Annotated in this window: 105 protein-coding genes, 1 tRNA gene and 1 pseudogene (1 of these 107 only partly in view); 23 read left to right on the top strand and 84 right to left on the bottom strand. The window is 38.6% G+C overall.

The window, feature by feature from the left end:
* Positions 1 to 120: 120 nt before the first annotated feature.
* The 31 genes from HU830_RS06745 to HU830_RS06595 all read right to left on the bottom strand — a co-directional run bounded on the left by HU830_RS06745 (position 121) and on the right by HU830_RS06595 (position 34,485).
* Positions 121 to 570: a Fur family transcriptional regulator gene (locus HU830_RS06745; RefSeq protein WP_176943007.1), complete on the bottom strand. Its 450-nt coding sequence runs from the start codon at positions 568 to 570 to the stop codon at positions 121 to 123.
* 11 nt (positions 571 to 581) lie between these two features.
* Positions 582 to 2,648: an LTA synthase family protein gene (locus tag HU830_RS06740; RefSeq protein WP_176943006.1), complete on the bottom strand. Its 2,067-nt coding sequence runs from the start codon at positions 2,646 to 2,648 to the stop codon at positions 582 to 584.
* The gene (locus tag HU830_RS06735) at positions 2,629 to 3,693 is read right to left on the bottom strand and encodes a lysylphosphatidylglycerol synthase transmembrane domain-containing protein (protein WP_176943005.1); all 1,065 of its coding nucleotides are present in this window, start codon (positions 3,691 to 3,693) and stop codon (positions 2,629 to 2,631) included. The genes HU830_RS06740 and HU830_RS06735 overlap by 20 nt, the downstream gene beginning before the upstream one ends.
* Before the next feature lie 12 nt (positions 3,694 to 3,705).
* Positions 3,706 to 4,722 (bottom strand): glycosyltransferase family 4 protein, encoded by a 1,017-nt coding sequence (locus tag HU830_RS06730; protein ID WP_176943004.1) that lies wholly within the window; start codon positions 4,720 to 4,722, stop codon positions 3,706 to 3,708.
* Positions 4,715 to 5,917: a glycosyltransferase family 4 protein gene (locus HU830_RS06725; protein WP_176943003.1), complete on the bottom strand. Its 1,203-nt coding sequence runs from the start codon at positions 5,915 to 5,917 to the stop codon at positions 4,715 to 4,717. The genes HU830_RS06730 and HU830_RS06725 overlap by 8 nt, the downstream gene beginning before the upstream one ends.
* A 161-nt stretch (positions 5,918 to 6,078) precedes the next feature.
* Positions 6,079 to 6,570: a QueT transporter family protein gene (locus tag HU830_RS06720; protein ID WP_176943002.1), complete on the bottom strand. Its 492-nt coding sequence runs from the start codon at positions 6,568 to 6,570 to the stop codon at positions 6,079 to 6,081.
* A gap of 177 nt (positions 6,571 to 6,747) precedes the next feature.
* Positions 6,748 to 7,410: a deoxynucleoside kinase gene (locus tag HU830_RS06715; protein WP_176943021.1), complete on the bottom strand. Its 663-nt coding sequence runs from the start codon at positions 7,408 to 7,410 to the stop codon at positions 6,748 to 6,750.
* A 205-nt stretch (positions 7,411 to 7,615) separates the two neighbouring features.
* Positions 7,616 to 10,441, bottom strand: a complete 2,826-nt coding sequence (gene uvrA / locus HU830_RS06710; RefSeq protein WP_176943001.1) for an excinuclease ABC subunit UvrA — start codon at positions 10,439 to 10,441, stop codon at positions 7,616 to 7,618.
* Positions 10,441 to 12,450, bottom strand: a complete 2,010-nt coding sequence (gene uvrB / locus HU830_RS06705; RefSeq protein ID WP_176943000.1) for an excinuclease ABC subunit UvrB — start codon at positions 12,448 to 12,450, stop codon at positions 10,441 to 10,443. The genes uvrA and uvrB overlap by 1 nt, the downstream gene beginning before the upstream one ends.
* Before the next feature lie 114 nt (positions 12,451 to 12,564).
* Entirely contained in the window at positions 12,565 to 13,200 is a 636-nt protein-coding gene (locus HU830_RS06700) for a YfbR-like 5'-deoxynucleotidase (RefSeq protein WP_176942999.1), read from the bottom strand.
* Positions 13,201 to 13,233: 33 nt separating this feature from the next.
* The gene (locus tag HU830_RS06695) at positions 13,234 to 14,952 is read right to left on the bottom strand and encodes a phospho-sugar mutase (protein WP_176942998.1); all 1,719 of its coding nucleotides are present in this window, start codon (positions 14,950 to 14,952) and stop codon (positions 13,234 to 13,236) included.
* Positions 14,953 to 15,028: 76 nt separating this feature from the next.
* Positions 15,029 to 15,964, bottom strand: coding sequence for a thioredoxin-disulfide reductase (gene trxB, locus HU830_RS06690; protein WP_176942997.1), 936 nt, complete (start codon positions 15,962 to 15,964; stop codon positions 15,029 to 15,031).
* Positions 15,965 to 15,982: 18 nt separating this feature from the next.
* The gene (gene lgt, locus HU830_RS06685) at positions 15,983 to 16,783 is read right to left on the bottom strand and encodes a prolipoprotein diacylglyceryl transferase (RefSeq protein WP_324196340.1); all 801 of its coding nucleotides are present in this window, start codon (positions 16,781 to 16,783) and stop codon (positions 15,983 to 15,985) included.
* A 2-nt stretch (positions 16,784 to 16,785) separates the two neighbouring features.
* Positions 16,786 to 17,727 carry an HPr(Ser) kinase/phosphatase gene (hprK, locus tag HU830_RS06680; protein WP_176942995.1) on the bottom strand — a complete coding sequence of 314 codons (942 nt, stop codon included), beginning with the start codon at positions 17,725 to 17,727 and terminating at the stop codon, positions 16,786 to 16,788.
* 19 nt (positions 17,728 to 17,746) lie between these two features.
* Entirely contained in the window at positions 17,747 to 18,094 is a 348-nt protein-coding gene (locus HU830_RS06675) for a phage holin family protein (protein ID WP_176942994.1), read from the bottom strand.
* 68 nt (positions 18,095 to 18,162) lie between these two features.
* Positions 18,163 to 18,831, bottom strand: a complete 669-nt coding sequence (gene phoU, locus HU830_RS06670; protein WP_176942993.1) for a phosphate signaling complex protein PhoU — start codon at positions 18,829 to 18,831, stop codon at positions 18,163 to 18,165.
* A 10-nt stretch (positions 18,832 to 18,841) separates the two neighbouring features.
* Entirely contained in the window at positions 18,842 to 19,600 is a 759-nt protein-coding gene (gene pstB, locus HU830_RS06665) for a phosphate ABC transporter ATP-binding protein PstB (RefSeq protein ID WP_176942992.1), read from the bottom strand.
* A gap of 10 nt (positions 19,601 to 19,610) precedes the next feature.
* The gene (pstB, locus tag HU830_RS06660; protein WP_176942991.1) at positions 19,611 to 20,414 is read right to left on the bottom strand and encodes a phosphate ABC transporter ATP-binding protein PstB; all 804 of its coding nucleotides are present in this window, start codon (positions 20,412 to 20,414) and stop codon (positions 19,611 to 19,613) included.
* A complete protein-coding gene (gene pstA, locus HU830_RS06655; protein ID WP_176942990.1) occupies positions 20,414 to 21,298 on the bottom strand; it encodes a phosphate ABC transporter permease PstA in 885 nt (294 codons plus the stop codon). Before pstA ends, pstB (HU830_RS06660) begins: the two co-directional genes overlap by 1 nt.
* Positions 21,295 to 22,215: a phosphate ABC transporter permease subunit PstC gene (gene pstC, locus HU830_RS06650; RefSeq protein ID WP_176942989.1), complete on the bottom strand. Its 921-nt coding sequence runs from the start codon at positions 22,213 to 22,215 to the stop codon at positions 21,295 to 21,297. Before pstC ends, pstA begins: the two co-directional genes overlap by 4 nt.
* Before the next feature lie 9 nt (positions 22,216 to 22,224).
* Positions 22,225 to 23,070 carry a phosphate ABC transporter substrate-binding protein PstS family protein gene (locus HU830_RS06645; RefSeq protein ID WP_176942988.1) on the bottom strand — a complete coding sequence of 282 codons (846 nt, stop codon included), beginning with the start codon at positions 23,068 to 23,070 and terminating at the stop codon, positions 22,225 to 22,227.
* A gap of 126 nt (positions 23,071 to 23,196) precedes the next feature.
* Positions 23,197 to 24,138 carry a metal ABC transporter solute-binding protein, Zn/Mn family gene (locus HU830_RS06640; protein WP_176942987.1) on the bottom strand — a complete coding sequence of 314 codons (942 nt, stop codon included), beginning with the start codon at positions 24,136 to 24,138 and terminating at the stop codon, positions 23,197 to 23,199.
* A gap of 1 nt (position 24,139) precedes the next feature.
* Entirely contained in the window at positions 24,140 to 25,000 is an 861-nt protein-coding gene (locus HU830_RS06635) for a metal ABC transporter permease (RefSeq protein ID WP_176942986.1), read from the bottom strand.
* Complete coding sequence (locus HU830_RS06630) at positions 24,997 to 25,737, bottom strand: metal ABC transporter ATP-binding protein (protein ID WP_176942985.1); 741 nt, start codon at positions 25,735 to 25,737, stop codon at positions 24,997 to 24,999. The genes HU830_RS06635 and HU830_RS06630 overlap by 4 nt, the downstream gene beginning before the upstream one ends.
* A gap of 258 nt (positions 25,738 to 25,995) precedes the next feature.
* Entirely contained in the window at positions 25,996 to 27,672 is a 1,677-nt protein-coding gene (locus HU830_RS06625) for a sensor histidine kinase (protein ID WP_176942984.1), read from the bottom strand.
* A 4-nt stretch (positions 27,673 to 27,676) separates the two neighbouring features.
* Positions 27,677 to 28,372, bottom strand: coding sequence for a response regulator transcription factor (locus tag HU830_RS06620; RefSeq protein WP_176942983.1), 696 nt, complete (start codon positions 28,370 to 28,372; stop codon positions 27,677 to 27,679).
* Between the two features lie 12 nt (positions 28,373 to 28,384).
* Positions 28,385 to 29,504 (bottom strand): peptide chain release factor 2 gene (gene prfB, locus HU830_RS06615; protein ID WP_176942982.1). Its coding sequence is split into 2 segments (ribosomal slippage): positions 28,385 to 29,431 and positions 29,433 to 29,504, totalling 1,119 coding nucleotides; the frame shifts between segments, so codons are not numbered across the junction.
* A gap of 49 nt (positions 29,505 to 29,553) precedes the next feature.
* Positions 29,554 to 31,914: a preprotein translocase subunit SecA gene (gene secA / locus HU830_RS06610; RefSeq protein WP_176942981.1), complete on the bottom strand. Its 2,361-nt coding sequence runs from the start codon at positions 31,912 to 31,914 to the stop codon at positions 29,554 to 29,556.
* Between the two features lie 152 nt (positions 31,915 to 32,066).
* Complete coding sequence (gene hpf / locus HU830_RS06605; protein WP_176942980.1) at positions 32,067 to 32,615, bottom strand: ribosome hibernation-promoting factor, HPF/YfiA family; 549 nt, start codon at positions 32,613 to 32,615, stop codon at positions 32,067 to 32,069.
* 105 nt (positions 32,616 to 32,720) lie between these two features.
* Complete coding sequence (locus HU830_RS06600; protein ID WP_176942979.1) at positions 32,721 to 33,206, bottom strand: ComF family protein; 486 nt, start codon at positions 33,204 to 33,206, stop codon at positions 32,721 to 32,723.
* A 187-nt stretch (positions 33,207 to 33,393) separates the two neighbouring features.
* Positions 33,394 to 34,485, bottom strand: coding sequence for a DEAD/DEAH box helicase (locus HU830_RS06595; RefSeq protein WP_176942978.1), 1,092 nt, complete (start codon positions 34,483 to 34,485; stop codon positions 33,394 to 33,396).
* Positions 34,486 to 34,723: 238 nt separating this feature from the next.
* Here HU830_RS06595 and HU830_RS06590 point away from each other — a divergent pair, with 238 nt between their 5' ends.
* Positions 34,724 to 35,368 (top strand): YigZ family protein, encoded by a 645-nt coding sequence (locus HU830_RS06590; RefSeq protein ID WP_176942977.1) that lies wholly within the window; start codon positions 34,724 to 34,726, stop codon positions 35,366 to 35,368.
* Positions 35,369 to 35,408: 40 nt separating this feature from the next.
* Here HU830_RS06590 and HU830_RS06585 read toward each other — a convergent pair whose 3' ends face one another.
* The 11 genes from HU830_RS06585 to trmL form a co-directional block, all read right to left on the bottom strand.
* Positions 35,409 to 36,491 (bottom strand): glycosyltransferase family 4 protein, encoded by a 1,083-nt coding sequence (locus HU830_RS06585; RefSeq protein WP_176942976.1) that lies wholly within the window; start codon positions 36,489 to 36,491, stop codon positions 35,409 to 35,411.
* Between the two features lie 104 nt (positions 36,492 to 36,595).
* Entirely contained in the window at positions 36,596 to 38,161 is a 1,566-nt protein-coding gene (rny, locus tag HU830_RS06580) for a ribonuclease Y (RefSeq protein ID WP_176942975.1), read from the bottom strand.
* 115 nt (positions 38,162 to 38,276) lie between these two features.
* The gene (gene recA, locus HU830_RS06575) at positions 38,277 to 39,299 is read right to left on the bottom strand and encodes a recombinase RecA (RefSeq protein WP_194946742.1); all 1,023 of its coding nucleotides are present in this window, start codon (positions 39,297 to 39,299) and stop codon (positions 38,277 to 38,279) included.
* 77 nt (positions 39,300 to 39,376) lie between these two features.
* Entirely contained in the window at positions 39,377 to 39,904 is a 528-nt protein-coding gene (locus HU830_RS06570) for a nicotinamide-nucleotide amidohydrolase family protein (protein ID WP_228765851.1), read from the bottom strand.
* Between the two features lie 64 nt (positions 39,905 to 39,968).
* Complete coding sequence (gene pgsA / locus HU830_RS06565) at positions 39,969 to 40,547, bottom strand: CDP-diacylglycerol--glycerol-3-phosphate 3-phosphatidyltransferase (protein ID WP_176942972.1); 579 nt, start codon at positions 40,545 to 40,547, stop codon at positions 39,969 to 39,971.
* Between the two features lie 10 nt (positions 40,548 to 40,557).
* Entirely contained in the window at positions 40,558 to 41,382 is an 825-nt protein-coding gene (locus HU830_RS09050) for a helix-turn-helix domain-containing protein (RefSeq protein WP_176942971.1), read from the bottom strand.
* A gap of 95 nt (positions 41,383 to 41,477) precedes the next feature.
* A complete protein-coding gene (gene yfmH / locus HU830_RS06555) occupies positions 41,478 to 42,746 on the bottom strand; it encodes an EF-P 5-aminopentanol modification-associated protein YfmH (RefSeq protein WP_176942970.1) in 1,269 nt (422 codons plus the stop codon).
* Complete coding sequence (locus tag HU830_RS06550; protein WP_176942969.1) at positions 42,746 to 44,014, bottom strand: M16 family metallopeptidase; 1,269 nt, start codon at positions 44,012 to 44,014, stop codon at positions 42,746 to 42,748. Before HU830_RS06550 ends, yfmH begins: the two co-directional genes overlap by 1 nt.
* Positions 44,007 to 46,307, bottom strand: coding sequence for a DNA translocase FtsK (locus HU830_RS06545; RefSeq protein WP_176942968.1), 2,301 nt, complete (start codon positions 46,305 to 46,307; stop codon positions 44,007 to 44,009). The genes HU830_RS06550 and HU830_RS06545 overlap by 8 nt, the downstream gene beginning before the upstream one ends.
* A 154-nt stretch (positions 46,308 to 46,461) precedes the next feature.
* On the bottom strand, positions 46,462 to 46,842 hold the full coding sequence (locus HU830_RS06540) for a DUF1149 family protein (protein WP_176942967.1): 381 nt from the start codon (positions 46,840 to 46,842) through the stop codon (positions 46,462 to 46,464).
* Between the two features lie 16 nt (positions 46,843 to 46,858).
* Positions 46,859 to 47,368, bottom strand: coding sequence for a tRNA (uridine(34)/cytosine(34)/5-carboxymethylaminomethyluridine(34)-2'-O)-methyltransferase TrmL (gene trmL / locus HU830_RS06535; protein ID WP_176942966.1), 510 nt, complete (start codon positions 47,366 to 47,368; stop codon positions 46,859 to 46,861).
* 310 nt (positions 47,369 to 47,678) lie between these two features.
* On the opposite strand from trmL, the gene HU830_RS06530 reads away from it, so the two are divergent.
* Positions 47,679 to 48,674, top strand: coding sequence for a GMP reductase (locus tag HU830_RS06530; protein ID WP_176942965.1), 996 nt, complete (start codon positions 47,679 to 47,681; stop codon positions 48,672 to 48,674).
* A gap of 71 nt (positions 48,675 to 48,745) precedes the next feature.
* Here the strand turns inward: HU830_RS06530 and HU830_RS06525 are convergent, their stop codons facing one another.
* Positions 48,746 to 49,924 carry an AI-2E family transporter gene (locus HU830_RS06525; protein ID WP_176942964.1) on the bottom strand — a complete coding sequence of 393 codons (1,179 nt, stop codon included), beginning with the start codon at positions 49,922 to 49,924 and terminating at the stop codon, positions 48,746 to 48,748.
* Between the two features lie 90 nt (positions 49,925 to 50,014).
* Between HU830_RS06525 and HU830_RS06520 the strand changes: the two genes are divergently transcribed.
* Both HU830_RS06520 and HU830_RS06515 read left to right on the top strand, forming a co-directional pair.
* Positions 50,015 to 51,031, top strand: a complete 1,017-nt coding sequence (locus HU830_RS06520) for a lactonase family protein (protein WP_176942963.1) — start codon at positions 50,015 to 50,017, stop codon at positions 51,029 to 51,031.
* 50 nt (positions 51,032 to 51,081) lie between these two features.
* Entirely contained in the window at positions 51,082 to 51,909 is an 828-nt protein-coding gene (locus tag HU830_RS06515) for an undecaprenyl-diphosphate phosphatase (protein WP_176942962.1), read from the top strand.
* Positions 51,910 to 52,187: 278 nt separating this feature from the next.
* On the opposite strand, the gene mgtE is transcribed toward HU830_RS06515, so the two are convergent.
* Genes mgtE through HU830_RS06495 form a run of 4 tightly spaced genes read right to left on the bottom strand, consistent with a single transcriptional unit; the run spans position 52,188 to position 55,902 of the window.
* A complete protein-coding gene (gene mgtE, locus HU830_RS06510; RefSeq protein WP_176942961.1) occupies positions 52,188 to 53,558 on the bottom strand; it encodes a magnesium transporter in 1,371 nt (456 codons plus the stop codon).
* Positions 53,559 to 53,562: 4 nt separating this feature from the next.
* The gene (locus HU830_RS06505; protein ID WP_176942960.1) at positions 53,563 to 54,459 is read right to left on the bottom strand and encodes an RluA family pseudouridine synthase; all 897 of its coding nucleotides are present in this window, start codon (positions 54,457 to 54,459) and stop codon (positions 53,563 to 53,565) included.
* 2 nt (positions 54,460 to 54,461) lie between these two features.
* Positions 54,462 to 55,253 (bottom strand): NAD kinase, encoded by a 792-nt coding sequence (locus tag HU830_RS06500; RefSeq protein WP_176942959.1) that lies wholly within the window; start codon positions 55,251 to 55,253, stop codon positions 54,462 to 54,464.
* Positions 55,231 to 55,902, bottom strand: coding sequence for a GTP pyrophosphokinase (locus tag HU830_RS06495; RefSeq protein WP_407647495.1), 672 nt, complete (start codon positions 55,900 to 55,902; stop codon positions 55,231 to 55,233). Before HU830_RS06495 ends, HU830_RS06500 begins: the two co-directional genes overlap by 23 nt.
* Positions 55,903 to 56,051: 149 nt before the next feature.
* Between HU830_RS06495 and HU830_RS06490 the strand changes: the two genes are divergently transcribed.
* Positions 56,052 to 56,669 (top strand): DsbA family protein, encoded by a 618-nt coding sequence (locus tag HU830_RS06490; RefSeq protein WP_176942957.1) that lies wholly within the window; start codon positions 56,052 to 56,054, stop codon positions 56,667 to 56,669.
* On the opposite strand, the gene HU830_RS06485 is transcribed toward HU830_RS06490, so the two are convergent.
* The 7 genes from HU830_RS06485 to HU830_RS06455 all read right to left on the bottom strand — a co-directional run bounded on the left by HU830_RS06485 (position 56,620) and on the right by HU830_RS06455 (position 62,063).
* A complete protein-coding gene (locus HU830_RS06485) occupies positions 56,620 to 57,537 on the bottom strand; it encodes a competence protein CoiA (RefSeq protein WP_176942956.1) in 918 nt (305 codons plus the stop codon). The genes HU830_RS06490 and HU830_RS06485 overlap by 50 nt on opposite strands.
* 24 nt (positions 57,538 to 57,561) lie before the next feature.
* On the bottom strand, positions 57,562 to 58,212 hold the full coding sequence (locus tag HU830_RS06480) for an adaptor protein MecA (RefSeq protein WP_407647494.1): 651 nt from the start codon (positions 58,210 to 58,212) through the stop codon (positions 57,562 to 57,564).
* 157 nt (positions 58,213 to 58,369) lie between these two features.
* Positions 58,370 to 58,765, bottom strand: coding sequence for a transcriptional regulator Spx (gene spx, locus HU830_RS06475; RefSeq protein WP_176942955.1), 396 nt, complete (start codon positions 58,763 to 58,765; stop codon positions 58,370 to 58,372).
* A gap of 166 nt (positions 58,766 to 58,931) precedes the next feature.
* Complete coding sequence (locus HU830_RS06470) at positions 58,932 to 59,666, bottom strand: MBL fold metallo-hydrolase (RefSeq protein WP_176943019.1); 735 nt, start codon at positions 59,664 to 59,666, stop codon at positions 58,932 to 58,934.
* Positions 59,667 to 59,740: 74 nt separating this feature from the next.
* The gene (gene ptsP, locus HU830_RS06465; protein WP_176942954.1) at positions 59,741 to 61,474 is read right to left on the bottom strand and encodes a phosphoenolpyruvate--protein phosphotransferase; all 1,734 of its coding nucleotides are present in this window, start codon (positions 61,472 to 61,474) and stop codon (positions 59,741 to 59,743) included.
* Complete coding sequence (locus tag HU830_RS06460) at positions 61,474 to 61,740, bottom strand: phosphocarrier protein HPr (protein WP_176942953.1); 267 nt, start codon at positions 61,738 to 61,740, stop codon at positions 61,474 to 61,476. The genes ptsP and HU830_RS06460 overlap by 1 nt, the downstream gene beginning before the upstream one ends.
* 140 nt (positions 61,741 to 61,880) lie before the next feature.
* Positions 61,881 to 62,063 carry a hypothetical protein gene (locus HU830_RS06455; RefSeq protein WP_176942952.1) on the bottom strand — a complete coding sequence of 61 codons (183 nt, stop codon included), beginning with the start codon at positions 62,061 to 62,063 and terminating at the stop codon, positions 61,881 to 61,883.
* A 273-nt stretch (positions 62,064 to 62,336) separates the two neighbouring features.
* Here HU830_RS06455 and HU830_RS06450 point away from each other — a divergent pair, with 273 nt between their 5' ends.
* Both HU830_RS06450 and HU830_RS06445 read left to right on the top strand, forming a co-directional pair.
* Positions 62,337 to 64,544: an ATP-dependent Clp protease ATP-binding subunit gene (locus HU830_RS06450; protein WP_176942951.1), complete on the top strand. Its 2,208-nt coding sequence runs from the start codon at positions 62,337 to 62,339 to the stop codon at positions 64,542 to 64,544.
* A 156-nt stretch (positions 64,545 to 64,700) separates the two neighbouring features.
* Positions 64,701 to 65,258 (top strand): GNAT family N-acetyltransferase, encoded by a 558-nt coding sequence (locus tag HU830_RS06445; protein WP_176942950.1) that lies wholly within the window; start codon positions 64,701 to 64,703, stop codon positions 65,256 to 65,258.
* Between the two features lie 71 nt (positions 65,259 to 65,329).
* Here HU830_RS06445 and HU830_RS06440 read toward each other — a convergent pair whose 3' ends face one another.
* On the bottom strand, positions 65,330 to 66,907 hold the full coding sequence (locus HU830_RS06440) for a peptide chain release factor 3 (protein ID WP_176942949.1): 1,578 nt from the start codon (positions 66,905 to 66,907) through the stop codon (positions 65,330 to 65,332).
* Between the two features lie 80 nt (positions 66,908 to 66,987).
* On the opposite strand from HU830_RS06440, the gene HU830_RS06435 reads away from it, so the two are divergent.
* Positions 66,988 to 67,449, top strand: a complete 462-nt coding sequence (locus HU830_RS06435; RefSeq protein ID WP_176942948.1) for a hypothetical protein — start codon at positions 66,988 to 66,990, stop codon at positions 67,447 to 67,449.
* Here HU830_RS06435 and HU830_RS06430 read toward each other — a convergent pair whose 3' ends face one another.
* Entirely contained in the window at positions 67,450 to 68,220 is a 771-nt protein-coding gene (locus HU830_RS06430; protein WP_176942947.1) for a DNA/RNA non-specific endonuclease, read from the bottom strand.
* On the opposite strand from HU830_RS06430, the gene HU830_RS06425 reads away from it, so the two are divergent.
* Positions 68,212 to 68,751 carry a methylated-DNA--[protein]-cysteine S-methyltransferase gene (locus HU830_RS06425; protein ID WP_194946737.1) on the top strand — a complete coding sequence of 180 codons (540 nt, stop codon included), beginning with the start codon at positions 68,212 to 68,214 and terminating at the stop codon, positions 68,749 to 68,751. The genes HU830_RS06430 and HU830_RS06425 overlap by 9 nt on opposite strands.
* Before the next feature lie 79 nt (positions 68,752 to 68,830).
* On the opposite strand, the gene HU830_RS06420 is transcribed toward HU830_RS06425, so the two are convergent.
* Positions 68,831 to 69,367, bottom strand: a complete 537-nt coding sequence (locus tag HU830_RS06420; protein ID WP_176942946.1) for a DUF402 domain-containing protein — start codon at positions 69,365 to 69,367, stop codon at positions 68,831 to 68,833.
* A 76-nt stretch (positions 69,368 to 69,443) separates the two neighbouring features.
* The gene (gene recX / locus HU830_RS06415; RefSeq protein WP_176942945.1) at positions 69,444 to 70,226 is read right to left on the bottom strand and encodes a recombination regulator RecX; all 783 of its coding nucleotides are present in this window, start codon (positions 70,224 to 70,226) and stop codon (positions 69,444 to 69,446) included.
* 60 nt (positions 70,227 to 70,286) lie between these two features.
* On the opposite strand from recX, the gene rlmD reads away from it, so the two are divergent.
* Positions 70,287 to 71,672 (top strand): 23S rRNA (uracil(1939)-C(5))-methyltransferase RlmD, encoded by a 1,386-nt coding sequence (rlmD, locus tag HU830_RS06410; protein ID WP_194946736.1) that lies wholly within the window; start codon positions 70,287 to 70,289, stop codon positions 71,670 to 71,672.
* Between the two features lie 86 nt (positions 71,673 to 71,758).
* Positions 71,759 to 71,923, top strand: coding sequence for a helix-turn-helix domain-containing protein (locus HU830_RS06405; RefSeq protein ID WP_176943016.1), 165 nt, complete (start codon positions 71,759 to 71,761; stop codon positions 71,921 to 71,923).
* 65 nt (positions 71,924 to 71,988) lie between these two features.
* On the opposite strand, the gene HU830_RS06400 is transcribed toward HU830_RS06405, so the two are convergent.
* The 7 genes from HU830_RS06400 to HU830_RS06370 form a co-directional block, all read right to left on the bottom strand.
* The gene (locus HU830_RS06400; protein WP_176942944.1) at positions 71,989 to 72,666 is read right to left on the bottom strand and encodes an ATP-binding cassette domain-containing protein; all 678 of its coding nucleotides are present in this window, start codon (positions 72,664 to 72,666) and stop codon (positions 71,989 to 71,991) included.
* A gap of 4 nt (positions 72,667 to 72,670) precedes the next feature.
* Positions 72,671 to 73,423: a hypothetical protein gene (locus HU830_RS06395; RefSeq protein WP_176942943.1), complete on the bottom strand. Its 753-nt coding sequence runs from the start codon at positions 73,421 to 73,423 to the stop codon at positions 72,671 to 72,673.
* Positions 73,424 to 73,452: 29 nt separating this feature from the next.
* The gene (locus tag HU830_RS06390) at positions 73,453 to 74,487 is read right to left on the bottom strand and encodes a YcaO-like family protein (RefSeq protein WP_176942942.1); all 1,035 of its coding nucleotides are present in this window, start codon (positions 74,485 to 74,487) and stop codon (positions 73,453 to 73,455) included.
* A gap of 23 nt (positions 74,488 to 74,510) precedes the next feature.
* Positions 74,511 to 75,551, bottom strand: coding sequence for a hypothetical protein (locus HU830_RS06385; RefSeq protein WP_176942941.1), 1,041 nt, complete (start codon positions 75,549 to 75,551; stop codon positions 74,511 to 74,513).
* Positions 75,521 to 76,294, bottom strand: coding sequence for a SagB/ThcOx family dehydrogenase (locus HU830_RS06380; RefSeq protein WP_176942940.1), 774 nt, complete (start codon positions 76,292 to 76,294; stop codon positions 75,521 to 75,523). The genes HU830_RS06385 and HU830_RS06380 overlap by 31 nt, the downstream gene beginning before the upstream one ends.
* Positions 76,287 to 77,150: an McbB family protein gene (locus HU830_RS06375; protein ID WP_176942939.1), complete on the bottom strand. Its 864-nt coding sequence runs from the start codon at positions 77,148 to 77,150 to the stop codon at positions 76,287 to 76,289. Before HU830_RS06375 ends, HU830_RS06380 begins: the two co-directional genes overlap by 8 nt.
* Positions 77,151 to 77,308: 158 nt before the next feature.
* Positions 77,309 to 77,563, bottom strand: coding sequence for a hypothetical protein (locus HU830_RS06370; RefSeq protein ID WP_176942938.1), 255 nt, complete (start codon positions 77,561 to 77,563; stop codon positions 77,309 to 77,311).
* Between the two features lie 241 nt (positions 77,564 to 77,804).
* Between HU830_RS06370 and HU830_RS06365 the strand changes: the two are divergent.
* The 5 genes and pseudogenes from HU830_RS06365 to HU830_RS06345 all read left to right on the top strand — a co-directional run bounded on the left by HU830_RS06365 (position 77,805) and on the right by HU830_RS06345 (position 81,983).
* A pseudogene (locus HU830_RS06365) lies at positions 77,805 to 78,629 on the top strand (IS30 family transposase).
* A 1,269-nt stretch (positions 78,630 to 79,898) separates the two neighbouring features.
* Positions 79,899 to 80,249 (top strand): N-acetyltransferase, encoded by a 351-nt coding sequence (locus HU830_RS06360; RefSeq protein ID WP_176942937.1) that lies wholly within the window; start codon positions 79,899 to 79,901, stop codon positions 80,247 to 80,249.
* A gap of 627 nt (positions 80,250 to 80,876) precedes the next feature.
* Complete coding sequence (locus HU830_RS06355; RefSeq protein ID WP_176943015.1) at positions 80,877 to 81,224, top strand: IS110 family transposase; 348 nt, start codon at positions 80,877 to 80,879, stop codon at positions 81,222 to 81,224.
* Positions 81,225 to 81,268: 44 nt separating this feature from the next.
* Positions 81,269 to 81,424: a hypothetical protein gene (locus HU830_RS06350; protein WP_176942936.1), complete on the top strand. Its 156-nt coding sequence runs from the start codon at positions 81,269 to 81,271 to the stop codon at positions 81,422 to 81,424.
* Positions 81,425 to 81,635: 211 nt separating this feature from the next.
* Positions 81,636 to 81,983, top strand: coding sequence for a transposase (locus HU830_RS06345; RefSeq protein ID WP_176942935.1), 348 nt, complete (start codon positions 81,636 to 81,638; stop codon positions 81,981 to 81,983).
* Positions 81,984 to 82,490: 507 nt separating this feature from the next.
* On the opposite strand, the gene HU830_RS06340 is transcribed toward HU830_RS06345, so the two are convergent.
* Genes HU830_RS06340 through HU830_RS06325 form a run of 4 tightly spaced genes read right to left on the bottom strand, consistent with a single transcriptional unit; the run spans position 82,491 to position 87,547 of the window.
* The gene (locus HU830_RS06340; protein ID WP_176942934.1) at positions 82,491 to 83,696 is read right to left on the bottom strand and encodes an MFS transporter; all 1,206 of its coding nucleotides are present in this window, start codon (positions 83,694 to 83,696) and stop codon (positions 82,491 to 82,493) included.
* 2 nt (positions 83,697 to 83,698) lie between these two features.
* Positions 83,699 to 84,625 carry a hypothetical protein gene (locus HU830_RS06335; protein ID WP_176942933.1) on the bottom strand — a complete coding sequence of 309 codons (927 nt, stop codon included), beginning with the start codon at positions 84,623 to 84,625 and terminating at the stop codon, positions 83,699 to 83,701.
* 3 nt (positions 84,626 to 84,628) lie between these two features.
* Positions 84,629 to 85,726 (bottom strand): hypothetical protein, encoded by a 1,098-nt coding sequence (locus HU830_RS06330; RefSeq protein WP_176942932.1) that lies wholly within the window; start codon positions 85,724 to 85,726, stop codon positions 84,629 to 84,631.
* Positions 85,727 to 85,738: 12 nt separating this feature from the next.
* Positions 85,739 to 87,547, bottom strand: a complete 1,809-nt coding sequence (locus tag HU830_RS06325) for a hypothetical protein (RefSeq protein ID WP_176942931.1) — start codon at positions 87,545 to 87,547, stop codon at positions 85,739 to 85,741.
* A gap of 133 nt (positions 87,548 to 87,680) precedes the next feature.
* Between HU830_RS06325 and HU830_RS09045 the strand changes: the two genes are divergently transcribed.
* The 4 genes from HU830_RS09045 (at position 87,681) to HU830_RS09215 (ending at position 89,908) form a co-directional block, all read left to right on the top strand.
* A complete protein-coding gene (locus HU830_RS09045; RefSeq protein ID WP_176943014.1) occupies positions 87,681 to 87,821 on the top strand; it encodes a hypothetical protein in 141 nt (46 codons plus the stop codon).
* Between the two features lie 1,006 nt (positions 87,822 to 88,827).
* Positions 88,828 to 89,025 carry a hypothetical protein gene (locus HU830_RS06315; protein ID WP_176942930.1) on the top strand — a complete coding sequence of 66 codons (198 nt, stop codon included), beginning with the start codon at positions 88,828 to 88,830 and terminating at the stop codon, positions 89,023 to 89,025.
* 74 nt (positions 89,026 to 89,099) lie between these two features.
* The gene (locus tag HU830_RS06310; protein WP_176942929.1) at positions 89,100 to 89,456 is read left to right on the top strand and encodes a transposase; all 357 of its coding nucleotides are present in this window, start codon (positions 89,100 to 89,102) and stop codon (positions 89,454 to 89,456) included.
* Positions 89,457 to 89,707: 251 nt separating this feature from the next.
* Positions 89,708 to 89,908, top strand: a complete 201-nt coding sequence (locus HU830_RS09215) for a transposase (RefSeq protein ID WP_176943013.1) — start codon at positions 89,708 to 89,710, stop codon at positions 89,906 to 89,908.
* A 335-nt stretch (positions 89,909 to 90,243) separates the two neighbouring features.
* Here the strand turns inward: HU830_RS09215 and HU830_RS06300 are convergent, their stop codons facing one another.
* A complete protein-coding gene (locus tag HU830_RS06300) occupies positions 90,244 to 91,230 on the bottom strand; it encodes an aldo/keto reductase (protein ID WP_176942928.1) in 987 nt (328 codons plus the stop codon).
* A gap of 229 nt (positions 91,231 to 91,459) precedes the next feature.
* On the opposite strand from HU830_RS06300, the gene HU830_RS06295 reads away from it, so the two are divergent.
* Positions 91,460 to 91,987: a GNAT family N-acetyltransferase gene (locus HU830_RS06295; protein ID WP_176942927.1), complete on the top strand. Its 528-nt coding sequence runs from the start codon at positions 91,460 to 91,462 to the stop codon at positions 91,985 to 91,987.
* Between the two features lie 59 nt (positions 91,988 to 92,046).
* Here the strand turns inward: HU830_RS06295 and HU830_RS06290 are convergent, their stop codons facing one another.
* From HU830_RS06290 to HU830_RS06250, 9 genes are all read right to left on the bottom strand, one after another.
* Positions 92,047 to 92,568, bottom strand: coding sequence for a hypothetical protein (locus HU830_RS06290; protein ID WP_176942926.1), 522 nt, complete (start codon positions 92,566 to 92,568; stop codon positions 92,047 to 92,049).
* Complete coding sequence (locus tag HU830_RS06285; RefSeq protein WP_176942925.1) at positions 92,558 to 93,193, bottom strand: ATP-binding cassette domain-containing protein; 636 nt, start codon at positions 93,191 to 93,193, stop codon at positions 92,558 to 92,560. The genes HU830_RS06290 and HU830_RS06285 overlap by 11 nt, the downstream gene beginning before the upstream one ends.
* Positions 93,194 to 93,205: 12 nt before the next feature.
* Positions 93,206 to 93,925 (bottom strand): hypothetical protein, encoded by a 720-nt coding sequence (locus HU830_RS06280; protein WP_176942924.1) that lies wholly within the window; start codon positions 93,923 to 93,925, stop codon positions 93,206 to 93,208.
* Positions 93,925 to 94,602, bottom strand: a complete 678-nt coding sequence (locus tag HU830_RS06275; protein ID WP_176942923.1) for a hypothetical protein — start codon at positions 94,600 to 94,602, stop codon at positions 93,925 to 93,927. The genes HU830_RS06280 and HU830_RS06275 overlap by 1 nt, the downstream gene beginning before the upstream one ends.
* The gene (locus HU830_RS06270; RefSeq protein WP_176943012.1) at positions 94,592 to 95,368 is read right to left on the bottom strand and encodes a hypothetical protein; all 777 of its coding nucleotides are present in this window, start codon (positions 95,366 to 95,368) and stop codon (positions 94,592 to 94,594) included. Before HU830_RS06270 ends, HU830_RS06275 begins: the two co-directional genes overlap by 11 nt.
* Before the next feature lie 283 nt (positions 95,369 to 95,651).
* A complete protein-coding gene (locus tag HU830_RS06265) occupies positions 95,652 to 96,458 on the bottom strand; it encodes a CPBP family intramembrane glutamic endopeptidase (protein WP_176942922.1) in 807 nt (268 codons plus the stop codon).
* 65 nt (positions 96,459 to 96,523) lie between these two features.
* A complete protein-coding gene (locus HU830_RS06260) occupies positions 96,524 to 97,684 on the bottom strand; it encodes a hydroxymethylglutaryl-CoA synthase (RefSeq protein ID WP_176942921.1) in 1,161 nt (386 codons plus the stop codon).
* A gap of 10 nt (positions 97,685 to 97,694) precedes the next feature.
* On the bottom strand, positions 97,695 to 98,948 hold the full coding sequence (locus HU830_RS06255; protein WP_176942920.1) for a hydroxymethylglutaryl-CoA reductase, degradative: 1,254 nt from the start codon (positions 98,946 to 98,948) through the stop codon (positions 97,695 to 97,697).
* Positions 98,949 to 100,106, bottom strand: a complete 1,158-nt coding sequence (locus HU830_RS06250; protein ID WP_176942919.1) for a thiolase family protein — start codon at positions 100,104 to 100,106, stop codon at positions 98,949 to 98,951.
* A gap of 46 nt (positions 100,107 to 100,152) precedes the next feature.
* On the opposite strand from HU830_RS06250, the gene HU830_RS06245 reads away from it, so the two are divergent.
* On the top strand, positions 100,153 to 100,452 hold the full coding sequence (locus HU830_RS06245) for a hypothetical protein (RefSeq protein WP_176942918.1): 300 nt from the start codon (positions 100,153 to 100,155) through the stop codon (positions 100,450 to 100,452).
* Between the two features lie 4 nt (positions 100,453 to 100,456).
* Here HU830_RS06245 and galU read toward each other — a convergent pair whose 3' ends face one another.
* Genes galU through map form a run of 3 tightly spaced genes read right to left on the bottom strand, consistent with a single transcriptional unit; the run spans position 100,457 to position 103,170 of the window.
* Positions 100,457 to 101,353, bottom strand: coding sequence for a UTP--glucose-1-phosphate uridylyltransferase GalU (gene galU, locus HU830_RS06240; RefSeq protein ID WP_176942917.1), 897 nt, complete (start codon positions 101,351 to 101,353; stop codon positions 100,457 to 100,459).
* A 57-nt stretch (positions 101,354 to 101,410) separates the two neighbouring features.
* Positions 101,411 to 102,376, bottom strand: a complete 966-nt coding sequence (locus HU830_RS06235; RefSeq protein WP_176942916.1) for a YihY/virulence factor BrkB family protein — start codon at positions 102,374 to 102,376, stop codon at positions 101,411 to 101,413.
* Positions 102,377 to 102,381: 5 nt separating this feature from the next.
* Positions 102,382 to 103,170: a type I methionyl aminopeptidase gene (gene map / locus HU830_RS06230; RefSeq protein ID WP_176942915.1), complete on the bottom strand. Its 789-nt coding sequence runs from the start codon at positions 103,168 to 103,170 to the stop codon at positions 102,382 to 102,384.
* Positions 103,171 to 103,299: 129 nt separating this feature from the next.
* Between map and HU830_RS06225 the strand changes: the two genes are divergently transcribed.
* On the top strand, positions 103,300 to 103,755 hold the full coding sequence (locus HU830_RS06225; protein WP_176942914.1) for a flavodoxin: 456 nt from the start codon (positions 103,300 to 103,302) through the stop codon (positions 103,753 to 103,755).
* 65 nt (positions 103,756 to 103,820) lie between these two features.
* On the opposite strand, the gene HU830_RS06220 is transcribed toward HU830_RS06225, so the two are convergent.
* A tRNA-Arg gene (locus HU830_RS06220) sits at positions 103,821 to 103,894 on the bottom strand.
* A gap of 60 nt (positions 103,895 to 103,954) precedes the next feature.
* Positions 103,955 to 105,047, bottom strand: partial view of a DEAD/DEAH box helicase gene (locus HU830_RS06215; RefSeq protein ID WP_176942913.1) — the 3' portion only. The gene runs 86 nt beyond the window's last position; 1,093 of the gene's 1,179 nt are visible here — the last part of the coding sequence; its start codon lies beyond the right edge, outside the window; the stop codon is at positions 103,955 to 103,957.

Genomic DNA, 105,047 nt, shown 5'->3' with positions numbered 1-105,047 from the left:
AGTTTGAACCGCTTTGACAGCAGCTCGTTTATTTTATCATCTGTCTTGTTGCTTGTCAAGAACTTTTTTTCGGCCCTCATCGCTTAGCTCTTCGCCTCGCTGACAACAGAAGATATCTTATCAACTTTTTCTCTCCCTGGCAAGTACTTTTTGACAATTTTTGCAAATTCCTTTGACATTGAGCTCGATCTTACTGATTTCAAAGCCGGAATCACCTTCCAAAACCCCGATCAAATAGGGATAATCATGATAATCGACATCGTAAACCTGCTGACAATTGTTACAAATCGCATGAAAATGATTCTTATGAAAGTAATCGAAATGAATTGACTTATCATCATAGGTCAATTCTCTAATTGGCGTTACAGTTGTCAAAAATCTAAGATTATTATAGACCGTTGCAATACTAATATTAGTCATCGTCGACTTTAAATCATTAAAAACATCCTCTGCTGTTGGATGATTATGGTGAGTAATCATATACTCTAAGATTGCCCTTCTTTGATCCGTAACGCGAATTTTTTGGGCACGTAAGCCAGAAATGATTTGCTCTAACTTATTTTCAGTCAAATAAGCACCTCCTAATGTTCTAATTCGGGCGCATCAGTATGATAAAGATCTAGTAAAGATTTGTTCTTATTCTGGAACATGATACTAGTCTTCTGTTTTTTATTCTGCTTCTTCAGCTTTTTTAGGGCCTTAGTCTTGTTATACGTATAATTTTTCCGGTCAACTTTTTGGAAATTTTTATTCTTATAAAAGCGCAATAGGTCTCCCTTGATTACCCGATCAGAAAGAGATAATTCAGTGGCCACTTGGTTGGACATTGCCGCCACTTGTTGCTTTTGCTCTGAAGTTAAATTACGAGCAACGGCCCCAGTTTTGGTATGATAGTACGTTCCATTGACCTTAGTAAAATTCGGTTCGACAAAATCCCCATTACGAAAGGCCACCAACTGGGAATGTTTCGGCGCCAGAAGATCCGAACCAAATTGAACTGTTTGACTGTTATCAACACCTAGTAAATTCAAGAGTGTTGGTAAGACATCAATTTCGCCACCGTAATTGTGATTAATTCCACCTTTTAAGCCATCCATGTTGATCATAAACGGTACTCGTTGGAATTGAGCATTGTCAAAATCATTAAAATCTTTTTTACCTAAAAGCTTTGCTACAGCCTTTTTATGATTAGCTGAGATTCCGTAATGGTCCCCATAGAAAACAACCATACTATTTTTATCAAGTCCTGTAGCTTTCAACCAATCCATAAATTCACCGATCGATTGATCCAGATACTTAGCCGTCTGGACGTAACCATCAACTGTACTGTCACCAGTATTGGTCTTAGAAATGGACTGATTCTTCTTATCCAATAGATAAGGATAATGATTAGTAACTGTAATTAATTTGGCATAGAAAGGTTGAGGCAAACGCTGGACATAATTTGCAGCATCCCGCAAAAAGATCTTATCCTTCATCCCATAACCAATATTATAGTCTTTCTTTTCCTTGAAGTAATGTGAACTGAAAAAGTAATCATACCCCCACGACTTATAGGTATTATCTCGGTTCCAAAAACTAGGAACATCACCATGCATCGATGCCGTAGTGTAGCCTTTTTGACTTAGAATTGCTGGGGCAGCTTGAAAAGTATTGGTAGTTCCATCGGTGACCATTGCTGCGCCCTCTGGTAAACCAAAAAGTGAGTTTTCAAGCATTAATTCGGCGTCAGCTGTTTTTCCTTGACCAACCTGATTAAAAAAGTTATCAAAACTTAATGTATTTTGAGCATGATAGATCTTATTCAAATTGGGCGTCACTTCCTGGTTATCCCATTTAAAGTCTAAAAGAAATTGTTGAAAACTTTCCAAGTGGATAATAAAGACATTCTTACCTTTAGCTACACCCTGATATTGGACATTAGGCGTTACTCGATTATTATTAATATAATTAGCCACCGAATTCATATCTGAACTATTAGCGTTGGCTTTAACGGCACTAGTTTTAGCGGCTTTAACGGCATCGTATACAGAATAGGAATTTAAACCTAGATACTTAACAATGTAATTATTATCAAAAGTTCGCGTTAACAAACCGGATCGATCCTGTTGAGCCAAAGTCAAATTAATTCCAAATAAAACAGCCGCAATTGCGGTAATCGTCGTTGGAATCCGCCAATTCAATTTAGTCACATCAACTTTAACCAGCTTACTCCCTAGCAAAATTAGCAAGATTATCAGGTCTAAAAAGACTAAAAAATCTGTCGGTTTAGTTATCCCTAAAATACTTTTACCTAAATTATTGGCTACTGAACCCGAGCCTTTGATTAAGGTCAGAGTCAAAAAGTCCGAAAATTCTCGGTAATATAAAATATTGGCGAATAACCAGAGTGAGGTAATTAAATCAATAATTAATAAATAAACATAGGACTTACGTCCCTTCATGTACAGAGCAATACCTAATAGTAAGATAGTAGTAGGAATCGGGTTAAATAGCAACAAAAAGCTTTGCATGCTGCCCTTAACCCCAAGATTAAACTTGGTTAAATAAATAAAATAGGTTTTAATCCAAGCCAAGATAATCGCAACGACAAAAAAGCCTAACTTGGTATTCAAAAAAGTTCTAAATTTAGTCCAAAGATTCTTCATTTAAAGGTTGGCCTCCACGAACTTTTCTTGTTCGATGTTCGTTAATTGGTTTAAATGCAACTGCAATAACTCCTAAAAACATTCCTAAATAATACGTGATAAAACGCCAGATGAACATTCCCAAAATTAATTTACTGGGGACTGTGATATAACTGGCAAGTAAAGTTTTAAAGCTGTACTCCGCGCCACCGGTTCCTCCGGGGATCGGGAAGATTGAGGTAATCATAACGATCATCGCCTGCATGACTAACATATCCACCAAGTTAACTTGGGGAATTTTCAAAGCAAGCAAGGTGAAATAGACCACCAAATAATAAAATACTAACTGCAAAAAGGTAAGCAACGAAGCTAGACAAACCTTCTTCGGCTCACGCTTTAAAACTAAACTTTCTTGATAGAAAGCATCAATTTTGGTTACCAGAGTCTGTGTTCTTTTTTCTACCTTATCAGGATCCATAAAAAATGCTAATAAATGCATAACTCCCAAAACCAGCTTTTTGGTGAAACGATAATAGAACATAATCATCAGTAAGAAGCCGATTGTCACAATATGAATCACAAATCCTCCAATAATTAAAACCGCTAGTCCCGTAAAATGCTGGGCAATATTTTCAAACTTTAAGACCATTGCTAGAATAAAATTCACTAAGACAATGGTTTGAAAAATAATAAATTTCATCAATAAAACTGAACTAGAACGTCCTACTTCGACCCCCGACTGGACTAGAGCCACTAATTGTGCCGGTTGACCGCCGGAAGAAAAGGGAGTAATTGCATTAAAGAGCGCTTGAATCCAAGGAATCCGTAACAAATTCCACCAATTGTGTAATTCATCATCCCGATTATGAAGCAGGGCTTTCATGACCAAAGCTTCAAAAAAATAAGATAATAACATGGATCCAAAAGCTACTACGAGCCAAATTGGGTTCAAAGTTAAAAATTGTTTTAGCAGGGTCTGTGGATTGGTATGACGCATTTCAAAGGCAAATACTCCAATTCCAATCACAAGCATGATAAAAGTTGAAAGTTGATTTTTCCGACTCATAATAACCTTTCTTTATCGAAGTTGTTTCCGATAGAAGTCACGCCAGATTTGGCTCAGATGCTCTTCCGAGTAATATGCAGCTGCCTTTTGTGATTGTTGGGCCCACCACTTTAACTGCTGGGAGTCTTGAGTTAATTGTTGAATCGCCTGATTAAACTGGGAATAGTCTGCCGCCGCAAGATAATAACCATCAATGATAGCTTTATATAAATCTAAATTACGTAATAGGACAGGCGTTTCGGTATTAAAAGCCTCTAAAACTGACATGGGAAATAATTCATCGTAGGATGGTAATAAAAATAAATCAGCTAAATTGAGATATTCATTGAGTTGTTCTCGCGGAACAATTCCCGTAAATAATAAATTTGCTGGCGGATCCGCAATCATCTGCTGATAGCGCTCATAACCATCAGTCATCTTGCCAAAAGAAAAGCCCCCCGCCCAAATAAACTGCAGTTGGGGATTATTTTGTGCTAAGCGATAAAAGTCATCAATTCCCTTCCGTTTTTGTACCTGACCATCACCCAAAATCACAAACTTATCTGGATCAATCTGGTACTTTACTCGTAATTGTTCTTTTTGTTCAGTATTCAAGGGATAGAACTCAGACTTCGAAACAAAATTAGGAATATAGGTGATTTTATCAGGATCTAAGCCATACTCTTCTAATCGTGGAATAAAACTCGGATTAACTACAATAATCTGATCCATGCGTTTATAGAAAGAAATTATATACCAAGAAACCACTTTTTGGAAAATTTTAGGAATTTGTAAGCTTCCAACTAGGGTCTCGGGCAAAAAATGGACATAACCTACCTTTCGTCCCCGATTAGGGAAAAAGGTTGATAAATAAAACTGCGGATCAATGGTGTGATAGTGACTAATATCACTACGACCATATTTATTAACGCGGACAGTAAAATCATCGGCTAAATAAGTTTGTAAAAGACGCATTAGTTCTTTATACGCGCTGCCAACTCCCTGTCCAGCAACCTTCTGGGCTGAAGAAAACATCGTAACTTTAATCATGATAATATTCTTCCCCCTTGAAAGGTTTGTTGGCTAATTTCTTTTTCAAAAAATACTTATAGGAATCTTGGTAAAAGTCCAAAACTCGATCTCCAAAAGCCTCTGCTGAAATACTATATAATTTTTGCTCACGCACCTTAACTCCATGAGCAGTAGTTGGCCTCTGTTCTAAATAAGTCCGAACCGCGGTCAAATATTCAGTCGAATTATCATAGGTAATTCCTAAACTAGGATCAGCAAATAAATTGTCCGTATATTCATTGCTCCGAACTATACAACGCAAATTAGCGGCCATCGCCTCAATAAAAGTTAAGCCTTGGGATTCAGTATCACTAGCCGAAACAAAAATATCGGCCAGATGATAATAAGGTGAAACATGGTCATGATCTACTTCTCCCGCAAAAATTACATTTTGCTCTAAGTGTAACTGGTCTACTAACTCGTCCAAATCGGCCCGATCGGGACCATCCCCCACGATCATCAAAATTAAGCGGGGATCAGTGGTCAATAAATCCGGTAAATTTTTAATTAGAACTTCAATTTTCTTTTCATTAGCAATTCGACTTAATGTTAATAGAATCTTTTGATCAGCTGCTAAATGCCACTTTTGCCGTAAGGCAGTTGTATCTACTGCTTGCTGGAAGAGACTCAAATCAACTCCTGTAGGAATAATTGCCAAGGGAGTCATAATTCCGTAACCTTTTAACGTGTCATAGGTTCGCTCGCTGGGAGCAATTACTCCGGCCATTCCCGCCACAAATAAACGGGACATCTGTTTAACATGATAAGGTTTCAATAGATGACCATTGAGAACATAATGTAAATAATTTTCATACATTGTGTGGTAGGTATGGACACAAGGAATTTTTAGGCTATAAGCTACAAATTTCCCAATCATTCCCAGCGAAAATTCCGTTTGCGTATGGACAATATCCAAATCCAATTCCTTAGCCAATTTTAAGGCATGAAACATCCCCCGATAAGCAATCCGCCGATCGGTGAAAGAGACGAAGGGAATACTACCTAAACGAAAAATATTAGGTTCTACTGTATCTTTTGGCACTTTGGGATCGGTTGTCGTAAAAATATAAACAGTATTCCCCTTCCGCTCTAAGTCATTCTTCAAGGTCTGAATTGACGTCGCGACGCCACTAACCTGCGGAAAATAAGTGTCCGTAAAAATCCCAACATTCATTACCTGTACTCCTCAAATCAGATTAACTAAAGTCATTATAGCAAATCCCGAATCTAAAACCTATCTAACGATATAAAAAGCAGTTACAATAACTCAAACTAATGACCTTAGCTGAGAAAACTAAGTAACGATCAGTTAGTAAGTTAAGGTAACTGCCTCAATTATAATAAGAATCTTTTTATTTGCCGATTTTGGAATAAGATACGAAATAGTATGTATCCAATAATCACAGCTATCAATTCGCCAATGAAAATATAGGCCGCTGTTAACCAAAACGGTGCTTGGGACATAAAGTGCAATTCTGCTCCGATAATTAGACCATTAATTATTGCTGCAACTACAGGAACTAAATACCCTTGCTGAAGGTGAATAATAATTAAAAAGACGAGCAACGAAGCAAAGGTTCCCACAAAGATATCCACCGCGGCGGTCGGGCTAAACAAATTAGTAATAAAACAGCCCACGGTCATCCCCGGAACTAACTTGTGATTATAAAAAGGCAACATCACTAATGCTTCGGAAATTCGCAATTGAATATTTCCATAGGCCAAGGCATTAAGTGGTGGTGTCACTGTTAAAACCACATAAATAGCCGCTATCAAAGCATTCAATATCCAATCCCGTAAAGTAAATTCTTCCCAGTAAGCTTTCATTTCTTGAAACCTCCATCATCTTTTTTTACAGACAGGTAGCTTTGGAGTAATACAAACTGTCTTTTGCTCTCAAAAAATGAGAAATCTTGTTATATTATACAATACCTTGGACCACTTGCAAGTCTCATTCATTGACAGGAACTCTTAGATTGCAATAAAAAAAGCCGCTGCTAAAAATCAACGGTTCGTTTCGGATTGGCTCAGTAGTGCTCTTTCTTTTAATTTTTGATCAATCAATTCTAAGACTCGTTTTTGATCAGCCGGATGTTCGACAAAATCTAACTGGTCACAATCAATTTTCATTTTAGGACTATAATCATAATCTTCATACCACTGTTCATAACGTTCTAACAGATTATGATAATACTCGACTAAGGAACTATCATTTTCCGGTTGCTCATAATCACGCCCCCGTTTTTTAATATGTTCCATCATCGTGTCATAAGAAACAACTAGATGAATTAAAAGGTCGGGAGCCTTTTTATGAGCTGCATAAGGTAATTCCTCCATCATATTGTTCAATAATTCATCATAAACTTGAACTTCTTGTTTGGTCGCCCGCCCCATGTCAGCATTCATATGGAAAAATAGGGAATCTTCATAGATTGAACGATCCAAGACATTGTTATCATCCGCCAAGGCCTGCTTAATTGAGGCGAATCGTTTATTCAAAAAATAAATCTGCAGTAAGAAAGCATACTTCTTCGGATTAGCATAAAAGAGCGGTAAAACCGGATTATCTTCCACCTGCTCATAAAAAGCCTGGGTTCCTAAATGTTCCGCCAAAATAGTTGCCAAGCTACTCTTTCCGGCACCAATCATACCGCTTAAAACTATCATCATTTGTTTCCTCCTCTATCAATGACTTAATAATAATAGCACGAAGATCCTCGATATTATAGTTGCAAATATCTATTAGCCAAATCTAGTATTAAATTTAAACTAAACCTTAATTTGTTAATTTTTTTTTGAAAAAGATCTAATTTCTTGCCTATAAAAAAGCCTTCAAGGAAAAAATATCCCCCAAGGCTTAAAGTTTTAATCCTTAATGTTTAACTAAAATAGATTTTAAATATTGGCCCGTATAAGACTGCGGACAATTAGCTACTCCTTCGGGAGTCCCCACAGCGACGATTTGACCGCCTAAGTCGCCGCCTTCAGGACCTAAATCAATTACCCAGTCAGCAGATTTAATGACATCTAGATTGTGTTCGATGACCACAATGGTGTTTCCTTGATCAACGAGTCGTTGTAAGACACTAAGCAAGCGTTTGACGTCATCAACATGGAGACCAGTAGTTGGTTCATCAAGAATATAAAAATTATTACCTTCTGATTTCTTATATAATTCTGAAGCTAACTTCATCCGTTGGGCTTCTCCCCCAGATAAAGTCGTGGCTGATTGGCCTAACTGAACATAGCCCAAACCAACATCCATAATTGTTTGTAATTTCCGCTTGATCTTCGGCAGATGATCGAAAAATTCCAAGGCTTCTTCGACAGTCATTTGTAAAATATCAGAAATATTTTTACCCTTATACAAAACCTCCAAGGTTTCCGAATTATATCGGCTACCATGGCAAACTTCACAAGGAACATAAACGTCCGGCAAAAAGTTCATTTCAATCTTAATAATTCCATCTCCGCGGCAGGCCTCACAACGACCACCTTTGACATTAAAAGAAAAACGTCCTTTTTTATAACCCCGGACTTTAGCCTCATTAGTTTGGGCAAATAAATCGCGAATATTGTCAAAAACTCCTGTATAGGTAGCGGGATTACTCCGAGGAGTTCTCCCAATTGGACTTTGATCAATATTAATTAGCGTCTTAATTGCCTCGTAGCCTGTAATTTTCTGATAAGGTCCCGGTCGGCGAGAATTATGGTTCAACTTCTGGGCCAAAGCCCGTTGCAAGACTAAATTGACTAAGGAAGACTTGCCGGAGCCAGAAACTCCAGTTACAGCAATTAATTTTCCTAAGGGAAATTGAACTTTAACTTTTTTGAGATTATTGGCCACAGCTCCGGTAACCGTGATTACTTCACCATTTCCTGCTCGTCGTTGCCGGGGCAAAGCAATTTTCTTTTTTCCGGCTAGGTATTGACCGGTTAAAGAATTAGGATTAGCTTGGACTTCTTGCGGCGTCCCGACAGCAACTATTTGCCCCCCATCAGCTCCAGCTCCCGGACCGACATCAATCAAATAATCAGCCTGACGCATTGTATCTTCGTCGTGCTCCACAACTACTAAAGTATTCCCTAAATCACGCATTTTCTTTAAAGAGGCAATCAAACGATCATTATCTCGCTGATGCAAACCAATTGAAGGTTCATCTAAAATATACAAAACTCCCGATAAGTTAGAACCAATTTGGGTTGCTAAACGAATTCGTTGGGCTTCTCCTCCAGACAGAGTGCCTGCTGAACGAGCTAAGGTCAAATAATCCAAACCAACATTTTGTAAAAAGGTCAAGCGATCGACAACTTCCTTTAGAATTGGCCGGGCAATCACATTTTTTTGATTTGATAATTGTAATTTTTTAAAGAACGGCAAGGCCTTTTTGATTGCTAAAGCCGAGACTGCAGCAATATTTTGACCAGCGACTTGAACACTCAAAGCTTGGCAATTTAAACGTTGGCCTTGACAAGTTGGACAAACTGATTCGGTCAAATACTTACGCATGATATCCCGCATAAAATGACTAGAAGGTTTTTGGTAACGATGCATTAAATTTGGCAAAACCCCTTCAAATGTGGTCTGAACATCCCGCACACTACCAAAATCATTTTCAAAATGGAACTGAAATTCTCGTTCTCCGGCTCCCTGTAGTAAAACTTCCTGTTGTTTCGGGGGTAAATCTTTAAAGGGGGTATCTTGATCAATCTTTAATTGGGTCGCTACTTGTTGTAACAAATTAGGATAATACTGCGAATGCTCCGCATTCCAAGGGACAATTACTCCTTGATTCAAAGACAAACTCGAATCAGGAATCACTAAGTTCAAATCCACTTCTAACTTACTTCCCAAGCCATCACAATCTGGACAAGCTCCAAACGGTGCATTAAAAGAAAAGAGCCGCGGCTCCAATTCACCTACAGTAAAACCACAAATGGGGCAAGCATAATGTTCTGAAAACAAAATCGGTTCAGCACCCAAAACATCGGCGGTCATATAACCATCAGCCAACCTCAAAGCCGCTTCAATTGAATCAAATAAGCGCGAACGAATTCCCTCTTTAATCACGATTCGATCGACTACCACTTGAATAGTATGTTTTTTATTTTTATTTAATTCAATTTCTGTCCCAACTTCGTGCAAGTTTCCATCAATCAAAACCCGCACATAACCTTGCCGAGCAATTCTTTCTAAAAGTTTTTTATGTTGCCCTTTTTTAGCGCGAACAACTGGCGCTAAAATTTGTAATTTAGTTTTAGTTGGCAATTTTAATAAACGATCAACCATTTGTTCTACCGACTGACTGCTAATCTCACTGCCATCATTAGGACAAACGGGCGTTCCTACACGAGCCCAAAGTAAACGAAGGTAATCATTAATCTCCGTTACTGTCCCGACAGTTGAACGCGGATTCTTTGAAGTTGTCTTTTGATCAATCGAAATTGCTGGACTTAAGCCATCAATCGAATCGACATCCGGCTTATCCATCTGTCCCAAAAATTGGCGAGCATAAGCAGATAAGCTTTGAACATAACGTCGCTGACCTTCAGCATATAAGGTATCAAAGGCTAGGGAACTTTTCCCGGATCCCGACAGTCCCGTCATCACGACTAACTTGTTCCGAGGAATGGTTACATCAATATTTTTCAGATTATTGGATCGTGCTCCATGAATAACAATCTTATCATTTTCCATTAACTTAGCTCCGCTTTCAGATCTAAAATCATGTCTCGCAAATTAGCTGCCTGTTCAAAGTCCAGTTTCTTAGCTGCTTGTTCCATCTGGGCCTGTAATTGTTGTAACAACTCTTTTTGTTCTTGAGTTGTTAAATTGGAAAAGTCCAAGTCCATATCGGTTAATTTTTCATCTTCAGTTCCCTGCTCCGAAGTCTGTACTGCAGAAATAATATCTCGAATCGGTTTCTGAATAGTTTCTGGTGTAATATGATGCTTCTGATTAAACTGATTTTGCAACTGCCGCCGCCGTTTAGTCTCCGCAATTGCCACTTTCATCGAATCTGTAATTTTATCAGCATACATGATCACATGGCCGTGTTTATTGCGGGCAGCCCGACCGATTGTTTGAATTAAAGGTCGTTCACTCCGTAAGAAACCTTCCTTATCAGCATCTAAAATTGCCACCAGTGAAACTTCGGGAACATCAATTCCCTCCCGTAGTAAATTAATTCCAATTAAAACGTCGTATTTACCCAAACGTAAATCTCGAATAATTCGGGTTCGTTCTAAAGTCTTAATATCACTGTGCAAATAAGCAACTTTGATTCCTAAATCTTTCAGATAATCGGTTAAATCCTCGGCCATCTTCTTCGTCAGTGTCGTAATCAGCGTTCTTTCTTGTACCGCAATCCGTTGATTAATCTCCCCAACCAAATCATCAATTTGCCCCATAATTGAACGAACCTCAATATCAGGGTCTAATAAACCGGTCGGTCGAATAATTTGTTCAACTACGTGATCGGCTTGTTGCAGTTCGTAATCTCCTGGAGTCGCTGAAACATACAAGATTTGATGGATATGTTCTTCAAATTCACTCAAAGTCAAAGGACGGTTATCCAGAGCACTAGGCAAACGAAAACCATAATCAATCAACATTTGCTTGCGGGCCCGGTCACCATTGTACATCCCCCGAATTTGGGGCATAGTAACATGAGATTCATCAATCATAATATTGAAATCTTTGGGAAAGAAATCTAACAAGCTATAGGGTGGTTCTCCGGCTGATCGACCTTCCATATGCCGAGAATAATTCTCAATTCCTGAAGTATAGCCCATTTCCCGCATCATTTCGATATCATAATTAGTTCTTTGTTCAAGTCTTTGGGCTTCTAACAACTTCCCCGCTTGTTTTAACTTTGCTAATTGCTCTTTTAATTCTTCTTCAATTCCAGTTAGAGCTTGTTCCATTTGCGTTTCATTAATCATGAAATGAGTCGCCGGAAAAATCGACACTTGTTTTCGATCACCTAAAACTTCCCCCGTTAAAGGATCCATTTCCACAATTCGATCAATCTCATCGCCAAAGAACTCAACCCGTAAAGAATGGGAATCATTGGAAGCTGGAAAAATATCGACAACATCGCCGCGAACTCGAAAACGCCCCCGTTGAAAATCAATATCATTTCGTTCAAATTGATTATAAATTAAATCTTTTAAAAGTTGATCTCGACTAATTTCTTGACCGACCCGTAAAGAAATCACATTCTGTTGATACTCACGCGGATCACCTAAACCAAAGATACAAGAAACTGAAGCGACAACAATCACATCATTGCGCTCCAACAGGGCCGAAGTTGCTGAATGTCGCAACTTATCAATTTCATCATTAATACTTGAATCTTTTTCAATATAGGTATCACTGGACGGTACATAGGCTTCTGGCTGGTAATAATCATAATAACTCACAAAATATTCAACAGCATTATGAGGAAAAAACTCTTTAAATTCACCATATAATTGCCCCGCCAAGGTTTTATTATGAGAAATGACCAAGGTAGGTTTATTTAAATTCTGAATCACATTGGCCATCGTGAACGTTTTTCCCGTTCCCGTTGCCCCTTTTAAAATCTGGGCTTTTTGCCCCTGACGTAAACTTTGAGTCAATTGGTCAATCGCCGGGGCTTGATCACCTGCCGGCTGGTAGGGAGAAACTAATTCAAAGTGATTATCGGTAATTCGGTCTAACATCCGCAATTTCCTCCAAACCTTCTCAAATAAAAAAGTTGGAACCAATTCCAACTTTTATTGGCGCTAATTATCATATCATAGCGAACATACTTTCGCCATCTTTACCTTAGAAGATTATTTACTGGCTAAAATCTTCTGGGTGACCTCCAATAACCGTTCTTGTTCTGCAAAAGGAGTCTGTAATAATTCTGGCAAGACTTCTTCAGTGAAATAACGACTCGCAGCCAAATCTTTAAATTGTAAAATAGTGGTCAGGCTTTCTTGGAAAATCTCCCAAAAAACGGGATCAGGATTGCCTTTAGAAATTTCGCCAAAGGATTCGTAGAGTAAATCAATTTTGTCCGCTAAAGCTAAAATCTGACCTTCCAAAGTTTCATCTTTTCCTTCACCTAGACGCCGACGAAAACGTTCTTGTAAAGCTTGAGGAATTTCTTTTTGAATGAAATTCTCGGTCATATTTTCATCAACTTCAGCTAACATCGCCCGTAATTGCTTGGTAGCATATTTCACCGGTGTTTTAATATCGCCAATGAAACGTTCCGTATAATCATGATTTAAGGCTTTCTCGTACAACAACTGCCAATTTACAGTCTGTTGATCTAATTCCTCGAGATCTCCCAAAATTTGGGCAATCTCAGCGACTTTAAAAGAATGGGCAGCGACACTATGCTGCTGATATTGGAAATGTCCTGGTGCCCGATCTAAGTTTTCTAAATTATTTAAACCTTGAATAAACTGATGTAACCCCATGGATCTTCCCCCTCTAAAGACTAATTTTAAATTTTAATACCAGCTATTAATGGCTTCAGCGTAAGCAGCTACTTTATCCAAAGCTTCATTTTCTGTCGGAGCATTAACACCAACATAGTTCTTAATCTTGGGTTCAGTTCCTGAAGGTCGAATTGCAACCCAAGTTTCATCCGCCAAAATATATTTCAAAACATCAGCTTGCGGCAAAGATAATGGGGTCGTAACTCCCGCAGCATCGGTTTGAGTGCGAGCTTGGAAGTCCTGGACTTGAACTACCTTTACTCCATTAATTTCCTGGGGTTGATTCTTCCGGAAGTCCTGCATCAATTGCTGCATCTTTTCTTGACCATCGACTCCCTCGAAAGTTTTGGAAATTGTTTGTTCCTTAAAGTAACCATACTTTTGATATAAGGATTGTAAACCATCATAAAGAGTCTGGCCCTGACTCTTATAATAAGCAGCCACTTCAGCCAACAATAAACTAGCTTGAATTGCATCTTTATCGCGGACAAAAGGTTGAATTAAATAACCATAACTTTCTTCAAAACCAAAGAGGAATTCATGACTCTTAGTTTCTTCGTATTGAGCAATCTGCTCGGCAATAAACTTAAAACCAGTAAGGACATTAACCATTTCCACATCATAATTTTGCGCAATTTTCGTAGCCAGTTCGGTAGAAACAATTGACTTCACAACTGCCCCATTTTGCGGAAGGGTCTTTTGACGCTTCTTAGCACTTAAAACATATTCTAATAACAAGCTCGCAATCTGATTTCCGGTCAGCAACTTGTACTGTCCATCGGGTTGGCGGACAGCAGCTCCCAAACGGTCGGCATCAGGGTCGGTGGCAATTAAAATATCGGCTTCAACCTGTTGGCCATCTCGGATTGATAAATTAAAAGTTTCCGCAAATTCTGGATTAGGAAATTCTACGGTCGCAAACTCCGGATCCAGAATAGCTTGCTCGGCAACTAACTGCATATTTTCAAACCCTGCTTGCCGGAAAACTCGCTCAGCTAACATTTTGCCGGTTCCATGCAAAGGAGTATAAACAAACTTCATCTGGGAATATTCTTTTAAGAGCTGGGGATCAACTGTTACAGACTTAATCGCTTCTAAATAAGCCCGATCCAAATCTTCCCCAATCAAGGTCAATGAATCTTGTTGCCGCAAATTATGAATATCAGCTACGGCAATCGCAAATAAATCGTCTGCTTGGCGCACAAATTTAGTAATTAAATCGGATTCTTTCGGTGGCATTTGTCCACCGTCGGGACCATAAATTTTAAATCCGTTATATTTAGCCGGGTTATGACTTGCAGTAATCATAATTCCGGCATAAGTATGCAATTTCCGTACCGCAAATGATAATTCTGGTGTTGGTCGCAAACTATCAAATAAGTACACCGGAATTTGATGGTGGCCCAAAACGCGCGCAGATTCGCTCGCAAATAGTGGTGAATTGTAACGAGAGTCAAAACTGATAACAACTCCTCTTTGTTTTTCCTCCGGCTCTAAAGTGTCCATAAATCGCGCCAAACCTTCAGCAGCCTGACGAACAGTGTAAATATTCATGCAGTGAATTCCCGGAGCGATTACGCCCCGCATTCCTGCGGTACCAAATTCCATAGGTGCATAAAAAGCTGCTTCTAGTTGTTCAGTATCAGCCTGCATTTGTTTTAACTCATGTTTTAAAGTTAAATCTAGTTGGGGATAATCCAACCAAGTTTGATAGTTTTCCTGCCCATTCATAGTTTATAATTCCTCCCAATCACTTCTCGTAATAAGTCAATTATATACGATTCCAAATAAAAAAGACTAATTATTCTTAGCCTTCATCCGTTAAAGTCTGTAAATAGTTAAAAACCTCTTGGCCTGCTAAACCACCCTCACCGACAGCGGTTGTAATCTGCCGCAAGGTCTTTTGGCGAACATCACCAATCGCAAAAATTCCGGGAACTTTGGTCATCATCCGCTCATCAGTCACTATCCAGCCTTGATCATCAGTAATCGGTAAATTCTGAAATTGGGTTGTGTTTGGCTGAATACCGACATAAATAAAGACCCCGCTTCCGGCCAAACTTTGTTCTACTCCAGTTAATTTATCTTGATATTTAATTCCCGTTACTTGTTGCCCATCACCGGTAATTTCTTGCACCGCTGCATTCCAAATAAATTTAATTTTAGGGTTAGCAAAAGCCCGTTTTTGTAAAATCTGTTGCGCCCGAAGCTGATCGCGGCGATGAACAATTGTTACCGAGTTCGCCAATTGAGTTAAATAGATTCCCTCTTCGATAGCTGAATCACCGCCACCAATAACAATAACATCCTCATCTTTGAAAAAAGCTCCATCACAAACAGCGCAATAAGAAACTCCTTTTCCGGAATAGTCTTCTTCTCCAGGAACTTCCAATTTCTTATATTCTGATCCGGTTGCCAAGACTAAAGCCTTGCTTGTTAAAGTTTGATCCGCAGTCTGAACGACTTTCACCGATCCTTGAACTTCTATTTTTTCTACAGTTCCATACTGATATTGAGCCCCAAATTGAACCGCTGATTGATACATACTTTCACTTAATTCTGGGCCCAAAATAGATTTGAAGCCCGGATAGTTTTCAATAGCGGCCGTATTATTCATCTGGCCCCCATAGATTCCTCGATCCAAAACTAAAACCTTTAAATTGGCCCGTGAAGCGTATAAAGCGGCGGTCAAGCCGCCGGGGCCGGCACCAATAATAATGACATCATAATCTGTTACTTGCATCAAAAGACTCCTTAATTCTTATAAATAGTTAGGTAATTTATGCTGACGGCGGCGATAAAACCAAATAATTCCAGCAACAAGGAAAAAGACTACTGAAAGAATTTGTGAAATTCGCAAAGAACCTGTCAAATATAAGCTATCAGTTCGCATTCCTTCAATGAAGAAGCGACCCCAAGCATACCACATCACGTAAGTTAAGAAAACTTCGCCCTGTTTCAAAAGTCCTGGCCGACGCCGTAAAATCAAAATTATAATCAAACCCAACAAATTCCAACTAGATTCATAGAGGAAAGTTGGTTGGCGATAATGACCATTGATCAACATTTGTTGAATCACAAAGGGTGGTAAACGAAGACTCTGCAAAAAGTGTTGCGAAGTAATAGCCCCAAAGGCTTCTTGATTCATAAAGTTACCCCAACGACCAACGATCTGCCCGACTAACACACTAGGGGCGGCAATATCTAAAATCGACCATAGGGGTAGTTGACGCTGATGGGTAAAAACTAAGGTAACAATGAAAGCCGCCAACAAACCTCCATAAATAGCAATTCCTCCATGCCAGATTTTAATAATCTCACCCGGATTTTGACTATAAAAGGGCCATTCAAAAGCCACATAATAAAGACGCGCCCCAATTAAAGCAAAGGGAACTCCCCATAAGACCAAATCAACAATATTATCCGGATCAATTTTTTGCCGGCGAGCTTCTCTTAAAGCCATCCAAACACCGATGATTGCCCCACAAGCAATTAAAATTCCATACCAGCGAATCGTCAGCGGTCCACCCTGCCAAAAAATGGGGTTAAGACTTGCGATCACCCTCATTTAGGATTCACCTGCGAATTTTTTTGGATTAAACCGGTTAATTGCTCTTCAAAACGATCAGCAGCATTAAAACCAAGTTTTTTGGCCCGATAGTCCATTGCCGCTACTTCAATAATGTTCGAGATATTCCGTCCCACCTTCACAGGAATCGTAATTGAGGGCACTTCAACATCAAAAATTTGTTCAGTATGATCCTTTAAACCAACGCGTTCGTAGTTTTGTTCCGCCGACCAATTACTCAAGTTGATAATCAAGGTGATTTCCATTGAAGTTCGAACCGCACTAGCTCCGAATAAATTCATCACATCAATAATTCCGATTCCTCGAATTTCCATTAAGTTTTTCAAAATTTCGGGTGCTTCGCCAACTAAAGTATGTTCATTTTGTTGATAAACATCAACCCGATCATCAGCTACCAAACGGTGTCCATTCTTAATTAATTCTAAGGCTGTCTCACTCTTCCCAACACCTGAGTCACCCTTAATCAAAACTCCCAGACCGTAAACATCAACCAGAACCCCATGAATACTTTTCCGCGGTGAAAGAACCTTTTCTAAATATTGCGTAATAATATTCGAAACTCGCGTTGTCGTTAAATCCGAGGTCAGAATGGGAATTTCCGCTTCTTGAGCTGCTTTGATCATTTCGGGAGAAGGTTTAATTCCCCGAGAAAAAACAAAAGCCGGTGTTTGTTTGGTACACATTTCTCGTAAAACATGATAGCGATTCTCCGAAGTCATCGACCGGGCATAGGAAGTTTCCGTCTGGCCAAATAATTGCACCCGCTCAGCCGGATAATAATCAAAATATCCGGTTAATTCTAAGCCGGGACGTGAGATTTCAGTTTCTTTAATTTTGCGAGTCGAGGTAAATTCGGCTCCAGCATAAATTTGAATATTAGTATGATCTAATAAGTCTTGAATTGTAACTTCTGTCATTCTTTTGCTCCCCTCAGCTTTAATACCGGCGAAAGACATGGTAACCCACAAACCAATTAGCAATTGACATAATAATTGACATCAACATAGCAGCTCCAAAACTAGTAAAAACAAAGCCCGGGATCAGCCAAGCTACAATTTCCAAAGTAAGTGCATTAACTACAATCGAAAAAAGTCCAAAAGTAATCAACGTAATTGGAAATGAAATAATATGCAAAATTGGTTTGATGGTTAAATTTAACAACACTAAAATAAATCCCGCAATTAAAGCGGTGGAAAAATTACTCAAGAAGAAGATTGAAGGAGCGACTCGCGCAATCGCCATAAATAAAAGCGTATTGATAACAGTTTGGTAGATAATTTTCATAAGCCAACCTTCTTTTTATTCGATAATATTTTAATTATAGCATGAACTACAAGTCCTAGAAATCTCCCCTAAAAATCCTTTTTACTGTCTAAATCAGTCAGTTTCCCCTGTTTTAAATAAACTACCCATTCACATAAATTGGTCACATAGTCGCCCATTCGTTCAAGGTAGTTAGCAATCAACATATAAATTGTTCCATCTTCAACATATTGGGGATCAGCTTTCATTTCCTGAATACACTGCTTATTAAGTTGATGAATCAATTTATCGACGGTATAATCTTGCTGCGAAATCGCAATCGCTGCTTGATCATCTTCCCGTAAATAAGCCTGAATCGCCTGTTGAAACATCCCAGCCACTTGAGTGTGAACTTGGACAATTAAATCTTCAACTGCCAGCATCGGTGCATGACCTTGCAAACGTAAAGTAGCTTGGGCAATGCTGACGGCATGATCACCCATTCGTTCCAAATCAGAACTGGCCTTTAAAACCGTGATAATCATCCGTAAATCACTAGTCACTGGCTGCTGTAAGGCTATCATCTCAAAAGATTTTTTTTCTAAGTCTATTTCCCGATTGTTAATTAACTGATCGCGATCAATAACCTGTTGAGCTAGCTGGCTATCGTGCTCTTTTAAAGCACGAACCGCTTTTTCTAAGGCTTCACTGACCATCATCGCCATTTCGGAAAACCGAACGTGTAAATTTTGTAATTCCGTTGCAAATTCGCTTCGCAAAGGACTCCTCCTAGCCGAATCGACCACTAATATAATCTTCAGTTTCCTGATGTGTGGGATTCATAAATATTTTCTTAGTTCGATCGTACTCGATCAGATCACCTTGATAAAAAAAGGCTGTTCGATCTGAGATTCGCGAGGCCTGATGCATGCTGTGGGTTACAATCACAATTGTATAGTTTTCTCTTAAATCTAACAGAGTATTCTCTACCTTAGTAGCTGAAATTGGATCTAAAGCACTGGTTGGTTCATCCAGTAAAATTAGTTCCGGTTGTACCGCAATCACCCGGGCAATACAAACTCGCTGTTGTTGTCCTCCAGACAAAGCTAAGGCACTTTGACCTAATTTGTCTTTGACATCATCCCAGATAGCGGCGGCTCTTAAACTCGACTCTACCGCGGCATCTAAAGTTTGGCGATCTTTAACTCCCGCTAATTTCAAACCATAAGTTACGTTATCATAAATTGAAAAGGGAAACGGGTTCGGTTGTTGAAAAACCATCCCCACTCGCTTACGCAATTGAACCGTATCCATATTGGGAGCATAAATATCTTGTCCATCCAATTCGATTTTTCCGGTAATTTTGACACTAGGAATTAAATCGTTCATTCGATTCAAGGTTCTCAAAAAAGTGGATTTTCCACAACCAGAAGGACCGATTAAGGCGGTAATTTCATGTTCACGAATTCCTAAGTCAATGCCCTTTAGGGCCTCTTTTTTTCCATAAAAGAGATGGACATCATGTGCCGTCATAATTTCTGTCGTCATCAATTTCCTCCTAACCAAAGTGTCCTGAAACATAATCTTCCGTGAGCTGGACTTTTGGTCGAGTAAAGATATGCCGCGTGTAGTCAAACTCCAATAACTTTCCTAAATGAAAGAAAGCTGTATAGTCGCTCACCCGAGCTGCTTGTTGCATACTATGGGTCACAATAATGATTGTATAATGTTGCTTTAATTCCTGCATCGTATTTTCAATATTCGCTGTCGAAATCGGATCCAAAGCACTCGCTGGTTCATCCATCAACAAGATATCTGGTTGCAAAGCCAAAGCCCGGGCAATGCATAAACGCTGCTGTTGGCCTCCAGATAAAGATAAAGCACTTTTATTTAGATCATCTTTAACTTGCTCCCACAAAGAAGCTTGTTTCAAAGTCGTTTCAACCACCTCATCTAGTTGTTGGCGATCTTTAACCCCGCGCCGTTTTAAAGCAAAGGTAATATTATCATAAATTGACTTAGAAAAAGGATTCGGACGTTGAAAAACCATTCCGATTTGCCGCCGGACTTGATAAACATCAACCGTTGGTTGATTAATATCGACACTTCGATAGAGGATCTTCCCTGTCACGCGGGCACTAGCAATCGTATCGTTCATCCGATTCAACGAACGTAGATAAGTGGATTTCCCCGAACCTGACGCCCCAATTAATGAAGTAATCTTGTAACGCTCAAACTGTAGACTTACAGGTTCTAAAGCGGCCTTGGGACCATAAAAAACCCGTAAGTCTTCGGTAGTAAGGGCAATTTCTTTTTGCTTAGGATCTAATTTTCTGGTAAAGCTTGTTAATTTATTTTCCATTATGCCCCCGTCATCCGCCGATACAAGCGATTTCCTAAATAGCGAGCCCCCAAATTAAAGAGCAAGACAACTCCCACTAAAACTAAGGAAGCTCCCGCCGAAACAGCATTAGCATCAGGAATTAGACCTTCTGAATTAACTTTCCAAATGTGGACTGCTAGGCTTTCTGCTGGTCGAAATAGATTCAAGGGAGAAGTAATACTTAAAGGATTCCAGTTGGCAAAATTCAAAGGTGGTGCACTTTGTCCGGCGGTATAAATCAAAGCCGCTGCTTCACCAAAAACCCGCCCTGAGGCTAGGATAATTCCTGTAATAATTGCCGGCAAACATTCGGGAATAATAATCCGAGTAACCGTCTCCCAACGTGATAAGCCCAAGGCTAGACCAGCTTCGCGTTGACTAAAAGCGACCATTTGCAAGGCGTCTTGCATACTTCGAACTAGAAGCGGTAGATTAAAAATCATCAAAGTAAAAGCCCCAGACAAAATTGAAAAATCCCAATGAAAAGTGACGACAAAGACCAAGAAGCCAAAGAGACCAACCACAATTGAGGGTAAAGAACTCAAGACCTCAATCGCCGAACTAATGATCGCAACTATTTTTTGATTGGTCGCATACTCTGATAAATAAATGGCAACTCCGAAAGCGAGAGGAATCGAAACAATCATCGATAAAATTAATAAATATAAGGAATTAAATAACTGCGTGCCAATTCCACCACCGGCTTCAAAACTACGTGTTGCTCCGGTTAAAAAGTGCCAGTTAACATGAGGTAAGCCAGAGAACAAAATATAACCTAAAAGGGCTAGTAAAATTAAAATAATGAAACTGGCTAGGAGATAAACTACCCCGGTCATTAAACGATCGACTTGTTTTGGGGTCATTTCAAGGCACCTCTTTTTGCTAGATACTTAATTGCAATATTGAAAATCAAAGACATTAAAAGTAAGAGTAAGGCTAGGGTCCAGAGGGCATTATTTGCGGCAGTGTTCATTACCGTATTGCCCATATTCATCGTCAAGACACTAGTTAAAGTTGTCGCTGGTGAAACCAAACTTGTTGGCATTAAAATCGCATTTCCAATTACCATTTGAACAGCTAAGGCTTCCCCAAAAGCTCGTGACATCCCGAAAATCACCGCGGTCATTAATCCAGGAGTCGCGGCTCGTAAAACTACCCGCCAAATCGTTTGCCAACGGGTCGCTCCTAAAGCCAAGGATGCTTCTCGATAATAACGCGGGACAGCTTTTAAAGCATCCACACTCATCGAGGTAATAGTCGGTAAAATCATTACAAATAGGACCAAGGCTCCCGCTAAAATTCCAAAACCACTGCCCCCAAATAATTTCTGAACCGCCGGAACAATAACTACGAGGCCGACAAAGCCATAGACAACAGAAGGAATTCCCACTAATAATTCAATTACCGGTTGTAAAATCTTTTTTCCCTGCTTGGGAGCCATTTCAGTCATGAAAATAGCCGCGGCTAAAGCAAAGGGTGTCGCCACCAAAACGGCTAGTAGGGTTACCGCAAAGGAACCACAAATTAAAGGCAAAGCGCCTAACAACGGCCGTTGATGAATATCTACTTGACTGGGAGCCCAGTTAGTTTTTGTAAAAAAATCTCCTACGCTACCCTTGTCTTGAATAAAAACCGCCAAGCCTTTAGTCGCAATAAAGCCAAAAATTGCTAAAACTAAGAGAATAATTAGTAATGTCGTCAGCTGAGTCAAAAAACGACCCCGACTTTCTAAACGGGCAGAAGTCGAACGAGTTTGTAAACTTTTCGCAATTGGATCCATAATTTCTCCTTATCGCCGCCAAGAGTGGCCACGAGCATCTTGTTCGTATTGCATCCATTTAATTGGAATGTAACGCATTTTTCGGACGGTACTTTCTTGAAAATCGTCACTTAAAATTAATTTAATTAAGGCTTGCGTCGTCGGCGTCGTTTGTCGAGGAACATACATATGTTCATAAGCCCAAATTGGCCAACGATTTTGAGCCACATTAGTTACAGTCAGGGAGACTTGATTAATTTTCAAGCTTTGTAAATCAGAAGTTAAATAAGGCCAAGCCAAGTAACTAATCGCTCCGGGAGTATTTTTAACGATTTGGCGAACCATCCCACTTGAATCCTGCTCAGGAGCTGGCTTCAAAGGCTGACCGCGCATTACCTGCTGGTCAAAAACCATCCGGGTGCCGCTGCCAGGGGAACGATTAATAACCGTAATCGCTAGATTGGGGCCTCCAACTTGCCGCCAGTTAGTGATTCGTCCCATAAAAATAGCCTGCAATTGGGCTAAAGATAAATTACGGACGCCAACTTGGCGGTTAACCACCGGGACAATCGCCACTACACAAACTTTATAATCCCGCAATTTAGAAGCATTGATCCCCTTTTTTTGCTCCGCAAAGACATCGGAATTACCAATTGCTACCGCCCCTTGTTGGACTTGGGATAAGCCCGTTCCACTACCACCGCCTTGAACGTTGATGTAAGCTTTCGGGTCTTGCTTCATCAATTTTTCTCCGGCAGCTTCCACCAAAGGCTGCAAAGCAGAAGAGCCGACGGCCGTGGTGGGCTTGGTTCCTGTACCGGCGCATCCAGTTAATAAACAAGTCATTAAAATGACCATTCCCAGAACTTTTCGCATTATCAATCCTCCGTCTTTATTGTATCAAAACAAAATCTCCGATAGGGTTTGCGGCTTGTAAATGTTTTGTAAATTTTCTTCACAAAAAAAGCCTTCCTAGTCTTAAGCTAAGAAGACAAAGTTTAATTAGTGAGCCAAACCGGCATGGATTTTATCTAAATTCCATTTCATCATGGAATAATAGCTATCTCCAGTTGTTCCCTTTTTGGCTAAGGAATCGGTAAAAATCTTAGAATAAATTTTTAAATTAGTTTCTTGAGCAACTTTCTTCATCGCTTTCGGGGAAACTGAACTTTCTACAAACAAATGTTTTACTTCAGTTTGGCGGATTTGGGCTAAAACTTGTTTCATCTGCTCTGGAGTTCCTTGAGCTTCAGTATTAATTTCCCAAATATAAGCCGGTTTTACTTGATAGGCCGCCGCAAAATACTTAAAGGCTCCTTCGGATGTCACTAAGAGACGTTGGTTTTCGGGAATGTCTAAAAACTTAGACTGTGCTTGCCGATGTAATTTCTGTAATTTCGCTACATAATTACGGGTATTTTTCCGATAGAAAGCAGCATTTTTCGGATCTTTCTTTTGTAAAACTTGGGAAATTGTCCGCACATACTGAATACCATTCTTTAGATCTAACCAAGCATGGGGATCTTCTTCTTGAACATTGGTGGTCAAATGCTGTGGTTTAACACCCTTGGAAGCCGCAAATACTTCTCGGCCAAATTTCTTATGAGAGGTTTGGACTAACTTTTTAAACCAGCCATTACCACCAGTTTCTAAATTGAGACCATTGTGGAATAAAACATCAGCTTCAGAAGCTTGGGAAACGTCAGTTGGTCGTGGTTCATACTCATGCGGATCGGTTCCTCTTTGAACGATACTGTACAAGTGAATCCGATCTTGGCCGACGTTATGCACCATATCTTCTAAAATCGAGTTGGTAGTTACAACTCGAATTTTCTTACTAGTTGAAGCTGCATTGGGCGCAAAATTATGCCGTTGTTGCACATAAAAGAAAACCCCAGTTAAAATCGCCAAACCAGCGACTAAAGTAATAATTAATTTTTTCATGTTAAGAAACTCCTTTGCGAGTTGATTTGAACAAACGTAGAAATGCTTGCTTGGGAGAAAAGAGAAAGGAAATAAAGAACATCGCCGCAGCAACTAAAACAATGGCTGGTCCTGAAGCCCAGTTAAGAGTATAGCTGAAATACAGACCCACAACCGAAGCCACAACGCCGAGACTTGCCGCTAAAACTAACATCCAAGTCAAGTCATCCGTCCAGAGAAAAGCGGTCGCCGCTGGCGTGATCAACATAGCGACCACTAGGATGATTCCCACCGTCTGCAAGGCCGAGACCGTCACCAAAGTTAAGACTAACATCAAGGCATAGTGCAATAATTGGGTATTTAAACCATAAGTTTGCGCATAGGTGGTATCAAAACTGGTAATTAATAGTTCTTTGTAAAAGACCACCACAAAAATTAAGACAATTACCAAGACAACAGCCGTAGTTAGCAGATCACTGTCACTGACGGCTAAAATATTACCAAATAAAATATGATGCAAATTGGTCGCACTTTCGGCTAAAGAAATCAAGATAAAACCTAAAGCGTAAAAGGCGGAGAAAACTACACCAATACTTGTATCCGGTTTAATCTTACTGTGCGTTGCGACAAAACCGATCAACAAAGCTGCTAAAATTCCAAAAACAGAAGCCCCAATCAAGATATTAATTCCCAACATGTAGGCCACCGCTACTCCCGGTAGGACAGCATGGGAAATCGCATCCCCCATCAAGGACATCCCACGAAGAATGATAAAACTTCCGATTACTCCGGACATGATTCCAACCATTACGGCAGTTATTAAAGCACTTTGCAAAAAATCATATTTAGCTAAGGCTTGGAAAAATTCTGTTAAAGAAGTCATCCTTGCACCCCGCTATCTTGAAATAAGACCGCCGATAAATCGGCCGAAAAGGCCGTAGCAATATTAGCGGCGTTATAGACTTCATTTGTCGGACCAGTCGCCAGGACACCATGATTTAAAATCACCAATTCGTCAAAGTATTGGGAAACCTTATTCAAATCATGATGAACAACAATAATCGTTTTGCCAGCATCTCGCCAGGACTTTAAAATTTGCATAATTGCTGTTTCACTTTGCAGATCAATTCCGACAAAGGGTTCATCCAAAATGATTACCGCTGCATCTTGGACAATTGCCCGGGCCACAAAAACCCGTTGTAATTGCCCTCCAGATAAACTTCCAATTTGCCGATGAGCAAACTCGCTCAAAGCCACCTGCTCCAAAGCCTTTTGACTCGCGGCTTTTTCGGCTTTTCCCGGACTCTTAAAGAGCCCTAATTGTCCGTAAGTTCCCGTCATCACCACATCTAAGACGTTAATCGGAAAGGTCAGATCTAGGTCCTTTCGCTGTTCCACGTAGGCAACCTGCTGGGGGCTTGATTTCAAGGGTTGTCCTTGAAAATCAACTGTTCCTTGTTTTATTTTGATTAGACCTAAAGCGGCCTTAATCAAGGTAGATTTACCTGCACCGTTGGGGCCGATGATTCCAGTAATCTTGCCTGCTTTAAAATTCACGGCAACATCAGTAAAGACTGGTGTGTCATCATAAGCAACAGTGAGGTTCTTGATTTCAAGCATGAAGAACCTCCACAATTCCTTTTCAGATTTAAACTAGCTGTTCAGTATATTACAGAAGGAATTCCCAAAAAGCAATTATTTTTTAGGATATCCTAAATTAAATTTTAATTAATATAAAAAATATTTCTTAGCCAAGATTTAATACTTTTGCTCACAAGCTGCCATAATTTAGCTGGGCCAATTACGCCAAAATAAAAAGCCTCGTAAAAAATCACTTGGCTTTTAAGAAATTATTTGTTGAAGTGCTCAATTTACTTATTAAAGAGGAAGCTGTACTCGAATTCTAGTTCCTTGGTTAACTTTACTTTCTAAACTTAGTTCTCCATTCAAACTTTGAACCGCAGCTTGGACGATCGCTAAGCCCAAACCGGTACCTACAATATCTTGATTTCGTGATTTATCTGCCCGATAAAAGCGTTCAAAAATATGCTCTTGATCTGCGGGAGTAATTCCAATCCCGGAATCAGTTATCGTCAATTCTAAAAAGTTTTCAATTTCATTATGATTTAAAGCAACCGTCACTTGCCCTTGAGGTTGATTATATTTAATGGCATTACTAAGCAGATTTTGCAAAATCTGTTCTAACAAGCTGGGATAAGAACTCACTTGGGGATTCCCATGCATAGTCACCGTCGTTTGTAAGTTCAACTTGGTAATCATCCCTTGCCGTTCAGTTATAATCCGCTCCGCCATATCTTGGACATTAACTACTTCTGGCAAGATAGAAGCAGTTTGATCAATGGTCGTTAAAGTTAAGGAATCATTAATTAAATCCAATAGACGATGGGACTCACTTTGGATGATTTTTAAAAATTTAGTCGCTTGTTGTGGATCCTGCACTGTTCCCTGTAACAAGGTATCTGTGAAGCCCATGATTGCTGTCACTGGAGTCTTTAGTTCATGACTGATATTACTTAAAAATTCTGCCTGTTGGCGTTCAATATTTTGAATTGGTGTTAAATCATACAAAATGACAATTACCTGATGTTCAATGGACTCTGCTTGGTGGGCGATTCGAATTACATTAGCATCCACATATCGTTGAGCTTCCCCGTATAAATGAATGATCCGATGATGGTTTTTTTGTTTTCGTAAAGTATGCTCAATCATCCGACTTAAACGATAAGTTTGAATATCATCGACAAAGGGGTGCTTTTTGGAGTCAATTGTCACGCCCAATAACTGAGCCATCATCTGATTATGTTCCAAAACATTTCCTGCATCATCTAACAACATAACTCCCACTGGCAAATGCTTCAATAAACCCGCAAAACGGTGTTCTGCTAATGTTTTCTCAGTTACCGATTTGCGATGTTGGTGATCAACCGCATTGGCCGCCTGAATTAACTTCGTATATGGAGTATTATCTTGAACAATTAATGAATCTGTTTCTTCTTGGGCTGCTATTTGCTGAAGCTTGCGCGTAATAGCCTGCAAATAACGGCGCTGACGACGGTACAGGCGATATTGCAATATTAAAAGCCCACTCCACAAGAAAATATAGATTAAAGAAAAAATACTGATTAAGCCAATTTGGGAACTCAAAGGATGGTATTTTTTAACCATTACTCGGGCTCGGTTTTGCGCTGTGGTATCTAAAAAATAAAATAAATATTTTTGACCCTTAACCCGTTGAATTCGATAGACACTAGTTGGACCCAAAGTATTTTGCGTTAACAAGTCATGAGCTTGCCGCTGAATAGCCGTTTGTGGCTGTTTCGAATCCAAAATCACTTCTAATTGGTGATCTTGGGCCCAAGAAGTTAGATACTGCTGCGCAGTAGCTTTCCGAAAAGCCTGATAATCTTGCCTTAAAGAAGCCAAGTGATCAATTTGTGTCTGCCGGCCTAACAGCCCTAAAACTAACAGACAAACACCATAAATAATTAATCCGATTACTGCAGTTAGGAAAATTGTACGCCGTTGGTGCTTCATGAGCTTACTCCTTTTGATTAAGCAACCGATAACCAAATCCCCGAACAGTTTTTAAATACTGGGGTTGCTTTGAATTTTGTTCAATTTTATCACGTAAATGACTAATCTGAATATCAATTGCCCGCGATGTTGAACTATTCCAAATGCCACTCCCCCATAGGGCTTGGGCAATTTGCGGACGGGTTACTACTCGATTAGCTTCTTGGCATAGTAAATATAAAATTTGATACTCTGTTTTTGTTAGATTTAATAGTTGCTGATTTTGATAAATACAAAAATTAGCTTCATCAATCACAAAAGTTGGCTTAGAAGACGATTTAATTACTCGTGCTGGTAATTGACTTCGACGTAAGAGAGCCTGAATCCGGGAAATTAATTCCGCTAGATCAAAAGGCTTAGCTAAATAATCATCCGCCCCTAAATTGAGTCCGCGAACTTTATCGGGCGCCTTATCAAGCGCACTTAACATGAGCACGGGTAAACTCATTTGACGAGCTCTCAATCTTTGAATAACTTCCCAACCACTAACAATAGGTAACATTAAATCTAAAATCACAAGGTCAAATGGCTGTTGTTCCAACAATTCTAAGGCTTTTTGACCATCGGCTGCGGTGACAACTTGAAATTGCTGTTGTTCTAAGTTATATCGTAACAGTTCTAATAAGGCAAGTTCATCATCGACCACCAAAATCGTCGTCATTTTTTCACCTCACTAATAGGACCCATTTTTTTGTAACTGCCACTGCAAGTAAGCATAAATAAAGGTATCCAAATCCCCATCTAAAACCGCAGTCCCATTTCCAGTCTCAAAGTCTGTTCGATGATCTTTAACCATCGTATATGGATGAAAGACATAAGATCGAATTTGCGATCCCCAACCAATTTCCAACTGTTCCCCTTTTAAGTTAGCTTCTTTTTGTTGCTGAGCCTGCAATTCTCGTTGATAGAGCTTGGCTTGTAACATTTTCAAAGCGGTCTCACGATTTTGCAGCTGCGAACGTTGAGCCTGAGAACTAACCACAATTCCCGTTGGTAAATGGGTCAAGCGAACGGCAGAAGAGGTTTTGTTAATGTGCTGACCGCCAGCCCCACTGGAGCGAAAAACATCAACTCTTAGGTCATCGGGGTTGACTTCTACTTCAATGGTCTTATCCAATTCTGGGAGCACTTCGACAGATGCAAAAGAAGTATGCCGTCTTCCTGCCGAATCAAAGGGAGAAATTCGAACTAAACGATGCACCCCATGCTCTGAACGTAAAAGTCCATAAGCGTTAAGACCCTTAATAATTAAGCTAACACTCTTTAATCCCGCTTCTTCACCAGCCTGATAGTCAGCCATTTCAACTTGAAAGTGGTGTTGCTCAGCCCACCTTTGATACATCCGGAACAACATTGCCCCCCAATCTTGGGACTCGGTGCCACCAGCTCCCGGATGAATTTCTAACAAGGCATTATTTTGATCATACTTTTGACTTAGTAAGAGCGTAAGTTCATATTGGTGCAGGTCTTCTTCCAAGCTAGTCAGCTCAGTTGCTACTTCTTGATCGAGATCTTCTTCACTCGGATCTTCTTGAATCAACTCTAAAGTAACCTGCACTTCATCTAGTTCTTGTACTAATTTTTGAAAATTATCATATTTATTTTTTAGTTGATTGGTCTTATTAATTAAGGCCTGGGCTTGAGTGGGTTGTTGCCAAAAATCTGCTTGGCTCATTTGAGCTTCATTCACCGCAATTTGTTCCTGCAAGCTATCTAAGTCAAAGAGACCCCCTAAATTGCTGAATTTTTAAGCTACACGACTCTAAACGTCGTTTTAACTCTGCTATTTCCATACTTAACCTCTTTCTAGACAAAAATAAACAGGCCTGGGGCCTGTTTATTTTATCTCTGCGCGTTTTGGCGAATTTCCGCTTTCATAAACAAGCGTGTCACGTCGTATTCAATATCCGCAATCATTTGTTCAAACATCCGGAAACCCTCTTCCTGATATTCTACTAAAGGATTCAATTGACCATAACCTCTCAGACCAATTGACTGCCGCAACTGATCCATCTCATCGATGTGATTGGTCCAATGTTCATCAACCACTCGCAAAATAACTACTTTTTCAAATTCCAGCATTTGCTCGGGATTTTGGAGTTGTTTCTTCTTCTGTTGATAATTAGTTTCTACAAAATCTTCCAGCATTTGCCGTAAGACATCTACACTTTTACCGTCCAGATTGCTTCTTTTCAACTGTTCGGGACTAACTAAAGTGGTGAGGGCAAAATCATACAAACCGTCTAAATCCCAGCTAGCTTGATCCCCATTAGTTCGGGAATCAATTTGAAACTTAATAGTTCGTTTAATCATCCCGAGGAGAATTTTTTGTAAACTTTGTTCTTCAGTAATAACCTGCATCCGTTCGCGATAGATAACTTCTCTTTGTTCTCGCATTACGTCATCGTACTGCAAAGTATTCTTTCGCGTATCGTAGTTATTACCTTCAACCCGCTTCTGGGCCGCCTCTACTTGTCGACTGATCATCTTGCTTTGAATTACAGCATCTTTATCATCGACTTTCATGACACTCAAAACTCGTTTAATTCGTTCTGAACCGAAACGTTTCATTAAATCGTCTTCCAAGGACATATAAAAAATTGTTTCCCCAGGATCACCTTGACGACCAGAACGTCCCCGTAACTGATTATCAATCCGACGAGACTCATGCCGTTCCGTTCCAATAACTGCTAGACCACCTAATTCTTTGACACCCGGTCCTAATTTGATATCGGTTCCCCGACCAGCCATGTTAGTAGCAATCGTTACGGCACCTTTTTGCCCCGCTTGCATGATAATTTCGGCTTCTTTAGCGTGATTCTTAGCGTTTAAAACGGCGTGCGTAATATTAGCTTCGGTCAATCGCTGCGATAAATATTCTGAAGTTTCGACGGCAACAGTTCCGACTAAGATTGGTTGGCCCTTAGTATACCGTTCTTTGATATCGGTCACTACGGCATCAAACTTACTTTGTAAAGTCGGATACAAAACATCTGGATGATCAACCCGCGCAATGGGCTTATTGGTTGGGATAGTAACGACATCCATATTATAAATTTCCCGGAACTCTTCTTCTTCCGTCTTAGCTGTCCCAGTCATCCCAGAGAGTTTGTCATACATCCGGAAAAAGTTCTGGTAGGTAATATTAGCCATGGTCTTAGTTTCATCTTGAATTGAAACATGTTCTTTCGCCTCAATTGCTTGATGCAAACCATCAGAGAACCGCCGGCCTTCCATCACCCGTCCGGTAAAGGAATCAACAATCATCACTTTTTTATCAGCAACCACATAATCTTTATCTTTTTCCATAATGTAGTTAGCCCGTAAAGCTTGGTCTAAATGGTGATTTAAAAGGGTATTATCAATATCGTAAAGATTCTTGAGATGAAAAGTTTTTTCACCTTTTTTAATTCCACTTTCAGTTAATCCAATCGACTTAGTTGGCCAATCAATTTTATAATCATCAGCAACTAGCGATTTAACAAAACGATCAGCCTGCAAATAAAGGGCTGTCGATTGCTCTGCTTGACCAGAAATGATCAAGGGTGTCCGCGCCTCATCAATTAAAATGGAGTCCACTTCATCGACAATCGCAAAATTCAAAGGTCGTTGAACCATCTGTTCTTTGTAAACGACCATATTATCCCGTAAATAATCAAATCCTAATTCACTATTAGTAGAGTAAGTCACATCACAAAGATAAGCTTCTCGTTTTTCTTCCGCAGTTTTTGAATTCAAATTCAAACCTACCGAAAGACCGAGCCAATTATAAAGTCGACCCATTTCACTAGCGTCCCGGGAAGATAAATATTCATTAACTGTGACCACATGAACACCCTTACCCGTTAAGGCATTCAAATAGACTGGTAAGGCAGCTGTTAATGTCTTACCTTCACCAGTTTTCATTTCGGCGATGTTTCCCTCATGTAAGGTTACACCCCCAATTAATTGAACGCGAAAAGGATACAAGCCTAAAACTCTTTTTGCTGCTTCCCGGGCAACCGCAAAAGCTTCCGGCAACAAATCATCGAGTTTAGTACCTGTGGTTAAGCGTTCTCTAAATTCTGGTGTCTTGGCTTGAAGCGCTTCGTCAGATAGTTGAGCATACTCATCAGCATAAGCCTCAACCCGGTCGGCAATCTTGCCCATCCGCTTAACTTCGCGCTTGTCACTTTCCACCCATTTTTTAATCGGATTACCCATTACTTAAATCTCTCCCGTACTTAAAAAAATCTAACCTATCCCTAGTATCTTATCATTTTGATAGTAATAAGCAAACCACCATGCAATTAAAAAAATAAAGGTAGCGGGAGCCTTGAGACTTGGTTCCCGTTACCTTTTCCGATAAAAATCTTCTAAATTCCGGTTTCAATTAAACCGTAACGGCCATCCTTACGCTTATAAACAATACTGGTCCCATTAGTTTGCGCATCTTCGAAAATGAAGAAATCATGTCCTAATAGTTGCATCTGTAAGACAGCTTCTTGAGCATCCATCGGCTTCAAAGAAAAATGTTTGGTCCGGACAATTTCTAATTCGTCTTCTGCCTCCGGAGCTGCTTCTTCGACAGCTGCTTGATCTAACAAACGCCGATTTTGCATCCGAGCTTTGCGATTAATTCGAGTTTTGTACTTGTGAATCTGACGTTCTAATTTTTCAAAAACATCATCGATCCCCTTATACATATCATCGCCCGATTTTTCCGCTCTTAAAATCACTTGAGACAACGGAATGGTGACCTCAACCTTCGAACTTTTAGTTCTATAAACTTTTAAATTAACGTGAGCTATCGGATTGTCAGCATCTTTAAAATATTTATTCAGATTGCTCAGGCGTTTTTCCACATAATTTTGGATTGCCTGTGTTACTTCAATATTTTCGCCGCGAACATTAATTTGCAACATAAGTTCTGCTCCCCTCAATCTTTTAATAGATTTGTTGATGGTAAAACTACTGTTTACACTTATATTATAATTTTTTTACTTCCAAACAACAACTTTTAACTCAAATTAACGTGCCAAAGAAAGAGATTGAAATTGACCCCGAAAGCCAGCTTGGCGTAAACAATCTTGGGCATGAAAAATTGTTCTTCCCGTTGTGTAAATATCGTCAACTAATAACAACTGAGGTTCCTCTAAAAGAACCTGATAGTGTGAGTTAAATTGGAAAAATTGGGGCGTAGCCAAACGTTCTTGGCGATTTTTTTCCGATTGGCCTTGTGTAGTTTCCATTTTAATCAGAGCTGGAAATAATTTAAATACTTCTTGGAATAGACCAACGACGGGATCAAAACCGCGCTGATTTAAGTGACTCGCAGAACTAGGAATATAAATACAAGGAACCTTGAGTTTACTGGTCTCTTGGCGTAATAAATCATTAAATACTCGTCGTAAAGCGTAATCACCATAACGTTTATAGCGCTTAAAATAATCATGCATCGCAGAATTATAAGCAAATAAAGCTTGATGGCGAAAGTGAGAATATCCTAATGCCAACCATCTTTGACAGTCGGCACAGATCTCCTTTCTACCGGGACGACTACAAAGAGGACAAACAGGCCCTTGAATGCGGCTAAATTGTTGCCAACAGCGAGAACATACGCTCGGGACAGTTATCTTTTGCAGTCCCAAAATCATCAGCGGATTCAATTCTAAAACTAAAGGTGTTTGGCACAATAAACAACTAGGATTCACGGTTTAACCGGCGAATGGTAGCGATTGCCTTGGCAATTGCTAAAGTATAATTAGCACCATAAAAAATTACGGGATCAAAACTATGAGCTGCACTCCGTCCCGCTCGTCCTGCAATTTGAATTAGAGTTTGACTACTGAAGCGCTGACTATCTGCCGCCCAAACTAAAACAGCAATATGATCAAAGGTTACTCCCCGCTCCAAAATTGTCGTTGTCACTAAGGCTTGGCCGGTGCCGGCTCGAAAACGTTCCACTTTTTCTAAACGCTGCGGATCTTGTGCATGAACAAAAGTTTGTTCTAGCTCTGGCAATTGTTTTTTTAAAGTTTGCGATAATTTTTGGGCTCCGGTAACACTATCGACAAATAATAAAAATCTTTGTTGCCGTTGTAAAAAGAATTTAATTTGTCGAATTAGAGGAATCGCTAAGTGGACTACAGAGCTTGTTCGAGCTACTAACTGGTAACTAGGTACTGGTAAGTCATGTCCGTGAAAACGCCGATTTAAAAGGCTGTGAGTCAAGTGTCCTTGCTTAATTCGCGTTTGATATTCCTGACTCGGGGTTGCCGATAAATAAACCACGGTGTGCTCTGTTTTAACCGCCTGCTGGACTGCTTGATGCAGCATAGGATTATTCAAGTAGGGAAAAGAATCGCACTCATCTAAAATTAAAAGATCAAAGGCGGCCCGAAACTTGAGTAATTGATGGACAGTACAAATCAAAATTTGCGTATAGCGATAACTAACTTCTGATCGCCCGTAGAGCAAAGAGCAAGTTACTTGGGGAAAAGCTGCTTGGAGACGAGGAAATAATTCTTGACAGACATCAATTCTAGGAGCTGCTAAAGCAATCCGATCTCCATGCATAATAGCTTGGGCCAACATGGGAAAAAGCATTTCTGTTTTCCCACTTCCGGTAACTGCCCAAACTAAATGCTCTTGATGATGCTGCCAAACTTGACATAAACGAGCTGAGATCTTAGCTTGCGCTAAAGTAAGTCGCCCCGACCAACATAAAGGATTAGACGGTGGCGTAAAGTCATTAATTTCTGGATAAGCGGCTAAAAGCTGCTGATTGGTCAACCTCCCTAACATTAAGCAGTCTGGGCAATAATAGGTTCCCGATGTTATAGTATACTTACTTAATTCATTGACCATCTGGCAGCGTTGACAGCGAAATTTTGTTGACGATATGGGGATTACTGCTGGAATCGTTTCAAGACAGGAATCCGACTTTTCTAAGACTAGTAAGCGTCCTGATAAATTATTTTTAACCTTCAAAATGATCACCCGTATTTTAATTACCCGTTAAAGGAGTGTTTTGAACATCAAATCTTATATTACAATTGCTCAGGATAGCGAAGTTGAACTGACAATTAAAAAGTCCCGTTTTATCACTCGACTTCATCGAATCACCAGCCTTGAAGAGGCAACCGACTTTCTCGCCCAAGTCAAAAAACAAGATTACAGAGCGCGACACCACTGCCACGCTTATCGTCTTCTAACTTCCGAACAGCCCTTCCAACACGCTAGTGATGACGGTGAGCCTAGCGGTACGGCTGGTATTCCCATCTTAGAAAGCCTCAAGGCCCAAGAAATCCAAAATGTAATTGCGGTCACCACCCGTTACTTCGGGGGAATCAAGTTGGGGACAGGAGGACTTATTCGGGCTTATCGTCAAGGAATTACCGAAGCGATTCATGCTGTCGGCCGAGTCCAGATTGCGGCCCAACAACTGATTGAAATAACTCTCGATTATAAACAACTGGAGCCTTTAAAATACTGGCTCCAAACTAATCATTATCAGACTCTAAAAATTGACTACACTGCTGAGGTTCAACTTCATTTAGCAATTCCCCAAAGTCAAATCACCGAATTTCAGGTTAAATTGCAGGAACAATTCGCCAATAAATTACAACTGCAGCTAGGAGCAATCACTCCCTGCGAAATTCCCCTCAGTAACTAAAATTCGATCTCTACTCTAATTTAGAATAGGGGTTGAATTTTTATTTTTTTTCAATGGCTTTAGCCATTTTTTGAATGATCTTTAAGAGCGGCTTGTAATCTTCTCCCATCAAACCAATCGTTTCTACAAACAATTCTAAACCGAATAAGACTGCTAAGGTTAGTAATAAACTGCCCCAAAAATTCGAAACTGGATAAAGCAAGGCAATGAAAGAAAAGATTAGCGCAATTCCATAAACAACCAAGACCGTCTGCCGATGACTTAAACCCATCTGCATTAAACGATGGTGCAAGTGATGACGATCGGCCTGAGAGATTGGACGATGATGTAAAATTCGTCGGAGCATCGCATAAACCGTATCCGTAATCGGAACTCCTAAAATAATTACTGGAATAATTAGGGAAACAAAAGTTACATTTTTTAAACCTTTGAGGGAAAAGACAGCCATCATAAAACCAATAAATAAAGAGCCTGTATCTCCCAAAAATATTTTAGCGGGATGAAAATTATGCGGCAAAAATCCTAACAAAGATGCAACCATTACAAAAATCCAAATTGAAATATAAGTATTCCCGCTAGATAAGAAAAAGTAACCAATCATCCCCGTTGTAAAGAGAGCAATAATTGAGACTCCCGTGGCTAGACCATCCAAACCGTCAATTAGATTAACCGCATTCGTAATTGCCAAAATCCAAAAAACTGTAATCGGCAAACTCAACCAGCCCAGTTGAATCTTGCCCCAAAACATAATCGTAACATAATTCATGTGGATTCCGGCTAAGAAATAAACAATTAAGGCAGCCACAAAAATGCCAAAAAGTTTTTGGATTGGTTTTAACTCGCGAATATCATCAATTAGACCAGTTAGTAAAATAATACATTCAGCCAAAAAAACACTAAATAGTTCATGGGTCGGGAACTGTCCTCTTAATAAAACAAAAGTCGAAAAATTAAATGCCAAAAAGATCGCTAATCCACCTAAAGTCGGCATTGGTTTCTTGTTCACTCGCCGAGCGCTAGGATTGTCAACTGCTCCCAAAACGAACGCTAATTTGCGAATAAAAGGGGTGATTATAGCTGCGATCAGCATCGTAATAAATAATTTAAGAATTACATTCAACATAAATTTGCGGAAGCTCCTTTAATTTCATAACTGAATTATATAATAATTTCGCGCAATCTGTACAACTTTATTGGTCAAAAAAACTACTAAAAAAGCTTATACCATCACTTGGCATAAGCAATTTTTCTAGTTTCACGAATTACGGTTACTTTGATATGACCGGGATACTCTAATTCTTTCTCAATCTGGTTTTTAATCTGATGGGAAAGAACAATCGCTTGATTATCCGAGATTTTATCTGGTTTAACCATAATTCGAATTTCTCGTCCAGCTTGAATTGCGTAACTATGATCAACGCCATCATAATCATTGGCAATTGCTTCTAAGCGTTCCAAACGATGAATATAATTCTCCATTGATTCAGAACGTGCACCTGGTCGAGCCGCAGAAATGGCATCAGCAGCCGCCACTAAAACGGCAATCATGGATGTTGGTTCAACATCGCCATGATGTGAAGCAATAGTGTTAACTACTACTTTAGGCTCCTTGTACTTAGTAGTAATATCGACCCCAATTTCCACGTGGGAGCCTTCAATCTCATGATCCAAGGCTTTTCCAATATCGTGCAATAATCCCGCGCGTTTCGCTAAAGTCTCATCTTCCCCTAATTCAGCAGCCATCGTCCCTGCTAATTTTGCAACTTCAATAGAATGATTTAATACATTTTGACCATAACTAGTCCGGAAATTTAAACGACCGATGATTTTTATCAAATCAGGATTCATATTATGAATTCCTAAATCATAAATTATCTGTTCACCAAGTTCACGAATATCGGTATCCATTTCTTTGCGTGCTTTGTCAACCATCTCTTCGATTCGAGCCGGATGAATCCGACCATCAGAGATTAACTTATCTAACGCGATATGGGCAATTTCTCGTCTAATCGGATCAAAGCCACTCAAAACTACAGCCTGTGGTGTATCATCAATGATTACATCAATTCCGGTTAAGGCCTCAATTGTCCGAATATTACGGCCTTCACGCCCAATAATTCGACCCTTCATTTCCTCATTCGGCAAAGATACAGTCGTAACTGTTGTTTCAGAAACTGTATCAGCAGCGCTCTGCTGAACAGCTTCGACAATTAATTGACGGGCCTTTCTTTGCGCATCTTGTTTAGCGGATTCTTCACTAGCTCGAATCATCTGCGCTCTTTCTTGCAATAACTGTTGATTTAATTGTTCTAGCAAGTAAGAACGAGCCTCTTCATGAGTCATTTCGGCAATTGTTGCTAATTTTTCCTGTTGCTGATTTAAGGTAGAAGTTACTTCTTTTCGTTGACTGTCTAATTTTTGTTCTGTATGATCAATTTTTTGTTCTCGCTTTTCCAGAGAATGTTCGCGTTGGTCCAGCGATTCATCTTTGCGATCTAAAGATGATTCCCGCTGTAACATTCTATCTTCCTGTCGTTGAAGCTCCTTGCGACGATCCTTAATTTCGGCTTCCTGTTCTTGCCGATAACGATGACCTTCTTCACGAGCTTCAATCAGTGCTTCTTTCTTCGTTGAAGTAGCATCTTTTTTAGCCGCCGCAATAATATCTTCTGCGGACTTGCCGGCTTGCTTCAAACTTGTTTCGTAAGCACTTTTTCGCACCAAAAAACCAATTACAGCACCAATTATTAGCATCAAAACTGCGACCGCGAGGAACGTCATGCTCCATGACATAATCTGACCTCCAAGTCACAATTAAAAAATATAATTAAAATATCGGTACATAACAATATTATTGTTTCTGGGCGTCACTGTCAACGATGTTTGTCCAATAAAAAAAACAGTCACCTTATTTCGAGGCTTCTGTTTCATCAATTGGTAATGTGCTTGGATCTTCTTCGGCTTCACTTTCGGGGTCCATCCCATAAGCTTGACGAACTTTTTGCTTAATCTCAGCTTTCATTTCTGGATGTTCATCCAAATATTTCTTGGCGTTTTCCCGACCTTGTCCAATCCGTTCATCCTGATAAGAATACCAAGAACCACTCTTATTCACTAAATCTTTCTCTACAGCCATGTCCACAATCTCTCCCGTTTGAGAAATTCCATGACCATACATAATATCCACATGCGCAACTTTAAATGGCGGCGCCACCTTATTCTTAACTACTTTGATTTTAGTATGATTTCCGATAACATCAGAACCATCTTTAATCTGTTCTGCTCGGCGAACTTCCAAACGGACGGTGGCATAAAACTTTAGAGCCCGTCCTCCGGGAGTAGTCTCCGGGTTTCCAAAAATGACTCCAACCTTTTCCCGAATTTGGTTAATAAAAAGCGCAATGGTCTTAGTTTTATTAATCGTTCCGGATAATTTACGTAAGGCTTGTGACATCAAACGAGCTTGTAAGCCCACATGGGCATCACCCATTTCGCCTTCAATTTCTGCCCGGGGAACCAAAGCAGCGACCGAATCAATAACTACAATATCAATTGCTCCACTAGAAACCAAAGCATCAGCAATTTCTAAACCCTGCTCTCCGGTATCTGGTTGGGATAACAATAGATTATCAATATCGACTCCTAAAGCAGTCGCATAAGCGGGATCCATGGCATTTTCAGCATCAATATAAGCGGCAGTTCCACCATTTCTTTGTACTTCAGCTACGGCATGCAAAGCCACAGTCGTTTTCCCAGAACTTTCAGGTCCGTAAATTTCAACGATTCTCCCCCGGGGATAACCACCAATTCCCAGCGCGTTATCTAGAGCCAGAGAACCACTGGAAATAGTTGAAATTTGCGTTTGGGGACTATCACCCATGCGCATCACAGAACCCTTACCAAAATCTTTTTCAATTCTTTTAAGGGCCATATCCAAGGCTGCTTGGCGTTCGTCTTTAGCCACAAAAATACCTCCTTATCGAACATATGTTCTCAAATCATTCCATATTATAGACTATTTATTAACATAATAAAAGCTGCAACCACACTTTTTCGCCGAATCTGCTGGCGGTCTCCCGAAAATTGAAATTGTTGTACTTGCGTTGGCTGCGGTCCGGCTAAGGCAATAAAAACTGTTCCTGCCGGCTGACCTTCAAGAAGACCAGGTCCAGCAACTCCCGTTAAGCCCAAGCCCCAATCACTAGCCAAGATCTGGGAACTTTGTTGGGCCATTTGCCTAGCAGTCCAAGTACTAACCACACCATGTTGTTCCAACTGTTCATAATTAATTTTCAACAACTGGGCCTTAACCGCCAAACTATAAGTTACAAAGCCACCCCCAAAGACTTGGGAGGCCCCAGCAACATCAGCTAAAGTTGCCTGAAGTAAACCAGCAGTCAAACTTTCAGCAGCCGTCAGAGTCTGCTCTCGAGCTTTTAGCTCTTGCACTACAGCAACACTTAATTTTTGATATTGATCCCCAATAAAACGATTTTCCCCTAAATCATTGCGAAACTGTTTTTCCCATGAATTCATTTGGCAACCCCTCATTAATCTGGATATGAAAAAACGAGACTTTCAAAGTCTCGTTATTAAATTACTACTTAAAATCAAAATAATACTGGCGATTTTGCCATAAATAATCGATAGCTGAATAAACTGTAAAAATCAAACAAATATATAACATGACTAAACCAAAGGGACAATTGAAATAACTAAAAATCGGATCATTGAGCAATAAAAAGACAATTGCTAACATTTGCGTCGTCGTCTTAATCTTTCCTGGCATTTGGGCTGCCATTACGGTTCCCCCCTGTTCAACAATTAAGAGACGTAAAGTTGTAATTAATAACTCCCGACAAACAATAATCGCGACTACCCAAGCTGGGGCTTTGCCTAAGACAACTAAATATACAAAAGCTGTTAAAACCAGCATCTTATCCGCTAAGGGATCCATAAACTTCCCAAAATTAGTCACTAAATGGCGCTTACGGGCAATCTTTCCATCTGCTAAATCTGTCAATGCGGCAACGATAAAAATAACGGTAGCAATCACCAAGGGCCAAGTAACTTGCGCTCCTAAAAAGCCAAAAGTCACTGCCTTAGGGAAAGCCATAAAAACCATAAAAATGGGGATTAAAATAATCCGCATTAAAGTTAACTTATTAGGTAAATTCATACTCCTAGTATTACTCCTTAATGTTCATGGTATAAGTATGCACTGTTCCAGTTTGCTTGCTAGCCACAGGCACCTTAAAATCATTAACTGTCAAATCTGTTACGGGGGCATTCCCAGTTTGAACTTGGAATTGAGTTAAATTATTATCTAATGGAACCTCTTTTTCCGTACCAGCATTAACTAGTCCCTGCCAAATATTTCCATTTGCTCCGCGAACTGTAATCCAAGCGGCGCTAGTAGTTGCACTTAATTTTAAAGTATGCTGATTGCTTGTCTTCCAATTAGTAATATTGAATTTATTAGAATCATTAGCATCAATCTTTATTTCTAATTTTTGTTCTTGGGGTTTAGCTGCTGGCTTAGGAGTCGAGCTAGCGTTTTTCGGAGTCTTCTTTGCCGGAACTTTTTCCTCAATTTTGGTACTGTGAGGGATCGGATTAGCATTTTGTTTTTGCATTCGCAGCACGGTTAGTCCCACCAAAACGACAATAATCAGGACGATCGCTAAAATACTAATTTGCGGTAAATGCCGCCGTAAATTGTGGAACAAGGATTCCTTACGAACAATAGACCGCACAGGAGATTCTTCGGGTACCTGCAATTGGGGTACTTCACTACTGTATTCTGTAAGTAGTTGCTCACTATCTAGATTTACACACTCTGCATACTGCTTAATAAACGCCCGCACATAAAAATCACCAGGTAAATTATCAAATCGGCCCTCTTCAATAGCTAAGAGATAGCGTTTTTGAATCTTAGTTCGCTTTTGCAGGTCATCGATTGTATAACCCTGTTCCATTCGTGCTGTACGTAATTTTTGTCCTAATTCACTCATTACAAAACTCCGTTATTTATTTAGTTTGAGTATAACATAATATCTTTATCAGGACCCAGCAATCCTCGATTTAAATTTTCTTAAAAAAAGACGAGTCAGTCAATTCGAGGGTTTAAATAAGTGACGGTTGAATTCTTCGCTTGAAAAATTTTCCGTCCTAATTGTAGTAAATCCGCTAAAGGAATCCGATTAATTAAATCCAAAACTTCTGGCAACTGCCATTGATAAAAAGCTAGTTCCGCAGTTTCAACCGCTAGACTTTCCATATAGTCTTGAATAAATAAATAAGTACCAATACTATCTTTTTTTAGCAATTCTAAATCAGCAGCTTGTATGTCGGTCTCATATTGACCGCTAAACAAATAATCGGAGATCTGAAAGGCCAACTTCTGAGCTTCATCGGTTTCTGCACTAATTAAAACATAAGCGTAACAGCGTTCAATATTAACACTATAATTAAAAGAATCATCAATCAATCCGGCATCGACTAACTTTTGATGAAAACAAGAATTATCTCCTAAAATCAGTTCGAGTAATAATTCTAGCTGATTTTGTCGAGGAATCATCGTTTGCAACTGTTCTTGTTCAGTATCTAAACGAATTCCGAGCATCATATGCGGTCTTTGACTGGCACCGGTAATTTCTGCTTGGGTCACCGGAAGAGCCAAATGGGGGTAAGTTTGTAATCGCAACTGGGGACGCGGCTGGCAAAATTTTTGCCAGTCTGAATTGCCTTCTAGATAGTGATCTAACTGGCCTTCAATCTGACTGGGGTTAACATTGCCCGCCAAAACTATTTGTAAATTGGCAGTTGAATAATATTGGTGATAAATTTGCATTAATCCTTCGGGGGTAATCGACTTGATCGACTCTTCCGTTCCCGCAATATCATAATTAATTGGATCTTGCGGAAAAAGGTTATTTAAAGTAGTTTGCTCCAAAATCCAATCCGGCATATCGGCATACATTTGAATTTCCTGGGTAATTATCTCTCGTTCTCGGGCCACATTTTCCGGCGTAAAATAAGGTTGACTAATTAGGTCTAACAAGACCTGTAAACTTTCAGCGACATGATCAACTGTTTTAAATAAATAAGCGGTCTTACTGTAACTAGTGAAAGCGTTCGAAGTTGCTCCCAATTGAGCATATTTTTGCGAACTATCGTAACCAGGTTTCGCAAATAATTTATGCTCCAAAAAGTGGGCACTGCCAGCGGGAATTGCTTGCCGCTCATTTAGCTGTAAGTCTAGAGCTCCAAAATCCACCATAGCCACCGCATAACTTTGAGCAAAGTCAGGATTGACGATGGCCCGTAAAGGCAAGTGATACTGATTATTAATTGGCACACTACTTAATCCATCCATTAATGATCTGCTCCTAATAATTGGTATTCGGCTACTAAAGATAAACTTTGGGCGGCCGTTTGGATTTGATCGGCAGTAACTTGTAAAATTTGGTTACGATACTGTATTAAAGCAACCGGTTCTTTCCTAGTTAATGCTTGAGCTAATAGACGCCGATTATGACTGGCAATACTATCAGTGGCAATTAAAAATTTATTAAGTAAAGCTTGTTGAGCGTGATGCAACTGTTCGGGAGTAACCCTCTGAGCCAAAGATTTAATCTGCTTGGCAATTAAATCTTGCGTTTCTGAAAGCTTTTGCGCATCAACTCCGGCCTGAATTGTCAAAAATTTCTGATAAAAGTTGACTGTACTATAGATCGAATAAGCTAAACCGGCTCCCTCTCGGACTTCTTGAAATAAGAGTGCCTGATCGTCACCTCCTAAGATCATATTCAAAACTTGAACCACGGCTTTAGAGAGCGGTTGAATCCAATGATAGCTGATCGCTAGTTGACTTTGCTGTAAAGGTAACGTTTCTTGAGCTTTAATTGGCACCGTTGGAAAAGTTATTAAACGCCGCTGTTGATACTGGATAGCCTGATAATTGGCCGCAAATTGGGCCAAGTCCTTGCCCAATTTTTCGATTGTTCCAGGGGCAACGTCCCCAACTACTGTCGCAATTATTCCATTTGTCGTCAAGACATCTTGGGCTTGGGCAAATAAATTACCCGGATTCAAAGCCTCTAAGTCTTGAGCTCGTCCAAAAGCAGGGACTGCGAGGTCCGGATTACTTTGGTAAAGTAGTCGGCGCATCGCCAAGGCCGCCTTTAAAGCGTAATCATCTTCTAAACTTAAATAAGCATTGGCCAAATTATTTTGTTCAAATAAAAAAGCCGACTCTTGAAATTGATCTTTGCGAGCATTTAAATTAGGATAAAAAATATTATCTAAAGTTAATTGTAAAGCTTCCTTAAAGATATCTGTCGTCTGATAACGCAAGGGGCTTGTCATCACCACTGTTAAAACATTCAAGTTTTGCCAAAGTTCAGTTTTGGCGGTCAATTCTGTCCCATATAAAGCTGACAAACGTCGTGACAACAACAATTCCGTGGGATAACTGGCACTAGAACGTTGCCATAAGTTGGCTAGTAAACGCCGACTCGTGGTTTTTGCTAAAACTTGCGGAGCAATAAAATTCAACTCTAAGCGCGCCACATGAAACTTTTTTGTCGGCAACCATAACAATCTTACTCCACTACTAATATCAAAAATTCGTCCTTTATTCATCTGTACGTACATCCTCAATTTCTGGGCGTTCAACTAAAACTTTCCGGGGTTTTGCTCCGCGACTAGGACCGACAATTCCTTTTTCCTCCATGGCGTCAACTAGACGAGCGGCCCGGTTATAACCGATTTTAAATCGCCTCTGCAGCATCGAAACGCTGGCTTTTTGTTCTCGAGCCACCAACTGGACAGCTTCCTGCCAGTAAGCATCATCTGGTTCTTGCTTGGAATTAGTCGAGCTATCATTAGCACTAGGAATCATACTTTGATCATAATCAACTTCCTGTTGTTCACTAACAAAAGTTACGACTCGTTCCACTTCTTCAGAAGAAATATAGGCTCCTTGAATTCGCTGCGGTTTAGATTCACCAAGTGGAATAAATAACATATCGCCCCGTCCTAATAGTTTTTCCGCCCCATTACTATCTAAGATCGTTCTTGAATCAATATTACTTGAAACTGCAAAAGCCATTCGTGAAGGAACATTAGCTTTAATTAAACCGGTGATAACATCAACTGAGGGTCGTTGAGTTGCAATGACTAAGTGCATGCCTGCGGCCCGCGCCTTTTGCGTCAAACGAACAATCGCTGTCTCTACATCCCGTCCAGCGGCCATCATTAAATCAGATAACTCATCAACAATAATTACAATATATGGTAATTTATCTTGAATTGCTTGCGTTGGATCTTGGTTATTAAGATCGACCGCTTGATTATATTCTTCAATTTTTCGATGACCCGTTTTTTCAAATAATTTATAACGGCGCTCCATCTCATCAACTGCTTTTTGCAGAGCACTAGTTGCCTTACGCACATCGGTAACCACCGGAATCAAGAGATGCGGAATTCCATTATACATACTTAATTCGACCATCTTTGGATCAATCAAGATCAATTTAACTTGTGAGGGTCGAGCTTGCATCAAAATTCCAGTAATAATAGTGTTAATGGCCACTGATTTTCCACTTCCAGTTGATCCGGCAATTAGGAGATGTGGCAACTGTATTAAATTACACATCGCAATTTGCCCGTAGACATCTTTTCCTAAAGGTACTGTCAAAATTTGACCAAGATGTGGCGGTTCTTGTTCAATTACCTCACGAAAAGAAACCATCGAGGGATGTTGGTTAGGCACTTCAATTCCCACATAAGGTTTTCCCGGAATCGGGGCTTCGATTCGAATATCTTTAGCAGCCAAAGCTAAAGCCAAATCATCAGCCAGACCGACAATCCGACTCACCTTAACTCCCACCGCCGGTTGAACTTCATACTTAGTCACTGTCGGACCGAGAGTCGCTTTCTTAACTTCAACTTCGACGCCAAAACTAGCTAAGGTTGTTTGGAGTTTTTGGCGATTTTGGGCAATTAAATCATATTCCGCCGACTGATCTGTCTGCTTAATTGGGTCTAATAATTTTACTGATGGTAACTGGTAGTCTTTTTCTTCTGGATTAGCAGGCGATAAAACTGGTTCGGGCTCCAAAACACTAGGAGCTACTGGTGCCGGTGAGCTAGCCTGCGGCGGCCCTTCGATCGTAAAATCATCCACCGATGGTTGGGGTTGAGACGTGATTTCTTGCTTGGTTGCAGGTGTAGAACGAACGTTTTTCTTTGGCTTAGAAGCTGCAGAGGAACGTTTACAAGGCTTAAATTCGGGTATTCGTAATTTATGCCAATCGACTAATTGGATCAAAGAGAGAATTCCCCGTGCCAAGTTTTGAAAAATCGGGATAATCTGTCCCATTTCAACTCGACAAAATAAGAGTAGCCCCACAAGCAGCAACAGGCTATTCAAAAAGCATGTTCCCCCAGTTGAAAATAGGGGTTGCTGCACACTATATAAAATTGCACCGGTTAGACCACCACCACTGTCGGTTATAACTTGCTGATTGTACAAGTCATTCATAATAATTCGCCCGGTGGTTCCATAAATATCGGTCTTTAAATCTAATTTTTGACAAAGTAAGGCTTCAAAAATAGTCACTAAGCCGCAGAAAAATAAAACTAAACCCAGATAACGTTTAGCTCCTAAACGTGGTATCTGCCCTCCTAGAGCCATTAAAAGACCAACTAAACCAAGCACAACTGCTAAAAATTCAAAAGCATTACCAACTAAAAAGCGATAGAGATTAGCCCCAAAGTAACCGACTAAGCCTAACTTAAAACCCGCAAAAGCTGACCAAATTAGTAAAAAGAAGCCCCAAAAATTCACCCAATAATTTTGCGATTGCTTTTTTTTCGTCTTCTTCCTAGTAGTCCTTGTCTTTCTTTTGGTCATTTTTTGTCGAGTTGCCATTTCTTCTCCTTAATAATTGCTTATCGTTCATTTAAAAAATCACCCAATTCTAACGCCGAACTCTTTTATTTATTAATTAACCAGCTAAGGCTAAAAAACAACTTAACTAGTCCGACGACTAACTAAGTTGTTTAATCAACTTCTCCTCAAAAAACTATTTTACATTGGGAGTAAAGTTTAAATCATAACCCCGATCATCAGCAATAGCGGTTACCTGATAAGTTAATATTTGAATTTGTTCAATTAGTGGCCGCGAAAGTTCTTGTAAAAGTTCCGGTGCTAGTTCTGTTTGATTCGCTGCTGTTTCCACTTGCACTACCTGTCCTAGTAAGCCCGAAACCATAAAGTTTGTCGCTTCTGGATGAATCTCAAATGGCGCTAAGATTTGAAAATAATCTTTAGAATCAGCTCCAGAATCTATTTCCGGATAGCTTTGAATCTGAACTTGAATCTCATTTTTCGCCGGTGTATCAGGATCAACTTGATCATAATGAAAAGCTTGCACCACAATCGGCCCTTGGGGAATAGCCATCATAATTCCTCCTCTTTAACTAATGTAGTTTATCTTGGGGATAAAGATGGGTTAATTCCAACCCAGCAAAATGTTGCTGCCGCACTGCTTCATAAATCACCAACGCACAAGTATTAGCTAAATTTAAAGCCCGAATGTGCCCCGTCATCGGGATCCGTAAACATTGCTCTTGATACTGGCGCATGAATTTTTCCGGTAAACCCGTGGTTTCCTTGCCAAAAAGGAAATAATAATCCTGTTCAGGATCTGAATAATCAACTTCTGAATAAATTCGGTCTGAAAACTTAGTGATTAAGTATAAATGTTTTAAATCCGGTACTTGCTCCAAAAAAGCTGACAAATCATCATGAACTACAATTTTAACTTGATCCCAATAATCTAAACCAGCACGTTTTAGATGCTTATCATCTAAACTAAAACCCAAGGGACGAATTAAGTGCAACACCGTATCAGTTCCGGCACAAGTCCGGGCAATATTTCCCGTATTTGCGGGCATCAAGGGCTCGAATAATGCAATATGATTTGTCATACATTGACTCCTTTAATCTCATTCATTAACAATTTTAGCACAAATAAGCCAATAAAAAACGTATTTCCTCGGCTAAATGCAGCAAGGAAATACGTTAGTTAACTCTTATCGGATGCTTTTATCAAATATTAAATCTGATAAAAGAACGCGAAATAAGCCCGCATGAAAGATTATATACTGGCTGGAGGTCACAAGCAAGCTAATTTTTCTCTTGACTTATTTGAGAAATGTATTTAAATATATATTGCGAACGATTTTCAGAGTTCGCAAAATAAATATTCGTAAAAGTAAGCGAGGATGGCGTTAATATATGGAAAATAATCCTTTTAATGTATTTGATTACGAAGATATTCAATTGGTTCCCCAAAAATGTGTTTTACAACACCGTAGTGAAGCAGATACTTCAATTCAATTGGGCAACCGTCACTTCAAAATCCCCGTAGTTCCTGCCAATATGGCTAGCGTCATTGACGAACAACTAGCTATTTGGCTAGCCAAGAATGATTATTTCTATATTATGCACCGTTTTGAACCAGAAACCCGCCTGGCTTTCGTTCAAAAAATGCATGAGCAAGAACTTTACGCTTCAATCAGTATTGGTATTAAAGCTGCCGATTATCAATTAATTGATGATTTAGCTGCTGCCCAAAGTATCCCTGAATATGTAACCATTGATATTGCTCATGGTTATTCGAATACCGTGGCCGCAATGATTAAGTATTTAAAACAAAAGTTGCCAGAAACCTTTGTTATTGCCGGAAACGTAGCTACTCCTGAAGCCGTCTTATTCCTCGAAGAAGCCGGTGCTGATGCGACTAAGATCGGTGTTGGTCCTGGTCGAGCTTGCATTACCAAGATTAAAACTGGTTTTGGGACTGCCGGTTGGCAATTAGCCGCCGTACGCCTCTGTGCTAAAGCGGCTCACAAGCCAATTATTGCCGATGGTGGAATTCGAACCAACGGAGATATCGCTAAATCAATCCGTTTTGGCGCCCATATGGTCATGATTGGCTCTTTAATGGCCGGTCACGATGAAAATCCGGGAGAAGTTCTGGAACAAGGTGCTCAGAAAGTCAAGGTTTACTACGGTTCAGCTTCTCAAGTTCAAAAGAAAGAACGGAAGAATATCGAAGGTAAAAAGCTAACGGTACCTTATCGTGGTTCAATTAAAGACACTTTAAAGGAAATGCAAGAAGATCTTCAATCCTCTATTTCCTATGCTGGCGGAAGAAGGCTCGCAGATCTCACGAAGGTTAACTACGTTATCTTAAAAAACTCTATCTATAACGGTGATCAAATTAACTAACCAAAAAAGCTCCTACTTCCCCAACTCTTGAGGATCGTAGGAGCTTATTTTTTATTTAAGCAATTTTAATTTTACTTATTTGGCTTCTTAACTTGCGGCAATTCAGCCAGAAATTCAGAATCATCTTGATACCAAATTGAATTATGGCGGAACCAAGCAAAAGTTTTAGAAATTAGGATTTTTAAAATAGCATAGGCAGGAATTCCAAAGATCACTCCCAAAAGGCCAAACATCCCTCCGGCAACTAACAAAACGAAAATAGTTGTGACGGGATGCATATTCATTTTATTCCCCATTACTAAAGGAGAAACCACCCGCGTTTCAATCGTTTGTTCGACAAGAAAGACCAAGATTACAATCCAAATCAAACCATGCCCGTACAAAAGCGCGATAATCAAAGCTGGAATCAAGCCTAAAGCCGAACCAACATAAGGAATTAAATTACAAATTCCGGCGATAATTCCCAGTAATAAAGCATAAGGCATCTGTCCAATCAAATAGCCGACCGCAAACATTACGGCAACCCAAAAACCAACGGTCAATTGGCCACGAATATATAAACTTAAGGACCGATTAATTTCTGACAGAGTAGCCGCCGTTGAAACCTTTAAACGGTCCGGCACATATTTAATAATCTTGGGCTGAATTTTACGATCATCCTTCAATAAGAAAAATAAGACGAAAGGGGCTGTTAAGACAATCATTACCAAGTTAGAAATCACGGTGACTGCAGAAGTTAAATTCCCCAAGGCTGTCCCCAAAACCCCATTAAAGCTGTGGGATAGAGATTTGGTTACTTTGCTAACGGATAAACTCTGATCTAAATGAAGCCGTTGAAAATAGGGATTAGCATTGAGCTTAGTTAATGCCCGTTGAAAACTATGCCAATAATCGGGCAAATTATTGATGATTGAGTTAATTTGACTTTGAACAATCGGAATTAAAGAAACTACGATCCAAGTCAAGATTCCAATCACGAGCACAAAAACTACACTAATCGACCAAATTCGCGGAATACGAAAATGACTTTCGCTCCAGTTAATTACGGGATTGATTAAGTAGTATAAAATTCCCGCCACCACCAATGGCGGAAAAACGATTCCTAAAATTTGTCCCACTGGGGTGAATACTGCACGAACTTTTAAAAACAAAGCAATGATTAATAATAGTAACAAGATATTTAACAAGACCACAGTTAATTTATTATCCAAAAACCATTGTGTGAACCAAGTATGTCGGCGCTTAGGCATTTTTCCACGCCCCTTTCTAAATTTTTCCGCTTGCGAACGCTTTTTTGTAATACTATATTATAGAATAACAATAAAGGAGTAAACCAAATTATGCACGAACAATTATTAATCGGTGGTTACACCAAGCAAAGTAGCCAGGGAATCTACCAGCTAGATTTTGATAGTCAAACAGGACAATTAAGCTCGGTCAAATTAGTCGTAAATACCCAAGGTTCTACTTACTTTGCCCTTTCAAACGCTAATATTCTTTATACAATTATGCAAGAAGATCAGCGGGGAGGTATCGCTGCTTACGATGTTAATCAAGATTTCAAATATCTAGGTACCAGCTATCAACCTCAAACTTCTCCCGCCTACGTCGAAATTAGCGAGGCCAAACAGCTCCTCTTCACCGCTAACTTCCACACGGGTCAAGTAATTATTCACCGAATTAATCCCGATAAAACCCTGACAATTGCCGACACGATCCAGTTAACCGGATCAAGTCTTCGTCCAGAACAAGATAGCTCTCATCCCCACTGTGCCCACCTCAGCCCCGATGGAAAATTAATCATTTGTGATTACGGAACTGACCTCATTTCAACTTACAATCTTACTGATACCGGCCAGGTTGAACTTCAAACTACTTTTTCCGTTACCGCCGGAAGTGCCCCCCGTCATTTAATTTTTAATTCACAACATCCAGAAATTGCCTATTGTATCTGTGAACTCAGTTCCACAGTTTTGGTTTTAGGCTATCAGGACGGAAACTTTGAACTCCTCAATAGCTACTCTCTCTTACCAGAAAGTTATCAGGGGGATAATACGGCGGCCGCCATCCGACTCAGCAGTGATGGACGATTTTTATATACTTCCAATCGGGGTCATAATTCAATCATCTCCTTTGAAGTCCAAAACGCCGGAAAACAATTAGAACATCTGCAAACTATCAAAACCCGCGGTGATTTTCCCCGCGACTTTAATTTTGATTTAACAGAAAATTATCTATTAGTTCCCCATCAAAAGTCAAATGATGTTACAATTTTTAATTGTAATTCACAAACGGGCTATTTAACTTTTAATAATCACGATACCCAAGTTCCGGAAGGAACCTGTATTGTCTTTTAAAAAGCCTCAATAAGTTGTGAATTTTATTAAAACCGGGAGTGGGTAAAAAAATGCTAGAAATATTTAAGGCTGTAATTCTGGGAATTATTGAAGGAATTACTGAGTTTCTACCGATCAGTTCTACAGGTCACCTCTATTTAGCTAATGAATTTGTCAAACTTAAGGAATCTACCGCTTTTATTAATATGTTCATGGTTGTGATTCAACTAGGAGCCATTTTAGCCGTAATTGTGATTTATTTTCATAAATTAAATCCGTTTTCTCCTAAAAAAAGAGCTCCGGAAAAAAGAGCCACTTGGACTCTCTGGTTCAAAGTTATTTTAGCTTGTATCCCCTCGGTCATTGTGGGTTTACCCCTTAATGATTTCATGGATGAACACTTTAATACTTGGTCCGTAATTGCGGCAACCCTCTTGATTTACGGGATTTTATTTATCATCATTGAAAACTACAATCGACGGCGTTCTGCTCGTTTAACGGATCTAAATACTTTACCTTACAGCATTGCTTTAGCTATCGGTGCTTTTCAAGTCCTATCGCTAATCCCAGGGACTTCTCGTTCGGGAGCAACCATTCTGGGAGCAATTTTGATTGGAACTTCTCGCTACGTAGCAACTGAGTTCTCCTTTTTCTTGGCAATTCCAACAATGTTTGGCGCTAGCTTCCTTAAGTTAGTCAAATTCTTCCTCAAAGGAAATACTTTTACCGGATCACAATTGACAGTTCTTCTAGTGGGAACTTTCGTCTCCTTTGTCGTTGCCTACTTTGCCATCAAATTCTTACTTGATTACATTAAGAAAAATGACTTCAAAGCTTTTGGTTGGTATCGGATTGTCCTTGCCGTAGCGGTTATTGGCTATTTTGGTTTCTTAAAGTAAATTTTTAACTTGGGTCTGTTGAGACTTGCCAGTTTAAAAACTTGGTAAGTCTTTTTTACTTTAAAAAACTACTTGCTTACTAAATTCTCAATTTCAAAAGAACTCCCTGACTTAAAAAAATAAGCATGTTCCATAAGACGACTGCCGAAGCCGCTTTATGGAGCACGCTTATTCAAATTCACTAAATATGAGGATCATTTTGCCAAGTCCCATCTTGCGGCGTTATTTCTGTTCTTGCTGAAAAGCTTCTGTGAACCAATTTACAAAATTAAGCAAGATTACATCCCTTTAAAAAAGCCCATAAACAAAGAGGCAATATTGAAATAAATCAAAACACTAGTCAAGTCGCTCAAAGTGCTGATAAAAGGGCCACTGGCGACCGCTGGGTCAAAACCTAATTTATCCATCAACATCGGGATTAAACTACCGGCTAAGTTAGCTACGAAGATTGCAACCATCATGGCTAAACCAATTACTAATCCTAAAACAAAATTATGCTTCCAAATCCCGACGACCAAAAAAATTGTGAACCCCGTCACCAGACCAATCAAAATTCCGGTAATAAATTCCTTGGATAATAAGCCGAATAATTTTTTGGTGTGTTCATTACCAAACGATAATCGCCGAACTGCAACCGCTAAACTTTGCGTCCCCGCATTTCCGGCCGTCCCCGTTATCAAAGAAATAAAGACGGCTAAAATACTTGCTTGACTTAAAAGGACTTCAAAGTGCGAAATTAAAGTAGCTGTGATCATTCCTAAAAATAGTAAAGTAATCAACCACGGCAGCCGTTTGCTCGCCGCCTTAACCGGATTTGTATCCGATTCGTCAACATCAACCCCGGCTAACTTAGAATAGTCATCTTGGGCTTCATCATCAATAACTTCAATCACATCGTCAATCGTGACAATTCCCACTAATTTATGGGCATGATCAACAACTGGTAAGGACACGAATTGGTAATCCCGAAAAACTTGGGCGACTTCTTCTTGTTCATCATCAACGTACACTGAGATAACATTTTGCGCCATTACGGTATTCAAAACAGCTTTTTCACTATGCGTAAATAATTCTCTTAAAGACATGATTCCCACTAAATCGTTGGAATCATCAACAATATAAAGATAATAGATGGTTTCTGCGGTTCGGGCAAATTTTCGCAGAGATTTCAGGGCTGCACCAACCGTTAAATCTTGCCGCAATACGACATAATCCGTCGTCATTAATCCTCCGGCAGTCTCGGTATCGTAATGTAAGAGCCCGCGCAATTCATTAGCATCAGCTTCCGGCATTAATTTTAAATAACGATCGACCTCAGATTTATTTAAATATTCAAGCAAATCGGCGGCATTATCATCATACATGCTATCCAAAACATCGGTCGCATACTTAAGATCCATTTCTCCCAGAAGCAGTGAACCATCAATCTCATCTCCCTGGAGAGTATCAAACATATCCCCAATTTCATCTGGAGCCATAATTTGATAAAGTTGTTTTCTTTGCTGAGCATCCAATGACAAGAAAAATTGTCCTTGTTCATAAAAATGCATATCCAAGAAGTTTTTTCGAAATTGTTTTGTATGTTGCTGTGTTAATAAAGCCAGCAATTTGCTAGCTTGCTTTTTAACCCTTAGTTCCATTTCTGCCATGCTCTCACCTCACATCTGATTTTAAAAGTTCTTGTAAATCGGTCGGAAAAGGAGCTTCTACCGTCCGAAACTGCTGGGCTAATTCATCCCAAAAACGAAAGCGCCGACAATGTAGGGCCTGCCGCTTAATTAAATCACAAGGACCTCCGTAAGCCTGATCGCCCAACAGCGGATATCCCAAGTAAGCTAAATGAACTCGAATTTGATGCGTCCGACCTGTCACTAAGTGTACCTTTAACAGCGCGTAATGTTCATATTGATACACCAATTGATAGTTAGTGATCGCCATTTTTCCTTGTGGACTAACCTTGCGAAAATGCGGACGGTCAGGATCAATCGCAATCGGTTCTTTAATTGTTCCTTGACTAGGTGCTTGAAAGATTCCAGGAACAAAAGCGTAATACTCCTTTAAAATCTTGGTCGTGCGAAATTGTCGGGCTAAAAGATGGTGTGCATAACTATTTTTTACAAAAGTGATTACTCCAGAGGTATCCCGATCTAAGCGAGAAACTAGATGAATAACATCGTTAGCTTGCTGCGTTTGTTGCAGATAATACTTAACGTAGTTCGCCAAGCTAGGACTGTGTTTAGAAAACGCTGGTAAAGATGCCAAATGAGCTGGCTTATTCACCAATAAATAATTTTCGTCTTCATAAAGAACATTCACTGGTCCTGGCAAAGGCTTAATTTGTTTTGATCCAACTTCTGGCGGTAAAGCTACCAAAATTTCCGCCGGTTGATGCAATTGATAATTAAAGTGACGCTGCTTATGATCAACAAAAATCAATCCTTGCCGATACTTAATTCGTTTGAGCTCCAGGCGGGAAAATCCCTGCTGTTCCAGAAAGTTCCGCAAAGATTGCGTTTGATAATTGTTTTTCGACCAACGATAAACTTGCATTGTCAATTGACCAAAAAGGCGTTCTTAACTCGCAACCAAAATTGTTTGGGCCGATACTCGGCAATTTGAATCTTTTCCCGGGCAATTTGATACTCGATTTTTTGAATTGAACAATGATCATACGACAAATTATCAACTGTGACAATATAATCAGTCTGGCGATCCGGTAAAATAGTTAAAATTTGCTTTTGGGGTAAAATTAAGGAAGAGTTCACGGTCCGATAAACACGATTATTAATCGGAGCTACCTCGTTAAATTGCATGACCTCTAATGATGGATCAACGATCGCTCCCCCAATTGACTTGGAATAGGCTGTCGAACCGGTCGGCGTTGACATACTAATCCCATCACCACGAAAACGTTCAAATTTATGGCCATCAATTAGAACATCGGCCCGCATCGTCTGGGAGACACGTTTAATAATCGATTCATTTAAAGACAAAAAATGACTTTGATGACCATTGGTATAGCTTACCTTCACATCCAAGAGTGGAAAACGGATAATTTTTTTTTGATTTTGTACAATTAGACGCACCAAATCATCAAGTTCATTATCTTGCCAGTCGGTATAAAAACCTAAATGTCCGGTATGAATTCCGATGAACAATAAATGATCTAATTGATTACTGAAGCGATGAAAGGCACTCAAAAAAGTTCCATCACCGCCCACAGTAATCACCAAATCAGGGTATTCTTCAGAAATTTTGATATGTTGCTGCAAAAGCTTAAAACGTAACTGTCGTTGAATTGCCAAAGATGTGGACTTAGAATTACTTTGAATCCAGACTCGCATCGCTTTCCTCCTTGTTGGCCTGTAAACTAGGAAATTTCTGATCGGTAAAATACTTCTGGGCATCTTGAATTTCTTCGCGAATTTTGGACATCTCTTCATCTAACATGAAGGAAGCTTCAGCCGCTCTTTTTAAACGGGAGTTAATATCTTGGGGAAAATCACCTTGATATTTATAATTTAATGAATGTTCCACCGTTGCCCAAAAATTCATGGCCAAGGTCCGAATTTGAATTTCGGCTAAAATTTCTTTGACACCACTAGTTAATTGAATTGGATACTTAATCACCATATGATAAGAACGATAGCCGCTCTTTTTACTATTAGAGATGTAATCTCGTTCTTCAACCACCGCTAAATCTGTCCGATCATGTAATAAATCAACCACTTGGTAGATATCTTCTACAAACTGACACTGAATTCGTAAACCAGCGATGTCTTGCATATCTTGTTCTAATAATTCATCAGCAATATAGCGACGATGCATCTTTTCTTTAATACTATCAACCGACTTGACTCGTCCGGTAACATATTCAATCGGAGAATGTGTGCCTTGTTCAATAAATTCGGTTCGTAAAGTTCGAAGTTTAATTTTTAGTTCTGCTACTGCTTGTTCATAAGGTAGTAAAAAAATCTTCCAATTTCTCTGCACCATATTATCACCTCAACGAGTTTAACTATACCATACTGTTCTTGACTTGAAAGATTGATTCCTTGAGTAAATTATTTGCAATCATTCAAAATTTTGATAGCATTACTTTGGTGACATTTTGCGATTAATTGTCACAAGGAGGGATCAACGTGTGGGAAGTATTCGTTTTTGTCAGTCCCCTTGAAAACTGCTGCTTAACAACTGAAAAAATAATTTCTGATTTTGCTAAACATAATGGTGTCAATATCACGCTCCGCTTTGTTACTTTAAGTGATTTAAAAACAATTAACACTTACTGTAAAACACACCAAATTAGTGCTGATAATTTAAAGCTCCGTAATCAACTTACTCAATTATCCTACCAAGCGACTCGTTACATCCAAGCCGCTAATTTTCAAGGCCATCAGCGGGCGCGGAAATTACTCTTTCTTTTTCAAGAAACTCTAGCCAAGCGACCAGAAGCCTTTTCTCCCGCTCTAATTAAAAGGCTAGCTCATCAGGCTAACCTTAACTATCAGTCTCTAGAAGAAGATGTGCACAACCCCTTAGTCACTAAAAAAATCCAAGCTGATCAACAACTAGTGGCTTCTGTTTCCGTTAATCAGACACCAGCAGTACTCATCAATGACTACCTTCAAAATGAGACTACTCCAGCCACCTTGGTTAACGACTGTCAAACAGAAAAGCTCCAATCCTTTTTAGAGCAAATGTTTAGATCTAGGACTTCCCAATCCGGCGACTCGCCAGATTTGCACATTTTAAAATAGTCTTAGATTTAACCAATGGCAAACTGGCTAAAAATGGTTGCTGAGCCCTGCGGGCCAACTGTAGATAACAAACCGGACAACGATAGATTGGAAACACCGCCTGGAGCGGTGTTTTTTGAATGTATTCTTTTAAATCAAGACGCTGACGATAGCAATAGTTCTGCCAATAAATAAAATTCTGATCAGGATGAACCTGCTGGTCCAAGTACCAGGACTGCCAGTTAATCCCTAGCTTTCGCCGAGAACTAGTTGGAGGACGAAAAGATTGGAGCTGCTCCCAAGTAGACAAAATTTGTTGCTGCCAATATAATTTGCGGCTTTCTGGTCGAACCTGATACTGATAATGCAAACGTAAATAATTTTCCTGGGGCAATTTGAAAAGCACATAAAATTCCCAAACAGGACTATAACTAACAATTCGCTGTAAATGAGCTAGTTTAGTCGCTTGTTGATAATGCTTTTCGCCAAAAATCCAAACTGGATGAAACTTTTTCTTCCAATACGAATGCTGACGAAAGGCCAATTCGTCCGCTCCAATAGGGGCACATTGATACTCTACCGCTAGCGACCTTTTTTGATGGACCAAGACGTCAATCCGCTGATCTGGCGGAGCCCAAACTTCGAATTCCGTTGGTCCCCATGGTCGAAAAAAGGCGCCCAACCATTGTTTTCCCTGACGGTGAATCGCAGACTCATTATTGAAATGCGTCTTTGGAGAAAGATGACGAAAAAACGGCCGCTTTTTATCTCCCATCACGAATTGAACTCTTCGATGACATTGGGGACAAAAAAGCGGTCGTTCCTGTTGATAATCCGCAGCGTATATTAAATGCTGGTCTTGATCTTGAGCAACTTGAATAAGAAACACCCTTATTCTAATTACCCCTTTGAACTAATCAGTACTCAAAAAGTAATAACGCGCTAATTCCAAGGCGGTCTGAGCCATAATACTTTTGCCAAATTCACTAATCATTGCCGCCATGCCTTCTTCTACCTGACCATATTCGCTGACTAACGCCTTGATATCTTCAATATCCATTTGCCGTAATTCTTCCGGATAGACGGTCAATTTTAAATAATAATCATCCTGATAGCGATATAGATCACTTCGGCCATTTTCTAAATAAAAAGTCCGGCTGAGAGCCAAGAAATCTTCAAACTGTTCAAAATTAATAACTAGTTCTTGTGTATTTCCTTCTGAATTAGCATCTGAAACTGCGTTTGATTCTTTCTCTTCTTCGATCGCATCATCTAGTTCATGAGCTAAAACTGTAGCAGGTTCCTCTTCATGATCACCAGTGACTTTGGAAATCAAGAGTTCTAGACCATTAGCATTGGGCATCACTTGAAAAGTAACCGCTTGGTCTTTGGTAAAACTGTGATCCGTATCAACTTCTTCTAAAATACTATAAAAAAAGTCTTCGATTTGTTTGCGATTTCCCAACAAATCGAGCATATTAATCCCTCGTTCTTCCAAATCATGCGGGCCTAAAACTACTCTAATTATATTATCATTGACATGTTCAATTTCCACAGTTACCACTACCCATCTTTCTAACCTATGTTAATTTTAACAGGCACTAACATAATGTAAAGCTATAAAACACGAACTATTTAATTTTTCTAAATTTGGATTTAAAAATAAAAAAACCGAAGGGTTCGACCTTCAGTCTATTTTAGTTTCAATCGTACTCTTTCATCTAATTGCTGGCTCGTTTGAGTTCTCTCAATTCCATCACCCGAACCTGCCGGGGCAAGAAGCGCCGAATCTCATCTTCATTATAACCGACTTGGAGACTTTTTTCGTCCATCATAATCGGCCGCCGCAAAATCCCCGGATTTTGTTCAATTAAAGCAATTAGCTGATCCGTCGTCAGATCATCAATCGAGACTGATAAAGACTGATAAATCTTAGAACGGGTGGAGATGATCTCTTCAGTTCCGTACTCCGTCATTTGTAAAATCTTTTTTATTTCGTCACTTGTCAACGGTTGTGCAAAAATATTACGATCATGAAATATAATATCGTGATTTTGAAACCATTTCTTGGCTTTTCGACAAGACGTACAACTTGGTGAAGTATATAAAATTACCATCTTCCAATCACTCCTTCTCCGCCCAATTTCAATCTTAAACATTGTTAATTATATAATTTGTTAAACAAATTGTCTATAACTTACACTTGTTAGACTAACATTTGCAATAAGATTTATTATTTAAATTATTTTAATAATAAAATGGAATAGAGTGGTATTTTCTCACCTAGAGATCTATTTGAAGTCCTGTTGCTGCTCTTTGAACGGGAATTGAACCGGCAGCGGTTTGTGCTTGTTTCTGTAATTGATCCAATGGGTACTCTTGCGGAAGATGAGAAATTAATAGTTGCCCGACCTGAGCCTGACTGGCCAATTGTCCCGCTTGAGTGGAAGTTAGATGCCACAATTTTCCCGGCTGCTGAGCAGGAAAATTAGTGTCCGCAATTAACAAATCTGACTTTTGGGAAAAATCGATTAAACCAGAAAAATAAGCTGTATCAGCGGTGTAAGTTAAAATTTGCTGTTGAGAACCAGTAATTCGAATTGCAAAGGCTGGTACTGGATGAACCGTGGTTAAAAAATTCACGGTTAAAGGTCCCAGTTGGAGAATTTCTAGTCCCGCATATCCATGGCTAATAGTTACTCCCGGTAAGGTTAAACTAGCACAATGTAAAGGATCCTGTGTCGGCCCATAGATTGGCAGTTGCGCCTCTTTTTTTGATCCCGAGTGTAATTGCCAATAATATTGTAAAACACCGACATCGGCAATATGGTCATGATGATAGTGAGTCAAGAGAACAGCGTCCAATTGCAACGGATCCAGAAATTTTTGTAACGAATTTAAAACGCCGCTACCGCAATCAATTAAAAGATTAAAGCCTTGATCTTGTAATAAATAGCCGCTAGTTCCCTGTCCCTGATAAGGATAGCCGCCATAATAACCTAAGACCGTTAATTTCATCATCTACCTCCACTTTTTAAAATTCAAAAAAAGCCCAGCTGGTAATAACCCAACCGGACTTTTCTTCTCAATCATTAGTGTTGATTTTTAGCTACAAAATCAGCAACCAGCTTCAAGTTATCATCATTACTGATTGAAACATTCAAAGCTTGTTGAACCAAATCTTGTAATTCAGTCGTATCCAAATGTTTCATTAATGAACGAACGCGCAAAATTGAAGTTGCACTCATGGAATATTCGTCTAAGCCCATTCCCAAAAGAAGTGGAACCATCGTGGAATCTCCCGCAGCTTCACCACACATCCCGACCCACTTACCTGACTGGTGAGCAGAGTCAATCACGTGCTTAATTAAACGCAAAATTGAAGGATTATAAGGTTGGTAGAGATAAGAAACATGTTCATTACCCCGATCAGCCGCCATCGTATATTGAATCAAATCATTGGTTCCAATACTAAAGAAGTCAACCTCTTTAGCTAATTGATCAGCCAAGACCGCTGCTGCTGGAATTTCAATCATAATCCCAACTTGAAGATCGTCTCCCAGAGCTACACCTTGAGCTTGCAATTGAGCTTTTTCTTCGTCTAAGACAGCTTTAGCTTGCCGAAATTCTTGGACAGTGGCAATCATTGGGAACATAATTCGTAATTTACCAAAGGCTGAGGCCCGTAACAAAGCTCGTAGTTGAGTCCGGAAAATATCTTGACGATCTAAACTGATCCGAATTGCCCGATAACCCAAGAACGGATTCATTTCTTCTGGTAATGGCAAGTATGGTAAATGCTTGTCTCCTCCAATATCCATGGTCCGCACGACAACTGGTTTACCTTGCATGCCCTCTAGAACTTCTTTATAGGCTTCAAACTGATCATCTTCACTCGGCAATTCAGCTGAATCCATGTATAAGAATTCAGTCCGATATAAACCGATTGCTTCAGCACCATTAGCCGTTACACCATCTAAATCTTTTGGAGTTCCAATGTTGGCAGCAATATCAAAGTGTTTGCCATCAGCTGTAATCGAAGCAGCATCCTTTAATTTAGCCCATTCAGCTGCCTCTTGAGCATAATCTTGAGCTAATTTTTGATAGTGTTCAATATCGGTATTTGTCGGTTCAATCACCGCATCACCATGAACTCCATCAACAATCAAAGTTTGCCCAGCTTGCACATCGGTAGTAATGGTATCTGTTCCCACAATAGCGGGAATTTCTAAGGAACGTGCCATAATAGCGGAGTGGGCAGTCCGACCACCAAGGTCAGTTACAAAAGCCTTGACATATTTTTTATTTAACTGTGCTGTATCACTTGGAGTTAAATCGTGAGCTACAACAATCACTTCGTGATCAATTAAAGCTGGGCTGGGCAATTCTACACCTAACAAATGGCTCAAAACCCGTTTAGTTACATCACGAACATCAGCAGCCCGTTCTTGCATATATTTGTTATCCGTCATTGCTTCAAACATCGCAATGAAGTTATCCAAAACATCCTTCAAGGCTTGTTCAGCATTAACAGCCTGATCTTTAATTTGGGTTTCAACGGCACCGGTAAATTCAGGATCTGCAAGGATCATTTTATGAGCATCAAATACTTGAGCTTCTTCTTCACCAAGAGATTCTTTAGCCAAGTCCCGAATCGTTGTTAATTCTTCATCTGACTGTTTCAACGCAGCTTGTAAACGTTGTACTTCAGCAGCAACATCAGTAATTGATGTTTTCTTAAAGGAAAGATCAGGTTCAACTAACAAATATGCTGGTGCCGTTGCAAAACCATCACTCGCAGCAATCCCCTTTAAGGTTTTCGTCATTATTCTGAAAGTCCTTCCTTAACCATTGTGTCACCGATAGCAGCTAAAGCATCAGCAGCATCATCACCTTCAGCAGTAATTGTCACATCGGCACCTTGGCCAACACCCAAAGACATTACGCCCATGATTGACTTTAAGTTAACGGATTTACCAGAGTATTCTAAATTGATATCAGAACTAAATTTACTTGCAGTTTGAACCAACATTGTTGCTGGACGAGCATGAATCCCAGTTTCAGCAATTACGTGAAAGTCTTTCTTTTCCATATTTAATAACCTCGCTTAATCTAATGAATTCGTTGAATAATGAAAAGGGTTAACTTTACATCAAACATAACAGTAACATTATTCAAAATGCATGGCAAGTTTTAAAATTAAATTTAAGTTGGTAAAACCCTTGGCACTCACTATTTAGCCTCGGCTTGAAAACGATAAATAACGGTTCCATCATGGCGCGCTTCGCCCACAATTTGCTTCCGCAAATCTGCCTGCCGCCAAACTTTATTAAAAGCAAAAAAATGATCTTTGGTTACTTCAATCTGATCAATTTTTCCGGCCACTAAAGCAGCTATTTCCTGTTCATAATCCAAGCTAAGCTCCCTCCTTTGATCTTTTAGTTTTTACCTATTATAACGCAAAAAATTAGGTTCTTCGCCTGTTTGTGGCCAGCTTTCTTCGCTAAGTTTATTCTAAAAATCACTAGTTAGCCCCGAAAAATTAAAAAAATTACTTAATTTTATCAATTAGCACTTGAACACTTAGAGTGCTAATTGTATAATACTCATTGTACTAAGGATTTAGTACCTGCTCTTTAAGGGAGCTGTTTTTAAGAAATTCTATTTTAGAAAGGTGGAATTGTATCAATGCTTTGTCAAAATTGTCATCAGAATGAAGCTACTATCCATCTCTATACTTCAGTTAATGGTCGACGGACAGAAATTAATTTATGTCAGAACTGTTATCAAAAATTAAGAGAACAACAATCTTTAGCGAACGATAATCCCAGCAATGGTCCCTTCGGCTTTGGAGATTTAGGTGATTTCTTTAATGCCCTCAACTCTCAAGCACCAATGCCTAATAATCTCCAAGCGACAGCCGCTGGAAACAATGGCGGCGGCAATCGTAATTCTGGAAATAGCCTCTTAGCACAATTTGGCGTTGACTTAACCGCACAAGCCAAAGCCGGAAAAATTGATCCGGTAATCGGTCGCGATCGCGAAATTCATCGAGTAATTGAGATTTTAAATCGGCGAACCAAGAATAATCCGGTTTTAATTGGGGAAGCTGGAGTTGGGAAAACCGCAGTGGTCGAAGGCTTAGCTCAAAAGATCGTTGACAGTCAAGTTCCCGAGAAACTTCAAAATAAGCGCGTAGTTCGTCTAGATGTTGCCTCTTTAGTCCAAGGCACTGGAGTTCGGGGACAATTTGAACAACGAATGCAACAATTAATCAAAGAATTGCATAATGATCAAAATATCATTTTATTCATTGATGAAATTCACGAAATTGTGGGCGCAGGAAATGCTGAAGGTAGCATGGATGCCGGTAATGTTTTAAAGCCAGCCTTAGCGCGGGGCGAATTACAATTAGTTGGGGCCACAACCTTCAACGAATATCGTCAAATCGAAAAGGATGCCGCTTTAGCCCGGCGTTTACAACCAGTGGAAGTTAATGAACCTACGGTTGACCAAACTCTACAAATTTTAGTTGGAATTCAACCAAAATATGAAAATTACCACCATGTAAAATATACGAAGGCGGCAATTGAAGCTGCGGCTAATCTCTCTAGTCGCTATATCCAAGATCGTTTCCTTCCTGATAAAGCGATTGACCTCTTAGATGAATCCGGCTCTCGAAAAAATCTAACCTTAAACCCGATCGATCCCAAAGATGTCCAACAAAAGATTGATCAGGCGCAAGCTCAAAAGCAAACGGCTCTCAAACAAGAAGATTATGAAAAAGCGGCTTTCTATCGTGATCAAGTTAAGAAACTAGAAGACATGCGCGATAACAAGGTTGATACCGAACAAGAACCAACGGTTACTGAACAAGATATTGAAAAAATTGTCGAAGAAAAAACTAATATTCCTGTGGGTCAACTTAAGCAACAAGAGCAAGAACAATTGCTCAACTTGACTCCCGACTTAAAAGCTCATGTCATTGGTCAAGATAAAGCCGTTGAACAAGTCAGTCGTGCTATTCGTCGAAATCGGGTTGGCTTTAATAAAACGGGACGGCCAATTGGTTCCTTCCTCTTTGTTGGTCCAACCGGTGTTGGAAAAACGGAATTAGCTAAGCAATTGGCCCGACAACTCTTTGGTAGTCCAGATTCGATGATTCGTTTTGACATGTCGGAGTATATGGAAAAACACAGTATTTCTAAATTGATCGGTTCTCCCCCGGGGTATGTCGGCTATGAAGAAGCTGGTCAGTTAACCGAAAAAGTTCGCCGGAATCCGTACAGTCTAATTCTGCTCGATGAAATCGAAAAAGCCCATCCAGATGTCATGCACATGTTCTTGCAGATTTTAGATGATGGTCGTTTAACCGATTCTCAAGGTCGGACCGTCAGCTTCAAGGATACGATTATCATCATGACTTCTAATGCTGGTCAAGGTGATAGCGAAGCTAATGTTGGTTTTGGAGCTGCTACTAACGGAATGACCAATTCAGTCTTAGACAAGTTAAAGAATTACTTCAAACCTGAATTCTTAAACCGTTTTGATGGAATTATTGAGTTCTCACCGCTTTCCAAGCCAAACCTCATGAAGATTGTTGATCTGATGATTACCGATACCAATAAGATGATTGCTGATCAAGGTTTAGATATTAAAGTTAGTCCAGAAGCTAAAACCAAGATTGTAGACTTAGGCTACAATCCGCATATGGGAGCTCGGCCTTTACGGCGGGTAATTCAGGAACAAATCGAAGATAAAGTTGCTGATTACTTCTTAGAACATCCCCAAGAAAAGCACTTGCAAGCCGTTTTAAAGGATGATCAAATTCAAGTTCAAGCCTTGACAAGTGCTCCAAAGGACCCTTCCGCCAAAGAAAAATCTACTTCAGACTAAAAATTTTTATAGAAATCTTGACGCTAACAAAAAACCTCCTACTTAAAATAGGAGGTTTTTATTTTGAGTATTTAATCGACAAGCTTCGTTCTTGCGTGTAAAATCCTTGCGTGTAAAATCTTTATTAGAGGGTTAAACGAGAGAGGAAGGATAACTATGTTTTTAGCGCCGCAATTTGAACTAGACGACTCTGTTATCCAATTAGTTTTGCCAGAACCGGATCATGCGTCGGATCTTTTTGAACTGATAGATAACAATCGCAAGCATCTCCAGCCATGGCTAACATGGGTATCACAAATCCAAACTATAGATGATGAACAGGATTTCATTAAGATCGTACAGCAACAAATGTATAAACAGGAAATCTTTCTCCTCATAATTTGTATAGACGGCCTTCCTGGTGGAGTCATTGACTTACATGAAATTGAACCCAATAATCATCGGGCTAAAGTTGGTTACTGGCTAGCACCCCAATTTCAAAAACACGGAATTATGACTCATACTCTAGAAAAAATCATTGCTTACGGTTTTAATCAACTTCACCTCCATCGTTTAGAGATTTGGATTGATAGCTTAAATTTTAGAGCTCAACATGTCCCCCAGCGTCTAGGTTTTCAACGGGAGGCCAAGCTCAGAGACTGTTCTTTTTATAATCAAAAATATCATGACTTAGAGATCTATTCACATCTTAATTATACTGATATGTCCCAGTAATTACTTTCAACTTACTTAATCTTAAAAAGACCTTGCTGATCAACAGCAAGATCTTTTTTAATTAGTAATCTCTATAGTTTAGCGGTTAATTTAACATCGGGGTACTTATTTTCGAACCAACGTTCAGTAAATTGATTTTCAAATAAAAATAATGGTTGGTCGGCTAAATCTTTCACCAACAGGCTCCGACTCGAAGACATCTTGGGATCCAATTGCTCGGGATCAATCCAGCGGGCAATCCGACTTCCGATAGTTTCCATAACAACTTCGGTATTATACTCATTTTGCATCCGAAACTTAAAAACTTCAAACTGCAATTGGCCCACGGCCCCCAAAATATAATCATTAGTCTGATAATTACGGTAGAGTTGGACTGCTCCTTCTTGGACTAACTGTTGCATCCCTTTATGGAAAGACTTTTGCTTCATCACATTCTTGGCCGTAACCCGCATGAAGATTTCTGGAGTAAATTGTGGCAAGGCAGGATAAGTGATCTCTTTTTTACCCGTATAGATCGTATCTCCAATTTGGAAATTACCGGTATCATAGAGACCAACAATATCCCCCGCTACTGCTGACTGCACCTGTTCTCTTTGGTCGGACATAAATTCGGTGGCATTATTCAAACGCAAGGTCTTTTGGGTTCGCTGTAAGGTAACGTCCATCCCTTTTTGAAATTCTCCCGAAGCAATTCGGATAAAAGCGATTCGATCGCGGTGTTTGGGATTCATATTAGCTTGAATTTTAAAAACAAAGCCAGAAAATTCTGGATCCGTGGCCGCCAAAGATTCTCCGCTAGCTAGTTCGTGGGCACTAGGAGCGGGGGCCAAATTAATAAATTCATCTAAGAAAGTTTGCACTCCAAAATTGGTTAAAGCTGAGCCAAAGAAAACCGGGGTTTGTTCTCCACGAGCCACCTTTTGGGCATCAAAGGGATTGCCGGCAGTTTCCAAGAGTTCAATTTCCTCTAAAGTTTGCCGATATAGACTATCTTGAGTTAACGGTTCCGAATCCGGCAAATGACCAGCAGCATCGAGCTCTAAAAAGCGTCCACTTGCTTCTCTGGGGTGGTAAAGTTCAATTCGATTAGCTCGTAAGTCATAAAGACCCTGTAAGTTTTTTCCACTTCCCATGGGCCAATTAAAGGGGCAACCCTCAATATCTAATAAATCTTCTAATTCACCAATTAAATCAAGGGGCTCCCGGCCGTCACGATCCAACTTATTCATGAAAGTAAAAATTGGAATACCCCGTTTTTTAACAACTTGAAACAACTTTTTAGTCTGCGCTTCAATCCCTTTAGCTGAATCAATAACCATCACCGCTGCATCAACCGCCATCAAAGTCCGATAAGTATCTTCCGAGAAATCCTCATGTCCGGGGGTATCTAGAATATTGACATGCTTTCCTTGATAGTCAAATTCCATCACGGAACTAGTGACGGAAATTCCCCGCTTTTTTTCAATCTCCATCCAGTCTGAAGTCGCAAAATTACCAGTTTTTTTACCTTTGACGGTTCCTGCGCTGCGAATTACTCCACCAAAAAGTAACATTTGTTCAGTAATCGTAGTTTTTCCGGCATCGGGATGAGAAATGATCGCGAAAGTTCGCCGTTTTTGGACGACAGTTGTTAATTGTTGCTGTTCCATATTTTTTGCCTCATCTTCTTTTCAAGTTTAGACAAGCAGCCCAATTTAGGGTAGGATAAAAGCTACAAGGAGGGGCTTGCATGTCCAATAAAAAAATCATTATTATTTATACTTTTTTATTTATTATTCCTTACATCTTATGTCTGGCCTTAATCGCTACCGGCTATAACGCCCTTGTCAATCATTATAACAGTTGGTGGCGATTAGTTATCTGTGCTTTTGTGGGTGCCTTATTAATGACCGCCGTCAAATCGATTGCTCACCGGCCGGTCAAGATAATTAGTCATCGAACTACTAATTATTTCTTAAAAACGGTTATTAATTTTTTTAACATTGATTATCGACCTTACAGTCTCTACTGTAATTTTGGAGTTGATTGGAGTCTAACTCTCGTCAGTGTCTATTTATTACGGCACCTTTTTACTCGACCACAAATTCAAGGTCAACTGACAGGCTGGTTAATTGCCCTTTTGATCATCAGTCTTGTTTTGGCTTCCAATTTAGAATACCAAACTTTGAGTATTGATCCGCAACAAAAGTAATTAATTATGCTGTATTATACTAGTCCCATTTCGATAATTCAAAGTTACCCCTGCTTGGACATTGAAGATATAAATATTAAACTTAATATCCTCATCTTCCACTGATTGCCCTTGGAGGTGCACTCCACGAGCCAAAAGTTCTTGATTGCGAAAAATTGGCTCCACCTCATAGCGAATATGGTGGTGAGTTTGTTTCAAATAATGGGCCATTTGATTTTCATAATAGGCCATCGCCGGATCATTCAAGGCTCGCGTTCCAGTCATTAAATTCTTAGGATTATTATTTTGTCCCGTTAATTGGAAGCCCAACAAGTGACAACGATTATACAACCAAAATTGGCGGCTTCCTTGGCGAATCTTCTTATTATGATAAGCCGTTGGCCGAATATATAAGCGTTCTCGGGGCGCAGTAGGCATTAGATCAACACCCAAAAGCGCCTCAGCAGCTGTCGCCCGATTAAGATTATCCAAATTACCATATTGCGCCCAACTTCCCTGCTGTAAAGACAAATCTTGAGCAGTAAAAGTGGGCCGATTCTGGTTAACAGCGACCACCTGATGTCCTTGATAAGTCCAATTGGCCAAGGACTGCTTAGCCTGTTGGCTAGTCGCTGAAGCTGGTTGAGCCACTTCCGTTCGCGTTAGTTGCGTTGGAGTTTTACTGGTTTTTTGTTGACCAATTCCCCAACCAACAATTACTAGAATAATTATTACAGCCCAACGAGACCAAATACTAGTTGGGAAAGCTTTCTTTTTGCGCCGTTGCGGCATTTTTTCTCCTCTAATCTTTTTAAAAGTTGGTGTTCAAAGATTTTTTATCAACAGTTAGTTCCGGGTCCCCTAGAAGACTTGACCATCATTGCCGATGATCAAAAATTATATGGGATCTGGTTTCAAGGTCAAAAATATTTTGCGGCTCATCTGCCTCTAGCAGAAGTAGCACCTCAAGCTAATCAACTTACTCAGCAAACCGCCCTTTGGTTACAACAATATTTTGCCGGTCAACAGCCGACCCAAACGCTCCCAGCTCTGGCTTGGGAGCAATTGACTCCTTTTCGCCAACGAGTAGGGCATTTACTATGCCAAATCCCTTATGGTCAAACTTGTTCTTATCAAGATCTAGCGCAACAGCTAGGAGGCTTTAACTACGCTCGCGCTGCAGCCCGAGCCGTCGGCCATAATCCTTTTAGCATTATTGTTCCCTGTCACCGGGTTTTGGGAAAAGATCATTCTTTAATCGGTTATGCTGGGGGCCTAGCCCAAAAGCGCTGGCTCCTCGATTGGGAGCAAGCCCACTGTTAAATTACCCCAGTTAACTTCAATTAGTCACAGAAAAAGGTATTGATGCTAAAAAGTCATCAATACCTTTTTACTACGCTAACTAACCGCGATAGAGCAACTCTTGATAACGTTGATACCAAAGATTTACATAGCTTGGAGCAAACGGTCCCTTTTTTTGATCGACCCAACTGAGCAATAATTCCGTACTAGCCTTAAGAATTTGATCAATTTCTGGAGGATAATGCCACATTTGTTGATGCAAGGCATACTCATCCACATCGAGCAATCGCTTTTCACCATCCGGAAAAACTTTGACATCTAAGTCATAATCCACATACTTGAGGGCTTCTCGGTCTAATACAAAAGGTGTCGCCAAATTACAATAATAATACGGCCCACTATCTCGTAACATGGTAATAATATTAAACCAATAATGTTTATGAAAATAAACCAAGGCTGGTTCATGAGTTACCCAACGATGATGATTCGATTCGGTAACTAAAGTATGGTTATTACAACCGATAATCTCGTTTTCGCTAGTCTTTAAAACCATTGTTTCTCGCCAAGTTCGATGTAAGTGACCGTCATGCTTATAACTTTGGATGGCTATGTAATCTCCTTCTTTAGGAACTTGCATAGATCAAACCTCCGCTCTCTCAGCGTAAACACTCACCCTTTAAATTATAGCAGAGCCCGAGATTGAAGACACCATATTAAGCCAAGTCTTCCAAAACTTGCCGGATATCAGCACTCTTAAATCCCTGGCGGAGTAAAGTTGCGTAAAGTTTTTGCCGACCTTGATCCTTCTTTTGATAACGTCGCCACAATTTTTGGACTTTCTCTTGCAGCAATTTTTGTTCTTGGTTAGCATCCTTTTGCCAAATCAAATTATCAAAAATAAAGGGCAATAAATCACGGGAATAACCGACCTGGAGAAGTCGTTGTTGAATTTTTATGCGCGTTTGCTGAGAACTTCTTTGGTGAGCTTGACGAACCACCTTTTGCGCCAGCTTCAAAGCATTCTCCGCTTGCAATTCTTCAGTATAGAGCTTTAAAGCGCTACTAATTACTGCGGGAGTTACTTTTTTAGACTGTAATTTACGTTGAATTTTTTGCGGTCCATCAAGGGTCGTTTTAATCGCAGTCCGGATAAAACTTTCCGCATAGGCTTGATCGTCCAAATAGCCCAATTCTTGCAAACGAGTGATAGCTTGCGTAATAGTTTCTGGGGCAAATTCTTGCTCCTGCAAGTGCTGTCGCACTTCCGCTACACTCCTTAACTGATAACTCAAAAAATCCAACGCCTTATTATAAGCCTGTTCTTGACTATCAGCTGCCTGTAGTTCTTGGACTAGTTGGGCGTCTAACTCGAGACCCTTCGCTAATTGATAGCGCGTTAACACGGCTTCACTGACCGCAAAAGCGTACTGGCCTTCAAGAAAAATATTATAACGACCGCGACGTTTTTGGGTCGTAATTTTAGTGATTTGCGCCATAATCCACCTCCTCCATGCTATACTCAATTTAATAATAACAAAAAAAGGACTTCAATTATCTTGCCAGTCATCAATGAACATTTAAAAATTGGTCAAACAATCACCCTCACCATTAAGAAATTAGGCATTAACGGTGAAGGAATTGGCTATTGGAAAAAAACTTTAATTTTTGTTCCTTGGGCTTTGCCCACAGAAACGATTCAGTGTCAAATTACCCAAGTTCAAGCTAATTTTGCGCGCGGCAAATTACTAAGTTATCAAAAACCTGGTCCCCAGCGTAATTTGCAAGCCCCAGCTTTAGCACAACAGGTTGGCGGTCTCGAATTGGCCCATCTAAAATATCCGGCCCAATTGCACTATAAACAAGAAATGATTGCCGAAGCTTTCCGGCATTTTCATTTACCGCAATGGCGCCACTACGATATCCGGCCCACAATTGGGATGGAAGATCCTTGGCATTACCGTAATAAAGCCCAATTTTCCATTCGCCAACAAGATGGGCATTTAGTTTGTGGATTATTTCAAACGGGAACCCAAACGGTGGTCGACTCTTTAGAAATGCCAACCCAAAGTTCCCTCACCTTGCATATTTTACAACAATTATTGTCGATAATCAGTCAACTGCAGCTCCCAATTTATGATCCCCAACAAAATTCGGGGATTTTAAAAACCTTAATCGTCCGCCAAGATCAAGCTGGCAGTCAAGCACAACTAACTTTCGTTACCAATTCGCGCAAACTTCCACGAAAAAGAGAGCTGCTAGACCAGATTCAGGTCCAAATTCCCGAAGTTACGGGGATTTTTCAAAACTTTAACCCAGGAAGTACAAGTCTTATTTGGGGAAACGAAACCAAGAAACTTTGGGGACAAGACTATCTCACGGAGACCCTCGGAGACTATCAGTATCAACTATCTCCCCGGGCTTTCTTCCAACTTAATCCTCATCAAACTCTCAAACTCTATGCTCAAGTTCGCCAAGCTCTAAAACCGCAAACCAACGATATTGTTGTCGATGCTTACGCCGGAGTGGGGACAATTGGCATTAGTCTCGCCCATCAAGTGCAACAAGTTCTCGGATCCGAGATTATTCCGGAAGCCGTTGCCGATGCTAATTTGAATGTCCAACTCAATCAACTTTCAAACATTAATTACGAACTAGGAGCAACGGAAGAACTCTACCCTCAGTGGCTCCAGCAGGGAATCCGCCCAACCGCGGTTGTCGTCGATCCTCCTCGAACCGGTTTGGCAACCAGCTTGAGTAACTATCTTCTCCAATCACAACCCGCTAAAATTGTTTATACATCCTGCAATCCCGCGACTTTAGCTCGGGATCTCAAACTTTTAAGCAAAAAGTATCGGATTGACTTTATTCAGCCTCTGGACATGTTTCCACAAACACCTCATGTTGAAAGTGTCACCCGGCTAACCCTGCGGACGAAAAAATAAACCAGCAAAGCAAAAAAATAAATTTAACTGGTAAAATCTTCTAGGAAAAATTATAGGTCTAAATATAGTTTGAGCTTAAGTTAAAGATCGCGCACAAATATCTTGCGGGAGAAGGCAGCGTAACTTATTTATCAAAGAAACACGGAATCAAATCTCAAATACAAGTGAGAAATTGGATCAACGCTTATCGAGAGTTTGGTGAAGTAGGAATTTTGTTTTTTGGGCAGTATATCTTACTTACCATTAGATAGTTCTATAATATGTGTAGTGCTAATTGATTTTTAACTAGGCATAAAATGTTCTAATCATGAAAGAGTTAATTTTGTGAAAAGAACTGTAAGAACTCATTATATTGATTGTGTTCAATAAATTCATCTTTGTCCGCTTCGAATTGAATCTTTTGATTGTTCAATAATGAAACCTTGAAATTATTGAAATATCTAAAGTCTCGAATATCATGCGTAACTATCAAATAGGTTCTTTCAGGATGAGACTTGATAACCTTAAATAGTGATGCCGTATTTTTACGATCAAGGAAAGCAGTCGGTTCATCAAGAACGATTAATTCTCTTTCTACTTGTAGGAAGAGAATCAGCTGAGCAATCTTTTGATTTCCACCTGATAATGCTGAATAGTATTTATCCCAGTTCTCTTGCAAAAAATCAAATGTATAGCCATCTACTTTTGTTCTAATATACTCTAAAGTTAATGAAGACATACCATATTCAATTCCTAGTATTAATTCTGCTAAGTCTTTTACTTTTATTGAATCTAAAACGGGCAACATTTGATTCAGGTACAGAAATTTTTTTGAGTTTATTGGTTTAATGTTAGATTTTTTAAATCCTAAAATTACATCAATTAATGTTGTCTTTCCAGAACCATTCTTTCCAATTAAAAAATTGATTTCTTGATCTTCTATGGAAAAGTTAATTTTGTTAAAAAAAGGGACTGAACTTTTCTTGAACGAATATGAAATGTTTTTAAATTTCAAATAATCACCTCTCTACTGGAATTATTAACATTTTTTGGTAACTGATTACGCCTACTATTCCTGTTAGAAGAAGAACAACAACATATGTTTGCAAAAAATTTCTAATAGGAACAATATTTGTCAAAAATCCAAAAGTATCTGTTGTAAAAAATACTGGATTAAATAGGTTCATGAGAACGTTGGACAAGGCAATGTCGTATTGGTTTATTAGCGCGGATGATACTACTAGTAATGCAATCATTACAACATTCGCCAGAATAGGAATTGTCTTTTGCCTCATTGGAATACTAATTAAAGGCAAGCAAATATTAACAAGCGGAATATATGTGATAACAATGAGCTCTAATAACTTAAAAAAAATAACAAAAAAATTCATTTTAAATAGTAGTGTACATACTATCCCAGTAAAAAACATTATGACCAGTAATACCATGAAATTAACTATCAACTTACTCATGATAAAAACTGATTGGTTTGATACTAACGAATAATATTGTTTAAAATAGCCTTGTTCTCTTAAAACAGCAATATCCATAACTGAAAAAATAACATTAGAAAAAATAAGCCAAGAAATCCAAGGCAAAACATATCTATTAAAATCAACTATGGAAATCTGTTGAAACATTAATTGTTTCGACTGTATTATCAACATTATAATTGGAAACAATGCTGAGTAGACAAAGACAAATTTATTGTCATATGCTACTTTAAAAAAGTATTTCGTATAGATTTTCACTTGTGTAAAATATTTTTTCATTTCTACCTCCCTATATATCAAGTAACCACTTAAGGAAAAGGAATCGGATCAAAGCATTGTTTATTCAAGGCTTTATCGATTAAATATGAATCTCTTTCTTGTTCTGGTATCTTTGGAGGATACATGTGTGAGTATCCTCCAAAACTAGTTATAATCTTAAATTCTTTTATTCTTGGATCTTTAGTCATAATTGCAACTGCAATTATATGAATATGATGCATATTTTCATTAATAGATAAACATTCCCAAAAGTCTGTTGTATTCGTTCTTTTATTGACAACAGGAATCTTTGGGGATACTTTGAATAAAAATGCATAGATTCGTTTAAGCTTTTGTGGACTAAGTTTTAGATACGCTTCTTCATTTGAATTTTTATCAAAAATTGCTATGTTTTTGTTCCAACTTATTTTTAGTGGATCCCGGCCAGCCAATCCTTCACAAGCTTCCCTTAGTGCATTTGCAATTGCAGATTGAAGATTATCACTGGAACCTAAGCCCACTGCTTTCATCTTTGAGCTTATTCCCATAATAAATATTACATGCACACCTTTAAATATAGAAATCTCTGCTATTGATATTTCATTAAACGTCTTTTCCATCATTTTATAATAAGTACTAGTTATTAAAGAGGATCCTAAATCACTCTTTTCAAGAGACTTTCCACTTTCTTGATTAATCCAATGAAAAATAAAACTTTGTCTCTCATAAAATTCTAGAAGGGCTTTTTTTAATGCGTGCTTGGAATCACTAAATGATGCGACACCTGATGAATCACCATATTCGCTATTTCCAAAGTATACTTTACTAGAATCAACAGCCACTACTTCTTTTGTAGTAAGTCTAATGCCGATGAGATTTGGTCCCTTCTTTTCAAAAAGAGGCACTCTCTCATTGAATTCCGAAATACCGCTTAATAGGGATTGTGTGCAAGAAGTGCTCACTCCATGTCCAATTAAATTAGTAATATTTTTACTAGATACAATGGTTTCATTAAGCTGTTTTCGAAAAGTAGATCTATAATAGTAAAACTCAACATTTGTAAACAATTTATTATTCAGATACATAGCATATTACACCTCATCATATTTTATCTGACAATCAAGTTCGGATAATCACGTAGTGAACCATCTGTTAACTGTAAAGTCATCTTATTAATTTTTTTTTCGACATTTAAAACGTCTTTGTTAGGCAGACCATTATATAGATCAGCTGAATAGGCTAGTATAGTAGTTAAACGTGCAATAGAACAGGTCTCTGGTAGTAACCCTATTTCTAAGGTACTTACCCATTCAGGAATGCTAGCAATTATTTCTTTTACGTTGTAGTCTTTATCTTTCTGAATAGAATAGTTTCTAGAATTTTTGGATTTAATAAACCGTAGTCCGTCATCATTTTCTCTCCAGTAGTTTTCTGGAAAAATGTTTTTATTTAATAAATGTCTAGTATGATCAGCCCAACCCAATACTATAGCTTCCTCAACAGAATCTTCAATAGCTGTATTTAAAATACAGTTACCAGAAACTCCTGCTGAATAATAATGATTGTCTAATGTACTTAATAAAGTTATGACCGTGTGAACTTTACCAAAATCGACACAGTATACATCAGCATGTAGTTTTTTGGATTTTAAAAGGTTTAGAGTGTGAGTTGAAATGGCATTAATCTCAATCGATGAAACATTTTTTCCATACCAAAATAAAAATAGGGCATTTTTTTCAATTAATTCAAGAATAGCTTTTTTTAGTAAAAATTCTGTCGATAATGAGCTTGCACTTCCAGTAGTGTCAGAATATGTTTTAACTCTTAAATCAAAACCAAACTTACTTTTAAATTCTGATTTCCATTTCTTAGTTATTAAGTCGTAAACCTTGATTTTTCCCTCATTAGCTGTATTTAAAATCATTCCTTTACGTTCTAATGATTCACTAAATGCTTTTAAAAAAGCAATCTTTTTTGAATAAGAACAAGCATTTGATCCACTCGGACCACAGATGTCACCCACCTTATTTTTTCCATAATAATAATACTGAAAATAGACATCTGGATTAAACATTGTTTGATTAATGTTAAACTTATTATCCCTATATCCCGAAAACATTAAATCACTCCAAACCATTGAATCAAACATATTGGCATATCTCTGACACTTAAATTTGAAGCATATGTTAATTCGATATCGTCAAATGCTGAATAGCAGTATTCTCCTATTCCTAGTTCAATGCAGGTTTCTCTGAAAGCTTGAGCCATTAATCCTACCTCTATCAATGAATGCCTATATCCACGTAAACCATACTTTGCTATTGAGCCATCGAAATTTACAGCATAACCAATTGCATATCGACTTGTTAAAATATCCTCCTTTTTCATAGCGCCGAAAGCATCAAGTAGATCTTTATCTTGACAAATAGCACTTTTTATTTTTAGTAAATCATACTTATTAGCATCATAAACATATATACCGTTATTTAATTCCTTTGAATCTCTAAAAACATACATAATTGGTATAACCGTGAATAAACCACCAGCAGATGGATACCTCCTAGAGTAATTCATTTCATTAGATCCAAATGCTGTATTTAAAAGTTGCTTTAACTTATCCAAATTAATGTACTCGTCTTTATATTCTCGTATACTACCCCTGTTTGAAATGCTTTTTGGTTGTCCAAATGGAACCTTTTTACTATAAATTGATGGTAAATAAGAACTGTTGCTACCCGAGTTCTCTTTTACCCAATTAATTTCTGAATTAGATAAATTCCCCATCAAGTTGTCCCGATTAATCCAAACGGTCTTGTTGTGGAATTTTCTAAGAGTTTTTCCAGTAATAATATTTCTATTATTTTGATTGATATTTTTCCATTTATCATTCATAACAATCACACATTTCCCAATGAATAGCAGATTCATGCATTACAGTATTATTTAGGGTATCTAATTTAAAACAGTCCAATATATTTGCAACTTTATTGTTTTTTTGTAATCTTATTGGATCATCGATAAAAATAAACTGTTCAAGTATGAAATGTATCATCGCTAAGATTTTTACTGACATACCGAAATCAACTTTTGTAGCTATTTCAAATCCTGAATTTGAGTTGTAAAGTTTATCTACTACTTGTTGATATGATATCTCATCAAACATTTCGATTCTCTCTTGATCTTCAATTTCGGATTTTACACATTTGTAACAAGGCACATGCCATGAAGCTCTGTACAAATTATTAAAGTAAAAGTTATTATTGTATGGATAACTCAATAACCATAAGCTATCATATTTTTTTACCAATTTATAGATAGTGTCAACTAATTGCCTATCTAGAGGATTAATAAAGGTTACAAGTAATGTATGTGAATCAAGGGAAATATTTTCTATATCTTTAAGATATTGGAAATTATTTTGATTAAACGATTCCGTTTCCTGGTCAAATAATTTTGAAATGATTTTATCATTAGAAAACATCACAATTTTATTCACATTAAAGTTATAATCATTATTTTCTTGAATAATATAATTATCTTCTAAGAAAGCTATTGCCTCGTCTCCAAAGTGGGGAAAGAATTTTAAAATATCTTTTTTAGAAATATTTATAATAGTACTATGACAATCCAAAAAGTTTAAAAAATCCATCATATTTTTGTTTTCTATACGTACGATGCCGCTTTGGCTCTGAACGATACTATATCCGGCTGCCTCATTGTAAATAACAAAACTCTTTACTTTATACAAGATAACTCCTCCAAATAAAAAATAAGAGTTTAGGGCACCCCCAAACTCTTATTGCATCTTCGAATAATGCATGGTTGAACCGTGCTACTATCTATCTATTTTGAGATTATATTCGGTAGTACTTGAATTCTTAACCTATTCTGTAATAACAAAAAAATTTAATCGTTTTTAATGTTATCTGCACCACCGAAGCTACAGCAACAAGCAACAACAACTCCACCATCATTCATGCGAAGAGCTTTTGCTTGTTTGTTTGCAAAAATAGTAGTACCAAATGGAGACTTTCTCGGCACTTGATTAGTAGGCTCATGATTTGTAAAAGCACCTATCTTAGCACGATAAATGCCCAATCCTTGTTTTTTTACTGTTACATCTTCTACTGAATTTAGTCCAACGTTAAAAGTGTTTTCCATATTAAACATCCTCTCGATTTTATTTTGCTTTTTAAGCAAAAAATAGCCATAAATCAATTACAAAACAATACAATTTTAATTATCCAAAGTAATTTTATTTTAATAAGACTAGTGTTTGTCTAGAAATTATTTAAGTAGGGTAGATTCTATAATTAATCTGAACGATAATTTAATCTAAAAACCCAAAGTAATTTCTTTACAATGGTAGTTCCCACAACGGCCTTGAAAGCAGAAATTTACTTTGTGCTCTTCTGCTTTATCACAATTTCAGCGCAGCGCAATTGCCAGTTCTTTGCCTCAAGGAAAAGTTAGGCTTTTATCGCTCGAGATTTGGGTGTCGCCAAATCGACCATTTTTTATGAGCTACAACGTTTCCAGCCTTACGATCCTGAACTAACCCAAGCGGATGCTGATCGAAAGCGACGCCACTGTGGACGTAAATCACCACTAACTCCACAGCATAAACAACCAGTGGAACATTATTTCGACTAACTTGGTCACCAGAACAGGTCGCTCACTATCTAAACATAGCTACGGCCTCAATCTATAACTGGTTAAATCAAGGCCAGTTGATTATTCAATTCAAGAGCTTCCGGACCAAGGACAGCGGCAAAAGAAAAAGCAGGAAACTCGCGGACAATATCCAACTGGAACTAGTATTGAAGAGCGTCCACTGGTAGTCAATCAACAGCAAGAATTCGATTATTGGGAAACGGATACGATGCTTTCTCCTCAAGGACATGAACCTTGCTTAGTAACCTTTATTGAACGCAAAAGTCGACTTTTATGGGCAATCAAAACCAGCAGTTGTTCTGCCAGGGCTTTAAACCAATCTTTTATGCAGTTCATGCAGCGTTTTGGTACTAGTGTTCGTAGTTTAACTGCTGATCGAGGCAGTGATGTATACTTCAATCGTAAATTGCATTGGCTTTTCCTTAAGGAAACTAAATCTCAAACAGTTAGCAATGATCAGGTTCTTGAAGCCTTAGAACTAATTAATTATCACCCCTTAAAAATTTACCAGTATCAAACTGCCATTGAAGTTTTTAGGACTTATTTGGATTAAACATGTGATCTGCCCAACTATAAAAATCCCAAGGACTTTGCTTTGCTAAAATTAACCAGACATTACAATACTAGATAAGCCAGTTACTTGATCAATTCGTGAATTTGTAATTAAAACTTTTTCAATTGTCGCCGCTTTTGATTTAGTAGAATTCATAAAATTCAAATTACCTAAGGGCTTAATATTAGCAATATCTAAATTTAACTCATTTTTAATAATGAAACCCTCCTTTATTTTTAATGATTATTATTTTACACATAAGAACCGTTAGGTCAATAGTCAATTCACTGATCGTTTAAAAAAATATTATTAGTAAATAACCATGATATAGATATTCAGCAACTAAGTGTAGTGTCTTCTTAAGAGAATTGCGAGAGGGAGTTTGTATAAAGAAGCGTATCTATTGAACTTGAGAGAAAGGTTATTAACTTATACTAAACTGAATATTGGCGAATTTCTCCGTTATTATTCCTGAATTGACTCTGCGTAAGCTCTTTAGACAATGCCAGTTTCTATCTTCGAAAGACTAGCAGACTATTTGAGGGAGCCATTCTAAACTGCAATCTAAAGAAAAAGAAGTGAAAATTATTCCAACAAGATCTTGCTATCTTGGTTACTATTTCTGAAATTGAAGAAACTCTTTAAGGTTGATACTATGACATGGTTCAAATCTTATACTTCTAACGAAGTTCCTTACTGACAACTGTCCCCATCTTTAAGTACAACAAAAAAGATACTCCCGCAAAGGAGTACCCACCCATATGCTTTGTTTATGTTTGTAGGATTTCAGTACTAAATTAAAAATAATTAGTATCTTTTAAAATAAAGGTCAAGCAGAATGTTTAGTTCAAGTAATGCAAGCTTGTCTCCACAGTTCCCATTAAAGGCAGTACTTCTATCTTTGAGAAGTAGCTAACCTTCTACAAAATTTCTTAAGTATTAATTATTGCCAATTAACGGATAATTAATTCTAGACATTTTCTCTGTTTTGAAAATAAATATTATTTACTGATATATGATTATGAGTACGCTTATCTTGTATCCCATACTGAGATCCTCGTAAGTAAAAGTTTTATAAATAAGTTACATTAACAATTGATCAAGACAAAATCTATGATTTCTTCTGCTATATGTATAATACTTATATTTTATAGATAACTATTCGTATTTTGAATAATAAAACTATTTCTTAGTTGAATCTATGATTGGCTCGCTTCCCCCTGCGACTAGTCGTAGAATATAAACAATTTTTAATCAAAGAGGCTATTCATGGAGCCAATTTTTTTACGTTCCTCCCAAGTTCAAGACTTAGACCGGATTAGTCAATTATTCCAAGAAGGACGAAGAGTCCTTGCCCAAGAACAAATTCCCCAGTGGCAAGACGGCTATCCGCTCACCATCGATTCCCACTATCATGGCCAGCATTTAGGTAATTTCTTTTTCAGTAATTTAATTAGTCAAGCTTATCAGCAGGGGCAGCGAGAATTAAGAATTGATACGCATGCCCAAAATCAGCGGATGCAACACTTGGCTACTAAGTGGGGCTTTGAAAAAAGAGGAATTGTTTATCTTGACCACAATCCGCAAGATCAGCGTTTAGCCTATCAGCTTTTCTTATAAGGTCAAAAATCGCTTTCGGAAACAATCTTATTGAGATTGCATATTGGAAGCAATTTTTTAAATTCTTTATTCTAATAAAAGTGAATATTTAGTATAGGAATGCTTTTCTGGCACTAGAAAAAATAATCGATAATACTAGGATCTCCTCAATCTTTTGCCTCTAAGCAATCCGGTTTTCGACTTCCAAACCATAAAGGAATACCACGAAGGATTGCAATTTTGTAGATTGCTTGAATAGCTTTGAGAAAAATAACTAATTTCCGCAAACCATTCCCTAAATTTATCCACAAATAAAACAGACTAACCTTAGTGGTGAAAAATAATTCGACGGAATTGTTCTTCACCACTTTTACTTTCTGTTAAAGTGGTTTTGAAGTTGACAAGTCGTGATTCTTTTTGGCGCTTTGACGCCATAAATAAAAATGGCAACTTCATGGCTACGATCCGAGTTTGTTCCTAGTCTGTTGGCCTTCAGGTCATGTTTAGAAAATTAAACTAATCGTACTAGCATAGATTAACTTCAGAAAGATGGTGAATCAGATGGCAATAGCTTTTGAACTTGATGTAAGCAAAGCTACTTAGATGATGGCGATTGTTAATGACGAGGTGACGGTTAAATAGTTCAAGATTGAGAACAATTGTTTTGGATTTCAGGAACTACTTCAAAACTTGCGAGATTATACTGCCCCGCAAATTGTTTTTGAAGCTACGGGTGTTTATTCACAGCGACTACAACGTTTTTTGGATGATCATCAATATCGCTATACTTGTTTAAATTCTTTAGCGGTCCGGTCCAATAAAACTGATCAAAACGACGCTTTACATTTGGCCCAAACTCAATTAGTGATTAACCGGCAACTATCTTATTATCAAAGACCAATCTATCATGATTTAATGGCATATAGTCGCTTTTATGAAGAGCTTAATGATGATCTAATTCGTGAAAAAAACTTTTACACTGCAGTTTACAATTAACTTTTCCTGAAATCGAATCCTTACTCAGTAAGCACGATGGGGCTATGTATTGGAGTATTGTTCAAAGTTACCCGCATCCAGAGCTACTTAAGGATCTCAAGTTTGATGACTTAGCTCAAAAAATTATTAACAGTACTCCGAAAAATATTTCCTTAATGTGGGCGATGAAGATTGCCAAAAAGCTCTTGGGCCTGGTCTAGGTCGTTTATCCTGCTAGTAATTTTTAATCACCAACAGTATCCTAAACAAGTTATCACCCCTGTCGCATTAGTCAGTTAGCTGCAGAAAAGTGGCAAATTATTCGAGAAATGACTAAGCTAGCCCAAAATCTACCGGAATTTGATGTCTTAGTGAGTATTCCCGGCTTTGCGGCGACTACCGCTCTCCTTTTAATTGGTGAACTAAGTGATATTGTCCCGGTTTAGCAGCGCTAATAAATTATATGCCTTTATTGGGGATTTGCGCCATTACGAATCGGGTAAATTTGTTGTAGCTGATCATATCAGTAAGCGGGGGAATACCTTTGCCCGAAAACTACTATTCCGCTCAATTAATAATATCGCGACCGCAGCCCATTATCATCCTAATCACATCAACGATTTTTATCAACATCGAAAAAAGCAATCTCCTCAGTCAGGAACTAAGAAGATTGCCATCGCTGCGATGGGTCGCCTATTAAGAACGATTTACCATCTTGTAATTACGAATCAGAATTATATTTATCCGACGTCAAGCGTCAACCAATCTGATTCCGTCTAAAGTGGACTCGCTTTGCTCAAAAAAAGGAAAAAAAGAAATGGGTAAAGCTTTATTTGGTGTACTTAAAAACGTTCAAATTTAAGTTATCATGACTAGATGGGCTTAACTGACAGCCATCTTATTCACTAATCTAAAGAGATAGATCCTACTAGATCAATATTAATTCTTGACTAAAGGTAGAAAATAATCTCACTATTTAAAGAGTAAAGTTAGCATAACCTGAGAAAGTAGGTAATTTCCAGACAGTCAGTTACAATATGCTTAAAATTTCTCTTTTGTATACTCAAGAAACAAAAAATGACATTGTTTACAACTCACCAATGACAAAAACTTTAGCTCCTTACTTTTTATCAAACGGTTGGTTATAAGATACTTACTTCAAAGTTTTATATTTATTTTTTAATCTACAAATATTTTTATAAATATTTATTCTTAGCTATCCTATTATTCAATAAAACTTTATTCCGTCACAGATCTTAATAAAGTAAATCTAATAGATATAATAAATTAATAATTATATCTATTTGTTTTTAGAATTAACAAATATGACAATCCAATCATAAAAATCGTAATTATTGAGGTTAGTACTATCATGTTAACTGTACCATACTTTTGAACAACTATTCCTATCAATGGATTAATTATCATAGTAATCAAACTTATGGAAAACGATAACCCAGAAATAAAAGTTGCTCTCGAATTATCGCCAACCCATAAATTCAACATTTGCATAACAATCGGATCTAAAATATCTAAAACAATATATAATAATCCAGCTCCTATTACAAAAATATACTTATTTCCTTGAAGTTCCAATACTGTTGCTAGTAACAATAAGATAGAAATAAAAATAGATAGAGATAAATACTTCATTTTTACAAATCTATATGCCTGAGTAGCAATTAGCCCACCAACGAAACCATAAACCATAAGTATACTACTATTAGCTGATGCATCAAAACCTAACTCAGAAATATAATTAGGTAATATCATAAAAATAGTATTTATCACAGATGTAATTACTACAGTAAATATAAATAGAAAAAACACATTTGAAGAATGGAGCATATTCCTAAAAACCATCATAATACTCTTAAATCTCTTAAATAATGTATTACTTTCATTTATTTGGCTGCTTTTATTAACTTTTTGTTCGTTAGTAAAAAAAATTATTATCATAGCAATTATTAAAAAGATAGATTGCATAATATATGGGATTTTATTATTAACCATAAATAAGTATCCACCAATTGCAGTTGCTAATCCGATGGTAATCGAGCTTATAAGTTGCATGTTTCCCCTTATTTGACCATATTTTTCTTCATCACCATCTTTTCTTATTCCCTCGTAAAATAATGCACTATCTGCACCACTAATTAAAGCATTTCCTACTCCTTCAAGGGCAAATGACAATATCAGTACTGAAAAAACAATCGATTTAGGACATGAAAAAGCAAAAATTGTTAATAAAGGCGTTAAAGACAAACTTAAGAGTCCAAACATTACAGTAATTTTATTTTTAAATAAATCACTTAAAATTCCACTAGGTATTTCAGAGAAAAATTGTGTAAACATAAATACGGATTCTAACAAAGTAAATTGAACTAAGCTAAATTTTAAAGTTCCTACAATAAAAAGAATATTTATTATTCTAGTGAATTTCATTTGAGTAAAAACAGTATATAGATAATATTTTTGTTTATATTTGACCATTTCTACTCCTCCCACATCGTATTTAAAATTTTACATATTTCAAAAAAATTATTTGTTTTAAATATTTCAAATACTTGTTGCATATTTATTTTATTTATAAATAAATCAAAATTGGTGCTTCCATTAATAGAGTTCAAATTATCAAAGATTCCTACTTTACCGGTTGGACTCCTATGCATTCTATTCTTACAGGTAATAGATGGCATATCCAAGTAATCTTCAAAAAATATATTGGGGGCAATACTTTTAGCCTTGTTTACAGCCTTAATTTGACTAAGTTCTTCCACAACTACTGTATATACTATATTTTTATCAAAATAATCAGATAAATAGATAGGAAAATAAGAACATATTGATCTTTTAAAGTTGAGTAATAATTCTTTAGTAAAAAGATTCTTCTTTGAGGGAACTAAATCATATAACCCTTTTAGTTCTACATCATTTAATTCTAGATTGCTTAAAATATTGTCAAGTATATTTACCCCTTTATCTCGACGAATAACTCTAATCGTTTTTTTGATTTTTTTACTTAAATTATTAAGAAAAAATTCGACCTGATCAATAAACTTTAACCATATTTCTGAATTAGCTGGTGACCTAAATTCAACTTCAATGGGTGTGTCAACATAGATACCAATTGGCAGTGGATACTCTAATGCAAAATTTATTGGCATTAATATATCATAATAAAAATTTATTCCCAAATTTTCTATCTTGCCCTGACATCTATCAATACAAGCGCCACCAACAACTAGACTCTTGTCCCGTTCTATTTGTTCTAAATCCAAAGAATTAAAAGCAATCATTTCACTTTTATTATATACAGGGCATCTTATGTTATTAATATTAACAATAGTTTCTAAATCCTTCTTGTACATTTTTTTAACCAATTTAAGTTTAAATTCGTTTTTGTTACTTGCTTCATCCATTATTTATAATATTTCCTTTATAAAATCAGCTACTTGTTTAGCTCCATTTTTAGCTACAGTTTCTGTATTTAATATACTGTCGGGCATACAATCAGCCGTAATTAATTTAATTTCATGACATACTTTATCATTATATTTATCAAATATATCTTTCACAATTTTTCTTGTTAATTCAACACCATAATCTTCTTCCAAGGAATTAGGAATATTGTACTCATCTCCAAATGATGAAATGGACAGATCTGTTCTTCCAAATTCTTTATATTTTTCAAGTAATAATGCTTGCGAATAATTAGATGGCAACAAGTAATGTACATTCAAACCCAACCGTCGTGATTCAAGGTAAAAAGTTAAGCCTGACGTGCTAAACACCTTATAAGCAATCTGAGATTCTTTCAAAAATAAATCATGCGTAAATATTTTAAAAACAACATTTTTTGTATATAATTTATTTTCAAACACTTTTTTTTGTCGTTTATTACAGGCTACCACTATTTTATATTTTTCCATAAGTTTTAATTTAAATAAAATTTTTAAGTACTGTTCTAAATAAAAAAAGCTAAATTTATCTTCCTTATTCGGAACATACACACCTGCAACATTTATCAATATTTCCTTTATTCTTTCATTGTTTTTTATTTTCAAATTCGATACATTAACTATTGGATCGATCTCTACCATATTTTTAGTTTTAAAACCAATACCAAATGATGGAAAAGCTCTTTGCATAAAATAAACCAAGCATTCATCTATACCAGCTATCGAATCCGGCCATAACCAATTCAAACTATCTACAAATATTTCCTTTGATCGAATATTATTCATAGATATGTCTTGCACATGAAAGTTCATAACATTTAAAATAAAATCATACTCTCTGGCAATACTCAGAAAACTTTCTTGAGATATAGCGTCGGTATCCTCATCAATATAAGCGATATTAATATCCAAACTTTGCTTTAAAAAACTTATTGCTTCATTGGATCCACAAAAGGTTATCGATACATTTGGTATAGTTTCTTCCAATTTTTTAATTATAGAGTATAATTTTGATACGGGTCCTAAACCAAAATTTGTAGTTACTGTCAATATTTTTTTCATAATAAATTCCTACTAAATTAAATTAAAAAAGCATCTATCTACTGCTATCCCACCATTTTGCACTGCAAAAAGTTTTAAATAATAACTTTGAAGTATCGTATTCTCCTTAAATTTAATATCTCCTTCTACTACCTTAACAATATTACTTTCTTTAAATTTTAACCGCTGTATTTGTAATTTTGTCACCACTGATTGTTCAATATAACTTGGTAATTGAATTCCAAAATATACATCACCTTTTTGCTCTGAAATAAATTCAATTTTATAGTGAATTGTCAAATCTTTTTTGTTATATTCATCACAAGTAAATTTTATTGTCGGCATATTAATCATAGCAGCGGATTTATCGCCACACCTATAACAATAACTAGCTCTAATTTTAAAAAATGATGAGATTTCAGGAACATATAGACAATGTGTCGCTAGCCCATCACATGAAAAACATTTTTCCTCATAGATACTCTTTGGGTCTATAGTGGATCTATAGGTATTAAACCCATCAAAATCATGTAAATTATCATTTTGATTTAAAAACATAATTTGCGCCATTCTTTTAGAAAACGGATTCACTCTATTAATCAGTTCATTTTCAAATTTAACCATGTCTTTTAATGTAGTACCGTTACGTCCCCTTTTAGTTAAGGGAGCATAATCAGAAAAAATTTTTTTGGCCATTCTTTTAATTGGATGATCATCATTTAGCATCATCGAGCTAGTATAATTTGATATTCTCGATAGAATATTACATGTTATAGACGTTAATCTATGGTTATTATTTATACTATTAGTAATTTCAACATTTACTTTTGGTAATCCAATGGTAATAATTGATATCATTGCCTGAATATCACTTAGACATTTATTTAATTCAAACCCTATATTATAATCATCAGAATGTTTAATTATCATACTTAATTCAGGTGAATCAGCAGATTGTACCGCAATTGATGCAATAATACTTTCCGCCCATCCATCTATTGCATCCAACACAATATTGAATTTTGAATCATATAAACGTGAATCATAAAATGGAAAGTTATTACAAGAAAGAAAAAATAATTGTTTTACTTTGATTTTATCAATAAGCACTGCCTTACTCTCATCTTTAAAAAAAGCCTGTCCTTCATGTCCAATTGATGGTGCAAATGGTATTTGTGCATCTACACTATCGTTCATGCCCGTTAAGGTATAATCATCCAAATTCAAATGATCTTCTTTGCCATGACCATGAAATACTAATTGTTTCCATTCATTACCCTCAAGGATTTTTCTAACGTTCTTACTTGCCAAGTCTTTATTATCAAAAAATTCTCGTTCATTATTAGAAAACCCAGAAAGATTTAATAATGAGAACATACCCTCTTTATTCCATGAAAAATAATCTTTTAAAAATTGTTTACCAATTAGCCAAGTTAATGAACTTAAATCTCTTCCTACCAAAAAATATACTTCTGTATTATGACTATAGCAATAGTTAATCATAGCCAATACTTTCTTTTGAGTGAAATCTTTATATAACCCTATTACAACAACAGTTTTACTTGTAAAGTTCAAATTCAATAATTTTTTTACGGTGATCCACTTATTACAAAAAAGGGATGATTTTTCATAAGGCAATACATCATTTGAAATGATAATTCCATAATCACTTTTAAATATATCTTGAATCTTGATATTGTTGCGACTCAAATCATAAATTTTTTTATTCAGGTCAGGCCTTCCATCTACAAAAAAAGGTATTTCACTAATATTATTATTATTTTTAAAAAAAGAAGTAAAATACTCATTTAAATCGCTATATTCCTTTATCTCACATTCCATTTTTATTCTTAGTTCCTTTCTTGAAAATAAATTGGTTATTATCAAATTATCATATATTCAATCTTGTGTAAATGAAATACTGTGGTAAAATTTTAATAGTATTAAAATAATGCAGTAAAATAAAAAAGTAAAAATAACAGTAGTAGGTATCGGCTATGTCGGTCTCAGTGCAGCATTACTCTTATCCCAATATAACAAAGTATATGCCTTAGACATATCACCAGAAAAAATATATAAATTAAATAAAAAAATATCCCCTTTAAAAGATACTTAGGAAAAATATTAGGCACCTTTCCGGGTGGCTTGTTGCCGGTATTCTTTGGATTGCAGACGACTTAGTTTCGGCTAAGAGCAAAATAAAATTTCTTTCATCGAACGATTCCAACTATAGGTATTCAGTTCAAATAGACGGCAAGGGCCACCCCTTAATAATTACCTATAATTTTTCTTACTTTTTTATGATCGAGACATGCTTTTCTTTCTCCTAATTGTCTGATATTGTGCCGAATGGACTGGTGAATTAGTGCTGGAATCCATTAAACCAAGACTTACTTCTACAAAAAGCAACACAACGGCGATCAAAATTATCTCCCAGCAACTCCGATGACGTTGGAACATTTTCAGTCCTCCTGTGTTAATTCAATTCGAACTTCATAATCTCCTTGTAAGTTCTTTAATGTACTTAGAGGGCTAGTAATAACCCCAATATTAACTTGTGCGCCATACTGTTCAGACTTTTTTCATCTTGAAAAAGGGAGGTCAAATAAGGAGCATTAATAGCATAATCAATATCCCCGTTTAACCAACCATAATTGATTTGCTGTACTTGGTAAGGTAATTTTATGGACAACCCCACAAAAGCCATGACTATAACGTCGCATCTTAATCATATAATGGAGCCTAGGATTAGAGCCCGTGCAGTTTTATTATTATTCAGCAATCCATTAACCACTGTCGCCCCAAAATAAATTCGGATCGGTGTTCCTTGTTTGAGAATTTGGGTTGACTGATTAGAATTAGCCGTTTATATCTGGGCCCCTATTTGCGCGACTTGCTTGGGTGAATCCTTTTAACAGTCTCTGAAGAAGCTGCAATTGGCTTCTTTGGGGCTGCAGGTTCCACAAGCAGCCAGTTCAACTACTAAAAAGAAACTTAAAACAATTTCGGGTCTAAACTTTCTAGTATTGATGAGTCAAATCAATACTAGTTTTTTGTTTTTTGGCACACAAAGAGGACATTACCGTCCCCATCTGCTATGCTATCAAAGCGAGCTTTCAATAATGTCCCTTAACAGTCAGTTTATCTTAATTCTCTTCGAAATTAAAAACCCAAATATTATCATTGATCAAATTACCGAACAGATTCTTTACCGAAGTCCTCAAAAATGGCGGGTGCAGGCCATTCAGGCCCATTTAACTTATCCTATTGAACTCTGTCCTCATTGTCACTTAACTAAGTTGGTCAAGAATGGTTTTTGAGAAACGACGATTCGTTTAACAGCGATTAATGGTTAACCGGAATTTCAGCCTCTTCAGTCCAAAGAATTTTATATTTGAGTCAGCGGGCGCTGATCGAATCTTACCAATTACCCCCAGTACTTTGTTTTGATGAGTTTCGTTTCGTAAAGTCTGGTTTTTCCTTTATTTGTTTAGATGCCCAAACTCATAAGCTGCCGGCCCTCTTGCCCGACCGGCTCACTAAGCATATTGTAGATTATTTCATTGGTCACTATTCCTTACGTGAACGCCAAAAAGTCAAATTTGTTTCTCTCGATCTTAACTGCCAGTATCAGCACTTCATCCAGAGAATTTTTCTCAATGTCCAAATTGTCATTGATCGCTTTCACATCGTTCAACTAGCTGGTCGAGCTCTGGGATCAAGCCCGACTCCAGATCCTGCACACGATTAACAACCACCATGCGCGAACTTATAAAATTCTCAAATCACAATGGCGGACTTTCCACCAAGCTGAAAGTAAACTAGCTGGACAATGACCCAAGTTTCGCAAGGATCTTAACGAATATATCACCGATCCCGATTTACTCACGCTAGTTTGGACTAGTTATCCAGAATTTCAAAAGGTTTATCTGGCTTATCAGACAATCCATGAAGCCCTTAAAATGGGAGAACCTAGATCTGTACACGAGTTTTTAACCAACTATTGTCCCCAATAATCCGATAGACCAAGTCATCTTAACCTTAAAACATAACTTACAAGGAGTCAAAAATGCCCGTCGTTATCGCTATTCCAACGGTCCTTTAGAAGGAGTGATTCGAAAAATCAAGGTTCTAAAACGCTCCTGTTATATTTTTCATCGTTTAGATCATCTCTTTATTCGAATTAAACTAATTCAAGCTTAAAGCAAAAATGAGCCCTACATTTCTGTAAGACTCATTTATAGCCATCAATATGATTTGACTTAGACCTGTAAACTAGATGACACTTACAATTCCATCTAGTATTTGCTAAGCGGTTAGTATCCTGTTTCAAGACTAAAAAAATTCCTTTCGATTTAGTTATGGTTGATAGCCAAAAACTATTGTACCGAAAGAAAGTTTTTCACACTAAAGCTGTTTTGTCCCCCACAAGTAAAACTTGTGGTTCATTCAATCGTATTAACAGAAAATAACTTGCAGAAAGAAAAATTATTCTGCGAACTGTTGTTAAATGGAGACTTATTCACAGCCTCTTTAAATTACCAAGCATAGGCTTGGGGAGCTGGGCCACCCGGTCCTGGCCAAATTTTATCTAATCTTTGGAGAACGTCCGGCGATAATTGGACGTCCAAAGCATGTAAACTCTTATCTAATTGTTCCACAGTTCGCGGACCAGTAATTGGAGCAGTAACTACCGGATTTTGTAAAAGCCAAGCTAAGGCCACCACCGAAGGTTCCTCCCCAATCTGCCGACAAAGATCCTGATACTCAGCTAATTGTTGCTGATGTACTTGAATTTGCCCTTCCAAATCAGCGGTTCGCCGCCGCCCATGACTTGATTGATCAAAGTTTCCCGCTAAAAGTCCCATGCCAATCGGACTCCAAACAATTAAACCAATTTGGTAATAGCGTAAAGCCGGAATCACCTCTAACTCTAAAGCCCGATTACTTAAATTATAGAGACTTTGTTCAGAAGCCAAGCCCAACAAATGGCGTTCTTCAGCCTCTTTTTGGGCCGTAGCGATATTCCAACCGGCGAAATTACTACTTCCGACATAAATAATTTGACCGGATTGTTGTAATTGCGTCATCGTTGACCAAATCTCGGCCCAAGAAGTTTGCGAATCGATATGATGCATCTGATATAAATCAATATGATCCGTTTGTAAGCGCCGCAAACTGGCGGCAACAGCCTGACGCAAATGATAAGCTGAAAGTCCGCGGTCGTTAACGCCTAAACCCATGGGTTGATAACCCTTAGTGGCTAAAACGATTCGTTGACGATTGCCAGTTTTCTGTAGCCAACGACCGACAATTTCTTCAGACTTTCCAAAGCCCTGTTTCATGTCTGGACTTTGAGGACCGCCATAAACATCCGCTGTATCAAAGGTATTAATCCCGGCCTCTAAAGCCCGATCCATGATTGCAAAAGCAGTCTTCTCATCGGTCAATTCACCAAAATTCATGGTTCCTAAAATCAAACGACTAACTTTCAGACCAGTATGGCCCAATCTTTTATATTCCATTACGCCCTCCTCCAGAAAACAAAGTTTCAATCTGCGTTCTCTTGGAACTTTCCTAAATTTCTACTTTGAGAATATAACTTTTCTTGATATATGTATAATACTTATATTTCATAGCTAACTATTCATAATTTGAATATCAAAAATCTACCTTGGTTAAAGGCAAAGCTAACTTGCTTCCCCCTGCGACTAGTCGTAAAATACAGGCAATTCTTAATCAAGGAGGAACTTCATGGAGCTAATTTTTTTACGTTCTGCCCAAGTTCAAGACTTAGATCGGATTGGCCAATTATTCCAAGAAGGACAAAGAGTCCTTGCCCAAGAACAAATTCCCCAGTGGCAAGACGGCTACCCCCAAAAAAGTGACGCCGACCGCGATTATCAACAGGGACAACTCTACGTCTTAACTACGCCACATAAGGTTTTGGGGACTGCCACTCTAACTACCACTCCCGATCCTAATTACCAACAAATTTTTGCAGGCCAATGGCTACCCTCGACGGGAAATTACGCAACCATTCATCGAATCACCATCGATTCCCACTATCACGGTCAACATTTGGGAGACTTCTTTTTTAGCAATTTAATTAGTCAAGCTTATCAGCAGGGGCAGCGAGAATTAAGAATTGATACGCATGCCCAAAATCAGCGAATGCAGCACCTAATTACTAAGTGGGGCTTTGAAAAAAGAGGAATTGTTTATCTTGACCACAATCCGCAAGATCAGCGTTTAGCCTATCAGCTTTTCTTACAAAATTAAAAATCGCTTTCTGGAGTCAATCTCAATAGGATTGTTTCAAAAGGCGATTTTTTAATATTTTATTCTAGTAGGAGTGAATATTTAGTATAGGAATGCTTTTCTGGTACTAGAAAACTAAAACGAGCCTGTCGGTCACGCCCCGCAAAATCATCTTGAGATCCCACAAATTTCAAAGTATAGGGTTGGGGACTGTGTAAGAGATTTTCTAATCCATGAATTCTCTGTTTATTTTTATCAAATACATGCTCTGTAGCTGTACTAAAACGATAAGGAAAAACACACCACATATTTTCTAAAAAGTTACGATGTCCGCGTATTTGACCATAAGCTGTCTGGTCATTCTGATGTAAACTTAGGCGGATTGTCACTCGGACTTTATCCTGATCAGTTCTTAAATTAGCTTGTTCCACTTTAAATTTGACATTTTTAGCTTGGACCCAATCTCCGGCTTTAAAAAAGACTTCCCGAGTCACCCCTAATTGTTGTGGGGCTCGATTAACTTCTCGGTAGCGCCAGTAAATTCCCAATCCAGCAACCAACAAAACAATTCCCAGCGCTCCGACCCAAAGTTTATTTTTCATAGACTACCGTTCCTGTCTGCACTCTAAATCTCTGTGTCGCAACCTGTTCGATAAAATCACGATCATGAGAAGCAATCACAAAGGTAGTTCCTTGTTGATGATAGTCTTGGATAATCTGAACTAACTTAGTGATACTTTCTTGATCCAAAGCGTTAGTCGGTTCATCTAAAACAATCAAAGGATTTTGCCCCAATAGTGCTTGGGCAATCCCCAATTTCTGTTTCATTCCCAGCGAAAATTTTCGAACTTTTTGTTTTGGAAAACGATTTAAGTCAAAATAAGCCAATAATTCTGTGATTTGTTGTGGGTCAATTTCTGGGTCTAATTTAGTCAAGAGTTCCAAATTTTTACTTGCCGTAAAATCCGTAATCAAACTAGGATTTTCAATTAAAATTCCGGCTTTAATCGGGTAGGCCGCAGCTGGAGTTACCAATTGTTCAGCCACTTTGACGGTTCCTTGAACTGTAATTAATCCTAAAATAGCTCTTAAAATTAAAGTTTTTCCCGATCCATTAATTCCTTCCAAGGTCGCGATTTCTCCTTGATTGACTACTAAAGAAACATCATGTAATAATTCTTGCCGCCCTGTTGTTTTTCTGACCTGTTGTAACTCAATTAAAGTCATCTAGCTCACCCCTCAATTGATTTTATTTTTTAAATTTTCTGCTAAATAATACAAAACAATAAAGAATATTGTTGTTACCAATAATTGCCCTAGAGCTAGCCACTCTTGTCCTGCCGAAATCCTGACCAGCATCAGCTTGTTTAATGGATTAAATTTAAGAGCACTATACGCAGTAATGACTAACCAGCTTAAAGGAATGGCCAAGGCTAAAGCACCATTTAAATTTTCCAAAGTCACTTGGAGAAATAATAAAATCAAAATTCCTAAATAACTACTAGCCCAACATCCCCAGAGAGCCTCTTGGCCAGACCAAGAACCAAAGTTAATACTTGTCAATTGAAAACAAGAGCTGGCCGCTCCTAAAGCTAAAAAGATCAAACCACTATAGACTAAAGCCAAGCAGCCGAGCAACAAAACATTAACATGGAGAAAGTCTGACGGTTTAAATTGGAGACCTCGTAGATGCTGGGTTCGGCGATGCCATAATTGTTTAAAAGCATCCAAAACTATTAAGGTTGGAATTACAAAAAAGACAAACCACCAAACCGGTAATTGTAGCTGTTGCGGATCCGTTCCATTAAATAAAAGACCATAACCCGAAAGATTAGGATTTCCCCGCAGCTGAAAGCTTAAAATAATCACAGCCACGAGCATTAACCCTAGCCAGCCCCAAAAACGAGCCTTAATAATTTGATATAAATAGATTAATTGTTGTTCTAGCAAACGTCCCATCAAAAATCTCTTTTCATAATAATTCGGCGCAGAAGTATGACGAGAAACACGGCACTTCCTAGAAATAAAAGTAAGAACCAAAAAACATCCCTAACTGATAAACGGATAAAACCGTATAAAAAAGTTGGCTGATGGTTGACGGATAAGAAAAAGTCTCCACAATTTAAGAAAAAAGGTCCCATAAAAGCCAGGAATTTATTCATCGTTAAAAAATAAACAACCTGAGTTAATAAAAGATAAATCAAACCAGCTAGACCTAAATACAACCAGCGCAACATGATTTCTAAAAAATAGCTTTGAAAAATCTTTCCCCCACCAGTAAAAAAGATAATTCCCAAATCTCCCATAATCCAGAGGATTGCAAAAAATAGGATCACCATCAGCGAGCGATAAACTGCTTGGATTACTAAGACAGTTTTCGTACGGAGGCAAAATATATCGGCCAAGTGAACTTGCGTCAGCGCTAGAATCTGAATTAAAAGGACAGGTATTAAACCAATGCAGATTGAAAAACGAGGGAATAAAGTATTAACTAAAGTCGGTAAAGAAATCGATTCCAACTTGAGTAAAGAAATTGCACTTAAACTAAGTACAAAAATTAAGCTGCCGTTTACTAAATAAACCTTTCCCCAAGATCGACTCAAGAGCTTCTGTTGCCGCCAAACTCTAAAGATCAAACCGCCGGCCACCTTTCCAGAATAAAATTCCACAGCAGACAAGCATGATTAAAGTAGCTGAAAAACTGGCTTCAAGGCTAACATTGGTCATCGGCGACAATTCATGTAAAAAATCAGCCGGTGAATAACTAACTAAATTAGGTAACCTAATTAAATTATTCAAAACAAAGACGGCAATCTGCACGATTAAACTGGCACTGAAAGCCACAAAACGATTTTTAATCCACAAGGATAAACCACTAACGAATACTGCAAAAAGACCGCCCCATAAAGAAGCAAACAGTAGATAGAAAAAGGCATGAAAAAAGGCGTGACTATAGTAATAAGGAGCAAACATCGTCGTCAAATTAGTCAGCAAAATATTAATATTTAAAAGATTATCCGGTTGGATATTGGGTAAAAACAAAAAATAAGTTATAAAATTCAACACTAATGGTAAAAGAATTACTAAAAAGCCAGTAATAAAAGCCAAAGAAAAATAATTTACCAAGATTTTTCTTTGGGACCAGTGTAATCTAAGCTGATTTAACAGACCACGATCGTGATCAGCTTTAAGTAAAATTCCAGCCGGTAAACTAGCAATCAAGGGCAGCAGCAAAAAGAAAATAATCGGGGAAAAGTTAAATGGATCAACCGCTAGCCAACGAGTATAAGGCGATTCAATCGCTGGAATGGGGTTTCGTAACTGAAGCAACTGACATCCAGCTAAGACCAATCCCAAAATAATTGCTAAAAATAAACTCTTTTTAGGCAAGCGTAACCACATAAATTTCAAATTATTAACCTCCGTATATCTTTATATCTTTAAATTACCAAAAATTTAAGGTCCTCACTTTCTCAATAAAAATTGGCTTATTTTTAAACTCCAAGAGCAAGTTAAGTATACCGGATTACTCTAATAATCTCCAAATAAATTTAATTAATACTTGCTTTTAGATAGTCTTTTATAAGACAAACTAAATTTGTAGCTTCATCCAGCAAATCTCCGGCAAAATAAAAAAGAGAAGGCCGAATTAAACGACTTTCTCGAAATCAATAATCTTTTCTTTTTAAAAGACCCAACTTGAATTACCTTGACGCCGTTGGGACCAAACTAAAATTCCGTAGCCCACAATTGTAAAACCAACAAAAATTAGAATACTAGTCCACTCTATTCCCGTGGCACTTCCAGAACTAAAGTACAAGGAATGCATGTTGAACATTTCATTGCTGGCATTAATTAAAGCATGAAGAATAATCGGAATGAATAGATTCTGGGTCACTTCATAAATGCTGGCGAATAAAACTCCTAAACCAATTGTATAAACTAATTGATTAGTCGTATCCCAAAAGGATTGATTCATAAAGTTCAAGCTGTGTAAGGCACTAAATAAAAGACTGGAAACAATAACACTTTTGACGATTGAATTTTGTTCAAACCAGGCCCGGCAAGCACCATAGACACCACCCCGCAACAAAACTTCTTCAAAAGAAGCCACGATTATCCCCGATAATAAAGCCAAAACGGCAGCTTTAAAAATCAGACTAGTCGACATTGTGGTTCTGAGGGCCTTCCAGACGATTTGATCGCCCGAACAATTAGCCAAAGTAACAATTAGGGCTGGCCAACCGAAAAAAAGTAGCCCTGACCAATTACGTCCCCGAAAGTTGATTTTTATGTGTAACCAAAAGCGGTTCAAGATTAAAAAGAGAATTAATAAGATCGGTTGCACTAGATTGATACTCAAAACACCCAAAAGTTGGTTGGATGAACCATTATTAATACCAACATTAAAGGGATATTCGACTTGAAGACTAAGGTAAAAATAAGCCAAAATAAAAATAATTTTGAGCACTTGTTTAAGTTTTGAATTCATTTCTTTCCCTCCTCTTAGTTAAATGATAATAACTCTTCTTGGGAGGGTCAAACAAACTGCCCGTTCTAATTATAAAAGCGTTCGTGACCCCTAATTTGACACAAGTAATGGGCCTGTTCAGGATCTGTTGCTTTGAGGTCTTGTTGTGAACCATCAGTCACTAACTCTTGACGAAAAATCTGCTCATACTGTGCGACACTCAACTGGCGTCTTTGATCTAAGAAAGAAGTCACTAACCCGGGTTGCAAAGCTTGGCGAAATTCGGGCTGTAAACTACCAAGGAAAAGTTCGGCCACGGCGCCAGAACCATAACTAAAAAAGCCCAAACGATCGCCAGCTTGAAGAGTCGAATCTTGGTCAAGTAAGGATAGTAAGCCCAGATATAAAGAACCTGTATAAATATTTCCAACTCGTTGACCATAAAGAATACTTTTTTCAAAGCGGTCCAGCAGGCGCTGATAATCGGATTCCGGAATTTTATCTTCTAGGGTTCGCAAACCCTTGCGGCCCATTTTCGAAAAAGGAATATGGAATAATAAGGCCGCCAATCGGTTTTTTTCAACTAAACCTTGCTTTTGCGCTTTTTCCCATAAGTTAGTAAACATCTCCAAATAGACTTCTTCGGAATATTTACCCTTGGCCAAAGCATTAGTTGAATAATTTGGTCGCCAAAAATCCGCCACGCTTTGACTTTGATAGACACTTTCCGTTTCTAAAGCCAAAATTTGGGGGTCAGTGCTTACTAACATCGCGACTGCTCCCGCACCTTGGGTTACCTCACCCGCAGTTTCTAAGCCATAACGAGCAATGTCGCTAGCAATTACTAAAGCCTTCTGCTGGGGATGACTGGCAACAAAATCGCGGGCCAATTGCAAGCCGGCTGTAGCGCCATAACAGGCTTCTTTAATTTCTATCGCCCGAACCTGCTCGGTCAGTCCTAATAATTTGTGGACAAACAAAGCGGCAGCTTTGGACTGATCGACACCACTTTCTGTCGCCACAATCAGTAACCCAATCTGCCGGCGATCAGCCACGGTCAAAATTTGTTCAGCCGCGTTCGCGGCTAAAGCAACAATATCTTGATCTAATCCGGGAACCGCCATTTGCTTTTGACCAATTCCGATCAAAAACTTATTTGGATCTACCTGACGTGCTTGGGCTAACTCGCGCAAATCTAAATACTGATTTGGGGTTGCCATTCCCAATTTATCAATTCCAACTATCATCGTCTTCTCCTTAAATCTCTTCTGATTCTTGCCGTAATTTAGATAAAATTTCCTGGGTCCGAGCAAGATTAGCTTGTTTGGGTTCTTGCCGCAATTTAGCAACTACGGCATCAATCTCCGTAGCCTTCGCCCCAGCCATCATCGCTAAACTTTGAAATTGTAAATTCATATGGCCGGCTTGGATTCCTTGAGTCACTAAAGCTCGCAAGGCCGCTAAATTAGAAGCTAAACCTACCGCCGCGACAATTCCCATCAATTGTTGCGCCGTTGGCTTTTGGAGAATTTTTCGCACTAGTTGGGCCACTGGCAGCGTGGAGATTGCTCCTCCCAAACTTCCTAAAGGCAGATGTAAACTAATCTTCCCCTGCAAACCTTGATCAGTTAATTTCCAAGTGCTGAGAGCTCCTCCTTGATCAAGCCCTGCATAAATAGCGGCACTAACGCTGCGCGTATCATTTCCGGTGGCCAAGACTAAAGCCTCGATGCCATTCATGATTCCTTTATTGTGGGTCGCGGCCCGCACAGGGGAAACTTGCGCTAATTGACTAGCTGCGGCAATCCGCTGGGCAACTTCTAAACCAGTCATGGTTGCCGTTTGCAGTTCCTCTAACTTAACTTGAACTTGGGCTTGCGCTAACATCTGCGGCGCAGAATTGGATAAAATCGCCAACAAAAATTCTAGATCGGGAAGTTGCCGCTTTAAAACTTGAGCAACCGCTTCGACAATCGTATTGACAACATTGGCTCCCATCGCTTCTCCCGGATCAATGAGCAACTGAAATTCGACAAACTGCGGTAAATTTTGGACCGTGATTTGGCGAACGCCGCCCCCATGTTCCCACAAGCTCGGATGAGCCTGCCGAGCAACTTGGTAAAGTAAACTTTCTTGAGTTTGGAGAAATTCCTCGGCCTGGGCCAACTCCCCTTTAAAGACAATTTGTCCGATGATTCCCTCTCTTTGAACCTGGGTGTGAAAACCGCCGCTTCGGCTAATTCGCCCGGCAGCATTACTGGCCGCCGCAATAACCGAGGGTTCTTCAGTCGCCAAAGGAACTAAATATGCTTGACCATCAATCAGAAAATGATTGGCTAAACCCAACGGTAGGGGAAAAGAACCAATTTGATTTTCTACCAAATGACTAGCAATCTCTTCTGGTAAAGCGGGCGAACTTTGCAGAAGCTGGCGATCAGCGACCGTCAAGTAACCTTTTTCTTGCAGATAATCTAAGCGCTGGGCCGTAGTTAATTCATAAAACTTAGTCATTTACAAAGCCTCAACTTCCATCGCCACTGCTTGGCCACCACCAATACACAAAGCAGCAATTCCTCTTTGTTTTTTTTGTTGTTGAAGTTGATGAACCAAAGTAGTTAAAATCCGAGCTCCTGAGGCCCCTAAAGCGTGCCCTAAGGCTAAGGCTCCGCCGACTGGATTATAACAGTCTTCAGGAATGTCCAATTCCTTTAAAACGGTTAAAGCTTGGGCACTAAAAGCTTCATTAACTTCAAAAAGATCAATATCAGCTACCGTTTGTTTTTGTTTTTGTAATAGTTGGCGAATCGCTAAAACTGGGGTATAACCCATCAATTCCGGGCAATAGCCACTTTCTTGATAAGCTACCAAGCGGGCTAAGGGCTGCCAACCTTGACGCTGAGCATAGCTGGCCGTGGTTAAGAGAACTACCGCCGCGGCGTCACTCAAGGGCGAAGAATTGCCGGCCGTGACACTTCCTTCTGGCGAAAAAGCTGGGGGCAACTGGCTCAATCCAACAAGCGTGGTGCTGGGTCGTAAAGTTTCATCTTCCGATAATTCATTAATCGCCAAAATTTCCGCGCTAAAAGCTCCTTCTTTTTGAGCTTGGGCCGCCAGTTGTTGAGAACGCAGAGCGTAGGCATCTTGCTGCTGGCGCGTCCAGTGATATTTGGCTACCAGGTTTTCCGCCGTTTGGCCCATCGGATAACCTTGAAAAGCATCGTTGAGACCATCAATCCACAAGGAATCTTGAATCTGCTCTTGGGCAAAATTTTGCTTATCTAGACGTTCTACTAAGCCGGGAGCATGACTCATGCTTTCAACTCCTCCAGCCAAAACTACTTGGGCATCTCCCAATAGAAGAGCACTTTGGGCCAAACGAACGGCTTTTAAACCCGATCCACAGACTTGATTAATCGTTAAAGCTGTGCCATGCTGAGGCAATTGGGCCCGCAATTGAACTTGCCGAGCTAAATTCTGTTTATTTCCCGCGGCCAAAACATTCCCCAAAATGACCTGATCAATCTGGTCAGCGGCAATTTTATTCTGACTTAACGTTTGTTGAACCAACTTGGTCGTCATACTAAGCGCGGTCTCCGTTGCCAAACCGCCCCAAAACTTTCCGGTGGGGGTTCTTTGCGCTGCCACGACTACAACTTCTTCTACTTTCACAAAAATACTCCTCTAGGATTATTGATTATTAATAGGAGGTCATCAAATGAATGTTACCAACCTCTTAGTCTTACTACAAGATCTCCGGCCCAACACTCAGCTTTATTGGGCGGGAGAAAGTTCGAAAATTTTAGGAGTCTCCAGTATATCATTAGTTAAAACTAATGAAAATAATTACTTAGTTCTTAATGGAAAAACTCCTGCTCAAGCAACTCTCAAAGCTTGGGAACTCAAATTTCTTTTACAAACTTATCCGGCAACTTTAGCGCTCTATTTTAATACCCAAAAAGGCCACCAGCCAATCTTTGGAATTCGATTTGCTGATGGCGCTATCTACTTAAAATAAAGTTTTACTTATTTGACTTTTTTGTCAATTGAGCAGCCAAATCAATAATATATTTCTGTAACTCGTCTTTAACTTCGGGATGGGTCAAGCCATATTCAATACTGGTCTGCATATAACCAAATTTATTCCCCACATCGTAACGTTTACCCTTGAATTCATGGGCAAAAACTCGTTGCGTTTTGTTGAGGCGATCAATCGCATCAGTTAATTGAATTTCATTACCAGCTCCTGGCTTTTGAGTAGCTAACATATCAAAAATATTCGGGGTTAATAAGTAACGCCCGATAATTGCCAAGTTACTTGGAGCCTTATCAACAGCTGGCTTTTCAACAAAGTTCTTTACCCGATAGAGGCCAGGTTTTGCTTCGCCTTCTGGCGCAATGACTCCATATTTGGAAACTTCCTTCTTTGGCACTTGCATCACCGCCAAAGTAGAAGCATGAGTTTCTTTGTAATCATTAATTAACTGTTGGGTCAAAGGCACCTTATCAGTCATCAAATCATCGCCTAACATGACAACAAAAGGTTCGTCGCCGACGAAAGACTTGGCTAGACTGACAGCATCCCCCAAACCATTGGGATACGATTGACGGGTAAAGTACAAGTTAACTCCAATATTAGTGGTATCTTGAACTAGTTGGAGTAACCCATCTTTATGTTTCAGCTTCAAATTCTGTTCCAATTCAGGAGCGGAATCAAAATGATCTTCGATCGGACGTTTGCCCTTTCCGGTGATAATTAAGATATCTTCTATTCCAGAAGCTCGAGCTTCCTCCACAATAAATTGAATGGTTGGTTTATCCACGATCGGGAGCATTTCTTTAGCCATCGCCTTCGTGATGGGCAAAAAACGGGTCCCTAAACCAGCTGCAGGAATAACAGCCTTCCTTACTCTATCCATAATTGCACTTCCTCATTAATTAACTATTCAAACAGGCTAATTATACCATAGCTCCCCTTAAAGTAACCGCTCTTTTGAACGGCGGCGACGAATCCAACGGGAGTCTTGTTTAATCTGCCCGGTCCAAGCCTCGGTTACCGCGGCATTAATCGCTGAGCCAACTAAAAAAATCAGCCCGGCTAAGTTAAGCCAGATAATCAAGACAAAAAATAAACCTAAAGTTCCATAGGAATTCCAACGATTTCCAAAATAATGTAGATATAGGGTGAAACCTTGGACTAAAACAATAAATCCCGCCGTGGCGAACACGGCTCCTGGCCAAATATAACGCCATTTTTTACGCGAATTAGGCAGCAAGAGATAGGCCGTTGTTAACAAAGCCATTAGTCCTAATAAGGTGACTGGCCAGCGCCAACGAACAAATTGATTGATAATTGCTGGGGCCCAGCTAGCAACGGGCTTTAGCCAGTTTAAAATTTGTTGTCCCAAGATTAAGCTAACCATTCCGAATAACAAAATCACAATCGAAATCGCCGTAATAAAAATTGAAAAGACGCGCATTAAGATGAAATTGAGCCATGATTGTTGGGTATATAGCTTTTGATTATCAAAACCATAAACACTATTAACACTCCGTTGGAGAATATTGACTACTCCGGAGCTAGACCATAAAACCCCAAAAATCCCAAAAGATAAAACCCCACCACTAGTTTTAGTTAAAATCTTAACGACCAAGGGATTGATCCATTTTTGGAAAGGATCGGGAATCATAGTTTGTAAATAAGCCAAGACCGTCTGCACATCAATATGAAACCAAGGAATTAGACTCCCCACTAAGGACAAGAGCGGAAAAAAGGACAAGAGACTATAGTAGACAATCGCTTTGGAGGCCAAAGTAATATTGCCACTATTAATTTTTTTAATTACCGATTGAATCAACAACCAAACTTTTTGCGACCAAGGTAAAGAAGACAAGAATAAGGGAACTGCGGGTGGAAGAGACGTACTCGTTGTTTTAGCCATGAAGTCTAGAGATATTTTTGATCCGCGATCGGATCTTGGGAAGTTAAAATCTTCGGACCATCTTTGGTGATCGCAATTGTATGTTCATACTGAGCCGCGTCAGTACCATCGGCGGTCACAAAGTACTCCCACTCGTCCGGTGTCCATTTACTCTTAATTTCCCAAGTTCCCAAGGTAATCATTGGTTCAATGGTAATCGTCATTCCTTCTTTGAGCCGTAAGCCTTTTCCCGGTTCCCCATAGTGAGGAACATTAGGAGCTTCATGCATGGTTGGCTGGATTCCGTGACCAATCAAGTCCCGGACATCCCCCATCTTTTCTTGATCTTCAGTATAGTGTTGGATTGCATAGCCAATATCACCAAGACGATTGCCAACTTGCGCTTGATCGATTCCTAAGTACAGAGCCTTTTTAGTAACCTCCATTAAGTGCTGCCGTTCGGGAGAAATTTCCCCAACCGCGTAGGTCCAACAAGAGTCACTTTGGTAACCATCTAATTCAATCGTCATATCTACTGAAACAATATCGCCGGCTTTTAAAATAATATCCTTGCGCGGTTCGGCATGGGCAACTTCATCATTGACACAGACGCAAGTTGCATACTGATAACCTTCAAAGCCTTTTTCTGAAGGTGTCCCTCCGTGAGAAGTGATAAAGTGATCAGCAAAGTTCTCAATGTCCATTCCGGAAATTCCGGGCTTAATAACTTTGCGTAAACCTAAATGCGTCTGGGCTAATAAAGCGCCCGATCGCCGCATTCCTGCAATTTCTCGTTCTGATTTTAATGTAATCACGAATCTAACCTCAACTTTCTATACTGCTCATATTATAGCTCACTGTCTCCAGTCGTAAAATAGAATACAAATTAATTGTGTAATTTTGCTATAATGAAAACAATTATTCAAAGGATGAAGGAGAACATTGTGACTAAAGTAAAAATTGTTTACGCTAGTATGACCGGAAACGATGAAGACATGGCGGACATCTTAGCCGAAGACTTTGAAGATACCGGTTTTGAAGTCGACATTTCAGAAATTTCGCAAACGGAAGTTGAAGATTTTGCGGCAGTCGATTTATGTTTGGTAGTTAGTTACACTTATTCCGATGGCCTCGAGGGAAATATCCCTGATGAAGGTCTAGATTTCTATCACGATTTGGAAGATATCGATTTGACGGGAAAGATTTTTGGCGTTTGTGGTTCTGGAGATACTTTCTATCCTGACTTTTGTGTGGCGGTGGATCATTTTGCCCAACAACTAGCGCAAACCGGTGCCGTCCAAGGAGCCCCTTCCCTTAAGGTTGAACTTGCTCCCAGCCAAGATGATATTCAAAAACTTGATGCCTTTGCCCAACAATTAATTGATCGCATTCAAGGTTAACTTCTCGAAAAGAAAAAAACTTTTGGGATCTTCATCTCAAAAGTTTTTTTGATTGTTGTTAATAATGATCTCGGTCGGATTCGAACCGACGACCTACTGCTTAGGAAGCAGTTGCTCTCTCCAGCTGCGCTACGAGACCAAATAATTAGACCTTCTAGTCTAGTTATTAATTTTGCCACGAAACAAGACTCGAGGCAAGCTACTTTTTGGGAGAACGCCGAGACTTATTCTTAGTTGAGCTTTGGGACTTTACTGGCGCTCCTTTTTTCTGTGGGAACTTTGCAACGGCTTGTAACTTACCGGCCTGCAATTGAGCCCACTTGACGGTAATTGCTTGAGGCCGCAACAAAGTCTGTAATTGTCGGTAGTCGTGTTGATTCCCCAAGGTTATTACTTCTCCCGCCCGACCCATGCGTCCGGTTCGACCACTGCGATGGGTATAAGCCGTGGCTGTTTGGGGATTTTCCCAATTAATTACGGTTGTTAAATCGGGGATATCCATGCCTCGCGCCGCCACATCGGTCGTTAATAGCAGAGAAGTTTGATGTTGTCGCAAAGAGCGCAAAGCTTCCTCACGCCGCCTTTTGGGATCACTGGTATCCAAAACCATATAGTAGAGCTTTCGATAACGCAGATCAGCCGCCAACTGGTGCAGTTGCTTACTAGATTGACAAAAAACTAAGGTCCGTTTTTGTTTTCGATGAGCTAAACGCTGCAAAAGTTCAACTTTCTTCTTATTGGGAACTGCCAAAAAATAATGCTTGAGCCCCGCACGAAATTCTTGATCCCCACGCAAATCGAATTGCCCAATTTCCCGTCCAAAATATTGGGACAATTGGCTAAAAATCGCCGCCGAAGTAGCGGAAAAGAAATTCAACTGCACTTTTCGATCTAAACGGCTAATTAGAGCGCGGATAGGATCCATCTTTTCACTTAAAAGTTCATCGGCCTCATCAATCACGACTCCGGTAACTCGATTTAATTTTAATTTTCGCTGCTGGACTAAATCACTAACCCGACCTAAAGTCCCGACCACGATCTCTGGCTTAGTCTTTAATTGCGCGATTTGGCGCTTCAAGTTGGCGCCGCCAATAACCGCATAAATGCTTAATTGCGGGGCTAGTTGCCGCAAGACATCGCGCGTTTGGATTGCTAATTCTTGCGATGGTTCCAAAATCAACTTTTGAATTCCCTGTCCGGCTTCAACTTGTTGAATCAAAGGCATTCCAAAGGCTAGGGTTTTTCCTGAACCGGTGGGCGCCAAGGCCAGAAAAGACTGCTGATCCAAAAAA

The organism is Bombilactobacillus apium (assembly GCF_013385145.1).
Lineage (GTDB): Bacteria > Bacillota > Bacilli > Lactobacillales > Lactobacillaceae > Bombilactobacillus > Bombilactobacillus apium.
Note: the sequence above shows the minus strand (reverse complement) of the source record. Positions and strands in the feature narration are given on the sequence as shown.

Excerpts from the sequence above, each read along its gene's own strand:
- HU830_RS06315 (WP_176942930.1), top strand. The coding sequence starts at position 88,828 with ATGTCCCTTAACAGTCAGTTTATCTTAATTCTCTTCGAAATTAAAAAC.
- hprK (WP_176942995.1), bottom strand. The coding sequence starts at position 17,727 with ATGACAGAAGTTACAATTCAAGACTTATTAGATCATACTAATATTCAA.
- HU830_RS06295 (WP_176942927.1), top strand. The coding sequence starts at position 91,460 with ATGGAGCTAATTTTTTTACGTTCTGCCCAAGTTCAAGACTTAGATCGG.
- HU830_RS06645 (WP_176942988.1), bottom strand. The coding sequence starts at position 23,070 with ATGCGAAAAGTTCTGGGAATGGTCATTTTAATGACTTGTTTATTAACT.
- HU830_RS06625 (WP_176942984.1), bottom strand. The coding sequence starts at position 27,672 with ATGAAGCACCAACGGCGTACAATTTTCCTAACTGCAGTAATCGGATTA.
- ptsP (WP_176942954.1), bottom strand. The coding sequence starts at position 61,474 with ATGACGAAAACCTTAAAGGGGATTGCTGCGAGTGATGGTTTTGCAACG.
- HU830_RS06720 (WP_176943002.1), bottom strand. The coding sequence starts at position 6,570 with ATGAAAGCTTACTGGGAAGAATTTACTTTACGGGATTGGATATTGAAT.
- HU830_RS06390 (WP_176942942.1), bottom strand. The coding sequence starts at position 74,487 with ATGTATCTGAATAATAAATTGTTTACAAATGTTGAGTTTTACTATTAT.
- HU830_RS06330 (WP_176942932.1), bottom strand. The coding sequence starts at position 85,726 with ATGAAAAAAATATTGACAGTAACTACAAATTTTGGTTTAGGACCCGTA.
- mgtE (WP_176942961.1), bottom strand. The coding sequence starts at position 53,558 with ATGGCAGAAATGGAACTAAGGGTTAAAAAGCAAGCTAGCAAATTGCTG.
- HU830_RS06520 (WP_176942963.1), top strand. The coding sequence starts at position 50,015 with ATGCACGAACAATTATTAATCGGTGGTTACACCAAGCAAAGTAGCCAG.
- HU830_RS06505 (WP_176942960.1), bottom strand. The coding sequence starts at position 54,459 with ATGCAAGTTTATCGTTGGTCGAAAAACAATTATCAAACGCAATCTTTG.
- HU830_RS06630 (WP_176942985.1), bottom strand. The coding sequence starts at position 25,737 with ATGCTTGAAATCAAGAACCTCACTGTTGCTTATGATGACACACCAGTC.
- HU830_RS06370 (WP_176942938.1), bottom strand. The coding sequence starts at position 77,563 with ATGGAAAACACTTTTAACGTTGGACTAAATTCAGTAGAAGATGTAACA.
- HU830_RS06470 (WP_176943019.1), bottom strand. The coding sequence starts at position 59,666 with ATGAAATTAACGGTCTTAGGTTATTATGGCGGCTATCCTTATCAGGGA.
- HU830_RS06445 (WP_176942950.1), top strand. The coding sequence starts at position 64,701 with ATGTTTTTAGCGCCGCAATTTGAACTAGACGACTCTGTTATCCAATTA.
- rny (WP_176942975.1), bottom strand. The coding sequence starts at position 38,161 with ATGTCATGGAGCATGACGTTCCTCGCGGTCGCAGTTTTGATGCTAATA.
- HU830_RS06735 (WP_176943005.1), bottom strand. The coding sequence starts at position 3,693 with ATGAGTCGGAAAAATCAACTTTCAACTTTTATCATGCTTGTGATTGGA.
- HU830_RS06450 (WP_176942951.1), top strand. The coding sequence starts at position 62,337 with ATGCTTTGTCAAAATTGTCATCAGAATGAAGCTACTATCCATCTCTAT.
- HU830_RS06585 (WP_176942976.1), bottom strand. The coding sequence starts at position 36,491 with ATGTTGAATGTAATTCTTAAATTATTTATTACGATGCTGATCGCAGCT.
- HU830_RS06335 (WP_176942933.1), bottom strand. The coding sequence starts at position 84,625 with ATGGATGAAGCAAGTAACAAAAACGAATTTAAACTTAAATTGGTTAAA.
- recA (WP_194946742.1), bottom strand. The coding sequence starts at position 39,299 with ATGGCCCTTAAAAGAATTGAAAAAGATTTTGGTAAGGGTTCTGTGATG.
- HU830_RS06640 (WP_176942987.1), bottom strand. The coding sequence starts at position 24,138 with ATGAAAAAATTAATTATTACTTTAGTCGCTGGTTTGGCGATTTTAACT.
- trxB (WP_176942997.1), bottom strand. The coding sequence starts at position 15,964 with ATGCAAGTAACAGATTATGATGTCATTATTATTGGTGCCGGCCCCGGC.
- yfmH (WP_176942970.1), bottom strand. The coding sequence starts at position 42,746 with ATGGATGGATTAAGTAGTGTGCCAATTAATAATCAGTATCACTTGCCT.
- trmL (WP_176942966.1), bottom strand. The coding sequence starts at position 47,368 with ATGACAAATCATATTGCATTATTCGAGCCCTTGATGCCCGCAAATACG.
- pstB (WP_176942992.1), bottom strand. The coding sequence starts at position 19,600 with ATGACGACAGAAATTATGACGGCACATGATGTCCATCTCTTTTATGGA.
- HU830_RS06285 (WP_176942925.1), bottom strand. The coding sequence starts at position 93,193 with ATGACTTTAATTGAGTTACAACAGGTCAGAAAAACAACAGGGCGGCAA.
- HU830_RS06360 (WP_176942937.1), top strand. The coding sequence starts at position 79,899 with ATGGAGCCAATTTTTTTACGTTCCTCCCAAGTTCAAGACTTAGACCGG.
- HU830_RS06440 (WP_176942949.1), bottom strand. The coding sequence starts at position 66,907 with ATGGAACAGCAACAATTAACAACTGTCGTCCAAAAACGGCGAACTTTC.
- pstB (WP_176942991.1), bottom strand. The coding sequence starts at position 20,414 with ATGGAAAATAAATTAACAAGCTTTACCAGAAAATTAGATCCTAAGCAA.
- HU830_RS06525 (WP_176942964.1), bottom strand. The coding sequence starts at position 49,924 with ATGCCTAAGCGCCGACATACTTGGTTCACACAATGGTTTTTGGATAAT.
- HU830_RS06435 (WP_176942948.1), top strand. The coding sequence starts at position 66,988 with ATGTCCAATAAAAAAATCATTATTATTTATACTTTTTTATTTATTATT.
- HU830_RS06725 (WP_176943003.1), bottom strand. The coding sequence starts at position 5,917 with ATGAATGTTGGGATTTTTACGGACACTTATTTTCCGCAGGTTAGTGGC.
- HU830_RS06460 (WP_176942953.1), bottom strand. The coding sequence starts at position 61,740 with ATGGAAAAGAAAGACTTTCACGTAATTGCTGAAACTGGGATTCATGCT.
- HU830_RS06700 (WP_176942999.1), bottom strand. The coding sequence starts at position 13,200 with ATGGGGTTACATCAGTTTATTCAAGGTTTAAATAATTTAGAAAACTTA.
- HU830_RS06325 (WP_176942931.1), bottom strand. The coding sequence starts at position 87,547 with ATGGAATGTGAGATAAAGGAATATAGCGATTTAAATGAGTATTTTACT.
- pstC (WP_176942989.1), bottom strand. The coding sequence starts at position 22,215 with ATGGATCCAATTGCGAAAAGTTTACAAACTCGTTCGACTTCTGCCCGT.
- HU830_RS06265 (WP_176942922.1), bottom strand. The coding sequence starts at position 96,458 with ATGAATTCAAAACTTAAACAAGTGCTCAAAATTATTTTTATTTTGGCT.
- hpf (WP_176942980.1), bottom strand. The coding sequence starts at position 32,615 with ATGTTGCAAATTAATGTTCGCGGCGAAAATATTGAAGTAACACAGGCA.
- HU830_RS06540 (WP_176942967.1), bottom strand. The coding sequence starts at position 46,842 with ATGATGGCTATTCCCCAAGGGCCGATTGTGGTGCAAGCTTTTCATTAT.
- HU830_RS06550 (WP_176942969.1), bottom strand. The coding sequence starts at position 44,014 with ATGAATAAAGGACGAATTTTTGATATTAGTAGTGGAGTAAGATTGTTA.
- HU830_RS06300 (WP_176942928.1), bottom strand. The coding sequence starts at position 91,230 with ATGGAATATAAAAGATTGGGCCATACTGGTCTGAAAGTTAGTCGTTTG.
- HU830_RS06570 (WP_228765851.1), bottom strand. The coding sequence starts at position 39,904 with ATGAATTCATGGGAAAAACAGTTTCGCAATGATTTAGGGGAAAATCGT.
- secA (WP_176942981.1), bottom strand. The coding sequence starts at position 31,914 with ATGGGTAATCCGATTAAAAAATGGGTGGAAAGTGACAAGCGCGAAGTT.
- HU830_RS06420 (WP_176942946.1), bottom strand. The coding sequence starts at position 69,367 with ATGCAAGTTCCTAAAGAAGGAGATTACATAGCCATCCAAAGTTATAAG.
- HU830_RS06395 (WP_176942943.1), bottom strand. The coding sequence starts at position 73,423 with ATGAAAAAATATTTTACACAAGTGAAAATCTATACGAAATACTTTTTT.
- HU830_RS06545 (WP_176942968.1), bottom strand. The coding sequence starts at position 46,307 with ATGGCAACTCGACAAAAAATGACCAAAAGAAAGACAAGGACTACTAGG.
- HU830_RS06430 (WP_176942947.1), bottom strand. The coding sequence starts at position 68,220 with ATGCCGCAACGGCGCAAAAAGAAAGCTTTCCCAACTAGTATTTGGTCT.
- HU830_RS06235 (WP_176942916.1), bottom strand. The coding sequence starts at position 102,376 with ATGGCTAAAACAACGAGTACGTCTCTTCCACCCGCAGTTCCCTTATTC.
- uvrB (WP_176943000.1), bottom strand. The coding sequence starts at position 12,450 with ATGTTAGACCGAATTACCGATAATCACTTTGAATTAGTTTCTCCCTAC.
- HU830_RS06515 (WP_176942962.1), top strand. The coding sequence starts at position 51,082 with ATGCTAGAAATATTTAAGGCTGTAATTCTGGGAATTATTGAAGGAATT.
- HU830_RS06270 (WP_176943012.1), bottom strand. The coding sequence starts at position 95,368 with ATGTGGTTACGCTTGCCTAAAAAGAGTTTATTTTTAGCAATTATTTTG.
- HU830_RS06350 (WP_176942936.1), top strand. The coding sequence starts at position 81,269 with ATGTATTGGAGTATTGTTCAAAGTTACCCGCATCCAGAGCTACTTAAG.
- HU830_RS06730 (WP_176943004.1), bottom strand. The coding sequence starts at position 4,722 with ATGATTAAAGTTACGATGTTTTCTTCAGCCCAGAAGGTTGCTGGACAG.
- HU830_RS06380 (WP_176942940.1), bottom strand. The coding sequence starts at position 76,294 with ATGAATGATAAATGGAAAAATATCAATCAAAATAATAGAAATATTATT.
- HU830_RS09050 (WP_176942971.1), bottom strand. The coding sequence starts at position 41,382 with ATGAGTGAATTAGGACAAAAATTACGTACAGCACGAATGGAACAGGGT.
- HU830_RS06245 (WP_176942918.1), top strand. The coding sequence starts at position 100,153 with ATGAATGTTACCAACCTCTTAGTCTTACTACAAGATCTCCGGCCCAAC.
- HU830_RS06675 (WP_176942994.1), bottom strand. The coding sequence starts at position 18,094 with ATGAAAATTATCTACCAAACTGTTATCAATACGCTTTTATTTATGGCG.
- spx (WP_176942955.1), bottom strand. The coding sequence starts at position 58,765 with ATGGTAATTTTATATACTTCACCAAGTTGTACGTCTTGTCGAAAAGCC.
- HU830_RS06635 (WP_176942986.1), bottom strand. The coding sequence starts at position 25,000 with ATGACTTCTTTAACAGAATTTTTCCAAGCCTTAGCTAAATATGATTTT.
- HU830_RS06530 (WP_176942965.1), top strand. The coding sequence starts at position 47,679 with ATGGAAAATAATCCTTTTAATGTATTTGATTACGAAGATATTCAATTG.
- HU830_RS06620 (WP_176942983.1), bottom strand. The coding sequence starts at position 28,372 with ATGACGACGATTTTGGTGGTCGATGATGAACTTGCCTTATTAGAACTG.
- HU830_RS06340 (WP_176942934.1), bottom strand. The coding sequence starts at position 83,696 with ATGGTCAAATATAAACAAAAATATTATCTATATACTGTTTTTACTCAA.
- HU830_RS06290 (WP_176942926.1), bottom strand. The coding sequence starts at position 92,568 with ATGAAAAATAAACTTTGGGTCGGAGCGCTGGGAATTGTTTTGTTGGTT.
- HU830_RS06695 (WP_176942998.1), bottom strand. The coding sequence starts at position 14,952 with ATGAATGGGCAGGAAAACTATCAAACTTGGTTGGATTATCCCCAACTA.
- uvrA (WP_176943001.1), bottom strand. The coding sequence starts at position 10,441 with ATGGAAAATGATAAGATTGTTATTCATGGAGCACGATCCAATAATCTG.
- HU830_RS06740 (WP_176943006.1), bottom strand. The coding sequence starts at position 2,648 with ATGAAGAATCTTTGGACTAAATTTAGAACTTTTTTGAATACCAAGTTA.
- HU830_RS06255 (WP_176942920.1), bottom strand. The coding sequence starts at position 98,948 with ATGACTAAGTTTTATGAATTAACTACGGCCCAGCGCTTAGATTATCTG.
- HU830_RS06260 (WP_176942921.1), bottom strand. The coding sequence starts at position 97,684 with ATGATAGTTGGAATTGATAAATTGGGAATGGCAACCCCAAATCAGTAT.
- pgsA (WP_176942972.1), bottom strand. The coding sequence starts at position 40,547 with ATGAATTTACCTAATAAGTTAACTTTAATGCGGATTATTTTAATCCCC.
- galU (WP_176942917.1), bottom strand. The coding sequence starts at position 101,353 with ATGGATAGAGTAAGGAAGGCTGTTATTCCTGCAGCTGGTTTAGGGACC.
- HU830_RS06715 (WP_176943021.1), bottom strand. The coding sequence starts at position 7,410 with ATGATAGTTTTAAGCGGTATGATTGGTGCCGGAAAGAGTAGCTTGGCA.
- HU830_RS06500 (WP_176942959.1), bottom strand. The coding sequence starts at position 55,253 with ATGCGAGTCTGGATTCAAAGTAATTCTAAGTCCACATCTTTGGCAATT.
- HU830_RS06280 (WP_176942924.1), bottom strand. The coding sequence starts at position 93,925 with ATGGGACGTTTGCTAGAACAACAATTAATCTATTTATATCAAATTATT.
- pstA (WP_176942990.1), bottom strand. The coding sequence starts at position 21,298 with ATGACCCCAAAACAAGTCGATCGTTTAATGACCGGGGTAGTTTATCTC.
- recX (WP_176942945.1), bottom strand. The coding sequence starts at position 70,226 with ATGGCGCAAATCACTAAAATTACGACCCAAAAACGTCGCGGTCGTTAT.
- HU830_RS06385 (WP_176942941.1), bottom strand. The coding sequence starts at position 75,551 with ATGTTTGATTCAATGGTTTGGAGTGATTTAATGTTTTCGGGATATAGG.